This window comes from Dyella sp. 05T440 (assembly GCF_056395965.1).
In genome coordinates, this window is record NZ_JBFTKN010000005.1 from 287599 (window position 1) to 401399 (window position 113801).

Genomic DNA, 113801 nt, shown 5'->3' on the forward strand with positions numbered 1-113801 from the left:
CAGCGCCCGCGTCGCCCACCAGCGACCCGGGTTATTGCGCGGATTCACATAAAAAAAGCGGCCGCTAGGCGGCCGCTTTCTGGGGCTTTCAGTGGCGATCAGCCCAGGAGTGCAAACAGCTCGTCCTGGCTGATGGCGCGGGCCTCGGCTTCGTGGCGCGCCCGGTACTCCAGCGTGCCGGCGGCCAGGCCGCGTTCGCTGACCACCACGCGATGCGGGATGCCGATGAGTTCCATATCCGCAAACATGGCGCCCGGACGCAGGCCGCGATCGTCCAGCACCACGTCGATGCCACGTCCCTGCAGGGCCTGGTAGAGCGCGTCGGCCGCCTGTGCGATCTCCGGAGCGTTCTTGGGATTGATCACGCACACGGCCACGCGCCAGGGCGCCATGGGCTCGGGCCAGATGGCGCCGGCGTCGTCGTGGCGCTGCTCGATGGCGGCCGCCACAATGCGGCTGACGCCGATGCCGTAGCAGCCCATCATCATCACCTGGGCCTTGCCGTTCTCGTCCAGCACCGTGGCCTTGAGCGCCTCGGCGTACTTGGTGCCGAGCTGGAACACATGGCCCACTTCGATGCCGCGGGCCATGTGCAGGGTGCCCTTGCCATCGGGCGAGGCGTCGCCCGCGACGACCTTGCGGATGTCCTCCACCCGGGTCACGCGCGCGTCGCGATCCCAGTTGGCGCCGGTGTAGTGGGTGCCGTCCTGGTTGCCGCCACAGACGAAATCAGCGAGCACGGCGGCGTCGCGGTCGACGATGACCGGGATTTCCGCGGGCAGCTTCACCGGGCCGATAAAGCCCGGGCGGGTGCCGGTGAGCGCGAGGATTTCCTCTTCCGTGGCCAGCACGGATTCGCCCGGCATCTCGGCCAGCTTGCCGGCCTTCACTTCATTGACTTCGTGATCGCCGCGCACGCACAGCGCGACCAGACCATCGGTGCCGCGCACCAGGATGGTCTTCACGCATTGCTGCGGCGAGACCTTGAGGAAGCTGGCGACGTCCTCGATGGTCTTCTGCGTGGGCGTATCCACCCGCGTGAGCTCGGCGGCCGGGGCAGGGCGCGCCGTGGTGGGTGCGAGTGCCTCGGCCTTCTCGATGTTGGCTGCGTAATCGGAGGCATCGGAGAACGCGATGGCGTCTTCGCCCGAATCGGCCAGCACCTGGAACTCGTGGCTGGCGTTGCCGCCGATGGCGCCGGTGTCGGCCTGCACGGCGCGGAATTTCAGGCCCAGGCGCGTGAAGATGCGCGCGTACGCCTGGTACATCGCGTCATAGGTCTGCTGCAGCGATTCCTGCGTGAGATGGAAGGAATAGGAATCCTTCATCAGGAACTCGCGCGCGCGCATCACGCCGAAGCGAGGGCGGATCTCGTCGCGGAATTTGGTCTGGATCTGATAGAAGTTGACCGGCAGCTGCTTGTAGCTCTTGAGCTCGTTGCGCGCGTAATCGGTGATCACTTCCTCGGCGGTCGGCGCATAGCAGAACTCCTGCTCTTTGCGATCCTTGACCTTCAGCAGCTGCGGACCGAACTTGGACCAGCGGCCGCTTTCCTCCCACAGCTCCTTGGGCTGGATGGTCGGCATCAGCAGCTCGACGGCGCCGGCGCGATCCATTTCCTCGCGCACCACGGCCTCCACCTTGCGCAGCACGCGCAGGCCCAGCGGCGACCAGGTGTACAGGCCGGCAGCCAGCTTGCGGATCATGCCGGCGCGCAGCATCAGGCGATGGCTGGCGATTTCGGCGTCGGCAGGGACTTCCTTGACGGTGGCCAGGTGGAATTGGCTGAGGCGCATGCGAGCGGATCCGGCGGAGAAAGAGGCCGATTATAGCGGCCCGCGATGCTCAAACTCGCGGGTCGCGGCAGCTTCTTCGCGCTGAAGCAGGCTCAGTTGCCCGAGCAATACTGCTGGTATTGCGCTTCGGCGGCGGCCTGTTGCTGCTTGCGCTGGTCGGTGTTCATGACCTTCTGCTGATCGCCGTCCTGCATCACCACCGGCCCGCTGCTCTTGAGCGTCTCCATATTGTTCTTGAGATTGGCGCAGAGCTTGGTGCGGTTTTCGGGCGTATCGGCCATCGGCTGTGGCTTGGCCTGCGGCTGGCTGTCGCTCTTGGGCTCGCTATTGTTGCTATTGGAAGGTTCGGGGGCGGTCAGAGGCTCGACCGAGCCCGAGGTGGTGACCTTGTTGTACTTGGTGCCCTGCGGCGGCGGCGCGTCGGAGTAGTGCACGGTGCCGCCGGCATCGGTCCACTTGTAGGCCTGGGCGGCGGCCAGGGGCGCGACGAGCAGCAGCGCGGTGGCGATCAACAGTCGACGCATGGTGGGCTCCGGGACGTTGGGCGGTGTGCGGGTTTGTTAAGGAAAGGGTCGTCGTTCCGGGCGGACTTGCCGGGCTTGACCCGGTGCGCCGGCGAGGCCGGCCGCGTCCCCCTGCGACGCCGTAGCATCCTTGCACCCCGTCCAGCCGGACTCAAGCGGGGGATGGTTTACACTGCGCGCATTCCGTCACGGATTGATTCATGAGCGACAGTGCGCCCGTCCGCCCCCCGCGCCACCGGGGCATTTATCTGCTGCCGAACCTGTTTACCACCGGCGCGATGTTTGCGGGCTTCTACGCGATCGTGACGAGCATCGCCGGCGATTTCAGTTCGGCCGCCATTGCCGTGTTCGTGGCGGCACTGCTGGACGGCATGGATGGTCGGGTGGCACGTCTTACCAACACCCAGACCGAGTTCGGCGTGCAGTACGACTCGCTGTCGGACCTGGTCAGCTTCGGCCTGGCGCCGGCGCTGGTGATGTACACCTGGTCGCTATCGAGCTTGAAGGACTATGGCCCGACCTGGGGCAAGATCGGCTGGGCCGGCGCCTTCATCTATGCCGCCTGTGCGGCGCTGCGCCTGGCGCGCTTCAATACCCAGGTGGGCGTGGTCGACAAGCGCTATTTCCAGGGTTTGGCCAGTCCGGCGGCGGCAGCGGTATGCATGTCGTTCGTCTGGACCATGGACAAGTTCGGCATCCTCGGTGCCGAAGTTCCTTTCCTCACGCTGGTGATGGCGGTGCTGGTGGGTTTGCTGATGGTGAGCAATTTTCGCTACTACAGCTTCAAATCGCTGCCGATGGGCGACCGCGTGCCGTTCCTGTGGGTATTGATCGGCGTGCTCGTGCTGGTGCCGTTTTTCATCGATCCGCCGCGTGTGCTGTTCGTGGTGTTCACCCTTTACTTGCTTTCCGGTCCGGTGATGACCCTGTGGGGACGCGCCACGCGTCGCCGTCGTCGGGGAGTGGCCTGATGGCCGGGCTCGCGCACGCCGTGTCGCATCGTGAGCGCGTGCTCCGCGCGCTGGGTGTCATGCCATGGGTGCGGCGCACTGCGGTGGCTGAGCCTGTCGCGAACGAATTGCCGGTGGTCGATGCCATGGCCGAGGTCGTGTCTGGCGACTGCATCGTTGTGCTGCCCGCGGGCTGCTCGCCGCGTGAGCTCGACCTGGTGGGCCGCGCCCTGATGGCCTGCGGTGCCGCCATCGCGCGCGCGCCGCGTATTGAAGTGAGCGATGGCCGATTGCCTGCCGCGCCGGAAGCCCGCGCCTATCTGGTCTTCGGCGAGGCGCAAGCGCATGCGCTGGGGCGCGAACTGCCGGCGGCGGCGCTGAGTCGCGCCCATATCGTGCTGGCCGACGAACCGGCGAGCGTGCTCGCCTCGGGTGCAGGCAAGCGTCGCCTGTGGAATGCGCTGCGCAGTTTGCGCCGCGCGCTGGTCGCTGCTGCGGAGTAGTCCCTGCATGGTCGCCGTGGCCCGCCCTCACGCCGAAATCCGCGCCATGCGCCGCGACGACGTGCCCATGGTGGCTGCGCTGGAAGCCGCGTCTTACGACTTCCCCTGGACCGCGGGCATCTTCAGCGACTGCCTCAAGGCGGGGCATCCCTGCTGGGTGATGTGGGTGGACGGGGTGATCGCTGGCTACGGCGTGTTGTCGGTGGCCGCGGGCGAGGCGCATGTGCTCAATGTGTGTGTTGGGCCGGATCACCGTGGGCTGGGCCTGGGGCGCTTCCTGTTTCGGCGTCTGCTCGATATTGCGCGGTGGAATGGGGCGGGGCGGGTGTTTCTTGAGGTGCGGCCGTCCAATCCTTCCGCGCAGAATCTTTATCGGTCGCTGGGATTTGAGGAGATTGGGCGGCGGCCGAAGTATTACCCGGCCAAGGATGGGCGGGAGGATGCGATTGTGATGGCGTTGGATTTGGTGGCGGGGTAGGGGTTGCTGGTCGCGGATTGACCGCTCCGCATGTGCCGCATTCCAACTCGTCATCCCGGCTCAGGTCGGAAGCGCTTTTCAACAGTCGAAGGCTGGTCATTCAAAGCCTCGGTGCTTAGTTGTCGCGATACGGCGACCTGGCTCGCCTGCCGCGGGCTTCCGACCTCCTGCCGGCGACGCAAAGCTAGTCCCCTTTTTGGGAAGGCCGGGTCACTTTCTCTTGCTTGCCCAAGAGAAAGTAACCAACGGAGAAGGGCCCCCCGCCCGCCGCGTCATACGGGGACCCCGGGGGAGAGCCACATCAAGAGCCGATAAGTGCTCTGCGTTGCCGAGCCGGCAGCTTTTTGTAGGAGCGCACTTGTGCGCGACCAGCCGACGGAGCCGTACGCCCACGCGCTGCGGTCGCGCACAAGTGCGCTCCTACAAGGGAGACGCAGGTCTGTAGCGGGCCAAATGGCCGGTCGGCTTTTTGTGGGAGCGCACCCTGTGCGCGACAAACCTGCGAAGCGGAACACCCAGGCGTGGCTGTCGCGCACAGGGTGCGCTCCCACAGACAAGCGGGCAGGCCAATGGTTGAAGGGCTCATGCAGATGCGGAGCGAGACTCCGCTTTAGGTCCCCCCGCTACGGCGCGTTGCGGCGTAGCGGGGAGAGGAGGCGCTTGAATCGCCTCAGCCCAGCTTCTGTGCCTGTTCGCGCAGCGCTGTCAGCTGCACGCCCCAATCGGCGATGCGCTGGCGTTCCTGCGCCACCACTTCCGCAGGTGCATTGGCCACAAAATTCGCGTTGCCCAGCTTGCCTTCGCACTTCTTGATCTCGACTTCGATGCGCCCGATTTCCTTGGCGAGGCGAGTCTTCTCCGCGCCAAGATCGATCAGGCCCGCAAGCGGGATCAGCACGCGCATCGAACCCACCACGGCGGCTGCGGCGGCTGGTTCGTCGGCGCCCGATTCAATCCACTGCGGCGCGTCCACGCGAGCGAGGAAGCTGATCTGTGCGGCGAATTTGGCGGCACGTGCGCGATCGCTCGCGTCGCCATCGGCAAGCAAGAGCGGGATGGTCTTGCCGGGGGCGATGTTCATTTCCGCGCGGATGCGGCGGATTCCGCTCAGCACGTTCTTGAACCATTCGACTTCGGCCGTGGCCGCGTCGTCCGCCACGATCTCCTCGGCCTTCGGCCACGGGCGTTCCAGCAGGAACTTGGCATCGAGGCCGAGCTTGGGCGCCACCGAATGCCAGATCTCTTCGCTGATGAAGGGCACGATAGGATGCAGCGCGCGCAGGATGGTTTCCAACACCACCACCAGCGTGTGGCGCGTGGACGCTGCAGCGGCAGCATCGTCGCCATTCAATGCGGGCTTGGACAGTTCCAGGAACCAGTCGCAGAACTCGTTCCAGGTGAACTCGTACAACTCTTGCGCGAGCAGGTCGAAGCGATAGCTGGCGAAGTGTTGTTCGACGTCGGTCAGCGTCTGCTTGAGGCGCGTGAGGATCCAGCGCTCGGCTTCGGTAACCGGCGCGCCGCCCGGTGCGGGCAGCTGGCCTTCGGGCAGGTTCATCAGCACGAAGCGTGCGGCGTTCCACAGCTTGTTGCAGAACGCCTTGTAGCCTTCGGCGCGCTTGATGTCGAAGTTGATGGTGCGGCTATAGCTGGCGAGCGCGGCGAAAGTGAAGCGCAGTGCGTCGGTGCCGATGGCGGGGATGCCCGTCGGGTAATCCTTGCGGATGCGCTTTTCCACCTTGTCGCGCACCTGCGGGATCAGCAGCGACTTGGTGGACTTGGCCACCAGCGGCTCCAGCTCGATGCCGTCGATCAAGTCCAGCGGATCGAGCGTATTGCCCTTGGACTTGGACATCTTCTGGCCTTCCGCATCACGCACGATGGCGTTGATGTAGACATGGCGGAACGGCACGCGACCGGTGAAGTACTTGGTCGCCATCACCATGCGCGCGACCCAGAAGAAAATGATGTCGAAGCCGGTGACCAGCACGGCGCTCGGCAGGAACACGTTGTCGTTGGCCCAATCGGCCACGACATTGCCGTGCTCGTCCTTCACCGGGCCGTCCATCGGCCAGCCCAGGGTGGAGAACGGCCACAGCGCGGAGCTGAACCAGGTGTCGAGTACGTCGTCGTCCTGGCGCAGCGCGCCCACCGGCGTCGTGCTGGCGTGCGCACGCGCGTCGGCTTCGTCTTCGCCCACGAAGATATTGCCCGCTTCGTCGTACCACGCCGGGATGCGATGGCCCCACCATAGCTGGCGGCTGATGCACCAGTCCTGGATGTTCTCCAGCCACTGCGTGTAGGTGGTGCTCCAGTTTTCCGGCACGAACTTGATCTCGCCGCCGCGCACGGCTTCGAGCGCGGGCTCGGTGATTTCCTTGCGGCCTTTCTCGCTGGTGAGGTCGAGGAACCACTGGTCGGTGAGCATCGGCTCGATCACCGCATCCGAACGCTGGCTCACCGGCACCTGCAACTTGTGCGGCTTGGTCTCGACCAGCAGGCCTTCGGCTTCCAGATCCGCGAGCACGGCCTTGCGTGCTTCGTAGCGGTCCATGCCGCGGTATTTTTCCGGCGCGTTTTCGTTGACCTTCGCGTCCAGCGTGAAGATGTTGATCGGCGCCAGCTGATGACGCTGGCCGATGGCGTAGTCGTTGAAGTCGTGCGCGGGGGTGATCTTCACGCAGCCGGTGCCGAATTCGCGATCGACGTAGTCGTCGGCGATCACCGGAATCTCGCGGCCGCTCAGCGGCAGGCGCAGCGTCTTGCCGATCAGATGCGTATAGCGCTCGTCTTCCGGATTCACCGCCACGGCGACGTCGCCGAGCATGGTTTCCGGACGCGTGGTGGCGACCACGACGCTGTCCTTGCCGTCGGCCGTGTTGTAGCGGATCGACCACATGTGGCCGTCGCGCTCGACGTTGTTCACTTCCAGATCGGAGACGGCCGTGCCCAGCAGCGGATCCCAGTTCACCAGGCGATTGCCGCGATAAATCAGGCCGGCGCGGAACCACTCGACGAACACCTTGCGCACGGCGGCCGAGAGGCCTTCGTCCATGGTGAAGCGTTCGCGCGACCAGTCGGCGGCGGCGCCGATGCGGCGCATCTGGTTGGTGATGGTGGAGCCGGATTCTTCCTTCCACTTCCACACGCGTTCGACAAACGCTTCGCGGCCCAGGTCGTGGCGCGTCTGGTCGTTCACGGCGAGCTGGTTCTCGACGATCTTCTGCGTGGCAATGCCCGCGTGATCGGTACCCACCTGCCACAGCGTGTTCATGCCGCGCATGCGCTGGTAGCGGATCAGCATGTCCATCACGGTCTGCTGGAAGGCATGGCCCATGTGCAGCGTGCCGGTGACATTCGGCGGCGGCAGCAGGATGCAATAGGGCTCGCCCTGGCCGGACGGCTTGAAGTCGCCGCTGGCTTCCCAGGCGGCATACCACTTCGATTCGATCTGGCCGGGCTCGAAACTCTTGTCCATCAGGGGCTCGCGATTGCGCGCCGGGGCTGGCGCGTGGGGATTGGCGGTAAAGGGTCGATTGTACGGGCGGGGCGGCTGGGGTGCCAAAAGCCCGCTTCTAGCTCCTTCTCCCCGGCGGGGAGAAGGTTGGGATGAGGGGCGGGGCTTGCCCGAACGCTTGATTGGAATATGGGGGCTTTTCTTGGGGTAGGTAAGGCTTCCGCGAGCACCCGCCCCTCACCCCGGCCCTCTCCCCGCAGGGAGAGGGAGCAAGCGTCAGCTGCGCAGCTGCCTGCCGTATGCGTGCACCTCATCCACCAGCACTTTCACATGCTCCGGGTTCACTTCCGGCGTAATGCCATGCCCCAGGTTGAACACGTGACCCGGATGGTTGCCATAGCTGTCCATCACCCGGCGTACTTCGCGGCGGATCACCTCGGGACTGGCCTGCAGGATGGCCGGGTCCAGGTTGCCCTGCAGGGCAACGCGGCCATTCACGGCCTGGCGGGCGTCGGCCAGGTCGATGGTCCAGTCCACGCCCAGCGCGGTGCAGCCGGTATCGGCCATGGTGGCCAGGTGCTGGCCGGCGCCCTTGGAGAACAGGGTGACGGGCAGGTCGCGGCTGGCGGGGTGGGCCTTCAGCGCCTCGACCACCTGGGTCATATGGCGCAGCGAGAACTCGCGGAACGGCGCGGGGCCCAGCAGGCCACCCCAGGTGTCGAAGATCATCAGCGCCTGGGCGCCGGCGGCGGCCTGGGCGATCAGATAGGCCGCCACGGCCTGGGCCAGCGTGACGAGCAACTGGTGCGCGAGCGCAGGCTCGCTCCAGCACATGGCCTTGAGGCGGGCGAAATCGCGCGAGCCTTGGCCTTCCACCATGTAGCAGGCCAGCGTCCACGGGCTGCCGGAAAAACCGATCAGCGGCACGCGGCCGTCCAGTTCCTTGCGGATCACGCGCACCGCATCCATCACGTAGCGCAGCTCGGTTTCCATATCCGGCACGCCAAGCTTCTCGATGTCGGCGCGCGAGCGCACGGGATGCGCAAACTGCGGGCCCTCGCCTTGCGCAAAGCTCAGCCCCAGCCCCATCGCATCGGGAATGGTGAGGATGTCGGAGAACAGGATGGCCGCGTCCAGTTCGAAGCGCTCCAGCGGCTGCAGCGTTACTTCGCAGGCCAGCTCGGGGCTTTGCGCCAGGGCCATGAAGCTGCCGGCGCGTGCGCGGGTGGCGCGATATTCCGGCAGATAGCGGCCGGCCTGGCGCATGACCCATACGGGCGTGGTGTCGGTGGCCTCCCGGCGCAGGGCGCGCAGGAAGCGGTCGTTCTTCAATGCTGGGGTCATCTTAAGGTCCGTACGGGCCATCCAGGCCTTGGCTGAACATCACGCGGAAGCCGCGCTTGATCTGCGCGTCGCGTGCTTTTTCGAAGGCGGCGAGCGCGTCGTCCCGCTCGAGAAACTGCTCGCGCTTGAGGGTGGCCTTGCCGCCCTGCACACCCGATTCGCGATAAAGCGTCCAGCCGCCCAGCAAGTCCTGCTCCAGTGTGATCTGGGCATAGCGCGGCGCCTCGGCGGTGGCGGTCATGGCTTGCAGGTAAAGGCGCATGGAGTCCGGTTCGAAGATAAGGGCGGTCAACCGCAGACCCGCATTCTAGAAGGCTTCGCCCCTGAGGGGCGAGTGCGGCGGCGTGTCGCGCTAGGGCGAAAGCCGGGTGTTGTGAGTCTGTTGGCGTGCCGCGTCGCGCACAGGGTGCGCTCCCACATGAGTGGCTGACACCTGTGGGAGCGCACCCTGTGCGCGACTCCGACGAAGCCCGATCCATCAGGTTGCAGCGCGCTCCAGCACCGCCAAAACATCCTTCTCATTCACCCCACTGACAATTTCCGCACGCCCAACACCCCGCCACAGAATCAACCGCAACGTGCCCGCCAGATTCTTCTTGTCCAGCCGCATCAGCGCGAGCAGTTGCTCGGGATCCATGCCGGCGGGAATCGTGGTGGGCAGGCCCATCGCAGCCAGCAATCGATGCAATCGTGCGGTATCGGCCGCCTCGCTCATGCCCATGCGCTCGGACAACTGCGCCGCGAGCAGCATGCCCACGGCGACGCCTTCGCCATGCAGCAGCACCTGGTATTTGCCAGCGGTTTCCAGCGCATGGCCAAACGTGTGACCGAGGTTGAGCAGGGCGCGTTCGCCTTGTTCGGTTTCATCGCGCGCGACGACGCCGGCCTTGTATTGCACCTTGCGTGCGATCGCTTCGATCAGCGGTGCGCTGTCGCGTGCGTTCAATGCTGGGGCGTTGTTTTCCAGCCACGCAAAGAAGGCCGGGTCGCCGATGGCCGCGCCTTTTACCACTTCGGCGAGGCCGGCGCGGTATTCGCGTTCGGGCAATGAGGCGAGCGTGTCGGTATCGGCGATCACGGCGCGAGGCTGGTGGAAGGCGCCGACGAGGTTCTTGCCAGCGGGCAGATTTACGCCGGTCTTGCCACCCACCGACGAATCCACCATCGACAGCAGGGTGGTCGGCATCTGGATGAAGTCGATGCCGCGCATCCAGCAGGCCGCGCTGAAGCCAGCCAGATCACCCACCACGCCGCCGCCCAGGGCCACCACGCAGGCATCGCGGGTCGCTCCCAGTTGTGCCAGCGCCTCCAGTGCGCGACCGACGTTGGCGAAGGTCTTGTGCGCTTCGCCATCGTCGAGCAGGAAGCTCGACCAGTGCAGGCCATCCAGCCCCGCCGCCACGCGCTCCAGGTAGAGCGGCGCCACCGTGGTGTTGCTGATCACCAGCGCATGGCGGCCGCGTAGGGCGGTGCGCCAGCGGGCGCCGTCGGCGAGCAGGCCGGGGCCGATCCACACGGGATAGCTGCGATCGCCGAGGGCAACATCGATGGTGCGGGGCTGGGTGTGCGTCGTGGTGGTCATGCGGCTACCGTTGCCAATGCTGGTCGATCAGGAGAATGCTGCGCGCGCTGGCGGCCTGCACGGTTTCGTGGGCGCCGGGGATCGCCAGATCCGCCAGTTCCTCGTAGAGCGACGTGCGACTGTTTGCCATGGCGGTAAGACGCTCGGCGCGGTCCACGCCGGCGAGCAGCGGTCGCTGGCGATCCTGCGCCAGGCGCTCAAGCTGCTGCTCCAGGGTGGCCTGCAGCCACAGCACGTAGCCGCGTTCAGAGAGCAGGCGGCGGTTGGCCGGATCGAGCACGGCGCCGGCGCCGGTGGCCATCAGCACGCCGCTGCGCCGGCTGGTTTCCTCCAGTAGCGCGCTTTCGCGCTGGCGGAAGCCGGCCTCGCCTTCGATCTCGAACACGGTGCTGACCGGCACGCCGCAAATCCGTTCGATTTCCTGGTCGATATCGATGAAGCTCAGCCCATAATGGTCCGCCAGCCGACGCCCGATGGACGTCTTGCCGGCGCCGGTAGGGCCGACGATGAACAGGTTGCACGATGGATTCATGGGTAAATGCTAGCAGGCGCGAAAGCGCGCGGTGGCGGCCAGGGCAGGAGAGCATGCCATGAGCGCGCGCGTGCTGATTGCCGGTGCGGGCGATGTCGGGCTGCGGGTAGCGCGTCTTCTGCGGGCGCGCGGCGACGAGGTCTGGGCGCTGAGGCGTGGCGTTGCCAGCGATGAATACGGCATCCAGTGGATACATGGCGATCTGACAAAGCCTGAAACGCTGCGCGCGCTGCCTGACGGCATCACGCATATCGTCTACCTGCCGACGCCCGATGCACGCGACGAGGCGCTGTATCGCGCGGTATTCGTGGATGGCCTGCAACACCTGCTGGACGCCATCGACACGCAGGCACTGCAGCGCTTGCTGTTCGTGTCCTCCAGTGCGGTCTATGGCGAACATGGCGATGCATGGGTCGACGAGGAAACACCGCCGGCGCCGCCCGGCTTCAACGGACGCGTGCTGCTGGAAGCGGAGCGCTACGCGGCGGAACACGCGCCGGCCGTGGCATTGCGACTCGCAGGGCTTTATGGGCCCGGACGCATGCAGCTGATCGAACGCCTGCGCAATGGGGTGGTGCGCGTGCCGCGTGCGACACCGCACTGGGCCAATCGCATCCATGTCGATGACGCCGCCTCGGCCATCGTCCACTTGCTGTTTATGCGCGACCCATTGCCGCTCTATCTTGGCGTCGACAACACGCCGCTGCCTCTGGACGCGCTTTATGACGCGCTCGCGCGGCGCGTGCAGGCGCCGCTACCCGCCGAAGGCGAGGCGCCCGCGGGTGTCGGCAGCAAACGCCTGAGCAATGCGCGCTTGCGCGCCAGCGGCTTCGTACCGCAATGGCCCGATGCGCGCGAGGGCTACGCTGCGTTGCTGGACGGCGACGCTTGAGTCACGATTCGGGCGCGCCACCGCCCGGTCAAGATCAGCTGTGATATTTCACTCATCCCGGAGAGTTCCATGCCCAGCAATGTGTCGCTCCATATGATCACCACCGGCAACGAGCTGCCGGGTTATCGCATCGTGCGCCCGATGGGCATCGTGCGCGGCATCACCGTGCGTTCGCGCAGCGTGGTAGGCAATCTCGGCGCCGCCTTGCAGACCCTGGTGGGCGGCAATATCACCATCTACACGGAACTGTGCGAGAAGGCGCGCGAAGAAGCCTTCGAGCTGATGATGCGCCATGCGGCGGAGCGCGGTGCCAATGCCGTGATCGGCATGCGCTACGACGCCAACGACGTGGCCGAAGGCGTGACCGAAGTGCTGGCCTACGGTACGGCGGTGGTGGTCGAGCCGGTCGCCTGATCAGCTGTGGTTGAGCGCGATGACGTGGCGGTCATCGTCGTATTCCACCGAGGTGTCGGCCTGTTCCTTCAAGGTGGCGAGCGCGTGGCGGCTCAATCGTTCGTAATGGGCGAGAAAACGCAGCATGGTGTCGGCGTCCATCGCCAGCGGCGCATGGCGCGCCAATAGGTCTTCTTCCTGTTGGCTGCGCCAGCGGCGCACGATTTCCCAGTTGGGCGCCTGCAGCACGATCAAGGCATCGAGTTTGCGCCAGAGAGGCTGGTAGGCGCGCAGCTGCTTGTTGACCCAGTGGCGCCAGATGCCTTCGGGGTCTTCGTCGCGTTCCAGCGAGTTCACGGGCTCTTCCAGCGCGGCCTGCAGTTGCGGACGCAGGCCGAGCGCCCAGCCTTCAAGGATCACCAGCTTGGGCGGTCGGATCACCTTGGGCCACTTCGACGGCGGCACACGAGTGTCGCGACCCTTGTCAAAGCGCGGGTAACTCACCGGCAATTTGTCAGAAGCCTGCGGCAATGCGGCCAGCACCGACAGCAACAGCTCGATTTCATGGGTGCCCGGCACGCCGCGGGTGCGCAGCAGCGGGTGGATCTGGTGAGCAAGGACTTCACGTTCGCTTCGCGAATAATAGAAGTCGTCCAGCGACAGCACCTCGCAAGGCCAGCCGCGGGTCTCGGCCTGTGCCTTCATCTCCCGCGCCAGCGTGCTCTTGCCGCTGCCTTGTAGGCCGGAAAGCCCCAGTACGTAGGGGCGGCGGGCGCGGGCAATGCGTCCGGCGTATTGGTCGAGCAGGTGCCCGGCCAGGGTTGAATTCTGCGTGCTAGCATCTGGAGACATGCCAGCCATGATGGCGCGCGCGAGCCACGATTCAAGACCCCCATGCTGAAACCTGAAATTCTCGACACTTTCGTGCAACTGCTGGACGAGGCCTCGGCGACGGGAGAGTCCGAGCCGACGGCCATGAGTCTGGCCACCGTCGATGCGGCCGGGCGGGTGAGTTCGCGCATCGTCTTGCTCAAGGGCGCGGACGAGCGCGGGTTCCGCTTCTACACCAATTACGAAAGCGACAAGGGCAGCCAGCTCGAGGCGCATGCCCAGGTGGCGCTGTGCTTCCACTGGAAGCAGCTGCGCAACGCCGTGCAGGTGCGGGTGGAAGGCGTGGCGCGCAAAGTGCAGCCGGAAGAATCGGATGCGTACTTCGCCACGCGTGCACGCGAGAGCCAGCTCGGCGCCTGGGCGTCGCTGCAGTCGCAGACGCTGCCTGATCGCGAAACATTCGAGCAGCGCTACGCGCGCTACGAACACGAATTCGAAGGCCGTCCGGTGACGCGTCCGCCGCATTGGGGCGGATACGTGGTGGAGCCGGACATGGTGGAGTTCTGGTACGGCGCCGACTACCGGTTGCACGAGCGCGTGCGCTGGAGTCGTCACGGCCAGACCTGGACGAGCCGTCTGCTGTACCCCTAAACCCGACCAAGGCTATCCGCATGCGTGCAGCGCCCGCCGATCACGTCGCCCAGAATGGTTTTGTCGTGCACACCCGCGGGCGCGGCTTCACCGACATCAGCGACAAGGTGAGTGATGTCGTATCCGCCAGCGGCGTGCACACGGGCATTGCCCATGTTTTCAGCCTGCATACCAGCTGTTCGCTGCTGGTCAGCGAAAACGCCGACCCGGCCGTACGCGAGGATCTGGAACGCTGGTTTTCGCGCGCCGTGCCCGATGGCGACGCCATCTTCCAGCATGACGAGGAAGGTCCGGACGACATGCCGTCACACGTGCGTGCCATTCTCACCGGCGTCAGCCTGATGGTGCCGGTGCACGCCGGGAAACTGCAGCTCGGGACCTGGCAGGGCATTTATCTATGGGAACACCGCCGCGATCCGCATCAGCGCAAGATCACGGTGACCGTGTTGGGGCATTGAAAGCGTGACTGAAATTCGCAGCAACACCGACCACTATCCGCAGCGCATCGTCTGCCTCACCGAAGAACCCACCGAAGTGCTTTACGCGCTCGGCGAGGAACATCGCATCGTCGGCATTTCCGGCTTCACCGTGCGGCCGCCGCGGGCGCGCAAGGAGAAGCCCAAGGTGTCGGCCTTCACCAGCGCGAAGATCGACGAGATCCTCAGGCTCGAGCCCGATTTCGTGGTTGGGTTTTCCGATATCCAGGCCGATATCGCGCGCGAGTTGATCAAAGCCGGCGTGGAGGTGTGGATCAGCAATCATCGCAGCGTCGATGGCATCCTCGCCTATATCCGGCGCCTGGGGGCGATGGTGGGCGCGTTCGACAAGGCAGAGGCCTACGCGCGCAAGGCCGAGCAACAGATCGAGCGCATCCAAGCTGCAGCAGCTCAGTTCGCACGGCGTCCAAAGGTCTACTTCGAGGAGTGGGACGATCCGTTGATCACCGGCATCCAGTGGGTAGCGGAGCTGGTCCGCATCGCTGGCGGTGAGGATGTGTTTCCGCAGATGTCGGGCGAGTCCCTGGCCAAGCATCGCATCCTGGCCGATCCGCAGGAGGTCGTGCGCGCGGCGCCGGACATCATCCTGGGGTCATGGTGCGGGAAGCGCTTTCGCCCGGAGAAGGTGGCGGCGCGCGATGGCTGGGACGCGATTCCGGCCGTGCAGCATGGTGATCTTTATGAGATCAAGTCACCGATCATTTTGCAGCCGGGTCCGGCGGCGCTGTTCGATGGGCTTGAGGCCATGCATGGGATTTTTGCGGAGTGGGACAGAAAGCAAAGCAGCTGACTTGCTTTCAGGGGCGCATCCGGAGGCCGCAAAAACACTGTGGGAGCGCACCCTGTGCGCGACAAGCCGACGGAGCGATACGCCGAAGCGTGACTGTCGCGCACAGGGTGCGCTCCCACAGGCCCAGCGATCCCTCTCCCGGAAGGAAAAGGGATCAAAAAGGCATTACCAGATCTTCACCCGCTGATTTTCCGGCCGCCACATCGGCTGGCCCTGCTTCACGTCGAACGCCTCATAGAAATCCGGCACATTCGACAGCGGACCATTCACGCGCCACTTGGCCGGTGCATGCACGTCGGAGAGCAGACCGGTGCGCAGCTGTTCCTGGCGTTCCTGCGACAACCAACCCAGGGCATAGCCGAGGAAGAAGCGCTGCATCGGCGTGTAGCCGGCGATCTTTTCGCCCTTCTTGTATTGCTCGGTCTTCTTGAACGCATCGATGCCGATCATGATGCCGCCGAAGTCGGCGATGTTTTCGCCGAGGCTGGCTTCGCCGTTGATGTGCAGGCCGGGCAGCGGTTCGTAGGCATTGAACTGCTTGACCATCACGTCGGCGCGCTGCTTGAAGCGAGTGGCGTCTTCCTTGGTCCACCAGTCCACCAGGTTGCCCTTGGCGTCGTACTGGCGGCCTTCGTCGTCGAAGCCGTGGGTGATTTCGTGGCCGATGGTGGAGGCGGCGACGTAGCCGTAGACGACCGCATCATCGATCTGGTTGTCGGCGAAACCCGGGATCATGAACTGCGCGGCGGGCAGCACGATCTCGTTGTTGGAAGGGTTGTAGTAGGCGTTGTACGTCTGCGGGGTCATCTCCCACTCGTTGCGGTCCACCGGCTTGCCGAACTTGCTGATCATGTCTTCGGCTTGCCAGCGCGTGGCATTCATCATGTTCTGCGCGTACGAGGTGCGGCCGATGGTGAGCTTGGAATAATCCTTCCACTTGTCCGGATAGCCCACCTTCTTGGTGATCGCCGCCAGTTTTTCGTGCGCCTTGGCCTTGGTGGCGGGGCTCATCCAGTCAAGCTGGTCGATGCGCTCGCCGTAGGCGGTACGGATGGCTTCCACCATCGTGTTGTAGCGCTGCTTCGAGGCCTCGGAGAAATAGTCCTTCACATAGATGCGGCCAAGGATCATGCCGAGCGCATTGTTCTCGGCGCGCAAGGCGCGCTTCCAGCGCGGCTTCTGCTGCGCCTGGCCCTTGAGCGTGCGGCCGTAGAAGTCGAAGTGTTCGTTGTCGAAATCCGCGCTGAGGTAACTGGCGTATGCGTCCACCAGGCGCGCGCGCATGTAGTCGCGCAAGATGGGCGTGGGCGTCTTGGACAGCAGGGCCTGCATGCCGCTGAAGAATTCTGGCTGACCGACGATCACCGTGCTGGCCGGCAGCTTCCATCCGGCCAGGCGCGTGTTCCATGCAATGGCGGGCGTGTATTTGGCCGTGACTTCGGCCGGCGCCATCTTGTTGTAGTTCTTCTCGGGATCGCGCAGATCGGCGAGCGGGCGCGATACCTTGGCCAGCGCGGTTTCCAGCGCCATCACCTGCTTGGCGCTGTTGGCAGCCTCGGCGTCGCTCTTGCCCAGCATGCGGAAGGTGCGGTGCAGGTGTTCCACATACGCGGTGCGTACCTTGGCGACACCTTTTTCCTGGTTGAAGTAATAGTCGCGCTCCGGCAGGCCAAGACCGCCTTGCCACAGGTGCACGGCCATCACGTCGCTCTGCTTTTCATCCTGCTGCACGGAGAAGTCGAAGAACGGCCCCACGCCCAGCAGCTGCAGGGCGAACGCTTCGTCGAGGGCGGAATTCACATCGTGCACGGCATCGATGCGCGCCAGTTCGTCCTTCAGCGGGGTGATGCCGAGCTGGTCGGCCAGCGCCTGGTCCATCGCGATGGTCCAGAAATCGCCGATTTTCTGCTCGTCGCTGCCGGGGGCGGCGCTCTTGTTGGCGGCGGCGTCCTCGCTGATCTTGCGCAGTTTGGCGTAGAGCTCGTCCTGCACCACCTGGCCGATGCCCCACTGCGATTCCTCGGGCGGGATCGGATGGGCCTTGAGCCATGCGCCGTTGGCGAATTCGAAGAAGTCGTCGCCGGGCTTGACCGAAGTGTCGATGTGATCGGCGACCACGTCGGGCTTGGTCGTCGTCGGTGCTGCGGTGGAGCTGGCGGCATACGCGCTGCCGACCGAGGCGGCGGCAAGGGCCAGCACCAGCAGGCGGCGGCGCAGGTTGGGCAGGGTCGCTTTCATGCGGTGCATTCTCCAGGAGAGAGGTTTGACATGACGATGAGTGTCCCAGGGCGCGCTGGCCGGCGATAAACGCCGGCAATCGTTGCGCCAAGGAGGTGGAAGAGGTTCAGAGGCCCAGCGCCAGGCGCGCGCCGAGATCGGTCAGCGGCGATACCAGCAACAGGCGCGCGAGGATCAGCACGATCATCACCACCCACGGCGCGAAATCCAGGCCGCCCGCGGTGAGCTTGCCGCGCAACGGGCGCAGCAGCGGCGCCACCAGGCTGCCGGCCAGCCGATAGACCGGATGGTAGGACTCCACCTGGAACAAGCTCATCAGCGACCAGATGAAGATCAGCACCACGTAGAACATGGCGATGAAATCCAGCGTGTCGGCAATCGACAGCACCAGCAGCCCCAGCACATGAGGGAACAGGCCCAGCAAGGCGAACAGCACGATGCGCTTGATCAGCATCAGCAGCCACACGATCAGCAAGGCGGCCACATTGAGGCGGCGCCAGTTCGGCAGCAGGCGACGGATCGGCGCCAGCACCGGGTTGGTGGTGCGGTAGACAAACTGGCTCAGCGGATTGTGGAAGTCCACGCGGCTGGCTTCGGCCAGCAGGCGCAGCACGAACAGCGCGGCGGCGGCACCGAAGGCCAGTTCGACCAGGAAGGAGAGGGCGTTGACTAGGTAACTCACGAGGCATTGTCCAGGGCAGCGGCCAGCTCGGCGCCACGGCGCGTGGCGGCAGCCACGGCGTGGGCGACGGCTTGGGCGAAGTGATCGGCGGCGAGGCTTTCGAGGGCGGCCTGGGTGGTGCCGTTGGGCGAGGTCACCCGCTGGCGCAGCACGCCGGGGTCTTCGCCGCTCTCCACCAGCATGCGGCCGGCACCAAGGCAGGTTTGCGCGGCCAGCGCACGTGCGGTTTCACGTGACATGCCCTGGGCAAACGCGGCGTGCTCAAGCGCCTCGACCATGGCGAAGAAATAGGCCGGACCGGAGCCGGACACCGCGGTGACGGTATCCATCAGCGATTCGTCCTCGACCCAGCGGGTGAGGCCTACGGCATCCATGATGTGTTGCGCCTTGGCGCGCTGTTCCGGGCTGGTGCGCCGGTTGGCGAACAGGCCGGTGGCGCCCGCACCGATCAGCGAGGGCGTGTTGGGCATGCAGCGCACGATCGGCAGGGCGTGGCCGAACCAGCGTTCGAGCTGGTCGATGCGCACGCCTGCCGCAATGGAGATCAGCATGGGGCGCTGGCGCACCAGGGTGTCCAGCAGCTCGGCATGGATGGCCGGCATGATCTGCGGTTTCACCGCCAGCACGAGCACATCGGCGTCCGCGGCGGCGAGGCGGTTCTCGGCATAGCTGGCGATGCCGAACTCGCGGCCCAGCTCCTGGCGCGCGTCGGCGCGGGGCTCGGCCACGGTGATCGATGAGGCGGCCACGCCGGTCTTGAGCAGGCCGCCGATCAGGCTGCGCGCCATGTTGCCGCCGCCGATGAAAGCGATACGTGTCATGCAGGGTCCTCACTAATGGGTCCGTACCTTACCGGAGCCCGGGGCCGCGCGTCCTGTGGCGGAAGTGCCCTCTGGACGGGCCTAAGCACAGCAACTTCCAACCTGGTCCGCAGTTTGCGGCTTACGGCCAAAGGAAAGACTGGTGGCGCGGCCCGCGCGGCGAGTAGTATCGGCCAGCAGCTTGGGAACGGGGAACGGACCTGTCGCACGGCTCGGCGCCTATGCGCCGCGTTGCCGCGTCTGGGGAAAACCGCCTCCCGCCCGGGCGTTTGCCATCCAGATGATTGGGTTCAAGGGGAAACCAGATGGATATCGCCGAACTGCTTGCCTTCTCGGTGAAGAACAAGGCCTCGGACTTGCACTTGTCCGCCGGCCTGCCGCCGATGATCCGCGTGGACGGCGACGTTCGCCGCATCAATATCCCCGCGCTCGAGCACAAGCAGGTCCACTCGCTGATCTACGACATCATGTCGGACAAGCAGCGCCGCGACTACGAAGAATTCCTCGAGGTCGACTTCTCCTTCGAGATACCCGGCCTGGCGCGCTTCCGCGTCAATGCGTTCAACCAGAACCGCGGCGCGGGTGCGGTGTTCCGTACCATTCCGTCCGAAGTGCTCACGCTGGAAGACCTGGCCGCGCCCGGCGTGTTCCGCGAGCTGATCGAGCAGCCGCAGGGATTGATCCTGGTGACTGGCCCGACCGGTTCGGGCAAGTCCACCACGCTGGCGGCGATGGTCGACCACATCAACAAGAACGAATACGGCCACATCCTCACCATCGAGGATCCGATCGAATTCGTGCACACCTCGCAGAAGTGCCTGATCAACCAGCGCGAAGTGCATCGCGACACGCACGGCTTCAACGAGGCGCTGCGTTCGGCACTGCGCGAAGATCCCGACTATGTGCTGGTGGGCGAGTTGCGCGACCTGGAAACCATCCGGCTGGCGCTGACCGCGGCGGAAACCGGCCACCTGGTGTTCGGCACGCTGCACACCAGCTCGGCCGCCAAGACCATCGACCGCATCATCGACGTGTTCCCCGCCGGCGAAAAGCCGATGGTGCGCTCGATGCTGTCCGAGTCGCTGCGCGCGGTGATCTCGCAGTCGCTGCTGAAGAAGGTGGGCGGCGGTCGTATCGCGGCGCACGAGATCATGGTGGGCATCCCCGCGATCCGTAACCTGATCCGCGAGGACAAGGTGGCGCAGATGTACTCGTCCATCCAGACCGGCCAGCAGCACGGCATGCAGACGCTCGACCAGAACCTGCAAGACCTGGTGAAGCGCGGCTTGGTGACGCGTCAGCAGGCAATTGGTTATGCGCGCAACAAGGACATCTTCAAGGGGTAACTAGGGCAAAGCACATCGGGAACAGTCAAAGCACATTGGGTTACTCCATCCTGCGCGGTTCCTGCTTTTCCCATTCGCTGTTTGCTATTCACGATTTGCGGGGGTTCCCATGAGCGACTTCGATTTTACCTCCTTCCTCAAGTTGATGGTGCACAAGAAGGCCTCCGACTTGTTCATCACGGCCGGCGTGCCGCCGTCAATGAAGGTGCAGGGACGCGTCGTGCCGATCACCCAGAGCCCGCTGTCCGCGCAGCAGTCGCGCGACATGGTGCTGAACGTGATGACGCCCTCGCAGCGCGAAGAGTTCGAAAAGACCCACGAGTGCCAGTTCGCCATCTCGGCGCAGGGCGTGGGTCGTTTCCGCGTGTCGTGCTTCTACCAGCGCAACTGCGTGGGCATGGTGCTGCGTCGCATCGAGTCGAAGATCCCGACCATCGAGGAACTCAGCCTGCCGCCGGTGATCAAGCAGCTGGCGATGACCAAGCGCGGCATCATCATCTTCGTGGGCGGTACCGGTACCGGTAAATCGACCTCGCTGGCTTCGATGATCGGCTACCGCAACGCCAACTCGACCGGTCACATCATCACCATCGAAGACCCGATCGAATACGTGCACAAGCACGAGGGCTGCATCATCACGCAGCGCGAGCTGGGCATCGACACCGACAGCTGGGACAACGCGCTGAAGAACACGCTGCGCCAGGCTCCCGACGTGATCATGATCGGCGAAGTGCGTACGCGTGAAACGATGGAACACGCGATCAACTTCTCCGAAACCGGTCACCTGTGCCTGTGCACGCTGCATGCGAACAACGCCAACCAGGCGATGGACCGCATCCTGCACTTCTTCCCCGAAGACCGTCGCTCCCAGCTGTTCATGGACTTGTCGCTCAACCTCAAGGGCGTGGTCGCGCAGCAGTTGATCCCCACGCCCGACGGCAAGGCGCGTCGCGTGGCGGTGGAAGTGCTGTTGGGTACGCCCCTGGTGCAGGATTACATCCGCCAGGGCGAGATCCACAAGCTCAAGGAAGTGATGAAGGAGTCCACCAACTTAGGCATGAAGACCTTCGACCAGAGCCTGGTCGAGCTCTATCACGCCGGCGAGATCTCCTACGAGGATGCCCTGCGTCACGCGGACAGTTCCAACGAAGTGCGCCTGCGCATCAAGCTTGCACAAGGCGGCGATGCACACACCTTGTCGCAAGGCCTGGACGGCGTGGAGCTGGAAGAAACCAAGGACTCGCAGAACTTCGGCGGCGGTCTGCTGCACCGCTGAGATCGTCGTAACGATGCAAAAAGAAGGAGCCCAACAGGGCTCCTTCTTCGTTTTGGCGGCCGCTGTGCGGCGCGCAGGGCTTACTTCGCGGTATCGGCGACGGTCAGGCCGCTGGCGTCGACGCTCTTCACGCCCTTCACCTTCTTGGCCACGCCTTCGACCTTGGCCTTTTCGGCCGCGCTGCTGGCAGTGCCGGTGAGCGTCACCACGCCGTCCATCGTGGTCACCGAAATATCAGTGCTCTTGACGTTCTTGGTCGTCGCCAGCTCCGACTTCACCTTGGTGGTGATCCAGGTATCGGCCGTTTTATCGGGCACGGTCTGGTTGTCCGACGACTTCTGCATGGCGTCCTGGGCGGCAACCTGTGCGACAGGCATGGCCGAGAAGGCAGCCACTAGACCAGCGGCGATCAGCGTCTTGCGGAACAGGTTGTTCATGCGCATGGGGAATCTCCTGTGGTGGGGAATCGCTGTCCATAAGACAGACGGTTGCCGCTCGCCGCGGCCTCCGTGACTCCATCCAAACAGTTTGGGTATGAATCAATCATGGCTGGAAGGGGAACCTGTTCAGCACGCGATTACCCATGCCAAGGCGATGTCATGAATGTGTTGGAACGGTGTTGGCGATACTAAGATCGTGGCAGCTGTGATCGAGATCACAATGATCGCGTGAGGAGGCTTGAGCTAGCTTTCTGCGCGCTGACGCAGACGCAAAGGCTCACGAAACGATAAAAAAACCAGTCTGTGAACCACGTCGCCAAATTGAAAATCCGCCTTGTGGAATAGACGGCTATACGGCAGATTTGCGAGCAATAGCACAAACCTGTGCTGGCTTGATTTCGGGGGGAATCATGGCCGAGTTGGAAGTTCGGGTAGTTTCCGAGCGTAGGGAAGGGCTGCTGGTCGAGCTCGGCCGCGTGGTGACGGAGTACGGCCACGTGCTGCTGCGCCAACGCCTGGTCCAGGAAGCACAAGGCGCTTGCCTCACCCTGCTGCTGCGCGGGCCGGATGATCGGCAGCTGGCACTGGAGGAGGCGTTGGGCAGCCATCCGCGCGTACTCAGTTTCGAATCCTTGAGACCGCAACTGGCGCCATTCGACGAGGGCGCCACGGCCAGTGCGACCAAGCCTGCGCCTGTCCCGGCCATGGCTTCCGCCAGTGCAGGCAAACCGGCTCAAATGCAGGAGGCCACATCGATCGCTGCAGGCGCCGACGTCGCGCGCGTCGAGCGCATGCTGCCGAACATGGCGAAGGACTATCCGCGCATCTTTCCCTGGCTGATCAACCTGGAATACGCGGTGGCCGAAGAGGCGCGCGATGCGTCGCTCTATCTCGCCGGCCGGCGTACCGGCAACTGGGTGTTCAAGCGCGATTTCGCGCTGGGCGCCAGATTGAGCCTGCCCGATGCGATACGCCGCATCGCGGTGCCGGCGCTGCGCGTGCTGGTGACCGTCGATCATCAGGAACACCAGTTGCACGTGAAGGCTTGCCCGCTATGCCAGCCGGGCGGAGCGTCGGGCGGGCGGTTCTTCTGCGGATTCATCGAAGGCCTGCTGGCCGAATCGGTGGGCGCACGCGCGGTCTTCGTGCGCGAAACCAGCTGCCACAGCCAAGGCGCGGCCATGTGTGTGTTCGACATATCCCAGTGATCGCCGCCTGCGAAGCATGGCGGTGACCGCAGGGCATCCATAGTCAACCAAGGGGAACTTCATGCAAGACATGCATCAGCATTACAACGGAGTGCTGGTCGGGTTGTCGTATGCCGTATCCGTACTGGGATCGTTCACCGCACTGCAGTTTGCCTTGGGCATACCGCTGGCGCAGAGCCGCCGGCAGCGCTGGGGTGCGATTCTCGCCGCAGGCACGGCCATGGGTGGCGGCGCGATCTGGGCGATGCACTTCATCGCCATGATTGCCTGCAACATGGGCGTGCAGGTGACCTACGATATTCCGCTGACGATCGCCTCGGCACTGCTGGCGATTGTTGCGTGTTCGTTGGGTCTGGCGATCGTCGGTGGCGGCTCGTTTCGCTTCATCAACCTGCTGTTGGCTGGTGTCTTGATGGGGCTGGGCGTGGCGGGCATGCACTATCTGGGCATGGCGGCCATGCTGAGTTCGGCGATCGTGTCCTATGACGGCAGCATCGTGGCGCTGTCGGTGGGCATTGCCATGGTGGCGTCGATGGCGGCGCTGTGGCTGGCCTTCAACCTGCGCGGAAAACTGCAGATGCTGGGCAGCGCGCTGGTGATGGGCGTTGCCGTATGCGGCATGCACTATACGGGCATGTCGGCGATGGAGATGACCCAGGGCGCCACCTTGCCGGCCGGTTTCGAGCAGGGCATGCACGGCGAACACCTGGGCCTGGTGATCTTCGTGGTGGTGGTGATCCTGCTTGCACTGGCCCTGGGCCTGAGCATCGTGCGCCAGCAGCGTCGGGCCGCGCTGTCGATCTGATCGGGCCGACATGGCCAAACAAAACGGGGCGCCTGGGCGCCCCGTTTTGTTTCCATCGCGATGGAGGTATTACTTCAGTTCGGTCTGGCTGGTGATCACGAGTCCAGCGCTTTCCATGTGCAATTCGCCGTTGAGCGACTTGATGCGCGCGGCCTGTGCCTGCATGGATTCGAACTGCGCCTTGGAGCGCTCAGCCGCCGCCTTGGCGCTGGCCTGTGCCTGCGGATCGTCCGACTGCGAAGCTGCGGTGATCTCGGCGATGTGCTCGGCCTTCTGCGCCATGGCTTTCACCCAGGCCTGGTACATGTCGCCGCTCAGGCTGAGTCGGCCCAGGCGACCGGCGTCGCCGCTGGCGGCGTTGAGCAGTTCACCCAGCTTCACGTCTTCGCCCTGGCCCACGGCCAGGGCGAGCGCCTTGGGACCCATCGCGGCCCACACGGGTGCGCCGAGCGGAGCGGTGATTTCGGGCGGCAGCGCCACCGGCTTGCCGTCGGTCGTCAGCTTCACCTGCTGCAGGCCGGAAGCGGCCATCTGCGCCATCGCGAGCAGGCCGGCGGGATTGGAGGTGCCGATCAAAATACGGCCGCTGAACTTCGGCATGGCGTCGTTGCTGCCGGGTTCGAAGCTGTCGAGTGCGACGCGCAGACCGAGCAGATCACCGATCGGCGGCACGGCCGCCTGCTGCGTCATCAGGCCGATCTTGGCGAAGCCCTCGTTGAGCTGGGTCAGCGAGGGGCAGGTGAATGGCTTGGCGGCCACGGCTTCGGCCTGCGCGCCCCAGAAGCTGCGCAGCTGGACGATGGGCACGGCGAGGCTGATGTCGAACGGCGCGGTGCCGGCGGCGCCAAGGCCCGGCAGCTCCACCTTGAGGCCGCTGAAGGCCTTGGTGACGTCGTCCGCCAGGGCCACATCCCAGCGGATGTTCTGGTGCTTTTCGTCGAGCTTGGTGTAGCCAAAGCTCACCGACGGCACGCGCGAGGCAATGCGCACGGCTTCGCTTTCGCACACCGGCGACACCTTCAGCTGGTTGGACACCGGCTCGCCCGTCTTCGCCGATTCGGCCTCGGCGTGCGCCTTGATCAAGGTGTTGAACAACGGGTCCTTGCCGCTGGCTGCGAGCGGCAGCAGGCGGGCCAGATCGACCTGGCCGATGGCCCACGGCTGGTAATCCTTCGCCTTGGCGAGTTTTTCCAGGCGACCGTCGTCCTGCAGATTCTTCTCCGGGCGATCCAGGCCAAAGGCCAGGCGCAGCGTGGCTTCCGGCGCATCGGCGGGCAGGATGGCGGCAACGGCCTGCTTGCCGACCTCGGCCAGCACCACCTGCAACCCGCTATCGGCGGTGACATGCTTGCGATAGCTCAGGCCACCGACGGTAGCCGTGTCGAACGGCTTGCCGTAGGCGGCTTCCAGGCGACCCACGAAGGCATCGAACGCCTTGGGATCAACCAGCTCGAAGCGGGCGACCGGCGAGAGGCCCAGGCCGTACACGACCGAGCGACCCTTGATGTTGAGGCCCGCATTCTGCGCGAACGCCTCGATGCTCTTGCCATCCAGCTCGGCGATCAGTGCCTTCAGCAAGCGGGACAGGTCGGGGTCTTTCTCCGCCATTTCGTCCGCCGCGGAGCGCAGCTGGACCAGTTCCGACGGCAGCTGCGCATCGGCCTGGGCGAGCAGCGCCTTGCGCGTGTCGTCGTCGAGGACGTCGAGGTTGCCCACCACGTACGGCGTATCGGCCGGTACGAAGGCCAGCGGAGCGTCCTTGTCCTTGTGATGGCATGCAGCCAGCAGGACACCGGCGAGGCTTAGCGCGGCTATGCGCGTCGTCGATCGCATGTCTAATCCCTTGAGTGAAGTGGTGTTGCGCCGCGCATTATGCCTGCATTCTTGGCTTATCGCGGTGAGCCACGGCTCTGCCGAGCCGTGGCCGAAGGTCCAGGGTGGGCTTAGCGGCCCAACACCTCGGCAAGCACCGCCATGCGCACGAACACGCCGTTGCCGACCTGTTCGAGGATGCGTGACTGCGGGCCGTCGGCCACTTCGGGGGCGATCTCGATGCCGCGGTTGAGCGGGCCGGGGTGCATCACCAGGGCGGCCTTGGCGGCGCGGGCGAGGCGGCGGTTGTCCAGGCCGTAGCGGAGGAAGTAGGCGGCCTCGTCGGGCAGGTCGGTCACCGCCATGCGCTCTTTCTGCAGGCGCAGCATGATGACTACGTCGGCGCCCTCGATGGCGGCGTCGAAGTCGTCGGTGATCACGCAGCCGGGGAATTCCGACTCATCGGGCATCAGCGCGTTGGGCGAGCACAGGCGGATTTCTTTCACGCCCATCGCCTTGAGCGCATGGACGTCCGAACGCGCCACGCGCGAGTGCTTCACATCGCCGCAGATCACCACGGTGAGCTGCCGGAAATCCGGCCGGTGCTGGCGGATGGTCAGGACATCGAGCAGGCCTTGGGTGGGATGGGCGCGATTGCCGTCGCCCGCATTGATCACCGACACGCCGCTCATGGCATGACGCACCAGTTCCTCCGGCGTGCCGGAGATCTTGTGGCGCACCACGATGGCATCCAGGTGCATCGCCTCCAGCGTATGCAGCGTGTCGAACAGCGCCTCGCCCTTGCTGGTGGAAGAAAAGCCGATATCGAAATTGATGACGTCCGCACTGAGCCGGCGCGCGGCCAGTTCGAACGAGGTGCGCGTGCGCGTGGACGGCTCGAAGAACAGGTTGAGGATGGTGCGGCCCGACAGCAGGTCCAGCTTGCGCGTGCCGTGTGCGCAGCCTTCGCGCATGGACTCGGCGCGATCGAGCAGGCGCTCGATGGTCTCGCGGGGCAGGTGTTCCAGGGTGGTGAGGTGGCGCAGGCGAGAGCTCATGGCGGGCGGAAGTCCGTGCTTAAGGTCCGGTGGTGTCGGGAGTAGCCAGCCAGCGCTCAAGAATGACCGCGGCGGCTTCGGCATCGATCGTGGCAGCATCGCGCTTTTTCTTCAGGCCCGCAGCACGCGCGCTGGCGAAGCGCTGCGCGGCTTCCTGCGAACTGTAGCGCTCATCGGTGAGCTGCACCGGCAGGTTGTAACGCTGGCTGAGCTTGTCGGCAAAGCGGCGGGCGCCCTTGCTGGCGGGCTGCTCCTCGCCATCAAGGCCGAGCGGCAGGCCGACCACCAGGGTGTCGGGCAGCCATTCCTTGCGCAAGCTGTCGAGCGTCGACCAGTCGGGCTCGCCCTCCCGCACCGCAATGGCGGCCAGCCCACGCGCGCTTCCGGTAAATCGATTGCCGACGGCCACGCCGATCAAACGACTGCCGTAGTCGAAACCAAACACACAGCTCATGCGTGTCCCGCGTAACCTGGCAACTGCAACGGGTCGACCCCGACCAGGCCTGCGGCAGCGCTCCAGCGCTCTTCGAGCGGCGTATGGAAGATCACGCGCTCGCTCGCTTCGACGGTCAGCCAGGTGTTGTCCTTCAGTTCCTGCTCCAGCTGACCCGCGCTCCAGCCGGCATAACCCAGCGCCATCATGGCCAGGCGTGGACCTTCACCATGGGCCATGGCGACCAGGATGTCGCGCGAGGTCGTCACCGACCATTCGTCGTTGATGCGATAGCTCGATTCCCAATGACCGGGCTCGCGATGGAGCACGAAACCACGCTCCTGCTGCACCGGGCCACCGATCAGCACGGGCGCGTCGGCAAGTTCGAGGTCGCTGCATTCGAGTTTCATCTGGGTCAGCACATCGCCCAGGCGGTATTCGGAGAGCTGGTTCACCAGCAGTCCGACGGCACCGTCTTCATCGTGCTGGCAGATGAAGGCGACGCCGCGCGAAAACGGCGGCTCAGCCAGACTGGGCATGGCGATCAGGAACTGACCGGCGAGAGACTGCGGGCTGGATAGTGGGGAAGCCATGGCCGCATTGTATGCCCTGAATGCGCCGGGCGTCCGCAGCCATCTGCGGGCCCTTTAGGTGACACGTTCACCCGCTCCTCACTCAGCGGCTGTGCAGCGTGTCGTTGGGCATGAACTGCCAGGTGCGCGTGATGTTGAGCTCGTCGATGCGCTCTTTGTCCGCCGGCAGCGAGGGAAACGGCGCGGCGAGGCGCACGATGCGTTGTGCGGCGGCGTCGAGCAGCGGCTGGCCCGAGCTTTGCACGACCTCGATGCCCTTCACCGAGCCATCGCGATTGAGCGTCACCGTCAGCAGCACGTCGCCGTGCAGGCCGCGTCGACGCGCCTCGTTGGGATAGTTGATATTGCCCACGCGCTCCACCCGGTCCACCCAGCCGCGCATGTAAGCGGCGTAAGCGTATTCCTTGGTGTTGGACGAGATGAATTTCTTCTTGGGCCGCTTGGCGTATTGCTCGCTGCGATCGCGCACTTCGGCGGCCAGCTGGGCCATTTCCTGGCGCCGCTTGATGTCCGACGGCGACTCGGGAAGGTCCTGCGGCGTCTGCTCGAGCTTGGCGCTGTTGGTGCTGACGCTGTAGTGGCTGTTGCCCGTGGTGGTGAGCAATTTGTCGTCGGTCGCTTCCTGCGGGCGCGGTGCGCTCGCTTCGATCGGTTGCGGCGCCACCCCTTGCGAGGGACGGGGCAGGGCGCCGGACACCAGCTGCGACGGGCGCGCGGCCTTGTCGCTCTCGCCGCCGCCGCTGTTGTTGGCCTGGGCCAGGAAGTCGGCCTTGTCCGGCGCTTCGCGATTGGCCACGTCGACCAGGGTCACGTCCAGGGTCGGCAGGCTGGGCTTGGCCTTCACATAGGTGAAGGTGATGCCCAGGATCACCACGCCGTGCAGCAATAGCGAGAAAAGCATCGTGGCGCCGAACATGTCGGCGCCGGTGCGGACAGCAGGTTGGCTCACGCGGCGCGGGTCTCGAGTCGGTTTCGCTCAATCACATCGAAGAGCTGGCCGGCAATATTAAGCCCGAATTGTGCGTCCAGTTCGCGCACACACGTCGGTGATGTGACGTTGATCTCGGTGAGGTAGTCGCCGATCACGTCCAGGCCCACGAACAGCAGGCCGCGGCGGCGCAGTTCCGGCGCCACCTGGGACACGATCCAGCGGTCGCGGTCAGACAGCGGCACGCCCACGCCACGGCCGCCGGCGGCCAGGTTGCCGCGGAAGTCGCTGCCCTGAGGGATGCGCGCCAGCGCGTACGGCACCGGTTCGCCGTCGACGACGAGGATGCGCTTGTCGCCCGAGGTGATTTCCGGGATGAATTTCTGCGCCATGGTGAACTGCTTGTGCTCGCCCTTGGGGCCGGCGGCGATCAGCGTTTCCAGCATGGAGTTCAAGTTGCTGTCGCCGGCCTTCACGCGGAAGATCCCGCGCCCGCCCATGCCGTCAAGCGGCTTGAGCACGATTTCGCCGTGCGCGGCGGAGAAGGCGCGCAGCTCGGCGGCGTCGCGGGTCACCAGGGTGGGAGCCATGCACTGCGGGAAGTGCATCGCAAAAAGTTTCTCGTTGCAGTCGCGCAGCGCCTGCGGGCGGTTGACCACGGTCACCCCGGCGCGCTCGGCCAGCTCGGCCACCATGGTGTCGTAGATGAACTGTGGATCCACCGGCGGATCCTTGCGCATCAACACCACGTCCATCTCGCGCAGGTCCCGCCATTGCGGCTCGCCGAGCATGAACCAGCCGCTCGCATCGTCGCGCACGGATATCGGCGCCAGGCGCGCCCAGGGCTCGCCGCTGCGTGCGGACAGGTCGCCCTGTTCCATGTAAAACAGGCTGTGGCCACGGCGCTGGGCCTCCAGCAGCATGGCAAACGTGGTGTCCTTGGCGATCTTGATCGAGCCGATCGAGTCCATCAGCACGGCGACCTTGAGGGTCATCGTCATTCTCCGGTAGTAGTGCTTGTTCACCATTCGCGACCGGCGTGCCGGCCGAGCGAAAGCATGGCAGTGTATGTCGTCCGAGGCGGAGATTGCGTTGATCGATCCAACGATCAAGTGGTCCGCCAAAGGCGCAGGAAAGTCCGGATTGTCCCCGAAGGGAAACATTGCCGACCGGCCCCTCGGTCGGCTCCCAAGGCAGGCAAACCGTTCGATTCAATGACGTAGCCCGCTTAACTTAAGAAATCAGCTTGACGTTAGGTCAGGCAGGCGGTAAACAGCTACGCACGAGTGCCTGCCGGCTGAATGGTTGCCGTACGTCCTCACGGATGTGCGGGTTTGTATCTCAAACATGGGACCGCTAGCCCACCGGTTGGCGGTCGCAGGATTTACCTGAGCCAGGGGCGGGTCGCAGGGGGGTGTTGTGAACTTGAACATAAGTGGAAATGGCTTGGCCGGCCTCAAGGTCATGGTTATCGACGACTCGAAAACCATCCGTCGAACCGCCGAAACCTTGCTCAAGAAAGAAGGTTGCGACGTGCTTACGGCGGTGGACGGTTTCGAGGCGCTTGCCAAGATCTCCGACCAGAAGCCCGCGATCATCTTCGTCGACATCATGATGCCGCGACTTGACGGCTATCAGACGTGCGCGCTGATCAAAAACAACCCGCAGTTCCGCGGCACGCCCGTGATCATGCTCAGCTCGAAGGACGGCCTGTTCGACAAGGCACGCGGGCGCATCGTGGGCGCGGAACAATATCTGACCAAGCCGTTCACGCGCGATGAACTGCTGGGTGCAATCCATCGACATGTCGTTACGGTTTAAGTCGGACGACTACAGGGTCTGAGGGGGGCCTGTGGCCAATATTCTCATCATCGACGATTCACCGACCGACGTGCGCGTGTTCACCACGCTGCTCGAACGTGCGGGCTATCAGGTTGATTCCATCGGCAACGCCGAAGACGGCATCGAGCGCGTACGCGAGCAGAAACCGGATCTGGTCATTATGGACGTCATCATGCCCGGCATGAATGGCTTCCAGGCCACCCGCACGCTCACGCGAGATCCGATGACCTCCAATATCCCGATCGTGATGATCACCACCAAGTCCATGGAGACCGACCGGGTCTGGGGGCTGCGCCAGGGTGCGCGTGCCTTCATCACCAAGCCGGTCAACGAGAAGGACCTGCTGGCATGCATCAACGATCTGCTACCCAACGCCGCGTGAGGCAAGCATGAGCCAGACCGCCTCGCTCTCGCCGTTCGAAATCCTTGCCCGGTATGAGCGTCTTTCGCTGGCGCATGCCTCCGGCACGCAGGAAAGCCTGGAGGCCCCCGGTCTCTGGCGCGGCATCGGCTATCGCGCAGGCAGTCGTCTATTCGTCAGCGGCATCGACGAGATCAGCGAACTGCTGGCGGTGCCCTCGCTGACCCCGGTGCCGGGCACGCAGCCCTGGCTGATGGGCGTGGCGAACGTGCGCGGCAATCTCGTGCCGGTGATCGATCTGGCGCGTTTCCTGTTTGGCGAACGCACGCTGTCCACCGAACGCACGCGATTGCTCGTCGTGCGCCAGGGTGCAGGCAGCGTGGCGCTGATGGTGGATGAAGTCTTCGGGCAGCGTACCGTCGACTCCGAGCAGCGTCGTCAGGCCGAGCAGGAAGACGACCCGCGTTTGGCACGTTTCGTGGATGATCGTGTAGGCGATTCGCGACTGGCTGTGTTCAGTATGGGCAAGCTGGTTCGTGCGCCGGACTTCCGTCAGGCTGCGGCCTGACGCGCAAGCGTTGAACGACAAGTAGGACCGGCGCTGCTCAAGGCCGGAATCAGGGCGATGATCCGACGCCTTCGCCGGCATGGGCGGCGAGGCGTAGAAGGGCGAGGTGAACGAAATGAGCACTACAGGGGGCATGGGCAAAGAGCGGGGCTATACAGGCCTCATCATTGCGCTGGTCATTGCGTTCGGTTTCACGGGTGTCGACTTCGCCATGCTTACCTTGCGTGGCCGCGAAGATACACAGGCGACGGGTCTCACCACCCAGATCCAGGTGTTGTCGCAGCAGACGGCAAAGCTTGCCCTAGAAGCCGCGGACGGTAACGTCGATTCCTTCAAGGAACTCGAAACAAACCGCAACACCATCGATGCTGCCATCCAGCGCCTCAACAAGGGCGATGAGAAGGGCGGCATGAAGCCTTATGCCGACAACAACGCGACGCCGGCCGGTCGCGCCGTCGGCGCCCTGACCAATGCCTGGGGCCAGCTCGACGCCGACATCGGCAAGATCCTGTCCAACAAGGCGCTGGTGGTGGACTCCTCGCAGCGCGCCGCCACCCTGGGCCGCGAACTGCCGGTGCTGAACTCCAGCATGGAGCAGGTGGTGAACATCCTGCAGCAGCGCGGCGGTAGCGCAGAGCAGACCTACACCTCCGCCCGCCAGATGCTGCTGGCCGACCGTATGATCCGCCGAGTGCAGGAAGTGCTGCAGGGTGGCGACGCCTCGCAGCCCGCCGCCGACGGCCTGGCCCGCGACGGCCAGCTGTACGGCTCGGTGCTCAAGGGTCTGCTGGAAGGCAACACCGAAGTGGGCGTGCGCTCGATGGGCGACGCCAACGCACGCAAGATCCTCACCGACATGCAGGGCCAGTGGGACAACCTGCAGGACCCGGTCGGCAAGCTGGTCGGCGCGGCAGGCAACCTCAGCGACGTGAAGCGCGCCGGCAACCAGGCCTCGCTCGATTCCCAGAACGTGCTGCTGCGTGCCAACGAGCTGGCTGACCAGATCGGCAAGCTGCCGACCCGCCGCCTGTTCCCGAACCTGTGGTGGGGCGTGCTCGGCGCCATCGGCGCGGCGGCCTTCCTGGCCGTGCTTATCGTGCAGCTGGTCTCCGACCAACGCCGCCGCTTCCAGGAGTCGACCGAACTCAACCAGCGTAACCAGGAGGCCATCATGCGCCTGCTGGACGAAATGGGTTCGCTCGCCGAAGGTGACCTGACCGTCAAGACCACCGTGACCGAAGACATCACGGGCGCCATCGCCGACTCGGTGAACTACGCCATCGACGAGCTGCGCACCCTGGTGACGACGATCAACGAAACCTCCGAGCAGGTGTCCTCCTCGGCCCAGGAAACGCAGACCACCGCGCGCCACCTGGCCGAATCGGCGCAGAACCAGGCGCAGCGCATCAGCACGGCGACCACCGCGATCAACCAGATCGCCAGCCTGATGGATACGGTGTCCAAGGATTCGGCCGAGTCGGCCGACGTGGCCGAGCGCTCGGTGAAAATCGCTTCGCGCGGCGCCGAAGTGGTGCGCGAAACGATCTCGGGCATGGACTCGATCCGCGACCAGATCCAGGAAACCTCCAAGCGTATTAAGCGCCTGGGTGAGTCGTCGCAGGAAATCGGCTCGATCGTGGAACTGATCAACGACATTGCCGAGCAGACCAACATCCTCGCCTTGAACGCCGCCATCCAGGCCGCGTCGGCCGGTGAAGCGGGTCGCGGTTTCGCGGTGGTGGCGGACGAAGTGCAGCGCCTCGCCGAACGTTCGGCGAGCGCGACGAAGCGAATCGAAACGCTGGTGCAGACCATTCAGTCCGATACCAACGAAGCGGTGAACTCGATGGAACAGACCACCGCCGAAGTGGTGGCTGGTGCCCGACTCGCGGAGGACGCGGGTAGCGCACTGGGCGATATCGAGCGCGTGTCGCATGACTTGTCGGCGCTGATTCAGAACATCTCCACCCAGGCGCGCCAACAGTCCACCGCGGCATCGGACATCTCGGTTTCCATGAACGCAATTCAGGAAATCACTTCGCAGACCTCGCAGGGCGCAAGCCAGACGGCCGATTCGATCGGTTACCTGGCCCAGCTGGCGAGTGACCTGCGGCGCTCGGTGGCGCACTTTAAGCTGCCGGGTTGACACAAAACGTTTTTCACGGGGGGCAACCTCGCGGTTGCGTGACAAACCGTTACGTGATCGGTGAGAGGGGCGCATGAGACTTCAAGACCATATCGATTTCACCACCCTGCAGTGGGTCAAGCCCGAGCTCGATGAGACGCTCGCCGTGGCCCGCGAGGCGTTGGAGTCCTACGTCGACAACCCGGGCAACCGGGATGCGATGCGCTCCTGTGCGGACAGCCTGCACCAGGTGCACGGCACGCTGCGCATGGTCGAGCTATACGGCGCCGCCATGGTCACCGAGGAGATGGAAACACTCGCCATCTCGCTGCTCGAAGACCATGTGGCGAACCGTGAGGAAGCCTACGCCGCGCTGATGCGTGGCCTGATGCAGCTGCCCGATTACCTGGAGCGCCTGTCCGGCGGTCATCGTGACGTGCCGGTGGTGCTGCTGCCGCTGCTCAACGATCTGCGTTCCAGCCGCGGCCAGCAGGCGCTGCACGAATCGGCGCTGTTCACGCCCAATCTCGAATTCCCGCTGCCGGCGCAGGCGCCGACGCCGCCGGCGGAATTGCTGGTGGAGCGTCAACGCAGCGAAGTCACCGCGCTGCGCCTGCGCTTCCAGCAGCAGCTGCTGTCGTGGTTCCGCGGCCAGGGTAACGACCAGCAGCTGGGCGGCATGATCCAGACGCTGGACGCCATCACCGCGCGCTGCCACACCATCCCGGGCCGTCGCCTGTGGTGGATTGCGGCCGGCGTGCTGGAAGGCGTGCAGCAGGGTGCACTCAAGGCCCAGGCCGGCGAAGTGCGCCAGTTGATCGGCAAGGTCGACCGCAGTATTCGCCAGCTGGTGGAACACGGCGAAGCGAACCTGCGCGGCGGCGACGCCGATGAGCTCGCACGCAAGCTGCTGTACGTGGTTGGGCAAGTCCGTCAGGGCAGCCCGCGCATGGAACTGCTGCGCCAGACTTATTCGCTGGACGCATTGCTGCCCGAAGCAAGCGAGATCGAACACGCCCGCGGTTCGATGGCAGGCCACAACCGCGCGTTGCTGGACTCCGTCGCCAAGGCGCTCAAGGACGACCTGCTGCGGGTCAAGGAAGCGCTCGACCTGTTCCTGCGCCAGACCGACGCCGATCCGGGTCAGCTGTCCAGCCAGACCGAAGTGCTCGAACGCGTGGGCGACACCCTGGGCATGCTTGCCTTGGGCGTGCCGCGTCGCGTGGTCAATGAACAGCGTCGCGTGCTGGAAGAAATCGCCAGCCGCGTGCGCGCACCGGACGAAGAGCTGCTGCTCGACGTCGCCGGCGCGCTGCTCTACGTGGAAGCTTCGCTCGACGATCACATCGAAAGCCTCGGCGCCGACGGCGAAACCGCCGCCGAAATGCCGACCGCCATGCTGCCGCGCAGCGAAGCGCGCCACATCCTCGCCACGCTGATGCACGAGGCCACCGCCAACACCGGCAAGGTGAAGGACGCCATCGTCGCCTATGTCGAATCGGGCTGGCAGGCGACGCAGCTGGCCGACGTCGGCGCGCTGATGGACGAAGTCGCCGGTGCGATGCGCATGCTGTCCGCGCCGCGTCCGGCCGAACTGGCCGAAGGTATTGGCCGCTTCGTCGGCAACGAACTGCTCGCCGACCGCCGTGTGCCCAGCACCGCGCAGATGGATCACCTCGCCGACGCACTCGCCGCCCTCGAGTACTACCTCGAAGCCGCGCGCGAACATCGTGGCGGTCTGGAACACATTCTCGATGTCGCCGAGCACAGCCTCAGCAGCCTCGGTTACTGGCCGCCGCCGGCCGTCCGTGCGCCGTCGGAAGACGAGCTGGACGAGCCGCCGGCAGACGTCGCACGCGCCGCGGACGCCGCACTTGCCGCCACGCTCGCCAACCAGCCGGAACTTTCCGAAAGCGTCAGCCTGGGTCACGGTGAAGACCTGTCGGGTCTGATCGTGGGTCACAGCGAGACGCCCGAGCCGGTGCCGCAGGAGATCACCGGCCTGCGCCTGGCCGATACCGTGCACGTCACGCCGCAGGAACCGGTACAGACCAGCGAAGACGACTGGATCGAAATCGAAGAAGAAATCGTCGAGGAAGTGACGGTTTCCGGCTACGCCGCGGTCGAAGCGGGCTTCCAGTCGAGCACCGCCGGCATCGACGACGACATCCGCGACATCTTCCTGGAAGAAATGCAGGAAGAGATCGACAACCTGCATGCCGCGCGCAAGACCTGGCTGGCCGATCCGCAACAGCTGGACTCGCTCACCTCGATCCGTCGCTCCTTCCACACGCTCAAGGGTTCGGGCCGCCTGGTCGGCGCCACCATGCTCGGCGAGTTCGCGTGGAAAGTGGAAAACATGCTCAACCGCGTGCTGGATCAGTCGATCCCGCCGAGCCAGGGCGTGCAGGAAGTGGTCAGCGCCGCCATCGACGCCTTGCCGCAACTGCGTACCGCGCTGACGGGCGATGGCCTGGTCACGGCCCCGCTCACGGCCATCATGGAAATTTCCGAGCGTCTGTCGGCCGGTCAGGTCGATGCCCGCCTGGCCGACATTGCTCCCGTCAGTGGCACCGAGACGGTGCGACGCGTGGTGCGCCGTCGCGTGCCGCGTGTGGACACCTCCGCCGAAGCCATTCCGGCGTCCAGCCTGGCCGGGATCGAAAGCTCGCCGGCCGAGCCGGTGGCGCCTGTGCATGACTTCATCGCCGCGCCGGTGATGCCGCCGATCGATCCGGTGTTGCTGGAAATCCTGCGCAGCGAAGTGGCGCAGTACCTGGCCACCATCCGCACCGCGATCAACCGCGTCGACGGCGAACTGCGCGTGGAGGACAGCCTGTTGCGCGCCGTCCACACGCTGCATGGCGCCATCGCGATGGTCGACATCCCGGTGCTGACGCAGCTGTTGTCGCCGCTGGAAAGCCTGCTCAAGCGCCTGCGCGCCGCGGGCCTGCCGCTGTCGCCGGAAGGCGTGATGCTGCTGAGCCAGAGCGCCGATGCAGTCGATCACGTCATGGGTCAGTTCGACGTGCCGTCGCCACAGCTGCCGGATCTGGACAATCTGATCCATCGCCTGACGGAGCTGCGCGACAGCCAGCCCGAGCCGCAAGTGGCGCACGTGCTGTTCGAAACCCCTGCCGATGTTTCGGACGATGCACCGCTGCACGCCGCCGAAGCCTCGCACGAAGCAACTTTCGGTGCCTCGCTGGACGAAGCGCTGTCCGACGCCTCGCAGCCGGTCGAGCATATCGAGCTGGCCTCGCCGCCGGCCGTATCCGAGACCGACAAGTACACCGACGAACTGCTCGCCGCCTTGGGCGAGTTCGATCTCGATGCCCACTTGCCGACGGGCGAGCCAAGCTCGCATCACGTAACGACCCACGTGCCGGCGATCGACGAAGACGACTTCAGCAAGGCCTATGCCGACCTGCTCGACGACGCCGAGACGCTGGAAATCGGTCCGGTGGCCGACGAGGCCGAGGCATCGGTCGAACACGTCGCTGTGCCGGAAGCTGAGCTCGAGGAGACGGCGCCGTCCGTCGAGATCGAGTCGACCGAGCCGGAACTCGAGCAGCTTGCCGAGCCGGTGATCGAACACATCGAGCCGGTCGAGGAAATCGTCACGCTCGAGGAAACGCCAATCGAAGAGATCGTGCTGGAAGCGCCGGTGCTCGATGCGCCGGAACTGCCGAGCGAAGAAGAGGCCTTGGTCGAAGCCGCGGCGGCCCCCGAAGCGGAGGTCGAAGCGACGCCGACGCAGGCTGCGCCGGAAGAAGAATTCGACGAGAACGCACTGCTGCCCAGCCAGATCGATCCGGACCTGCTGGAAATCTTCATCGAGGAAGCACGCGAGATTCTCGATCACTCCGACGGCGTGCTGGCCTTGTGGCGCGCCGAGCCGAGTGCGATCGAACATCTGGGCGAGATCCTGCGCGACCTGCACACGCTCAAGGGCGGTGCGCGCATTGCCGGCATGGTGCCGGTGGGCGATCTCACGCACGCCATCGAAACCGCGCTGGAACGGCCGATCCACGCCGAATCGGCGCATATCGGCGAGCTGATTGCCGCGCTGGAAGTGGGCTTCGACAAGCTCCACGGTCTGGTGCAACTGGTCTCGCAAGGCCGCGCGGTGGCCTACCCGAAGGCTCTCATCGACCGTTTCCTGGCGATGTCCGGCGAAGGCGAGGCGGCGGTGCCCGCCGAGGCGCCGGAAGCTCCCAACGTGGTGCCGTTCCCGGCTCGCCCGGTGGTGTTGTCCGAGCCGCTGCCCGAACTCTTGCCGGAGCTGTTGCCGGAAGATCGCGACGACGCACCGAGCACGCCGCAGGAACAGATCCGCGTCCGCGCCGAACTGCTCGATACGCTGGTGAACCATGCCGGCGAGGTGGCGATCTACCGCTCGCGCCTCGAGCAGCAGGTCGCCGGTTACCGCTTCAACCTGGTCGAACTGGACCAGACCGTGCAGCGTCTGCGCAGCCAGCTGCGCATGATGGAAATCGAAACGGAAGCGCAGATCATCGCGCGCTTCCAGCGCGAGCATCGCGAAGCCGGCATCTCGGTATTCGATCCGCTCGAGCTCGATCGTTTCTCCCAGCTGCAGCAGTACTCGCGTGCGCTGGCCGAGTCGGTATCCGACCTTGTGTCCATCCAGGGCATGCTGGACGAACTGACCCGCCAGGCCGAAACGTTGCTGATCCAGCAGTCGCGCGTGAGCTCGGAGCTGCAGGAAGGCCTGTTGCGCACGCGCATGCTGCCGTTCGACACGATGGTGCCGAACCTGCGCCGCACGCTGCGCCAGGCCGCGCAGGAAGAAGGCAAGGGCGCCCAGCTGTACGTGGAAGGCGCCCACGGCGAAATGGATCGCAACCTGCTCGACCGCATCAAGGCGCCGTTCGAACACATGCTGCGTAACGCTGTGGCGCACGGCATCGAATCGCCCAAGGATCGTCGCAAGGCAGGCAAGCCGGAAGAAGGCGCCGTGCGCATCCGCGTGGCGCGCGAAGCCACCGAGGTGGTGGTGCGCGTGACCGACGATGGCCGCGGTCTGGATCGCGACGCCATCCGCAAGCGCGGCATCGAGCGTGGCCTGATCCGCAACGACACGCGCCTGAGCGACGATCAGGTGCTTGCCCTCATCACCCAGCCTGGCTTCTCCACCGCCAGCAGCGTGACCCAGCTGGCCGGTCGCGGCGTGGGCATGGACGTGGTGGCGAACGAAATCAAGCAGCTCGGCGGTGCGCTGTCGATCGAATCGAAGGAAGGCCAGGGCACGACCTTCGTGCTGCGACTGCCCTTCACGCTCGCGGTCACCCAGGCCATCCTGGTTCGCATCGGCGAATCCAACTACGCCATCCCGATGACCTCGGTGCAGGGCGTGGCGCGCATCAGCCCGGCGGAACTGGCCGAGCGCATGGCCGAGCCGGAGCCGACCTTCCTGTACGGTGGCGAGAGCTTCGACATCCATCACCTGTCCGAATTGCTGGGCGCGGTGACCACGCATGTGGGCGACGACGAGCAGATCCCGTTGCTGCTGACCCGAGCAGGCGACCTGCGTGCCGCGATCCGCATCGATGCCGTGATCGGCTCGCGCGAAATCGTGGTGAAGTCGGTTGGCCCGCAGATCAGCTCGGTGCCGGGCATCCTCGGCGCGACCATCATGGGTGACGGCTCGGTGCTGATCATTCTTGATCTCGCCCCGCTGGTCCGCCACGGCATCTCCCGCCGCCTGCAGCGCCTGGACGAAGGCCTCACCGCGGTGGCAACGCCGGTGGTGGAGGAACAGCGCGTGCGCCCGCTGGTGATGGTGGTCGACGATTCCATCACCATGCGCAAGGTCACCGGCCGCGTGCTGGAACGCCACGAGTACGAAGTGGCCACGGCGAAGGACGGCGTGGACGCACTCGAGAAGCTGCATGAGCGCGTGCCCGACCTGATGCTGCTGGATATCGAAATGCCGCGCATGGACGGCTACGAGCTGGCCACGCAGATGAAGTCCGATCCGCGACTGCGCGATGTGCCGATCATCATGATCACCTCGCGTACCGGCGATAAGCATCGCCAGCGCGCGTTCGACATCGGCGTCGACCGCTACCTCGGCAAGCCTTATCAGGAAGCCGAGTTGCTGGCGCAGATTGGCGAAGTGCTCGAACAGCGCATCACGGAGTCGCTCAATGGCTGAAACGGCGACGGCGGTGGCCTTGTTGTTCGATGACGTGGAACTCGGCGGTCAGCTGCGTGAAGCGTTGCGCAAACGCGGGGCGAGGATCGTGCACGAAGGGGCGCTGTCCACCCTCGACAAGCAGATGCTCGCGAGCACCGGCGCCGAAGTGCTGGTGGTGAACCTGGATGAAGACGCCGACGAGGATCTGGACCGTCTCTACGACGTGATCGACGGCGACCGTCCTCGCGTGGTGTTCAACGATGCCGCCGCCAGTCGCTCGCTCAACGGCTGGGACCGTGCCCGTTGGGCGCGCCACCTCGCCGTGAAGGTGATGGCGCAGGGCGATCTCGATCCGCCGCGTCCTCAGGATGCGCAGGCCGTGCCTGAAGTGGCCGAGCCGGCGTTCGCGGAAAGCGTCGAGGTTCCGGCGGTCGTCGTGGCGGAGGAGCCGCTGCCCAGTTTCGCCGCCGCACTGGAACCGGTCGCGCTGGCCGAGATCACCCCAGCCGAGATCACGCCGCAGGCAGTGGAAGCCACCGAAGAGCAGTCCGAATCGCTGGCTGCCGAGTTGGAGGCCTTCATCGCCGCCGATGAGCCGGCCTTGGTGGAAGCGGAGGCGGGTTCGGAGCTGTCGTTCCATGCCGCCGACGAACCGCTGCACCTGGACGATTTCGCTGCGCTCAAGGATGTGCCGTTCGAAGCGGAAGACGAATTCGGTTCGGGCCTGAAGTTCTCAGCCGACGAACCGCTGCCGGAACTGCATGACGGCAACTTCGGCGCGCTCGAAGGCGAAGTGGTCGCCGACCACGATTTTGGCTCGGGGCTGAAATTCAGCGGCGACGCCGAACTGCCACCGCTGCATGACGGCAGCTTTGGCCTGGATACGCTGACGACCCAGGGCCATGCACCGATCGATGCGCCGGCACAGGATGCCGCTGCCCGCCACATGCCCTCGTTCCAGCTTGACCATCTAGCCCTGGCGCCGCTCGACGAATCGTTCATGGCGTCGGTCGCGGCGGCGGAGAGCCAGAACAAATCGCCCGCATCCTTGCTGGGCGCGGCTTCGGCCTGGGCTCTGCTCGACGAAGGCGAGGCGCCCGCGCCTGCGGCGTCTGCACCGGCGCCAGCCAAGGCCGCCCATTTCGGCGTCGAAAAACTCAGCGCCGCGGATTTCCTGGCGCCGGAAGGCGGCGAAGAAACCGCATCCATCATCGAGCCGGGCATGACACTGGAACTGGTGTCGATCGAAGAAGCGCTGGCGCCGAAGGAATACGACGGCGGCAATGAAATGCTGCTGGACGATCTGGATTCCGCGATTGGCCGCCTGCTCGTGCTGGGCGCCGCCGCGGACAGTCTCGAGGCGGTGTGCTCGTTCCTGTCGATGCTGCCCGGCGACCTGCGCGCGGCCGTGCTGCATGTCCAGCATCTGGGCGGCAAATCCGTCGAGGCACTATCCGATACGCTGACCCGCTATAGCGAAATGCCGGTGCGCGTTGCCGCGCAGGGCGTGCGTGCCCGCGTCGGCGAGGTGCTGGTGGTGCCCGATGGGCAGCAGGCACGCATACATCGCGATGGTCGCGTGGAACTGCAGTCGCTGGACAACAGCGACGTGCGCAGCTCGCCGATCGATGCCAGCTTCACGCTCGCAGCCAACGTGTTTGGTCGCAATGCGCAGGCCATCGTGTTCGCGGGCCAGGCCAACGATGCACTCGGCGGCTGCCAGGCGATCCACGATCGTGGTGGCCAGGTGTGGATCGAGTCGTCTGACGGCCAGTTTGCCGATATGGTGCACGGCATCGAAGCCGAGCGCCTGCACAGTTATTCGGGCACGCCTGCGGAACTCGCGGCGCGCCTGGTGGAAGAGATGTCGATGGAGGGCCGGCGATGAGCGATTTGCCACTACCGCGTGAAATTCGTTGCGTCCTGGTGCCGGTCGGCAACCTGCGCTTGCTGTTGCCCAATGCCACCGTGGCCGAAGTGATCACGATGCCCACGCCCGAAGCGGTGGAAGGGGCGCCCGCGTGGTTGCTCGGCCGCATCGCCTGGCGCGGCTGGCGCGTGCCGCTGGTCTCGTTCAACACGCTGGCGGGAGCCGGCGAGGGCGACAGCGAACAGTCCTACCGCGTCGCCGTGCTGAAGGCGCTGGGCGGCCATCCGGATCTGCCCTTCATTGCCGTGGTGACCCAGGGCTTCCCGCGCCTGACCACGCTCAATGCGGAGCTGATCATCCCGACCCACGACGGCGCGCCGCTGCCGCCAGGCGTGCGGGCACAGGTGCTGGTGCGCGACGACATTGCCGTGATCCCGGATCTGGAAGGCATGGAGGCGGAGCTGCTCGAATTGCTCGAGCCGGCCAGCTGAAGCGTCCCCAATGATCTTGTGAGTCCCGAAGACACGCCCTGCATGGGCGTGTCTTCGTTTCTGCGCTTACACGTCGCCGTGCAGGGCCTGCAATGCCGCCAGCGCGGCGAGGCCGGCGGTCTCCGTGCGCAGGATGCGCGGCCCCAGCCGCAGCCCTTCGAAGCCCGCCTCGGTCAATGCAGCCGTATCGCGGTTGCCAAGTCCGCCTTCCGGGCCGACCACCAGCAGGCCGCCGGCCGGCGTGAAACGCAGTTGTCCCGGGCGCCGGCTACCCTCGGGCAACAGGGCCAGGCGTAGCGCTCCATCCTGCGGAAGCTCGCGCAGCCAGTGTTCCAGCGGGATGGCTGGCAGCACCGTAGGCAGGCGGGCACGGCCGCTCTGCTCACAGGCGCTGGCGACGACGGCCTGCCAATGCGCCAGGCGTTTGCCGGCGCGGGCCGGATCGAGCTTCACTTCCGAGCGTTCGGTCAGCAACGGCACGATGTGCGTCACCCCAAGTTCGGTCGCCTTCTGCACGATCAGATCCATCTTTTCGCCCCGGGCCACGCCCTGGGCCAGGGTCAGCGGGAGCGGCGACTCATTGCCGACCGGCTGGGCCGCTTCCACGCGGACGATGACATCGCGCTTGCCGACGGCCTGGATCACTGCGGGGTAGTCCACGCCATCGCCGTTGAAGAGGGTGATGGGCGAGCCGGCCGTCAGGCGCAGCACGCGAGCCACGTGCTCGCCCGCCTGGGCCGGCAGACCCAGTTCCAGGCCCACGGCAAGCGGCAGTTCGACATGTATGCGGATCGTGCGCATGAGACGTTAGGGAAGGGAGGAAACGTAAAGCATAGCGGACACCGTCTTATGCGCCTTGCGCCCGACTACCTGAATGCACGGGAGATGCCGCGCCAGGGACATTTGCCTGCCGGCTGGAGCCGGCGCAGCATGTAGGTCATCCCTCATTCCCCGGAGGTGGATCATGGTCAGCAAATCCCTACTCGTACTAGCCATGGCGCTGGGTACGACCCCGCTCGCGATGGCGCAGACCTCGGCGGTCGCGGGTGCCACGGTGCAGACGAGCCAGCAAGGCATGGCTGACCAGTCTGCGTCCAAGAAGCCCCCGCAACCGGGCGACCGCAACTGCATCCAGAGCACTGGCAGCCTGATTCCTGCCAAGCCGGGTACCTGTCTGCCGGTGGCCGGCCGCAGCTACAGCTACCAGGACATCCGCAACACCGGTCAGCCTACGCTGGGTCCGGCATTGCAGCAGCTGGATCCGAGCATCACGGTGACCGGCGGTCACTAAGCCACGGCACGCTCGATGCCTGCCACGGCGGTATCGACGAGATGATCGATCTCGTCGGTACTGACCACGTAAGGCGGCATGAAATAGATGATGTCGCCCAGCGGGCGCAGCAGCGCTTCGTGCTCGAGTCCATGCAGGTAGACGCGCAGCCCGCGCCGTTCCGAAGAGGGGAACGGCGTGCGTTTGGCTTTGTCCGCCACCAATTCCACGGCGGCGATCATGCCGGTCTGGCGCACGTCGGCCACGTTCGGGTGCTCGCGTAGCGGGGCCAGGCGCTTGCTCAAGTGCGCTGCCAGCACGCGGTTTCGTTCCAGCACCGGTTCGTCGTCGAAGATCCTCAACGTTTCCAGCGCCACGCGGCAGGCCAGCGGATTGCCGGTGTAGCTGTGCGAGTGAAGAAATGCCTTGCCTGCGCTGTACTCGGCGTAGAACGCCTCGTACACCTTGGTGGTCGTCAGCACCGCGGACAACGGCAGGAATCCGCCGGTAAGTCCCTTGGAAAGGCACATGAAGTCCGGCGACACGCTGGCCTGTTCGCACGCGAACAGCGTGCCCGTGCGACCGAAGCCCACGGCAATTTCATCGGCGATGAAATGCACGTCGTATTCGTCGCACAGGCGACGCAATCCCGCGAGATAGTCCGGGTGATACATGCGCATGCCACCGGCGCATTGCACCAGCGGTTCCACGATGACCGCACACACTTCGTGCGCGTGCTGCTCCAGCAGCTGACGCAGTTCGTCGAGACGACGTTTGGCGACGTCGCCGGGACTCTCGCCTGGCAACGCCTCATACGTATCGGCCGACGGGGCGAGAATGGGCGTGAGCAGCAAGGGCGCGTACGTCTTGCGATAGAGCGCCACGTCGCTGACGGACAACGCACCCAGCGTCTCGCCGTGATAGCTGCCGGTCAAGGCGATGAAACGCGTCTTTTCGCCGTGCCCCTGGTTGAGCCAGTAGTGGAAGCTCATCTTCAGCGCCACTTCGATGGCGGCCGAACCATTGTCGGCATAGAACACGCGATCCAGGCCCGGCGGCGTCACGCGCACCAGGGCTTCGGCGAGCGCGACGGCGGGCTCGTGCGTGAATCCAGCAAAAATCACATGCTCCAGGGTCTTGGCCTGATCAGCCAGGGCCGCTGCCAGGCGCGGATTGGCGTGGCCGAACAGGTTGGTCCACCACGAGCTGATGCCATCGAGGTATCGCCGGCCACTCGTATCGATCAGCCAGGCGCCCTCGCCGCGGGCGATGGGCACCATCGGCACCGTCTGGTGATCGTGCATCTGCGTGCAGGGATGCCATAGCAGGCTCAGGTCCCGACGCACCAGCGCGTCGGCAGCGGGGAGAGTGTTCATCCGGCTATGATCGGCGTTTCGAGCGTGCCTGCTCAAGTCTTGCGTCCACCAGGGAGCCGATTTGAAGGTCTGGCGTACTGCACTCACGGGCCTGTTGGCCTTATTGATCGCCGCTTTTGCGCTGCTGTGGTTCCTGCCGGCACGCTGGGCCATGCCCTGGCTGGATGCCCGCCTGAACGGCGTGCGCCTGCAGCAGGTCAGCGGCCTGCTATGGGACGGCAAGGCGGGCAAGGTGCTGTCGGCGCGGGGCGAGAACCTGGGCACGCTGCAATGGCAGTTGTCGCGCGCTGTACTGCTGGGCGACAACCGCCTGCATGTGGAACTGCATGGTCCCCGTGTCGATGTCGTGGGCACGATGACCGGCAGCCGCGCCACCGAGGCCACCTGGACGGACGTCCAAATGCGCATCGATCTCGACGTACTAGGCGGCGGTCCTTTGGTATTGGGAGGGTTGCCGCGAGGCACGCTGCGGGTTGCCGCGGGCAGCATCGAATTGCGTGGCGGCTGGCCCTGGTCAATGGATACGCAGGTGGAGTGGCGGGATGCTGTGTTGAGCATGCCGCGCCAGGGAGATCTACGCCTGGGCAGTGTGCATGCCGAGCTGCGCGCAGCGAATGGCGTTATCGACGGCCCCGTGCAGGACGACGGCCATGGTCCGCTGCGCGTCGATGGCCATTTGCAATTGAGCCCTCTGGCGCGTCGCTTCGACGCCGTCGCGGCGCCGCGCGGCAGCCATCCCACGCTACAGCGCTGGCTGGCCGGTTTTGGCGCGGTCGATGCCGATGGCGTCACGCACATCCATTACAGTGGCGGTCTTGCCGCCGCCATCCATGGGGAACAACGATGAGCGAACTGGATCTGCCCAAGGCGCTCGCCGCCGCACGCGAAGCCGCCGAGGCAGCCGCGCTGGTGCTTCGGCACTACTGGCGCAAGGGCGTGGCAGTGGAACTCAAGAGCGACGACACGCCGGTCACCGTGGCCGATCGCGAAGCGGAACTGGCGATACGCGAGATCCTGCAGAAAGCGCTGCCGCATGCCTCCATCTACGGCGAGGAATTCGGCCGCGACGACCACAGCTCCGAGCTGCTGTGGCTGGTCGATCCGCTGGATGGCACCAAGAGCTTCGTGCGTCGAACGCCATTTTTCTCCACCCAGATCGCACTCATGCATCGCGGCGAGCTGGTGCTGGGCGTATCCAGCGCGCCTGTCTACGGCGAGGTCATGTGGGCCAGCGCAGGCGGCGGCAGCTGGTTCGACGGCGAGCGCGTGCAGGTGGCCCCGACCCAGGCGATGGCGCAGGCATCGCTTTCCACCGGCAACATCAAGACGCTGACCAGAGATGCACGCTGGCAAGCGCTGGGCGCCATGATCGCCGACAGCAATCGCATCCGCGGCTATGGTGATTTCTGCCACTACCACCTGCTGGCGCGAGGGGGACTGGATCTGGTCATCGAGTCCGATGTGAACATTCTCGACGTGGCCGCGCTCGCCGTCATCGTGCGCGAAGCAGGCGGCGTGTTTACCGATATCCACGGCCACGCGCTCTCGCTCGACACGACGAGCGTGCTTGCCGGTACGCCGGCAATTCATGCCCAGGCGCTCTCCCGTCTTGCACTCCCGCACTGAGGAACGCACATGGAAGGTCTCGCTCCCATCTATGCATGGATTCTTGGCAACAGCCCGATGTTCATCGCGGCGGTCATGGGCATCGGTCTGGCCGCCGTGCTGTGGCCGACCGCGCGCAAGTCGGCGCTGCTGATGCTGGTGGCCTGCGCGCTGCAGGTACTGATCACGTTGGCCAATGCGGGCATGTATGGCTGGTATCTGCCCCATGCGACGGCGCAGGGGACGATGGCCAGCGTCCGGGGCGTCCTGATGATCTGGTCGGTGCTTGGCAGCCTGCTGCACGCGATCGCGTTCGGCTTGCTGATCTGGGCCGCTTTTGATGGCCGCAAGCAGGTTGCGGCGGCCAGTCGCTGAGCCGCGCTACAATCGCCCGATGCACAAGCCACCGATCATCCATGCCACCCGGGACGTGCACGACAGCAGTTTTCTACGCGTCGAGCAGCTCGATCTCGAATTCTCCAACGGTGAACGCCGCACCTACGAACGCCTGAAGGGCAGCGGGCTTGGCGCCGTCATCATCGTGCCGATGATCGACGACGAGACCGTGCTGCTGATCCGCGAGTACGGTGCCGGCGTCGGCCGTTACGAACTGGGCCTGCCCAAAGGGCGCCTGGACCGCGACGAAACGGTGGAGCAGGGCGCCGATCGCGAGCTCAAGGAAGAGATCGGCTATGGCGCGCACAAGCTGAAGATCCTGCACAACCTGTCGCTGTCGCCGTCGTATATGACGCATATGGCGCACGTCGTGCTCGCGCAGGATCTCTATCCGGAACGCCTGGAAGGCGACGAGCCCGAAGAACTCGAAGTGGTACCGTGGAAGCTGGCCGACCTGCACACGCTGGTGGCTCGCGACGATGTCACCGAAGGCCGTTCCATTGCCGCACTCTTCATGGCTCGCGAATACCTCGCCGGCCGGTTTCAACCGACATGACCGACGTACCGTTCTCCATGTTGCTGCAGCAGATCGCAGCGATCGCCCGCGATGCGGCTGACGCGATCCTGGTCGTCTACGGCCAGGATTTCGAAGTCGAGCGCAAACAGGATCACTCGCCCGTGACCGCCGCCGATCTCGCTGCCCAGCGCGTGATCACTGCCGGCCTCGCCAGCCTGGATGGCGTGCTGCCGGTCATTTCCGAAGAGGCACGGGCGGCCCCATGGTCGCAACGGCGCGAATGGCCACGTTACTGGCTGGTCGACCCGCTGGATGGCACGCGCGAGTTCATCAAGCGCAATGGCGAGTTCACGGTGAACATCGCGCTGATCGAAAATCACCAGCCCGTACTCGGCGTGGTGCTGGCGCCGGTGACGGGCGAGCTCTACGCCGCTGCCCGCGGCGAAGGGGCGTGGCTGCAGCGCCAAGCCGGCGCCGACTGGCAGCGCATCGGCACGCGCGGCCTGCCCGAACTGGCAACGGTCGCCGGCAGCCGCTCGCACGGCGGCTCGGCCGTGGCCTTGCTGCAACAGCTTATCGGCGATGACTACACCTCGGTGCCGCTGGGTTCGTCGCTCAAGTTCTGCCTGGTGGCGCGTGGCGATGCGGACGTCTATCTGCGCCGTGGCGCCACCAGCGAATGGGATACCGCTGCGGCGCAAAGCGTGCTGGAAGAAGCCGGTGGTGCCGTGCTCGACCTCAACGGCGAGCCGCTGCGCTACAACCGCGGCGACTCGTTGATCAACCCCGAATTCATTGCCGTGGGCGACGTTGCCATCGATTGGAAGTCGCGCCTGCAGTCGGCTGATCTGGAAGCCTCATGAGCGAATCCAAGCAGCACAGCATGGACGACCTGCTCGCCATCATGGCGCGCCTGCGCGACCCGCAGAACGGGTGCCCCTGGGATGTGCAGCAGGATTTCGCCACGATCGCGCCGTACACCATCGAAGAAGCCTACGAAGTCGCCGACGCCATCGATCGCAAGGATTGGCCCGATCTGCGCGACGAACTCGGCGATCTGCTGCTGCAGGTGGTGTTCCATGCGCAGATGGCGCGGGAAGCGGGCCTGTTCGAATTTGCCGACGTGGCCCATGCGATCAGCGACAAGATGCTGCGTCGTCATCCGCACGTGTTCGGCGATGAGAGCTACGACAATCTCGACGCGCAGAAGCAGGGCTGGGAAGATATCAAGGCCGCCGAGCGCGCCGCCAAGGGCGAGCAGCATGACGACAGCGCGCTGGCCGGCGTGTCGCGCGGACTGCCCGAGTGGAAGCGTGCACTGAAATTGCAGGAGCGCGCCGCCAAGGTCGGTTTCGATTGGCCGGACGAGCAGCCCGTGCTGGACAAGCTGCTCGAAGAAGTGGACGAAGTGCGTGCCGAGTTCGCCAACGGCCGCGACCGTCAGCGCCTGCAGGATGAAATCGGCGACGTCCTGTTTGTGATGGTGAACCTGGCGCGCCACGCCGACGTGGATTTTTCGCAGGCACTGCGCCACGCCAATGCCAAGTTCGAACGTCGCTTCCGCGCCATGGAGCAGCTGGCGCACGAGGACGGCAAACGCCTGGCCGAGCACGATCTCCCCGCGCAGGAAGCGCTGTGGCAACGCGCCAAGCGTTTGGACGATACGCCCGCCTGAAGCGCGTCGATGCCGCAAAAAAAGGAGGCACGGGCTCTGGGGTTCCCGTGCCTCAGGGCATGGCGCTGCCTACCGGCAGTGCCGCTTTTCTTCTTATGCTTTAAGGCTTCGGCTGATTGCTGCGCTGTTCCCACTGGCTGCGCAGCTTGTCCATCTGCGCGCGCATCTTCGCTTCGTTGGCGAGGTTCTCATCGAGACTCTTGCGAAGCGTAGCGATCGCCTGATCGGTATTGGCCGGCGCCGCCTGCAGGCGGGCGAGCTGGTGATACACGTAGGTGCGCACGCGCGGGTCCTGCGACTTGGACAGCACGTCGTTGTAGAGCGCGGGCAGTTCCTTGCTGCGGCCGCTTTCGCGGTACAGGTGTTCCAGCGCGACGAGGTCGCCAATCACCGGCGCTTCCGGACCGGCCATGTCGGGCCGGCCGAACCCGGGGTGGCCAAAACCGCCAACTTCAGGACCGCCCATGGGGCCCGGCATGGCGTCATGCGCCATCGGCGCGGCCTTGCCGGCGGGGCCCTTGGCGGGCGGTGCCGAGGGGGCGTCCTGGGCCATGGCCAGCGAGGCCACAACGGCAACCGTCAGGGCGAGTGCGGAGGCGAGCAGTTTCTTGCGTTGCATGGCAGTGGGTCCCCACGTGGTTCGTGAAATCTCAAAAACGCTGATCGCCGGCACGCGTTGACGGCCAGGGCTATAAACCTTTTCCCGCGGGGCGCCATCCAAGCCTTGTCCCGTCAACAAGGAGCACCTCATGCGCCGTCTCATCCTCGCCGTCCTGCTGCTGGCACCGCTGGCTTCCTATGCCGACCAGTGCCAGTACTCGGCCCCGCGAAATCTCACGCTCGACCTTGCCGGCGTGCGCGAAGTTCAGGTGGAACTGCGCAGTCACGACCTGCACCTGAGCGGCAGCGATGGCGCCAAGGGCGGCACGGTCACCGGCCGCGCCTGCGCCTCCGATCCGAAGCTGCTGGACGATCTCACCGTGACGCAGCATCGCGAGGGCGATCGCCTGATCGTGGAAGTGGGCGGCCATGAGCACAGCCACATCTCCTTCGGCTACACATACACCGACCTGAAACTGGATATGCAGGTGCCGTCGCAGATCCCGGTGGTGCTCAACGTGGGTTCGGGCGATGCATGGGTCAGCGGACTGCAGCGCCTGAGCACCCAGGTCGGTTCCGGTGATGTACACGTCAGCAAGATTTCCGGTCCGTTTGCCTTGAGCGTCGGCTCGGGCGACATCGATGTGAACGATGTGGGCAGTCTTGATGTCGGTTCGGTCGGCTCCGGCGATCTGAAGATCAGCGGCGTGCGCGGCGATGCCCGCGTGGGCAGCATCGGCTCGGGCGACATCGGCATTCGCAGCGTGGGCGGCAGCGTGCGCGTCGATACGCTCGGCTCCGGCGACCTGGTGGTGCACGACGTGCAGGGCGACTTCACGCTCGGCGCCAAGGGTAGCGGCGACGTGAGCCACTCCGGCATCAAGGGCAAGGTGAGCGTGCCGCGCGACCGCGACGACTGATTCGTCAGATCTCGAACGACTCAGGCGCTGGCCGGGTCAACCCAGCCAGCGCATCACCAGATAGACGAGCGGTGCGCATACCAGCAGGAACGGTATCGACACCATGTGCAGCCGCCGCATACCGTGCGGCTGCTTCGCCAGGCGCAAGGCAATCAGATTGGCCAGCGACCCGATGGCCACGCCGAAGCCGCCGACGTTGACCGCCACGGCCAGCGCCATGGGATCGGGTGCGTGGCGCAACAGCAGCACGGTGGCCGGCACATTGCTGATGACCTGCGATGCAAGAATGCCGCTTGCATAGAGCGTGAGTGGATTTTCCAGATTGATGCTCGCCAGCGCGCGCTGCACCGACGCCAGTTCGGCGAAATGGCCCAGGCCCAGGAAGATCGCAGCGAAGGTCACCAGCAGCAGCCAATCGATGCGGCGCAGCGTGCCGAACTCCAGCAAGGCAAAAGGCACAATGAGCAGCAGTGCGCCGAGCACGGCATGGTTGTGTTCCATCATCGCGACCATGCTGACCAAGGCGAGCACCGACAGGATGGCCTGGGAGCTCGACACCGGATGGCCGTCGATATCCTCTGCGTGCAGAATCACGCGGCCGCGCGGCATCCACACCAGCGTCAACAACAGCACGAGTACAAACATCACGCCGAACGCCGGCAGCATCGCGCGCATGAACTCAAGCAAGGGCAGGTGGGTGTACTGCCAAAGCAAGAGGTTCTGCGGATTGCCGATGGGGCTGAGCGTGGAGCCTGCATTCACGGCGAGCGCTTCGAGCACCACCGTGCGCATCACCGGCAGGTTCGAGATGCTGCCGATCGCCAGAGTCAGCGGCACCAGCAAAAACAGGCTCACGTCGTTGGTAAGCACCATCGACAGCAAGGCCGTGGTGCTCACCAGCAACACCCCCAGGCCGCGCAGCGAGTGCACCCGCTCGATCAGAGCCGCCGCCGCGTGCTGCACCAGCCCGCTGTCGCGGATGCCCTGGATGCAGATCATCAGGCCCAGCAGGCCGGCCAGCGTGGGCAGTTGCAGCCAGCGCTGATAGTTGGCCAAGGGACGTGGATCGATGATGGCAAGCACGATCGCCAGCAGCGCAAAGGCGATCAGCAGGCGTTCGTGCCCGAGACGTTTGATCCAGCCTGGCACTCAGCTTTCCCTTAGCAAACGCATCGGCGAGGTGCGGCTGACGCGCGCCGTACCGGCCAGTCCCAGCAGCATCACCACGACGGCCGCCACCAGGGCGGCCAGCAGCAGCGAGCCCAGCGGTGGCACGAAGTGCTCGATGTGGAAGATCGCATGGCCAAGCCACAGCCCCGTGCCCGCGGCGCCGAATGCCGCGGTGAGTCCGGCCACCAGGCCGAGCAGGGCAAACTCGCACGCGGCCGCCATGCGCAGCTGCGTGCGGCGCGCGCCCAGGGTGCGCAGCAAGGCCGCTTCATGGCGGCGCTCCTGCGCGCTGGACGCAAGCGCGGCAGCGAGCACCAGCGCACCGGCGAGCAGGCTGAAGCCCAGCACCCAGCGGACTGCGCCGCTCACCTGATTCACTATCTCTCGCACGCGATCGAGCATCGCATCCACGTCGATCAGGCTGAGGTTGCTGTAATCGCGCGACAGCTGTGCCAGCGATTCCGCATGGCCACGCGGCAGGTAGAAGCTGGCGATCCAGGTATGCGGCAATGAAGCTGCATGCGCGGGATCGAACACCAGGAAGAAGTTCACCCGGAACGATGTCCAGTCCACCTTGCGAATGCTGCCCACGCGTGCGTCGATGCTGCCTTCGCCCACGTTGAAACGCATCATGTCGCCGACCTTCAGGCCATACATGTCGCGCCACATGGTGTCGATGGACACCTCGGCCTGGGCGGGATGATCGCCATGCCACTGGCCGGCAATCACTTCATTGCTTGGCGGCAGGTCGGCGGCCCATGACAGGCGAAGCTGGCGGTCGGACCAGTCCTTGGCGCGCTCGTCCTTGAAGTGCAACTGGTCGATCGGCTGGCCATTGACCGCGGTGAGCTTGCCCACCGCGAGCGGCAACATGTTGAGCCGCTCGCCGCCGATGCGCGCCAGCGCCTGTTGGAAGCCCTCGCGCTGATCGTCCTGGAGATTGAGCACGAACCAGTTGGGTGTGTCAGCCGGCAATTCGCGACGCCAGCCTTCGAGCAGTGCCGGCGCCACGATGGCCAGCAACAATAGCGCGACGAGACCCAGGCTCAGCGCCGTCGCCTGCAACAGGCTCATGCCGCGACGTCGGGCCAGTGCGGCCAGGCCCAGCCGCAAGGCAGGATGCGCACCGGGCGCCACGCGACGGGCAACCCACAGCAGCAAGGCCGAAAGCAGGGCAGCAACCACGGCCACGCCCAGCAGGCTGACCGCAAGAATGCCCGCGAGCTTGGCCGAGCCGCTCTGGCTCCAGATCAGCAGCAATGCCACCAAGGCCGGCACCAGATACAGCGCATCGAAACGCCGCACGCGGCGCGCCGCGCTTTCGCGGAACACGGCGACCGGCGGTACCTCGGCGAGTCGTGCCAGCGGGGGCAAGGCAAATCCGGCGAGTACGGCCAGGCCCATCACCGCCGCGGCCACCGCAGGTCCCAGGGGCAGCGTGGTCGGAATGGCGGAAAACAGCTGGCTGGCAAAACTCCAGGTGATCTGCGCCAGGCCGAGCGCGAGCAGGCCGCCCACGATCACCGAGGGCACGGCGAGCAGGCCCAGCGTTCCGACCAGCAGGCCGAGCACTTGCCGCCGCGGCGTGCCGAGTGCGCGCAGCAAGGCCACTTCGTTGGTCTTGCGGCGCGCATAGCGCTGTGCGGCGAGGGCGATCGCCACACCGGCCAGCAATGCGGACAGCAATGCCGTGAGGCGCAGGAAGGCGCTGGCGCGGTCGAACGCGCTGCGCATGCGCTCCTGCGTCTGCTCCGGTGTGATCAGCTCCGCGCCCTGCGGCAGGGATTGTGCCTGCACCCACGAGCGCCAGTCCTGCACCGGCGAGGGCTGCCCGGCAACCAGCAGGCGGTGACGCGCGCGGCTGCCCACGGCGAGCAGGCCGGCTTGTTCCGCATCACCGATGTTCATCAGGGCGCGCGGCGCCATGGCGACCAGTTCGCCGCCATCTGGCAGGCGCACTAATTCCGCGGCAATGCGCAGGTCGCGCCCGCCCAGCTGCACGCTGTCGCCCACCTTCAGGCCGAGCGCGACCAGGGCGCGATGATCGAGATAAACCGTGCCCGCCGCCGGCCCGTGACCGACCACGGTGCCGCCGGACCCTTGCGACAGTTCCATCGTGCCGCGCAGCGGATAAGCGCTGTCGGTGGCGAGTACGTCGAGCAGCTGGCTTTGCTCATGCGCGAAGGCGACGCTGGGGAAGCTGGCGCCACGGGTGGCCTGCAGGCCGCGCTCGCGCGCCTGCTCCGCATAGTTGGCCGGAAGCGCCTGCGGCGCGCTGATGCCGACGTCACCGCCGATCAGTTCCGCTGCGCTGGCCAGTACACCACGTTCCATGCGCGCGGCCAGCGTGGCGACCACGCCCAACGCAACCACGGCCAGCACCAGCGATGCGCCCAGCGTGCGCAGCTCGGGCAAATGCCATTCGCGCCGCAGGCTGCGCAGGGAGAGCGTGAGCAGCCTCATGCGTACTGACCCGTCATGGCGCCACCGCCGCTGGCGTGCGCGGCGCTACCAGCACGCGGCCACTGTCCAGGGTGACCTGGCGTGAGCAACGGGCGGCGAGTTTGGGATCGTGCGTGACCAGCACCAGGGTGGTCTGGTGATCGTGGTTGAGCGAGAACAACAGATCGCAGACGTGTTGCCCGGTGCGTTGATCGAGATTGCCAGTGGGTTCATCGGCAAACAACAGGCGCGGGCTGTTCACGAAGGCGCGTGCGATCGCCACGCGTTGCTGTTCGCCGCCCGAGAGCTGGGCCGGATAGTGACGGCGGCGGGCGCTCAACTCGACGGCCTCCAGCGCTTCGCGGGCGCGGGCTCGGGCGTCGTCGCGTCCTTCCAGCTCCAGCGGCAGCATCACGTTTTCTTCGGCGGTCAGCGCGGGCAACAGGTGGAACGACTGGAACACGAAGCCGACCAGCCGGCGGCGGATATCCGCGCGGGCTTCTTCATCCATGCGCTCGAGCGCATGACCGTCGAGCGCGATCTGGCCGCTCGATGCCGTATCCAGGCCGGCCAACAGGCCGAGCAGGGTGGTCTTGCCCGAGCCCGAGGCGCCGACGATGGCAAAGCTCTCGCCTTCGCGTACCTGCAGCGACACACCGGTGAGGATATCGAGGCGGCCCTCAGGGCCTTGCACCGACTTGCTAACATCGATCGCGTCCAGCAGGACACCCTTGGAGTCCGTTGATGGACTCTTGGATAAAGCGGAGGCATTACCACTCATGCGTCGTTTCCTATGTTGCCTGGTCGTGCTGTGGGGTGCCGTCGTCGGCACCGCCCAGGCGGCCCCGCCGAAAACCGTACTCGTGCTGGGCGACTCGCTGTCCGCTGCACACAACATTCCGGTCGAGGCCGGCTGGGTCCATTTGCTCGGCGACCGTCTCACCAAGATGGAGCCGGGTTGGACCGTGGTCAATGCCAGCATCAGTGGCGAAACGTCATTGAGTGGTCGAAATCGTCTTGCCGCTTTGCTGGAGAAGACCAAGCCCGCGGTGCTGGTGCTCGAACTGGGCGCCAATGACGGCCTGCGCGGCCTGCCGCTCGCCCAGCTCAAGGACAATCTCGCCGCCATGATCGAGGCCGGCCAGCAGGCGCATGCGCGCGTGCTCCTGCTGGGCATCGAGCTGCCGGTGAACTACGGCCCGCAATACCGCGACGGCCTGCGTGCCATCTACGCGGACCTGGCCAAGACCAAAAACACCGCCCTGGTGCCGTTCCTGCTCGATGGCGTGGCGCTCAAGCCCGAGTTGATGCAAGACGACGGCCTGCATCCGGTGGCGGCCGGCGAGCCGATGGTGCTCGACAACGTGTGGAAGGGACTGGCGCCACTGTTGCGTTAGCGTGAGGATAATCACAACCGCGTGTGAACCGGGGCCCTGTTCTTTCACGTGACCCTCACGACGCCGGTCGTTAGCTGTTCACCTTTGTGAAATCAGCTTCAGGAGGTACGGATGAGCTCGCGCGACGAACAAGCAGGACTAATCCTTCTGGTCGAAGACAACCGCCAGATCGCTGAAATGGTCGGCGAATTTCTCGAGCGGCGCGGCTATTCGGTGGACTATGCCGCCGATGGCGTCAGCGGTCTTCATCTGGCCGTCTCCAACAGCTATGACGTGGTCGTCCTCGACCTGATGTTGCCGGGCATGGACGGCCTGGACGTATGCCGCAAGCTGCGCCGCGATGCCAAGAAGTCCACGCCGGTGCTGATGCTGACCGCGCGCGACACGCTGGAAGACAAGCTCGTCGGTCTTGAGGCCGGCGCCGATGATTACCTGGTGAAGCCCTTCGAGGTACGCGAACTGGAAGCACGCCTGCGTGCACTCATTCGACGTGACCGTCGCCAGGTCTCCACCGAAATCCTCACCGTGGGCGACATGACGCTCGATACCGCCACGTTGCGACTCGTGCGCGGCGGGCAGGAGCTCACCGTGTCGCCGATTGGCCTGAAGCTATTGGCCATCCTGATGCGCGAATCGCCGCGCGTGGTCAGCCGGCGCGACATCGAGCGCGAGATCTGGGGCGATACGCTGCCCGATTCGGACACCCTGCGTTCCCATCTCTACAACCTGCGCCGCGTCATCGACAAACCCTTTGACCGCCCCCTGCTGCACACCATCCACTCCGCTGGATATCGCCTTGCCGATCTCGAGTCGGAGGTGGCATCTGCCTCGCAGCCGGCATGATCGCGCAAGCATGAGTTGATTATGGCCAGCAGGGGTAGTGCACAGCCCGCGCGGGCGTTCCGCCGCGGGCTGTATCATCGACGCATGGCGATCATATTTGGCTTGCAACTGCTGGCCATCGTGATCGTTTGCCTGATGGGCTTCTACAACGTCGCTCCGGTGAGCGCGGTGCTGGTGCTCATCGTGATCATCAGTGCGCTCTCCTGGTTTGCGGCACGACGCCAGTGGGCGCCGGTGAGTCGACTTGCCCAGGCCGTCAGTGACTGGGACGAACAATCCACCGGCCTCGATGGCTGGCGTCCGGACCAATTGCCACGACGCACCGACGCCGACGTGGCCACGCTGGCCAGCAGCCTCTATGGATTTGCCAATCGCATTGCCGGCTACAACCAGCGCGAGCGAAATTTCACGCGCGATGCGAGCCACGAACTGCGCAGCCCTCTCACGGTGATCAAGATGTCCGCCGACATGCTCGCCGACGATGCGTCGCTGGGCGAATTCGGCCAGCGCTCGGTACAGCGCATCAAGCGCTCCACGCGCGAAATGGAAGCCCTGGTGGAGGCGCTGCTGATTCTTGCCCGCGAGTCGGACAACGGATTGACCGAGGAAGATTTCGTCGTCAACGACGTGATCCGCCACGAGCTGCCCGACGTGATGGAGATGCTGGAGGGGCGTCCCATCAGCATCGAACTCGAGGAGCCGGCGCGTTTCGTGTTGCACGGTTCGCCGCGTGTGTTTGCGGTGTTGTGCTGGCAGCTCATCCGCAATGCCTGCCAGCAGGCAGAAGGCGGCACGGTCGTGATTGCCGTGTTGCCGGGTGTAGTGACGGTGTCGCATCGCGGCGAGCCCTTGCCCTCGCAGGGCGCGAACCGGCATGGTTTCGAACTGGCCATCGCGCAGCGCATCAGCGAGCGCTTCCATTGGCCGCTGGAATTGCAGACCCGCGAAGGGCGTCGTCACATCGCGCGCATCCGTTTTCCGGAATCGACGCCGGTGACGGCGTAACCCACGCGAGGTATCGCGGCCCGCCGGGGCTTGCCGGCAGGCCGCTTGGATGGCGCTTACTGCTTCAGCGACGCGCTCACCGTGAAGTCGCAACCCGTCTTCGCCTTCACGTCTTCCAGCGTGACGCCATCATGCAGCTCGATCAGCGTGATGCCCTTGCCCTTTTCCACCGAGAACACGCACAAGTCGGTGATGATCAGGTCCACGCATTCCTTGCCGGTGATGGGCAGGTCGCACTGGTTCTTGATCTTGGGCGTGCCGTCTTTGGCGGTGTGTTCCATCAGCACCACCACGCGCTTCACACCGCTGACGAGATCCATCGCGCCGCCCGGTCCCTTCACCATCTTGCCCGGCACCATCCAGTTGGCGATATCGCCGGTGCACGACACCTCCAGGCCGCCGAGGATGGACAGATCCACATGGCCGCCGCGGATCATCGCGAACGACTCGGCGCTGGAGAAGAAGCTCGAGCCGGGCAGGGCGGTGATGGTCTGCTTGCCGGCGTTGATCAGATCGGGATCGACATGGGCATCGTCCGGGAACGGGCCGATGCCGAGCAGGCCGTTTTCCGACTGCAACGTGACGTCCATGCCCGGCGGAATGTAATTGGCCACCAGGGTCGGGATGCCGATGCCCAGGTTCACGTAGAAGCCGTCCTGCAATTCCTTCGCGGCGCGCTGCGCCATCGCGGTGCGGATCGGGCTTTCCTTGCCGGTGTTGGCGCCGGCGATGGTGCGGAACTCGATGCGCTTCTCGTACGACGGACCCTGGATGACGCGGTCGACGTAGATGCCCGGCACGTGCACGTTGTTCGGATCGAGCGTGCCCACTTCGACCAGTTCTTCGACCTCGGCCACGCAGACCTTGCCGCAGGTGGCGATCATCGGATTGAAGTTGCGCGCGGTCTCGCGGAACACCAGGTTGCCCAGGCGATCGCCCTTCCACGCTTTGACGATCGACACGTCGGCGTGGATGGCTTCCTCCAGCACGTATTCCTTGCCGTCGAACACCTTGGTCTCTTTGCCTTCGGCCAGCTTGGTGCCGAACGCGGTGCGCGTGTAGAAGCCCGGGATGCCCGCGCCGCCTGCGCGCAGCTTCTCGGCCAGGGTGCCTTGCGGCACCAGGTGCAATTCCAGTTCGCCAGCCAGCACCTGGCGCTCGAATTCCTTGTTCTCGCCTACGTAAGAGGCATACACGCGCTTGACCTGGCGGGTCTTGAGCAGCGGACCCATGCCGAAATCATCCACGCCGGCATTGTTGCCGACGATGGTGAGTCCCTTGGTGCCGGCGGCCAGCAGTGCGCCGATCAGGTTCTCGGGAATGCCGCACAAGCCGAAGCCGCCGGCGGCGATCGTCATGTCGTCGAACAGCAGGCCGTCGAGGGCTTGCGCTGCGCTTGCATAAACCTTGTCCATTGCGATGCCTTCTTGCAGGGGAGAGCCAGTTGCCAAGGATACGACGGATTGGTGACCGACCATGCCGGACGAAGGTCGCTGGTCGCCACGAATGGCTCAACGGCGCCATCGACGGTGCTTTCTTCGGCGCCGGCGACATTCGCGTTCCCCCGTTGTCAAAGCCGCAACCATCCGGATGAGCATGGTGAGGTAGCTGGCTATACTCCATGCCAACGAGGTGGGGAGTGTCGTCCGTGAAGTTCAGCCGACTTATCGTCGCCGTCGCGGCGCTGGGCATCGTGTCCACGAGCCAGGCGGCCTCGCCGGTGTTGGTGATCCATGGCGGCGCCGGCGTCATCAAACGCGAGATGAGCCCGGCCAGGGAAAAGGCCATACGCGCGGCGCTGACACAGGCGCTGCAAAGCGGTTACACCCAACTGAAAGCGGGCAAGACGGCGGTCGATGCCGTATCGGCGGCCATCACCGTGCTGGAAGACGACCCCAATTTCAACGCAGGCAAGGGTTCGGTCTTCACCCACGACGGCAAGAATGAGATGGACGCCGCCATCATGAACGGCTTCACGCTTGAGGCCGGCTCCGTCGCAGGCGTGCATCGGGTGAAGAACCCCATCTTATTGGCACGCGCGGTGATGGAAAAATCCCAGCACGTGATGATGGTGGGCGATGGTGCCGAGGAATTCGCCAAGCAGGTCGGCATCACCTTGGTTGATCCGGCCTACTTCCGCACGGAAGAACGCTGGCAGCAGCTGCAGAAGGCGCTCAAGGAAGACGCCAACGACGAGAAGCATTCGGACGTGGAGACGGCCAAACACTTCGGCACGGTCGGTGCGGTGGCACTGGATGCGCAAGGCCATCTGGCCGCCGGTACCTCCACGGGCGGTATGACGGACAAGCGCTGGGGCCGCGTCGGCGACTCGCCGATCATCGGCGCCGGCACCTATGCCAACTCCGGCTGCGCAGTGTCCGGCACCGGCTGGGGCGAGTACTACATCCGCACCGTGGCCGCACACGAGATCTGCATGCGGGTGACGCAGATGCGCGTGCCGCTGCGTCGCGCGGCGGCCGAGGTGATCAATCAGGAAATTCCGTCGATGGGCGGCAATGGCGGCGCCATTGCGCTGGATGCGAAAGGCACGGTCACCATGCCGTTCAATACCGACGGCATGTACCGCGGCTGGATTGGCGCCGACGGCGTGCCGCACGTGGCGATCTATGGCGATGAGGATGATGGTGCGGCCGATCCGTTGCCTGCGCCTGTCGGTTCATCGTCGCAGCCGTAACGTTCGTCTTTTGCAATACAGGCGGCATGACGTCGCCGCCTGCATCTCTCACGTACTTACTCTTCGTTGTCAGGCCGCTCGCGCACCGGATGCTTGCTCAGCTTGCGCTGCAGCGTGCGGCGATGCATGCCCAGGCGGCGAGCCGTTTCGGAGATATTGCCGTCGCACTCGGTGAGCACGCGCTGGATGTGTTCCCACTCCAGGCGACGCAGGGCCAGTGGCGCTTCCGGTGCGTCGATCACGTCGTCTTCGCTGGCGGTGGTGTCACCGTCGAGCAGGGCGCGCACCACGGCGTCGGCGTCGACCGGCTTGGCCAGGTAGTCGTGTGCGCCGCGCTTGATCGCTTCCACGGCGGTGGCTATGGACGCGTAGCCGGTCAACAGCAGTACGCGGATTTCCGGCACCAGGGCCTGCAGTTCGGGAATCAGGCGCAGGCCGTTTTCTTCACCCAGTTTCAGGTCGAGCACGCAGTAGCGGGGCTGGTGGCGGCGGGTGAGCGCGCGGGCTTCGTCGGCGTTGCTGGCGGTGATCACTTCGAAGCCGCGTGAACTGAGCGCGCGCGCCAGGACGCGGGCAAATGTGGCGTCGTCATCGACAATCAGTAGTTGCTGGTCACTCATCTTGCTCTCCTCGGCGCAGTGCCGATGCGTGCATTTTCGCCGCTGCGACAAGGCATTCACATGTGGCCATCTGCCACTGTGGCTATCCGCCGCAGCCGATTATGGCGCGGCAATCACCGCCAGCGGCAGGCGCAGGCGCATCTGGGCGCCGTGCCCGGTATTGAGCGCGATCAGCTCGCCGGCCAGGCGTTCGGCAGTGGCTTCGGCCAAGGCGAGGCCGATGCCCAGTCCGCTCTGTTTGTGCGAGCGGCCCAGTTCGGACAATTCGCCGGTGGGATCGGCAAAGCCCGGGCCATGATCGGCCACGATCAGCTCCAGCCAGCCGTCATCGCGGCGCACGGTGAGGGCGACGGCCTGGGATTGGTTGATCGCTGATGCGTCCGCTGCGTTGTTCAGCAGGTTGAGCAGGGCGTGGCGCAGGCCAGGCGGCGTACGCAGCACGGTGCGCGCGGCCTCCTGATCCAGGGCCAGGGCCAGGTCGGCTTCCGGACGCAGCAGCTGGAAGCGTTCCAGGCAGCCATGGATGAACTTGTCGACGGTGAGTTGCTCGGGCTCCTGCGACAGCTGCGCCTTGCCGAAGGCCACCATCTCGCGAAGGATGGTGCGGCAGCGATCCACCTGGCCTTCCAGCAGTTCGAGATCCTCGGCGAGTGCTGTGTCGCCGGCATGCTCGCGTCGAAGTTCGGGCAGCAGGGTGCGCATGGTCGACAGCGGTGTGTTGAGTTCGTGCGCGGCGCCGGCTGCCTGGGTGGCGATGGCGAGGATGCCTTCATCGCGCAGCGCGCGTTCGCGGACCTTCTGCATTTCCATCTGCTGCAGGCGGGCGGCGCGGGCCAGCCGGTTGATGAAGAAGCCCAGCAGCACGGCCATGATCACGAAGTTCACGCCCATGCCGAGCACGTGCAGCGAGAACCCGCTGGTGGAGTGCATGGGTACCTGCAACGGCACATACCAGGACAGCAGCACCGCATAAGCCGCGCCTACCAGCGCCGCCACCACCAGCACCGCGTTGACGGTCAGCGCCGCCGCGCTCAGCGCGATCGGGATCAGCAGCAAGGTGATGAACGGATTGCTTGCACCGCCGGTGAAATGCAGCAGATAACCGAGCACCAGGGTATCCACGCCCACGTGCACGATGGTTTCCCACTGCCGGATGGGCCAGGGCTGGGTGAGGCGCCAGGCGGCGAACATGGCGAACACGGCCAGCAGCCCGATGCCCACCATCAGCGGCAGCAGCGGGATATCCATGTGCATCCACAGTGCACACACCAGCACGGCGGTGCTCTGGCCGGCGATGGCGCAGATGCGCAGCCAGGCGAGGCTGCGGAACAGGGTGCGGGGGCCGATGCGTTGCTGGGTGGAGGCGCGTTTCATGCCGGCGATGTTAGCCGGTTTGGGCCACCTGCCCGGCGCTAGGGCTGGACGCTGCGTCACTTTGCGCCGCGCCGGTCGCCCATGAAAACTCGCCCCGACGAGCGGGGCGAGAGGGTTCGATCAGACTTCTTCGCTGTGCACGGCCGGCAGCGGCGTATGCACTTCAGCGTGGCTGCGCGAAAGCTTGTTCATCAGCGGCAGCATGACCACGGCGATCACCGTGCAGGCGATGCCGACGAAGCCGAGCTTGTTGAACAGGCTGACGTAGATGTTCAGCGACTCGACCGGACTGCTGATGTTCTCCGGCATCGCGGCGATATTGGCCACCACGCTGCCCAGGTACTGCGAAATACCCACGGCCACGTAGTAGGCACCCATCATGAAGCCGCCCATGCGCGCCGGCACGTAGCGGGCAATCATGGCCAGGCCCAGGCCGCTCACCAGCAGCTCGCCCAGCGAGTAGAAGCCGTAGCCCCACACCATCGTCCACGACGACACCTGGCCGGCGACGGCGCTCATGGCACCGATGCCGTACATGAAGAAGCCGATCGCCACCGCGGCAAAGCCAAGCGCGAACTTGAACGCCACCGACGGATCCTTGCCCACGCGGCCCAGGCCGTTGTAGATCGCCACCAGCACCGGACTCAGCAGCACGATCCAGATCGCGTTGAGGTTCTGATACTGCTCGGGAATCCAGTTGAAGACATGGAAGCCGAACACGTCGAACGAGAGATTCACGTTCTTCTGCGCGAACAGATTCAGCGAGGTCGCCATCTGCGCGTAGAAGATGAAGAAGAAAATCGTCTGCACGGTGAGCACCAGGGCGGCAATCAAGCCCGCGCGCTCACCCTTGCCGGCGTTGCGGATCAGGTGCACGAAGATGCCCAGGATCACGATGCCCGCGAGGTACACGCAGATCTTGGCGGCGAGCAGGCTCTGCAGGATGAAAGCCGCCACCACCACCAGCACCAGCGACGCAGCGACCAGCGCAAACACGCGCTTGAGCTGCACCGGCTGTTCATCCGGGGGCGAGCCGATGTGGGCCAGCGTGCGATGCATCAGCGAGTAATTGATCAGGCCCAGCACCAGGCCCACGGCGCAGGCGCCGAACGCGGTATGCCAGCCCATGGCGTCGCCGTAGTGCGCGCCCACGTAGTCGCGGATCCAGGGCGTGGCCGTCATCGAAACCATCGAGCCGACGTTCACTGCCATGTAGTAGATGGTGAACGCGCTATCGATGCGGACGTCGTCGCCCTCGTAGATCTTGCGCACGAGGTTGCCGGCGTTGGGCTTGAAGAAGCCGTTGCCGACGATGATCACGCCCAGCGACACATAGGTGAGCGTTGGATCGTTGGAAGGAATCCACAGCATCGCGTAGCCCAGTGCCAGCACGACCGCGCCGGTGACCATGGTGCGACGGGTGCCAATGAGCTTGTCGCCGACCCAGCCGCCGATGGCGGGCGTGGCGTAGATCAAGGCAGCGGCCGCGCCCCATACGAGATTGGCCTTGGTATCGATGAAGCCGAGCTTCTTCATCATGTAGGTGACCATCAACACCTGCATGCCGTAGAAGCCGAAGCGCTCCCACATCTCGATCAGGAACACGGTGCTGAACGAGCGGGTCTGCGAGACCGGTGGATTCTGGATTGCCATTCAATTGTCCGTACTGCGTTTCTAACAACGGCCGCGCGGGGCGACCGGCTCGCGTAACCCCTGACGGGGTCACAAAGTGGGCAAGCGTAACCCAACATTCATTCAGTTGACGTTGCACTGCCGCATGCAGAAACCTGCGGTCTGCCCGCCCGTCAGGCGATATGGCAAAATCGAGGCCTTGTGCCCGTCGGGCACGGGCGCGGCCACGCCGCAATCTCACAGAGGACGACACCATGGCCGCTACCGGCTTCCGCGGGCCCCGGCAAATCTGGAACGCCTTCAAGTGGTCCATGAAAGGACTGCAGGCGGGCTGGCGCCACGAGGCCTCGTTCCGCATGGAGGTAGGCATCGCCGTGATCCTGGTGCCCTTGGGCCTTTGGCTGGGCAACGGCCCGCTGGAAAAGATCGCCCTGATCCTGCCGCCGGTGCTGGTGCTGTCGGCCGAGCTGCTCAATTCGGCCGTAGAGGCGGTGGTGGACAAGGTCAGCCCCGAATTCCACGAGCTGGCCGGCCGCGCCAAGGACATGGGTTCGGCGGCGGTGTTCCTGCTGCTGACCATGACGGCGTTGAGCTGGGGTCTCATCCTGTGGCCGCGCTGGGTCGGCTGATTTTTGCTGCCTGGGCCGGAATGACGGCGAGTGCGGTGGCCACCCCGGCGCGCTTCGGGACGGAATCTAAGACTCCGTAAGATTGCGCCGTCACATGCGGGATGCTGCAATGGGCCCTCCACCGGATTGGAGCACCCCCATGAAACTTCTTCGTGTCCTCGCCTTGCTGTTGGTCGCCGCCGGCCTCTCGGGCTGCGGATATAACGCCATCCAGCGCCAGGACGAGTCGGTGAAGGCGGCCTGGTCCGAAGTGCTCAACCAGTACCAGCGTCGCGCCGACCTGGTGCCCAACCTGGTCAATACGGTGAAGGGCTATGCCCAGCACGAAGAACGCGTGCTCACCGAGGTCACCAATGCGCGCGCCAAGGTGGGCAGCACGCAGCTGACCACCGACGATCTGAACAACCCCGAGAAGCTCAAGCAGTTCCAGGCGGCGCAGGGCGAGCTGTCCAGCGCGCTGTCGCGCCTGATGGTGGTCAGCGAGAACTATCCGAACCTCAAGGCGGACGGTTTGTTCCAAAACCTGCAGGCGCAGCTGGAAGGCACCGAGAACCGCATCACCGTGGCCCGCAACCGCTACGTGAAAGAAGTGCAGGATTACAACTCGATGATCCGCACCTTCCCCAACAATCTCACGGCGAAGATGTTCGGCTACCAGGTCAAGGCGAACTTCTCGGTCGAGAACGAGAAGGCTATTTCCACGGCGCCGACGGTCGATTTCGGCAGCCCGGCGCCCGCTGGCTCGGCGCATTGACGTGACCGGGCGCATCGCGCGCCTGCTGCTCGCGCTGGCGATGGCCTTGCTGCCGCCAGCGCTGCTGCATGCCGACGAAACCGTTCCCACGCTCACCCGGCATGTCACGGACCTCACCGGCACGCTCACGCCGCAACAGGTCGACCAGCTCGATGCACAGCTGGTGTCACTGGAAAAGACCAAGGGCGCGCAGCTGGTCGTGCTGATGGTGCCGACCACCCAGCCGCAGGACATCGCGGAGTATTCGCTGGCGGTGGCGGAGGCGAATAAGATCGGCCGCAAGGGCACGGACGACGGCTTGCTGTTGCTGGTGGCCAAGAACGATCGACGCGTTCGCATCGAAGTGGGTTATGGGTTGGAAGGCGCCGTGCCCGATGCGGCCACGGCGCGCATCATTCGCGAATACATCGCGCCAAAATTCCGCACCAATGATTATTTTGGCGGCATCCACGACGCCATGGGCGCGCTCACTCAGCTGGTCAATGGCGAGGCGCTGCCGCCGCCGGTGGAGAGTGGCAATCGCGAGCGCCGTCGTGGCATCGATTTTGGCCACGTCTTGTTGATCGGCGCGTTCGCGGCGTTCTTCCTGCGCAGCGTCTTGGGTCGCACCACCGTCTGGTTGCGCACGCCCATAGGTGCTGCGATCACCGGCGGGCTGGTGTGGTTGCTGGCTGCATCGCTGGGCGCCGGTATTTTTGGCGCGCTTATCGGTGGCGTGCTGATGCTGCTGCCAGGGGGAGGAGGGCGCTCCATCGGTGGCGGCGGATGGGGCGGCTTTGGCGGCTTCGGCGGCGGCGGTTTTGGTGGTGGCGGAGGTTTTGGCGGCGGCAGCGGAGGCGGCGGCTTCAGCGGAGGCGGCGGCAGTTTCGGCGGTGGTGGTTCATCGGGGAGCTGGTGACATGTCGCGCACACAACGTCTGCTGATGAATCTGTTCGACGGCTGGTTCCAGCTGCGCCAGCGCTTTCCCAAGAGCCTGCTCGACGAGATGGCTGGTGCGATCGCGCAGGGTGAGCGCGATCATCACGGCGAGGTGTGCTTTGCCATCGAATCGCGGCTGGCGCCCGGCGCGGTATTTGCCGGCATGACCGCAGAACACCGCGCACGGCAGGTGTTTGCGCAACTGCACGTATGGGATACCCAGCACAACAGCGGCGTGCTGATTTACATCCTCATGGCGGAGCACCGCGTGGTGATTCTTGCCGACCGCGGCGTGGCTGCCGTGGTCGCACCATCCGAATGGGATGCGATTCGCGATCACATGCTGGCGCGCTTCGCCCGCGGCGAGTGGCGGCCGGGTTGCCTGGACGGCATTGCCGAGGCGCATGCGTTGCTCGTGCGGCATTTTCCGGGCAATGACAAAGATGCGCCGGACGAATTGCCGGATAGGCCGGTATTGCTCTGATTGTTTGGAAGGCGGGTCGCGCACAAGTGCGCTCCTACACGGGCGTAGCGACCTTGTAGGAGCGCACTTGTGCGCGACCGCAGCGCTCCGTCGCTACCTCTGTCCGTTACTCAGGCCAAAAAAAAGCGGGCCCGAAGGCCCGCCTTTTCGAAGTGCCGCACTCTTTCGAGCTTAGAACTTCTGGTTGTACGACACGTACCAGTAACGGTCGATGTCGAACGCCGGGTTGTACGGCGCGCTGCCGGTACCGGAGGTGGTCACCGAGTAGTAGAACGGACCCTTCTTGTTGAAGATGTTGTTCACACCCACAGAGAACGTACCCTTCCACGGCGCGGTGTAGCGGAACTGTGCGTCGTTGAACGCAACCGAACCCTTCTGGCTCATGCCATAGGTGCCCCACCACGGATTGGTGTAATCCGGCGAGGAGCACTCGACAGTTGCGGTGTAGCAGCTGTCCTTGAGGCCTGCGTAGTAACGAACGGTCCAGCTGGCGCCGAACTGCTTGTAGTCCCAATCGACCTGCAGGTTCGAACGCAGACGGTACATGCCGTCTTCGCCCGTGCCGCCGGCGGTGCCGCCCGACATGAAGCCGACCAGATCCTGCGGCGTCGCGCCCGGACCGCTGACCACTTCGTACTTGGTCAGGTAGGTGCTGTCCGAAGCGATGCGGAAGCGGCCGAACGAGGTTTCCGGCAGACGGTAGTGGATACCGACGTCGTAGCCTTCGGTCTTCAGCGTGCCCAGGTTGGCCAGGCCTTCGTTAAGCGAGGAGATCGAGCCTGCTGCGAGGTTCGAGGTCGCCGTCGGCGTGCGCTGGAAGTTGTTGCAGAAGTTCTGGTCGCCGTTGATGTAGCAATAGTCGACGATGTTCTGTGCAAGCACCGACGAGATGATGTTCTTCACGTAGATGTTGTAGTAGTCGACCGTGAAGTCCAGGCCTTCCACGTAGTGCGGGCTGTAGACCATGCCCAGCGTACGGGTGATCGAGGTTTCCGGCTTCAGGTTCGGGTTCGAACCGGAGAGGAACGCCACCGGCGTCTGGCCACCGGCAGTGCTGGCGACCTGCGCACCGGTCTGGTCGACCTGGCGATAGTTCGCCGGCACGCCAGCGGCGGCGCAGCGAGCCTTGACCTGCGAGTTGGTCGCGGCAGCGCCGTAGGCCGAGTCACACGGATCCAGGAAGGTTTCGAAGCTCTGGCCGATGCCGCCATCCAGATCGCTGATGGTCGGTGCACGGAAGCCCTGGGCCCAGGTACCGCGAACCAGCAGGTCCGCGAACGGACGGTAGCGGAAGCTGTACTTGTTGTTGGTGGTGCTGCCGAAGTTGCTGTAGTGCGAGTAGCGGCTGGCGATATTGATGCCCAGCTCCTGCGCACCCGGCAGGTCACGCAGCAGCGGCACGTCAAGCTCGGCGTACGCTTCGTTGGTGTTGTACGCGCCGTTGGTCGGTGCGCTGGCCAGGTTGGTGGTCAGGCCGGCGGCATCGCCTGCGTCGGGACGGAAGACGCCCTTTTCGCCGCGATGCTCCACGCCCACGGCCAGGTTGACCGTGCCGGCCGGCAGGTCGAACAGACCGCCGGACACGTTGGCGGACCAGTCGGAGGTGTAGCTGGCCTGGCGATCGGTGCTGTTGTAGTTCAGGTAGTTCCACACCGACTGCGGGGTACCGCCCGGACCGGCGAGGATGTTCCAGGGCACGCAACCGGCGGCGCGATCAGCGGCGCTGGCGCAGGCGACCTGGCCGTTGATGGTGGTCGTCGGGCCCAGCGCGGCGCGGGCATTGGGCAGATAGATGTTGCCGCTGCCCTGGATGCGGATCTTGTTGGCGTCGTAGGTGAAACCAGCGTCCCACGACCAATCGTGGTTCAGGAACTGGAAGTAACCTTCGGCGCCCAGGTCGATGTGCGCAAGATTGGACTGGACGTTGGTGACGCGGGGCATTTCCACCGTGCGGCGGAAGAACTCGACGTCCTGGCCCGGGAACGGGTTGTAGGCGTTCTGGCCGCTGATCAGGATCGGCTCATCAGCCGCGCCCGACTGGAACGGGTAACCGGCGAGCTGGCTCGAGGTATCGCGCGAGCTGTAGCTGGCGGCCGCGCGCAGCGTGATGTTGTCGGTGAGCTTGTAGCGGTCCTGCAGGTACAGGTTCTTCAGCTTGGTGCCCGCGCGGAACGTCATGTCCTGCTGCGTGTTGTACTTGTCGGCCGTGCTGTTGGGGTCGTACAGGTGGTAGCCGGTCGGCGCGCCTGCCGTCGTCGTCTGCGAACCGTGGTTGTAGACGTACTGGTCGCCCGTGGTCGGATCGACCACGCGGCCGTACGGGCCCAGGCCCAGGCCAGCCGTCGGGTGACGCGGACCCTGTGCGTACGAGGTCTCGGGACGCTCGCTGTTCCACATCGGATCGGTGTTCTGGTACGAGGCACCGACGATGATCGAGTTCTTCTCGGTCGAGTGACCCCAGGTGAAGTCGTAGTTCTGCGTCTCGCCGTCGCCCTTGCCGTTCTGGCCGTAGTAGACCGTGGCTTCGGCGCCGTCGAACTTCTCCTTGGTGATGATGTTGACCACGCCGCCGATGGCGTCGGAGCCGTAGATGGAGGAGGCGCCATCCTTGAGGATGTCGATGCGCTCGATCATCGAGACGGGGATGGTCGACAGGTCGGTCAGGCCCGAGAGGCTGGTGCTCCAGCGACGGCCATTGACCAGCACCAGGGTGCGCTGCGAACCCAGGTTGCGAATGTTGACGTAGCGACCGCCGACGTCAGCGCCCGAGGACAGCGTGTCCTGCGGGGTGATGTCCGGAGTACCGGCCGACGGCATGCGGGCCAGGATGTCGTTGACGTTGGTCAGGCCGGTGGCCTGGATCGCCGCGCGGTCCATGGTGAACACAGGCTGCGAGGTTTCCACGTCAACGCTGCGAATGCGCGAGCCGGTGACGGTGACGGTCTCGAGGCTCTTGGCCGAGGACTGTTCAGCCGGGGCAGGAGCGGCATCCTGTGCGGCCACCGACCACGTCTGCAGCACGAGCGCTGCGGCGATGGCAGTAGCCAGCAGGGTCTTTTGCTTCATTGTTGGAACTCCGAACAAAAAATAGCCATCAGCCAGCTCGCGAGGGCTGGACATCTGGGTATGGGGATGGCGCGAACAACCCTGGGGAAGGGGTGCGCACCGTGGCATCGCCAGGCTTGGGGGACAGGCGATGTAATCCCGAAGTTAAAACAAAGTGACGGGTAGGTGCAACCCTGATGCAACAGTCAGCTGCTAGTTGGTTCCCGGGTGGGTGCCTAAGAAATTTCTGTGCAAGCGCTGATCTAGTCGCCTGTCGGGAGTATCAGCATCGCGTCGGCGCACCAAAGGCATGGACCCGATGCCCTCCAGCAGCGCTGCCCGCTACACTCGCGCTTTGCCGCCAGCCCGTGTGCCCATGACGCAGCCCTTCACCGTCGCCTTCGATCCCGTCGCTTTCAAGCTGGGGCCGCTTCAGATCCACTGGTATGGCTTGATGTATCTGGGCGGGTTCCTGGGCGCATGGTTGCTCGCCGAATACCGCCGTCGGCGCGGCCGCCTGCCGGTATCGCGCGATGCGCTCGGCGACCTGGCGTTCTACGCGATGATGGGCGTGATCGTCGGCGGCCGTATCTGGTACATGCTGTTTTACGCCGATATCCACTGGATCTGGACCGATCCGCTTGCGCTGTTTCGCGTGTGGGACGGCGGCATGAGCTTCCACGGCGGCCTGCTGGGCGTGCTGACGGCGGGTTGGTGGTGGTCGCGCCGCAACGACATCCATTTCTTCGATACGATCGATTTCGTGGCGCCGATCGTACCGGTGGGCCTGGGGCTGGGCCGCCTCGGCAATTTCATCAACGGCGAGCTGTGGGGCAAGCCCGATACCGTTTCCTGGGCGATGATCTTCCCCAACGCCCGCTCCGCCGACGTGGACTGGGCCGCGACACATCCGCAGTGGCAGGCTGCCCTGGCCCAGTTCAACGGCTTGCCGCGCCATCCCTCGCAGCTCTATGAAATGCTGCTGGAGGGCGTGGTGATGTTCACCGTGCTGTTCCTGGTGTCGATCAAGCCGCGGCCGCGTTATCTCATCTCCGGACTGTTCGCGCTGCTGTATGGCTGTTTCCGCTTTGGCGTGGAATTCGTGCGCGTGCCCGATCCGCAGCTTGGTTACCTCGCGTGGGGCTGGCTGACGATGGGACAGATTCAGTCCTTGCCGCTGATCTTGATCGGTCTGGTGCTGATGGTCATGTCGCGCAACGCGCCGACCATGCGTCCGTACAACGTTTCGCTGCCCACCAAGGAGTAAGCCGTGCGCGCCTATCTCGACCTGCTGCAGCACGTGCTCGATCACGGTACCGAAAAGGCCGATCGCACGGGCACCGGTACGCGCAGCGTGTTCGGCTGGCAGATGCGCTTCGATCTGGCCGAAGGCTTCCCGCTGGTCACCACCAAGAAGCTGCACCTCAAATCGATCATCCACGAGCTGATCTGGTTCCTGCAGGGCGACACCAATATCGCCTACCTCAAGCAGAACGGCGTCAGCATCTGGGACGAATGGGCCGACGCCGATGGCAACCTGGGCCCGGTCTACGGGCAGCAGTGGCGTGCGTGGCCCACCGCCGACGGCGGTGTGGTCGACCAGATCCGCTGGGTGGTGGAGGAGATCAAGCGCAACCCGGATTCCCGCCGCCTGCTGGTGAGCGCGTGGAACGTCGGCGAACTGCCGAAAATGGCGCTGATGCCGTGCCATGCGCTGTTCCAGTTCTACGTGGCGGACGGCAAGCTCAGCTGCCAGCTGTACCAGCGTTCGGGTGACATCTTCCTCGGCGTGCCGTTCAACATCGCCAGCTACGCGCTGCTGACCCATATGATCGCCCAGGTATGCAACCTGGGGGTGGGTGATTTCGTACATACGTTGGGTGACGCCCATCTCTACAACAATCACGTAGAGCAGGCGCGACTGCAGTTGAGCCGCGAGCCGCGGGCGCTGCCCCGGCTGGAGCTCAACCCGGAGGTTCGCTCGATTTTCGATTTCCGCTATGAGGACATCGCGATCGTGGGCTACGAACCGCATGGCGCCATCAAGGCGCCGGTGGCCGTGTAAGCCCGGCACGCTGTCACTTGCCGGGTTCGGCCCCCGGTCCTGCTAAGATCGGCGCCGCGCCACGCCCCTGGACGGCGGCGCGGTGGTCAACACTGTCGATGAATGCAAGGATTTCCATGGCTATTTCGCTGATTGCCGCGCTGGATGAGAACTTCGCTATTGGCCGCAAAGGCCAGTTGCCCTGGCACCTGCCGGACGACTTGCGCTGGTTCAAGGAGCTCACGCTCGGCAAGTACGTGCTGATGGGCTACAACACCGCGGTGGCGATTGGTCGGCCCCTGCCGGACCGCACCAACCTGGTGATGAGCCGCAAGCACGAAGCGCCGTTTCCGGGTCAGGTCACCGTTCGTTCCCTAGCCGAGGGTACGGCTCGCGCCGGAGGCACCGGCCTGATGGTGATCGGCGGCGGCGAGATCTACCGTGAGGCCCTGCCGGCCGCCAAGCGCCTGTACCTCACCTGGGTCAATGGTGCGGTGGATGGCGCGGACACGTTCTTCCCGGGCGTGCATTTCAGCGACTGGACCGAAGTGTCCCGCGTGCACCACAAGAAGGACGGTACCCACGCGTACGACTTCGACATGGTCGAGTACATCCGCAACGACTGAGCCAAGGCGATGCCTGCTCCGACGACGGCCGCCATGCATGTCATGGCTGGCGTCATGCTCGATCCGCAAGGGCGCGTGCTGCTGGCGCAGCGCCCCCCCGGCAAGCACCTGGCCGGTCTATGGGAATTCCCCGGTGGAAAACTGGAGGCTGGCGAAACGCCGGTCGACGGTCTGGTGCGCGAGTTGCGCGAAGAGCTGGGCGTCGAGGCTAGCGTCGAGGCACCACTGATCCGCGTGCCCTGGCGTTACGGCGAACGCTCGCTGTTGCTGGATGCCCGCATCGTGCGTCGATGGCAGGGCGAGCCAGCATCGCTGGATGGCCAGGCGTTGCGCTGGATTGCCCCGGCATCCGTCGATGTGGATCTGCTCACGCCAGCGGACCGGCATATCCTGCGCGCACTCCAACTGCCCACGCGCTACGCGATCACCGCCGATGTCCCATCGTCGGCGTTCAACCAATGGCAGCAACGGATTCGAGGCGCCATGGCGGCAGGCGAGCGCATGGTGCTGCTGCGCTTCCCGCAGTGGTCAACGGCACTGGTACGGGAGCTGGCGGCCAGTCTGTTGATCGAAGCGCGTGCCGTGGACGCCCATCTGCTGTTGAGTGGTGACGTCGAAGGCGCGCTGGCGCTGGGCGCGGGCGCCGGAGTTCAGCTCAAGGCAGCGCAACTCGCGAACTGGCAGGAGCGTCCCTTGCCCACGGGGCAATGGGTGGGCGCGAGTTGTCATCATGCAGCGGATCTGCAGCGGGCGATGAACATCGTCGACTTCGCCACGCTCTCTACGGTAGCCGCGACGGCCACCCATCCCGAGGCGACGCCCATGGGTTGGGCGGCCTTCGAACATTTGATCGACAGCTCGCCCTTGCCTGTCTATGCGCTCGGCGGCATGACGCTGCAGGAGCTCGAAAGGGCAAGACACGCGGGCGGGCAGGGCGTGGCCGGCATCCGCGGATTCTGGTGACCGCGGCTCAAGGTTTCGCTTGAGCGAAAGCCAGGTAGCGTGCATGCAACTCAACCACCGCACGGTCCAGCGCGGATTCGTCACCGCTGTTTTCGATCACGTCATGGGCCAGTGACAGGCGCTGTTCGCGGCGCGCCTGCCGCTCGATCATGCGCCGGGCCAGGGCCTCGTCGATACCATCGCGCCGTGTCAGTCGTTCCAGCTGCACTGACTCGGGCACATCCACCACCAAAACGCGATCCACCCAGCGGTAGTGGTCATGATTCTCGGCGAGCAACGGGATCGCCAGCATGCAATAGGGGCCGCGATCTGCCGCGACGTGTTCATGCAGCCACTGGCGAATGCGCGGATGAGTGATGGCTTCGAGCGCGCGCCGTTCCGCATCGTTGCCGAACACGCGTTGCCGCATGGCGCTGCGATCCAGCTGACCGCTGGCATCGAGTACATCGCCACCGAAGTGCGCGACGACGGCCGCCAGGCCCTCCGATCCCGCAGCAATCACTTCACGCGCCGCGACATCCGCATCGTAGACATGGATGCCCAGCGCTTCGAACCGTCGCGACACCGCACTCTTGCCGGCGGCGATGCCGCCAGTAAGGGCGACCACATAGCTGGCGCGAGGCGCGGTCAATGCATGCCCGTCAGCTGCATGTACTGCTGCAGCAGCCATTCGCCGGCGACGAACCAGGTCCATCCTGCCGCCGCAATAAACGGGCCGAACGGCATGGGAATATCACGCCCATGCTTGTGCAGCGCGATCATGCTGCCGCCCACGATGGCGCCGATGAAGGACGAAAGCAGGATTACTGGCAACAGCGCCGTGGGGCCCATCCAGGCACCAAGCGCGGCGAGCAGCTTGAAGTCACCATAGCCCATGCCTTCCTTGCCGGTCAGCAGCTTGAACAGCCAGTACACGCTCCACAGGCTGAGGTAGCCAATCGCCGCGCCGAGTATCGCGGTGTTCGGCGACACGAACATCGCCACAAGGCTTAGCAGCAGGCCCAGCCAGAGCAGCGGGTAGTTCAACTGATCGGGCAGATACTGCGTGCGGAAATCGATGCCGGCCAGCGCAATGAGCATCCAGGTGAACACCAGTCCTGCCACGGCCGGCCAGCTGGGTCCGAACTTCCAGACAATGACCGCGCTGGCCAGGCCGCTGAGCAGTTCAACCAGCGGGTACTGAATGGAAATGGACGTCTTGCAGTAGCGGCAGCGGCCGCCCAACAGCAGCCATCCAAACAAGGGAATGTTGTCGCGGGCTGAGAGCGGATGCTTGCAGTGAGGGCAATGCGAGGGCTCGCGCACGATGCCGGGAGGCAACGAAGTGCTGTCGGGCTCCATGGCCAGCGTGTCGAAGGCATCGAGTCGCCACTGGGCCATCAGGCGCTCGGGCAGGCGCAGGATCACGACATTGAGGAAGCTGCCGACCAAGAGGCCAAGCACACCGGCTGCAAGAATCCATTCCCAAAGGGGTAGCTCAAACATGCATAAATCCGAAGGATTGGATATGAAAAAGGCCCCTCTCCCGGCGGGAGAGGGGCCTGGATGGCCAGAGCTTACACGGTGGACGCGAGCTTGAAGATGGGCAGGTAGAGCGAGATGACCATGCCACCAACGAGCACGCCGAGGATCACCATGATCAGGGGCTCGAGCAGTGTGGAAAGGGTATCTACCGCGTTGCTCACTTCTTCTTCATAGAACTCGGCCACCTTGAACAGCATGTGATCGAGTGCGCCGGATTCTTCGCCGATGGCCGTCATCTGCACGACCATGTTAGGAAATACTCCGGTTTGGCGCATGGACAGCTGCAGCTGGTGACCAACTGCTACGTCTTCGCGCATCTGCTTGACTGCGTCGCCATAGACCACGCTGCCGGTTGCTCCGGCCACAGCGTCAAGCGCTTCGACCAGCGGTACGCCAGCTCGAAAAGTCACGCCCAGCGTGCGGGAAAAACGGGCGATGGCCGAATTGCGAAGAATATTGCCGATGACGGGAAGTTTGAGCATGAGGCGATCGAGGAAGTGCGCAAACTTGATGGAGCGCTTGTTAGCCATGACCAGTGCGGTGATGCCACCCACAATGACGCCAATCACGACCCACCAATATGCCTTCATGAATTCCGAAGCGTTGATGACAATCTGGGTCGGGGCCGGCAGTTCCGCGCCGGCATCTTTGAAGGTCTGCGCAAACACCGGCACCACGAACAGCAGCATGATCATGCTGACCAGGAGGGCGACTGCCAGCACCATGAGAGGGTAGAACAGCGCTTTCTTGATCTTGGCCTTGATCGCCTCGGTGCGCTCCTTATAGGTCGCGACGGTGTCCAGCACCGTATCCAATACGCCGGAAGCCTCACCCGCGTGAACCAGGTTTCGATAGAGCTCATCGAACTGCACCGGATACTTAGCCAGTGCTTCGTGCAGGGCCGAACCGCCTTCGATGGTCTGCTTCACATCCACCAGCATGTTCTTGAAGCGGATGTTCTTCTGGCCATCGGCGATGATCTCGAAGGACTGCACCATCGGTACGCCCGAGGCCATCATGGTGGCGATCTGGCGGCTGAAGATGGCGACGTCGCGAGGCTTGACCGTGCTGCCGGTGGCCCCGAACAGCGGCTTACCGCGCTCCTTCACGGTCTGCGGGTTCATGCCCTGCCGGCGCAGCTCCGCCTTGACCAGCGAAGCATTCTTGGCCGCCATGTCGCCCTTCATGCGCTTGCCGCGCTTGTCCAGGGCGATCCAGTCGTACGTGGTCAGCTGGCTGATCTCGGCGCGCTGGGCGCCGAGCGACTTGACGTTCTTAGCGGTGGCCGCGGCCATGGCATTTCCCCCTGCTGGTACGGTCGGACCGCCTCAGGATGGCGGCCGTCTTATCGGTGCAGCTTAAGTCATTCCCCTGGACTAATTCGTGGCACCGGACGCAAGTTCGGTGCGACGGACTGCCCAACCCGGCGGCCATATCGGCCAATACCGGGATCAATCCTTGGTGACGCGGTCGATCTCGGCCAGGCTGGTCATGCCCTTCTTGACCTTCAACAACGCCGAGGCACGCAGATCGTTCACTCCGGCATTCTTGGCCGCTTCGGCAATCTGCAGCGTGTTACCGCCGTGGAGGATGATCTTCTGGATCTCTTCCAGCATCGGCATCACCTGGTAAATACCAACACGGCCCTTGTAGCCCTCATTGCAGCTATCGCAGCCGACCGCTTCATAGACGACCAGGCCGGCGTCGATGTCGGCCTGTGTGAAGCCGGCGTCCAGCAACGTCTTGGGCGGCAACTCGATGGGGCGCTTGCATTCGTGCAGACGACGCGCCAGGCGCTGCGCAATGACCAGCGTTACCGACGAGGTGATGTTGTAAGGCGCAATGCCCATGTTCATCATGCGCGAAATGGTCTGCGGCGCGTCGTTGGTATGCAGCGTCGAGAGCACCATATGGCCGGTCTGCGCCGCCTTGATGGCAATTTCCGCCGTTTCCAGGTCGCGGATTTCGCCGACCATGATTACGTCCGGATCTTGTCGCAGGAAGGAACGCAGCGCCGCGGCGAAGGTCATGCCGCGCTTGACGTTCTGCTGGACCTGGTTGATGCCCTCGACGCGAATTTCAACCGGGTCTTCCACGGTCGAGATGTTGCGCTCGGCGGTGTTGAGAATGTTGAGCGCCGTATAGAGCGATACTGTCTTACCTGAGCCGGTGGGGCCGGTTACCAGCACCATGCCATAGGGTTTATGGATGGCATCGACATAGAGTTGCTTTTGCGCTTCCTCGTAGCCCAGAACATCGATGCCCAGCTTGGCGGCAGAACCGTCCAGAATACGCAGCACAATCTTTTCGCCGAACAGCGTGGGCAGCGTGCTGACGCGGAAGTCGACCGAGCGGCTCTTGGACAAATTGAGCTTGATACGTCCGTCCTGCGGCACGCGGCGCTCGGCGATGTCCAGGCCCGACATCACCTTGATGCGGGAGGAAATGCGCGCGGCGAGCTTCATCGGCGGGCTGGCGACAGCGCGCAACATGCCATCCATGCGCAAGCGCACCCGATACTGTGTTTCGAACGGTTCGAAATGGATGTCCGAGGCGCCGCGCTTGATCGCGTCGACCAGGATCTTGTTGACGAACTTGACCACCGGAGCGTCGTCGTTCGAATTGGCGTCGATGCCAGTGGATTCAGCTTCGTCGTCGCCGCCTTCCAGCGTCAATTCATCGAAATCGCCGCCGCCCATCTCGGGCATGGCGTTGCTCATCGCGTTGAGCGCGGTTTCGATGACCCGCAGGAGCTGACTGCGATCCACCAGGATCGGTTCCACCATGCAATTGGAGTGGAACTTGATCTCGTCCAGCGCATGCGATTGCATCGGATCGGCAATACCGACGAACAATCGCTTGCCGCGCTTGAACAGCGGCAGCGCCTTGTGCTTGTTGATCAGCGCTTCGCTGATCAGGTTCAATGGCAAATTGGCGGGAACCAAGGCGCTCACATCCATCATCGGCATGCCGAACTCGTCGGAGGCGATGCGGGTGAGTCGCGCGCTGTCTACGAGGTTGTTGTCCAGCAGCCAGGCGGTGAGCGAGGCCTTTCCCTGGGTCGACTCGGCCACGGCCCGGCGAACATCGGTCTCCGGGAGCACATCTTCCGATACCAGTCTGCGCGCCAGGCCGGTGAGGCCTGCGAGCGACGGTTGCATTAGCGTTGACATAGCGATACGGCCCAGCCCCCTGATAAGAAGGGAATTTACCCCAGTTGGCGGGGTTGGTCATCCCATCGGCTCAGGATTTGAAAGCCTTGGGGTGACCGGGCGCACAGAACCAGCCTGAATCGGGCGCGCCATCCGGACATGCAACAGACGTGCCTCGCCGGTTTTGTCCGTAGACCGGGCCGTGGCATTGGGATAGAAATGCCGCCAGTCCCCATAAAGCGCGACCTGTGACACATCCTGACCCCCTGCGGCCCTTTCTCGTCTTTGGCGCCCCCCAGATCGAAGAGGCTGAGATCGCCGAAGTCGAGGCCTGCCTGCGCTCAGGCTGGTTGGGGACGGGTCCACGGGTTGCACAGTTCGAGCGGGATTTTGCCGCATGGCGCCAGGCCCGGCCCTCCCAGGTGGCGGCAGTGAACTCCTGCACGGCGGCTCTCCACGTCAGCATGGTGGCGGCGGGCCTGGAGCCGGGCAGCGAAGTGATCACCACCCCTTTGACCTTCTGCGCCACGGTCAACGCCATTCTCCATGCGGGGCTCACGCCGGTGCTCGCCGACGTCGATCCTGTCACGCAGAACATCGATCCGGACGCCATCGAGGCGGTCATTACCCCGCGAACCAGAGCCATCCTGCCGGTCCACTTCGCGGGCCGGCCCTGCGCCATGGACCGGATCATGGCCATCGCCGACAAGCACGGTCTGGTGGTGATCGAAGACTGCGCCCATGCCATCGAGAGCGAGTTCCAGGGCAAGCCCGTGGGTAGCTTCGGGGATTTCGGCTGCTTCAGTTTCTACGTCACCAAGAACGTGGTGACGGGGGAGGGCGGCATGATCCTGGGGCGTGACGAGGAACGCATCGCCCGCGCCCGCGTGCTGGCCCTGCACGGCATGAGCAAGGACGCGTGGCATCGCTTCGGCGACCAGGGCTACCGGCACTATCAGGTGGTCGAGTGCGGCTTCAAGTACAACATGATGGACTTGCAGGCGGCCATCGGCATCCACCAGCTGGCCCGGGTCGAAGACAACTGGCGGCGTCGTCGGCAGTTGTGGCAGTACTACGACGAGGCGCTGGCAGACCTGCCGATCGGGCTCCCGGCCGCACCGGCGGATGGAACGCGCCATGGCTACCACCTGTATACAGTGATGATCGATGCCCTGCGCTGCGGCATCGACCGCGACAGTTTTCTTGAGGCCATGAACGCGCTGCGGATCGGCACAGGCGTCCACTATCTGTCGGTGCCCGAGCATCCTTACTACCAGCAACGCTTCGGCTGGCGCCCCGAGCAATGGCCGGAAGCCATGCGCCTGGGGCGCCAGACCGTGAGCCTGCCGCTTTCTCCGGCCATGTCCGATGAGGATGCTGAACGCGTGATCGATGCGGTGCGGTCAGTCATCCGCGCCTGAGACACAGGCAACGCATTGGGAGTGATGTGATGCAGCGCCCGCAAATTCGCGCTGGTCGCCATCTGCTGCTGAACGCAGCGGAGCTCAGGTTATGATGCCGCTTCACTTCCGGGGACACGCTCTTGAGCCGCCTAAGCATCATCCTGCCTGCCAAAAACGAGGGGGCGGCCCTGAAAGGCCTGTTACCTCGCCTGCGACTAGCCCAGCCGGAGGCGGAAATCATCGTGGTGGACGACGGTTCGACTGACGATACGCGCGACATCTGTATCGCGGCAGGGGTGACCTGCCTGTCCTCGCCTTACTCCATGGGCAATGGCGCAGCCATCAAGCGCGGTACGCGCGCGGCCTCCGGTGACATGCTGGTCTTCATGGACGGTGACGGACAGCATGACCCCGCCGATATTGCGCGCTTGCTGGAAAAGCTGGGAGAGGGATACGACATGGTCGTAGGCGCCCGCGACTGGAGCAGCCAGGCCGGCGTGGGACGAGGCGTAGCCAATACCATCTACAACTGGCTGGCCACGCGCATGACCGGCCATACGGTGGCCGACCTGACCTCCGGCTACCGCGCCGTGCGCGCGGACAAGTTCCGCGAATTTATGCACTTGCTGCCGAACGGCTTTTCATACCCCACCACCAGCACCATGGCCTTTTTCCGCAGTGCTTACCCCGTGGCTTATGTCCCGATCAAGGCCGCGCAACGCATTGGCAAGAGTCACATAAAGCCGATCAAGGATGGCATCCGCTTCCTCTTGATCATCTTCAAGATCGCCACTCTGTATTCGCCCTTGAAGTTGTTTGTGCCGGCGAGCGCAGTATTCTTTGTGCTCGGTTGCGCCAACTATTTGCGTACGTTCCTGGCCTATGGTCGCCTAACCAATGGCAGCGCCTTGTTGTGGAGCGCGTCGGTGATCATCTTTCTGATTGGGCTCGTCTCGGAACAGATCACGGCGCTGACCTACCGCCGAGACGCCTGAATATGGCGAAAAAATTGATCTTCGCGATAGGTACGAGGGCGCAGTTGATCAAGGTTGCGCCCGTGATTGTCGCTTGCGAGAAGCAGGAGCTAGAAGTCGTACTTCTGATGACAGGGCAGCACCATGAAACCATGCAGGATCTCCTCGACGAGTTCGGCATCCGGTCGCCGCAGGTGCAGGCCATAAAGGCTGCCGAGCATTCGACTATCTTGGCTCTCATGCGTTGGCTTCCCGCTGCTTATCGGGGCATCAAGCGCAAACTTGGTGAGCTCACGAGTGGCGACACAAACCAGGCGCATGTGCTGGTCCACGGTGATACTCTTTCCACGCTTATTGCGGCTTACGCAGCAAGGCGATGTGGTGCCAGTGTCGTTCACCTCGAAAGTGGACTTAGTTCCGGAACGTTGCTTGACCCATTTCCCGAGGAATTGGTGCGACGTCTTGTGTTTCGTTTGACGGATATCGCCATGTGCCCTAATGCCCAGGCGGCTGAGTTCATGCGCCGCCGCGGGCATCGCGAAGTATTGGATACCAGAGGGAACTCCATCGTCGATGCGGTCCGCCTGACAGGAGCATTGGCTGCAGCTCCGGACGATAAAGATGCTTACCTCCTGGTATCGCTTCATCGCTTTCAGAATCTCTACGAAGCCAGGCGACTGCGCCAGTTGGTCGAACTGGTGGAGAATCTCACGCGGACGCAACCGGTGAAATTTGTTCTGCATCCCGCGACGCGAGGCCGGCTGGCTTCTGAGGGGTATATGGACAGGTTGTCGGCCTTGGGTGGCATCGAGATGCTTCCGCGCATGGGGTATCGCGACTTTATCCGGCTGGCCGCGGGTGCAGCCTGCGTGTTGACCGACGGCGGGTCCAATCAGGAGGAACTCGCTGCGCTCGGCATTCCCACGATCATCATGCGTGCACGCACGGAGCGGCCGGACGGTCTCGGCGCAAATGCGTTGATGGAGCGGGACGTTCCTGGAGGAGTCCTTCGTTACATTTTGGATGGTGGCGCGAAGACTTTACGCCGACCGGCGATGGTCTTTGGCGAGAACGGCCCGTCGTATCGGGTGGCGCAGTATTTTTCCGGATATGCGCAGGGTGACGAGCAGGCTTCAGCGTGAGGGATTTTGGCTTCGGCCCTTTTGCCATCGATCTCGAGTTATCGCTTTTTAACTCACCGACGGAGCGCTTGAGCGTTCCCGGCATCATTTTTCCCACACTTGTAAGCTGTTCGACACCATGCTCACCGTAGCTTCCGATCACGTCACGCAAGTCGGCGACGCCGACAAGCTACCTGCGCTGCCGTTGGTGAGCGTCTTGATGATTACCTACAACCACGCCGAATACCTGGCGCAGGCCATTGAAGGTGTGGTCAGTCAGCAATGCGATTTTCCTTTCGAACTGATTATCGGCGAGGACGCATCGAAGGACGGAACGCGCGAGATCGCACTGGAGTATCAGCGCCGATATCCGCATCTGGTCCGCGTGATCTACTCGGCCTCCAACGTCGGGATGAACGCCAACGGCCAACGCACCCTTGACGCGGCGAGAGGTGAATTCGTCGCGTTTTGCGAAGGCGACGATTATTGGTGCGCCACGGACAAGCTCGCGCGCCAGGTGGCCCAGATTGCCAGTGACCCTGAAATTGGTGTCGTGCATACCGATTGGGTGCGTGCCAGAAAGCGGGCCGATGGTTGGCAAGTGGGATGGCGTCGTCCCGTCCACCGCTGGCTTCCCATTTCGCTGCTCGAAGGCGAGTTGTTTAGCAGGTTCTATTGTCCGAAGATCCTGCGGACATGCACCATCCTGCTTCGCCGGAGCGCCGTCCTGGCCTGCTCCAACTCTGGATTGAAGCGTCGCGAGTATCGCTTCGGCGACACGGTTCTGGCGGCCTATGTCACCTCGCGCTGGAAAGTGGCGTACGTCCCCGAAGTAACTGCCGTATACCGCGAGAGCCCGTTCTCCGTCTTGCGTTCCGGCAAGAAAGCAAGGCTAGCCTTTCTGCGTTCGTGCCTCGAGTTCGATTCTGACGCGCGTGCATTTTTCAGTGCGCGCCAAGACTATCCCATGGCCTATCGTTGGGAAGTGTCCGTTGGTCTTCTGCTATGGGCTATCAGCGCGCGTGATGGCGCCACCGCTCGCTTCGCCTTGCGTGACCTGAGTGCGCACTATGGCGCGTGGACATTCCTGAAAGGAGGCTGGCAGGCTGTTTCGTTGCGCCGGGTGGCATGGGGTCATCGTCACCATGTCGCCCATCGTCCCTCGGCAAAAAAGATGCGCGGCTAATTGAGCATGAGCATGCTGCGAACCTTTGAAGGGCTGGCGGGCCGCTTGGGGATCGGCCGATTGGGGCGCAATGCCATCCTGTCTACGGCCGGGCTGGGCGTACGCGCAGTAATCCAAGCCGGTTACCTGCTGGTTCTTTCACACTGGATGGGAGCCAAGGGCTACGGGCTTTTCGCCGGCTCGGTATCCGCAGCGGTGCTCGCCGCGCCTTTGTCCGGTTGGGGGAGTATCGTCGTGCTGACCAGGCGAGTGGCGCATGACCGGCATCAATCGCGGGCGGCCTGGGCGACGGCGGTGTTGCAGGTTCTTGGCTCCGGCACCGTGCTTGTGTTTTTGCTGATGTTGGGCTCCGGCTATTTGCTGACCGATCGCGTTGACCTCATGTCGATGCTGTTGCTCGGCGTCGCGGAACTGGTGGCGTTGCCCTTGGCTCAGGCAGCGACCAGCCTCTTTCTAGTGTTGGACAGAGGCGTGGCTGCGGCTTCGTCTATGTGTCTGGTGCCTGTGTTTCGCCTACTGTTCGTGCTTGCAGGCTTGCTGCTTGGCATGGAGGCTGCACCATCACATGTCGTCTGGTTGCATTTCGTAGGTTCGCTCGTGGGAGCGTCTATCGCCTATGGAATGGCTTTGTATATTGATGGGCGACCGTCTTGGCGAAGTCGCTCGCCGCTTCGCGACACTGCGCGCGACGGAAGTCGCTATGCGGTTGGCGCACTGCTGAGCACCAGCTACATGGAGGTGGATAAGATCCTGCTGTTGCAGGTGTTCGGTGCCACCGTCGCGGGTACTTACACCGCCGCTTTCCGGGTGATGAGCGTGTTCGCGCTGCCAGTGTCTGCACTCATTGGCGCAGCGCTACCGCGTTTGTTTGCGCAACACCGCACCGCAGCCGGTGCGAGGACGCTACGAGTAGTGACGTTGACCGGGCTTGGATACGCCTTGCTAGCTACAGTCGCCGCCATGGCCGTGTCCCCGTGGATGCCACTTGTCTTCGGTGCGGGCTTCCAGGCCTCGTCGCATTATCTGCTGCTATTGGCACCGTGGACGGTGCTGTATGCGCTGCATCAGGCCGGCGCCACCGGGTTGACCGCTTTCAATCACCAGAATTCACGCGTCGTCGTCGAGGGCGCGGGATTGGTCCTAGTGGTTGTGCTGAATCTTGCGTTGTATCCCCGCGTTGGTGCCGCCGGTGCGGCGTGGTCGCTGCTTGCCGCAGAAGTGTTCATGGCGGGATGCTGTTGGTGGATACTGTCTAGGGAAAGCCTGCGGGTTGTCTGAGGGTGGCCAATAGAGACAGCCTTAGCCAACGAATTCGAGTAGCAGTACGCCCCACGATAGCCCCACTCCAAAACCGATCGCCATGATCTTGTCGCCTGGCGACAGATTTCCCATCTGTTCCTCCAGCAGGAGAGGGATGGAGGCCGATACCGTGTTGCCCAGATTCAGGCAATTCTGTGGGACCTGGTTTGTGTGCAGGCGCAGCTTCTGTACCAGCCTGCCAATCACGAAACTGTTTGCCTGGTGAAACGCAAACATGCGTATCTCTTCTCGCTCCAGGCCGGTGTCGGACAAAGCCTGCTCGATGGCCTGAGGTACGGCTTGGAGCGCGAATCCAAGAATGCCCGGACCATCCATGTGGATGCCTCGTTCGTAGGCGGCATCGAAGCGCACAGCCGAGTTGCGGGCGATAAACTGATCGTGCCCTTGGCCGTCGGAATAGCAGCGGGAGTAAACCACGCGTAGCCCACGAGGCTCCGTGGAAAAAACGCTTGATGCCGCAGCGTCGCCAAAGAGCACCCGCGTGGTCAGATCATCTGGTCGGATCAGCCGCGAATAGCAGTCCGCATTGATCAACACTGCGCGCTGCGACATGCCCGCTGCGACCAGGGCATACAACATTTGCGTACCGTAAATGAAGCCGGCGCAGCCCTGGTTGATATCCATCGTATAGCACTGTTTACGGAGCGCAAGTTGCCCATGTACCGCTGAAGATACGCCTGGCATGAGCACGTCCGGCGTCTGCGTGCAGACCACGAGCGTATCGATACCCGCAGTCGCGATTTGACCGTCGCGAAGCACAGCGCGCGCGGCCCGAACGGCCAGATCGGTGGTGTACTCGTCTTCGGAAACGATCGGGCGCTGCCGGATGCCGATCTTGTTCGTTAGTCTTTCGCAGTCTGCTTGCGATTGACCTAGCGTTTCGGCCGTATTTTGCTCGATCCTCGATCCCAGCGCAGAACGGATCAGATTGAGGTAGACGTCAGTCATGGGGCTCGCCGTAAGCGATTACCTTGGCAGGAGAGCCGAATACCGTCGTATAAGGCGCGACGTCCTTGATGACGACCGAGCCGGCACCAACAATGGCGCCCTTTCCGATTCGCACTCGAGGGAGCACCACTGCATGGGGATGGATCGTACAGAAGTCTTCGAGGATGGCGTTGCCGCCAACGAAGGCAAGTGAGCTGACTGTCACCCCTTCGCCGACAACGACGTCGTGACCCAGCACTGCCATGGTCTGAATCAGGACATCCGCACCGAATGACATGTCGTTGGAAATGCTTGGCGTACCCACGACGAGGCAGTTGGTCAAGCCATCGAGCGGCGTGGCCGCATGGACCATTGGACTGACGACATTGGTGAATCGTGCTCCCCGTCCAGCAAGCATCTTACGCACCCGGCTACGTGCCGTGCCGTCGCCGAAGCAAGTGATATAACATACCTCGGCATCAGGAGTATGGTCCTTGATCGGTCCCAGAATGTGCGGGCCTGTCTTTTCGTCATCGATATGGCCGAGTATCTCAAAGGCAAGTTTCCAGTTTCGAATCGCCGCAGCGATCTCCCTGCCGAAACCGCCTGCGCCCACTATGATGATCTTTTCCTTACTGTGCACTGCAACCACCATCGATGATCAGATTGGTTCCAGTGATGAAGGACGCATTCTCAGAAAGCAGGTAGCGGATAGCCGATGTAACTTCAGCCGGGGTTGCGTATCGATTGCCGAGTGGATATCTCGCCTTGTCGGCTTTCTGCGATTCTTCGGAAGCGTAGCCAAGTTCTTGAGTCATGGCTGTTTCTACCATCCCCGGCGAAACGCAGTTGACACGAATCGAATAGCGGGCGAGTTCTAGTGCCAGCGTCTTTGCGCAAGCTACCAGAGCGGCCTTGCTCGATGCATAGGAGACAGCACCTATCAGCCCTGTGACCGGGCCAAGAATGGACGAGAGAAATACGACGGAGGCGCCGCGGTTGAATTTTCGCTGTCTGGCCAACTCGTTGACCAGAGCCAGCGGTGAGGTGAGGTTCGTGCGCATGAGCTGGTCATGCTTATCGACCGAGAAATAGCGCATCAGGTTGGTTTCGTAGATGCCGGCAGAGCAGACCACGCCGTCGACAGATGGAATGCCGGCAAACGCCGCCGGATACGCGGCAAGCTCCGTCAGATCGAGCGCTATTGCCGTGACGCGAGGGGACATCGCGTGCAATTGCGCCAGTTTTTCTTGATTGCGTCCGATGGCAATGACATGCGCGCCCGATTCAATAAGTTCACGGCACAGTGTTCCACCAATGCCGGAAGTGGCGCCGGTGACAAGGATAGTCTTTCCGTCAAACATCGCTCATACGCCGTGCATAAGTGGACTGAAAGTCGATCAGCCTTGCTTCTAGGCCGTGGTCCGCAAGCAAGCTGTATCCTGCCTGTGATGACTTCAGGCCCATCTGGCAACTTTCCAAAATCACCTTGTCTTCGGATAGCGTTTGGGTGGTGAAGTCGATGGCGGCATCACGTATGGCTTTTCTTACGCCCTCGCTTTGTGCAAGCAGCAAGGGCTGCTCAAATAGGCACCATTCAAGTCGAGTCTGCTCATGGCTGGTCGGAATGAAATGGGCGACGTAGCCGATGTGATCGTTGCTGTTGGCCACAAAAGCGTTTGGAAACACGTAAGCGTGCCCATATTGCATACGCGTGCCGGGGATGAGCTTCTGAAGGCGAGTAGTGTTGGCGTTGCTGCTCGCGGGATACAGGGTGGCGTAGCTTATGTGCTCACCAGAGGACCATTGATACCTGGAACTGGATGTCATGCCCGCCGGCACGAACGTCTGAGGATGCACGGTGCTGAGGTGATAGCTCTCAAGCACGTTTTCCACCACCAGTTTCCAGTTGCAGGCGTGGTCGAGTTGCGCGCGATGAAACGGCGACGCATACCCTATGTTCAATTCCCGAAACGCTGTTGCGGCATCTTCAGTCTGCAGGCCCTTGCGTCCGATAAATACCAGACCGTTCTCGATGCTCACGTCCCATTGCTGCAGCCTGGTCCGATCGAGGGAGCCGAGATTGGCCTTCGGCGCATGCGTCAGCGTGCCATCGGGGCCGTAAGCCCAGGCATGATAAGGGCAACGAAATGCACGCACGCCACTGCCCGGCGGGTCGATCAGCGCATTGCGGTGAATGCAAACATTACTGAATGCGCGGATGCCACCGGTGGTGCGTCGGATGGTGATCGGCTCCTGTCCTAATTGAACCGTCTTATAGGCGTCTATTTCGGCGAATTCGGATTCGGTGCCGACGTACAGGCGCTGCCCGAAAAGTCGGGTGATTTCTTCCGAGAAGATGTCTGGCGCATGATAGGCACGCGGATCAATAGACATCGTCAGTCTCGATCAAGGGCATGACCGCATTCGCCGGTATTGATGCGACGCAAGTACCCCATGAAAGTCCTACCCCAAAACCGCAGAGGACCACATTCCGCGGTTGCAAGAAGTGCTCAGAGTTTGCGCAAAGCGTCACAGGTATGGATGCTGAACTCGTGTTGCCGTGCGAGGCAAGGCTGGAAAGCGATTGGCTGGATCCGAAGCCGGCTTTCTTGGTGATCGTGTCATTGATCATCTTGTTGGCTTGGTGCAGCACAAGAAAATCCATTTCCGCGGGCTGCTTCTGGTGCGCCTTTAGAGTGCGCTGGATGCTTGGCGGGACCTTGGCGATAGCGAAGCTGAAAATGTCGGCACCGCGCAAGACAAGGTTATCGGGCCTGCGCAAGATGCCATCGCTGCCCGCCTCCTGCTTGACAGGCGCATCGCCTATAGGCAGACGAGATGCCAGCGTCCCGCCAGGAATGATGATGGCATCCTTTCCCTCGCCATCAGACATGAGGTCATAGAACGCGGCTGGTGCCGACTCATCAAGTTCCAGGGCGGTGGCGGAGCCAGCATCGCCGAATAGCGGCCATGCTGATTTGTCGTGAACGGCGCATACGCGGCTGGAAATGTCGCCGATCAAAAGCAGGGATCGAGGAATGGACAGGCTTCGCATCAATGACGAGATGATTGCCAGCCCATATGGATACGCCGAGCAGCCGAGATTGACGTCGAACGCAAGACAATGCTGCGGTAGCCCGAGTTTGCTCTGCAATACGATGGATGTGGCGGGAACAGGCTGATCGGGACACTGCGTTATCAAAACCAAGGCGCCAATGCTGCCTTTGTCCCAGCCCAGTTCGCTCATGACCCTCTCGGCCGCGGCTGCGCACAGGTCGGAGGCGAACTGTCCGTCGCGGACGATGCGTCGTTCGCTGATGCCGGTGGCCTTCTGGAACCGTAGGCGTTCTTCAGGTGATAGGAACTCGTAGTCCTGCGTCCGCGCGATCCGGGTAGGCACGGCTGCGGCGATGGCTCGGATTGCTACACCCGAAATAGGTTTCATGCTTTCGCCGTTTTCGCTTCTATGATGCGCCAAAGATCACCGACCGTGCGGCTGTTCTCGATGTCCTTGCCGCTTAGCGCGACGTTGAAGTCGGTATCGGCCATGGAAATGACGGCCAAGGTGTTCAGCGAATCCCAAACTTCCAGCTGTTTGAATTCGGTTGAGTCGCTGAGGGAATCCTCAGGTACCTCAATGGCGTAGGCGAACTTTTCAATGAAATTGCTGATGCTCACGAAGCTGACCCCATGGATGAAATGCACACCCGGATTATATCGGCAATAGTGCTGATGGCGTCGTCTGGCAACGTGGTGCCACTTGGAAGAATGATTATGGATTCGGCGACCTGTTCAGTCTTCGACAACATGAGGTTCGCGTGGGGGAACAGGTCCCGGTAGGGGAGCATTTTGTGTACGCCTGGCCAGAAATACTTGCGGGCCAATATATTCTCGGCGTGCAAGGCGGCCACGATATCGTCGCGGCGGGCGGGGCAGTTGGCCGCTATCTCGACGACCACATAGTGATAGCTATTCTGTTCGGCGGGATCGTAAGGCAAAAGCGATACGCCGGAGATGTCCGCGAGCGCCTGTCGGTAGGCTTCATAGTTTCTGCGATTGGTTGCTACCACTGACTCATGGGAGTCCAGATTGACCAAGCCCATGGCGGCGCACACTTCCACCATCTTGCCGTTTGTTCCGGGATGAATGACGTTGTCGTAACCGGAGAAGCCGAAATTGCGCATCAGCCTCATGGCGCCGGCCAATTCGTCGTCATTGGTGACTACGGCGCCACCTTCAAAGGTATTGAAGGCCTTGGTGGCATGGAAGCTGAGCACCTCGCATGCGCCAAAGCGGCCAATCGTTTCGCCTTGATAAGTACAGCCGAAAGCATGCGCGGCATCGAACATCAGCGTCAAAGCATGCTCATCGGCGATCTCTTGCAACTCCCTCACGGGGGCGGCGCGGCCCCATAGGTGCACACCGATGATGCCGGTAGTGCGTGACGTGATCATTCGACGCACAGCGCTGGGGTCGAGGTTATGCGTTGTGGGGTCGATGTCCGCGAATACGGGAGTGATGCCCTGCCAATAGAGTGCGTGAGCCGTGGCGACGAAAGTCCAGGAGGGTACGATCACTTCGCCGCCGAGCTTCAATGCGCGGATGGCGATTTCGAGTGCAATGGTACCGTTGCACATGGCGACGCAGTGTTTGACGCCCAGGCGCTGCGCCACCTGATGCTCAAAGTCCTGCACCATGGGGCCGTTGTTGGTTAGCCACTGATTGTCCAGTACCCGGTTCAGTAGCTGTATGAAGGCGGCGCGGTCGCCGATGTTCGGGCGGCCGACATGTAAAGCCTCCGCAAAGGCGGGCGCGGCGCCGTGGAGTGCGAGATCTGCCTTGCTACGAATGGTCTTCATGATGGTATGAGAAAGATTGACGTTGACTCGTCCTAAGTGGCAGGGATGAAGCTCGGGAGCAGCACATAAAGTCTGGGCGCCCAGGAGGCAGGTTTGTTACCTGGAAGCGCTGGGCGCAGGTTGCTGCACGTTCGACCTTTCTTTCGCCTCTAGACGCGTGGTTAGGGTCGCGATGCCCTCGTCCATGTGCCCAGCCAGATTGAAGGACTGAAGGTCGCGCAGGGCTTGGCGCGCTTCATTGGTGTGTCCCATATCGGTCAGCATGCGCACCAGGGTGACGTGATAGGCGGGCTCTCGCGGATTCGTTGCCACGGCCTCCTGCAGCATTCTCACGGCCAAGGCATGGTCGCCAAGTTCTTCCCAGGCGTACATCCCGTACATGTTGAGCAGCCTTGCGCTTGGGTTCGGGTGAGCAAGTGCGGCAAGAAAGGCATCCAACATGCGCTGCTTGGGCAGATCGCATTCTCCCGTGGTCTGACATGAACTCAACTGCTCGAGCGAGCTTTCATCCTGCACTGTGGATTTTCGTGCCTTCAGCTTGCCAATCATGCTGTCCCACCAGCGATCTTCCAGCGGTACATGCATGCGTGAATTCATGAAAATCAACGCCTGCTGAGGAAGGATGGATGATTCAGGCAACGCCGCTGCCTTTTCCAAGGCGTCGTAAGCAAGATTTCTGTACGGGGAAGCGGGATCGTAGTTCGAATAGATGATGTAAGTACGGCCAAGCTCATACATGGCGCGAGGAGAGTCGGGTGCACGCGATGCGAAATCACTTGCAAGTCGGAGGCTATCTCCCCAGGCGTACGCCGTCGAGCAGGTAAGCACTATCCAACAAAGCACCAAGCCGCCGAAGAGAATATGGCGAGGCATGGCAAGCGGGAGGCCTCTTGCCCTAGGGCCAGCATTGTCAGAGGCAAGCGCGCCTTGAGCTGAAGGGGCGATCAACAATGGAACGATCGCCAACATGACTCCGAGGCTGGCGAAATAGTTTCGATGTTCGTAAACCAGCTCCAGCGGAAGAATTGTGCCGGTCAGCAAATGGCAGCCAAGGAACCACAGAATGCCCAGAGCAACGAGCGGAAAGCCCTTGCGTATGCGTACCGCCAGCGCGGTGAGTACCAGTATCGCAAGTACGCTGGCAAGCGTGGTCCAGGGAGTTAGCAAGCTAGTCGAGATGGGGTATTGGTCGTGATAGAACGATAAGCTTTGCGGTGTGGAAAATATGGTCCATGTCATATATGACATGACGACGCGGGGCTCGGTCAAAAGGCGTGTACTGAGGGTGAAGTCACGCGTCGCCCAGTTGGCCGGGTCTAGAACGCCGGGAAGCATCCATGCGATGCCGACCACTGCAGGCAGCAGTAACGTCAGGGTGAATAGGGCCGTTATACGCCAGTCGAAACGACGATTTGTTCCCAGGCTTCCACGCTCCCGGATCGATCCGCTTGCAGGCGCAAAGAACACCCACTCTGTGCAGAGTGCGTAGAGTGGTAGCATCACCGCCGTTTCTTTCGCCAGTACGCCAACCAGCGTTGGCACGATGATGCTCAGGCTGCAGAACAAGAAGGCGCCTCGCGACGCGCCATTGGGCGCGCTCGGGTTCACCATTGATTTTCGAGCCGAGACATAGCCAATCAGGCCCGCCAAAACAAATAGGTTTGCCAGACTCTCTTCGCGCTGGACGACGTAAAGGACAGCTGTAAGATTTATCGGCAAGATCATCCATGCGCCGGCAACGCATGCCGCCGTGATGTTTGCTCTTCGACGGAATCCGGGGTCGACAAGTGTTCCGGTCAACAGCACAAGTAGACGGGCAAGAGTGAAGACCAAAACGCCATTCATCAGGTGAATGGCCAGGTTTGTGACCTTCCAGCCCCAGGGATTCAAGCCGCTGACGACAAAGTTGGCCACAAAGCTGAGCGACGCCAGTGGCCGCTTGAGGTCGCTGGCCGGTGCCGACAACGTGGCATGTACGAGTGTTTGGAGGTTGATGCTGGCCGGTTGTACGCCGCGGTTGTTGACGATGTTGGGATAGTCGTCGAACAACCAGCCGCCCGAAAGACCTGGCCAATAGATGACGATGGTTAGCAGTAAGGCCGGGGTCAGAAAGGCATACCCACGCTGGCTGAAGCGGTTGAAAAGTGACATTGCCTGGCTAACCACCTGAGCGTCGGTTCGAGAATACGGGACGTTACTTCTCAATCGAGTATGAATGACGGGCGGCGCCCATGCATCCGCAAGGCTGTGGACGTAAACACCGAAGCACGGTCTGGCGAATGCGGTTCATCATTTCATCTGTTCGATCTTGGCAATTTCTTCTTCATTGATAGCTTTGTCGTTGACCAGCAGACGTCTCAGCAGCGGCAGTCGCCCAGTATCAGTGTTGCGCAGCACCTGGATGGCCTGCGCGCGGAGGCCGGCGCTGACCAGATACTGCGCCTGCAGTCGAGGAATATTGGCATCCGGATCGGTCTGATATACGGCATCGAGTTCACTCATGGCCAAGTTCAGATCGCCGTGCTGCACTGCCCAGAGGTGCTTCTGGTAGTGAAGGAAACCGTCGGAAACGCTGTTGTCGCGATACGCGGCATTGCTTAGCAGAATATCGACGCTGTTCTTCCAGCTGGCATCGTCCAATGCGGGGCACCTCTGGCTGGTGGCGAGGTTTCGCAAGGTTTCCATATTCTCAAAAGCGGTGCGATCGAAAGGAGCACTGCGCAGTACGCTGTCGAGGTTATGGACATCGCTAGGGTCCAGCGTGCCCATTTCGCATCGCAGATATACATGGTTGGCGGCGAGGCCGGCATTTTGCGGATGGCGCAACTGGGCGGCGGAAATGGTACCTAGAGCCTGTTCCATGCGGCCGCTTTCGCTCAAACGACCTGCAAGATAAATTTGTGCGCGAACTGAGCCTGGTTGTGCGTTTGCCCAGGCGGTAGCCAATAGGTTTTCCGACGCATAGACGCGTGCGCTCAGGGTCGTCGTGAGACAGCAGGCGAGCAGCCATACGATGTAGACGAGCTGGGCGAATTTGTAGCGTTTGGGTTCGTGCACTCGCGTTATGCCGATGGCCAGAGCCATCATCACACCGATGAGGGGCACATAATTGCGGTGCTCGAAGTACAACTCCAACATGACCGTGGAGCTTTCGATTAGATGCCCGCCGAGATACCACAGTATGGCCAAGCTTAGCAGTGGACGGCGTTTGGCCGAGATGGTGGCCGTCACGAGGGCGGCAGCCAATAGGGTTATGCACAGAAACGTGCTCGGCGGCGACCAAAGGCCACGCGAAACGACGAAGTCGTCGTGGTAGAGCCCGTAAACCCCAAATTGGGGAAGAAACGCATTGCCGATGTAGCTCAGTAGGACGCGAGGCTCGGTCAACAAGCGCTCGCCCAGCGTAAATTCGCGATTGTGTTGCGCGCCCCAGGCAATGAACCCGATGTATATCAGGTAAGCCAGCACAAAAAGCGTGACCGGCCATATCAAAAGGCGGCGCAGCCATTGGAGCGATTGCGGCAGCTTGTTGACCTGCGCCCGTAATAGCGTCGCGTCGAGCACCAGTGCATAGACGGGCAATAGGATGCCGTTTTCCTTGCACAAGAAGCTCAATGCAGTGCACAGCCCCAGTCCGATCAACATCCACGCCGCGCGGAGCCTCACCGGCAACTCGTTGCGCATGACGGCGCGCAGGTACGCGAGTAGACCCAGCAGTAGAAACAGCGCCATCAGCAGCGTCATACGCTGCACGACCTGCACTACGCCAGAGATCGCCATGGGGCTCAACAGCCATGCCGCCGTGGCGATGAGAGCGGCCGTTTCATCTCGGCCGGGACGCGCGGTCCAGTTGGACGCGTGGCCAGATGATTGCGACAACCGTTTGGTCAGCAGAAATACCAGGCAGCCGCACGTTAGATGTAATCCGAGGTTTACAACCTTGAACGGGAAGGGAGAGTCTGGCCAAGCTCCTCGCTGAAGTAGGAAGCTCAGCATGGCGAGTGGGCGCCCGGGAAACTCTCGCGGCTGTGAAAAATAGATGCCGACGTCGCGCCAACTGCTGAGGTGGTCGATGCTGGTCAATGCCGCAAGATTGGGAAAGTCGTCAAACAGAAACGGACTATGGAGGGCCGGCCAGTACAAGGCGATGCAGACAAGCAGAATTACGGCAAGCCAGAGCCAAGCCCGAAAGGTCGCGATTGAGGCAGTGAAGTTTGATTGCATGGATGCCGCGGCGCTTTGAGGTTGGTGGCAAGACAAGCTGCTCTGTAAGGCTTGCCGGCGCAAGGGCGGGGATTAGTCGCTCCCATATACGAAAGACCCCTCCAAAAGGAGGGGTCTTAGATCGACAAGGCAATAACTTGCTGTTGTCGTATTAGATGCCGGTGCAAACCTGCGGCATGTACTTGCTCTGAATGTTCGAGCTCGCGCAGGCCCAGGTCACAGCGCCGCCGTTGCCCACTGCACCCGTGATAACCACGCTGTTGCTCTTCAGCGGAGCCGAAACGGAACCAGTGGTGCCCTTGAAGGCGACCGTCACGGTGCAGCTGGCCGTCGCGCCGCTGCCGGTGCCGCCCAGGGTGGCACTTGCAACATACTTGCCCTGGTAGCTGGCAGCGTTCGAGAAGCCAGTCGTGCCATTGGTCGGGCAGCCGCCGGACTGGTTGTAATACTCCACGATCGGCGTCTTCAGACCATCAGCAATCGTCTGCGATTCCGAGAACTGCGACTTGGTGATGTAGTTCTGGTACTGCGGGATGGCGATGGCAGCCAGGATCGCGATGATCGCCACGACGATCATCAATTCGATCAGGGTAAAGCCCTTCTGCACGTTCTTCATGGTGGTTCCTCTGTTTTTGGTTAGCTAACCGGTAATGCCCCCTGAGCCCCGGTCCCGATTCCCCCTAGGCGGGAACGGACCCCCTTACTGCGGCCTGGAACGACCAGGAAGCTCGCGGCAATTGCAGCACGTTATGTGCCACTTATGCCACTTGGCAGGTCCCCGCTGGGTAGCGGGTGTGTGGATTGTGCATAGGGTCACGAGACCCGGCAACCTGATTGGATCAGGCTTTTTGCAGGATTGTCGAGCCCGTCTCGCTGCGGTGGATCGGCATGCTAAAGCGGGGCAGAAAGTGACGTTGCGCGTCAGTCGATTTGTGAGACCCCCGTCTCAAAGTGCTCGGGATGGTCACTTCCCTTGGGTTTTGACGGGCGTTTTCCGAGGTGTTTTCGCCAACTTTCAGGCTGCCAAGGGGGCGATGAGAGCGCTACGTTCGAGGCTGGCGGTCCGACCAGCTACCTGTTCGCCTCGCTGCTGTGGCTCCCCATGCCGCACCGTGCCTTGCCTCGGACCCCCGTCGACTCGTACCGTCACCGCTTTCGCAACACCCAGGAACCCCACCCAATGAAACCCTTGTTTGTCGCGCTGGCGCTTGCGCTGGCCGGACCTTCTGCCGTGGCGGCTGAGGTCGAAAACCACGGTACTCACCCTTTCACTATCCGCGATCTGGTGATGATGGATCGCGTTGGCGATCCGCAGCTGTCGCCGGATGGTCGCCAGGCGCTCTATACCGTGCGTGCCACGGATTACGCAGCGAACAAGGGCGTCACTTCGATTTATGTGCTTGACGTGGCCAAGGGGGGCGCGCCGGTCAAGCTGGTGGAAAAAGCTTCCTCTCCGCGCTGGGCGCCCGACGGTTCGGCCATCTATTACGTTGCCGACAAAGATGGCGTCTCGCAGTTGTGGCGTCGCCCCTTGGGCGCATCGGCCACGGCAGCGCAGGTGACGCACGCGCCCATCGATGTCGACGGCTACAAGCTTTCGCCCGATGGCAAGAAAGCCTTGCTGACCTTCGGTGTGTTCACCGACTGCACCGATCTGGCCTGCACCAAGGAGCGTCTGGACGGCCGCGCCAAGGACAAGGCCTCGGGCACGGTTTACGACAAGCTCTTCGTGCGTCACTGGGATACCTGGGCTGACGGTCGTCGCGCGCAGCTCTACATCGCCGATCTTGATCAGCCCACGGCGCAACCCATGCTGCTGACGCGTGGCATCGATGGCGATGTGCCGAGCAAGCCGTTCGGTGATGATGGCGAGTTCAGCTTCTCGCCCGATGGCAAGACCGTGTATTTCGACGTGCGCATCGCCGGCAACAGCGAGCCGTGGTCGACCAATTTCGATGTCTATAGCGTGCCGGCCGATGGCTCCGCCGCACCGCGCAACCTCACGGCCGAGAACCTGGCGTGGGACGCGTTCCCGGTGCCGTCGCCGGATGGCAAGACGCTGTACTACCTCGCCATGAAGGTGCCGGTGTCCGAAGCCGATCGCTTCCGCATCATGGCGCTGGACCTTGCCAGCGGGCAGAAGCGCGAAGTGGCGCCGAGCTGGGATCGTTCCGCGGGTGGCATGCAGGTGTCGGCCGATGGCAAGACGCTCTATGTCACCGCCGACGACAACGGTCAGCGCCCACTGTTTGCCGTCGACGTGGCGAGCGGCAAGACCACCACGCTGGTCAGCAACGGCGAAGCAGGCGGCTATTCGCTGGGCAAGTCGTCGCTACTCGTGCAGCGCGATGACCTGAAGCACTCGGCGGACCTCTATGTTGCCGACCTGCAGGGCAAGGGCCTCAAGCAGGTCACGCATTACAACGCCGAGCAGCTCAAGAAGACCCAGATGGGCGAGCCGGAGTTCTTCACCTTCAAGGGTTGGAACAACGAAACGGTGCAGGGCTATGTCGTGAAGCCGGTGGGTTACAAAGCCGGCAAGAAGTATCCGGTGGCCTTCATCATCCATGGCGGCCCGCAGGGCGCGATGAACAACAGCTGGAGCTATCGCTGGAATCCGCAGACGTATGCCGGTCAGGGCTTTGCTGTGGTCACCATCAACTTCCACGGTTCGACGGGCTACGGCCAGGCGTTCACCGATTCGATCTCGGGCGACTGGGGCGGCAAGCCGCTGGAAGACCTCAAGGCCGGCTGGAGCGCCGCGCTGTCCAAATACAGCTTCCTCGACGGTGATCGCGCCTGCGCGCTGGGCGCCAGCTACGGCGGCTACATGATTTACTGGATCGCCGGCGTGTGGAACCAGCCCTGGAAATGCCTGGTCGACCACGACGGCGTGTTCGATGCGCGTGCCATGTATTACGACACCGAAGAGCTGTGGTTCGAAGAGCGCGAGAACGGTGGCACGCAGTACGAGCACCCGGAAAACTACGAGAAGTTCAACCCGGTCAACCACGTCAAGGATTGGCGCGTGCCGATGCTGGTCGTGCATTCGGCCAAGGACTTCCGCATTCCCGATACGCAGGGCCTGGGCGCCTTCACGGCGCTGCAGCGTCGCGGCATCCCGAGCAAGCTGCTGCACTTCCCGGACGAGAACCATTGGGTGCTCAAGCCGCAGAACAGCGTGCAGTGGCATGAGACGGTCAATGCATGGTTGAAGCAGTGGACGGCGAAGGACGCCCCCGCATCCACCAGCAAGTAACGATTGAGTTCCATATAAAAAACGGCGGCCTTTGGGCCGCCGTTTCTTTTTTTGCATGAAGCGCAGGATGAGCCTTGCGGTCAAGCCAACTTCAGAGCCAGCGATTGCGCTTTAAGATGAAGTAGATCGTGGTCACGATGGCGAGTACCAGCCCGATGATCATGGGGTACGCCCACGGCTTGCTGAGCTCCGGCATATGCACGAAGTTCATGCCGTACCAGCTCGTGATCAAGGTGGGGGCGGCGAGCATGGCCGCGTAGCCGGCGAGGCGTTTCATCACTTCGTTCTGGCCAAAGGTGACCAGTGAGAGGTTCACGTTAATGGCGGCGGCGAGCATCTCGCGCATGGCGCTGATGGACTCGTTGACGCGGAAGACGTGGTCGTACACGTCGCGGAAGTAAGCCCGCAGTTCGTCCGGAATGAGTTGCGGATGCTGTCGCACCAGCTGGCTGATGATGTCCTGCATCGGCGCCACCGCGAGACGCAGGGTCATCAGGTCGCGCTGCATGTCATACAGGCGGCGGATCGTGCTGCGCCTGAACGTGTCCGAGAAGATGTCCTTCTCCAGCTCCTGCAGCTCCTCGCGGAAGTCGCGCACGATGGGCAGCAGGTTGTCGACGATATAGTCGAGCACGCCATACAGGCCATAGGCGGGCCCCAGCGCGAGCAGATCCGGCGTGTGTTCGCAGTTGCGCCGGGCAGGGGCGTAGGAGAGCGAGGCGCCGTGGCGCACCGTCACCAGGTAGCGCTGGCCCAGGAACACATGCGTCTCGCCAAAGGCTAGATGCCCGCCCACCAGCTGCGCGGTTTGCACCACCACGAACAGCGAGTCGCCATAGGTTTCGATCTTGGTGCGCTGGTGTGCCGCCTGGGCGTCTTCGATCGCAAGATCATGCAGGTCGAATTCCTCCTGCAGCTTGTGCAGCAGCGACTCGTCGGGTTCGTGCAGGCCGACCCAGACAAAGGTGTCCGGTTGCTTCAGTACTTCGCTGATGTCATCGACACTGATGTCGCCGATGCGTTGCCCGTCGAAGCGATAGGCAACGCAGTTGACGACCATTGAGGAAGCAGGGGTGAGGCCAGCGGGTTTGGCGGTGGTCATATCCATGCGCAAATGATGCGCCGGGATGGAAGACAGGGCAACGACAACGGTTCACACCGTGGCGACGTTGGCCACCTGCTGTCGACGCATGCACCAGGCCGTTACCAACCAGATAGGCAACGCAAAGAGTAGCCACGGTTGGTTCTGTTGCACTACACCGGGCAGCACGTGCAGCAGGCAGGCGATCAGCACAGCGAGCAGCTGCAGCATGATCGCGCCCGTGGCGAAGCGCGAAGCGGCGAGGTGTTTGCGCGAACGCCACCAGGCCGGCAGCAGCAGGAGGGCCAGCGGATTGAACAGCAGCAGATTGGCGTTGGCCCATGCGGAGTGGTGCGTGGTGAGCGTCCACAGGATCAGCAGCGCGATGCCTACGAAGCCGGCCAGCAGCAGATAGAGCGAGCCGAGCAGGGCGCCGACGATCGGTGCAAAACGGTAGGCGGCGATCAATACGACCGCAAAAATCAGCCCAGCCAAGGCTAGCGGCAGACGAAGATCGGGTGCTGAGGCCGGCGGCGCGTCAAGACGATTGGGCGACAGCACCTGTTCGTCGATCACCAGGGGCTGCGCGTGGCCGTCGGCGTTTTTCACCGTGACGTGGTTGACTGCCTGCTGCAGTTCCATCGGCAGGAACGCTTCCTGCCAGTCATTGAGCGGCTGGTCGGCGTAGGGGCCCAGGCCCAGGTCGAGGATCAGCATCAGCCACGCCTGCTGGCTCATCAGGCGCGCGGTCTGCTGGCGATATGTCATGCCGCCCTGACGCACTTCGAGCTGCGGCTTCAGGATGCCACCGAGAGCCTTGTCGAGCGCATCGCGCACGCGGGTGGCGCAGTTGCGCACGTAGTAGTCGTAGTCGTAGCGCGCGTTCTCGGGCTGCAGATTCCACAGCAGGTAGTCGCGCATGTCGGCCGCCTGGGCCGGCGTGAAAGCCAGTCGCTGGCGTGTGACCGAGCGACCGACTTCGGTGTAGTAGTGCTGGTCGACGTCGGACGGAGCGGCGTCCATCAGATAGTGCATCTGGCCTTGCGCGAAATGCAGCAGGAAGCCGCTTTCGTCGAAGTCGAACACGCCGTAGTTGAAGGTCACCGCTTCGCCGCTCACGCTGTCGCGCAGCTCGATCGCGTCGTGCCCGAAGCGTTCCCAGTACGTGTCGCCGGGACCATAAGTGATCAGCGACACTTCCAGGTTGCTGCCCGGTGCATTGGCGACGCCGGCACGCGCGTGGGACGGCCACAGCAGCAGGCAGCACAGCATCAGGCTGGCCGCGCTGGCGATAAAGCGACTCAGGCGCGGCGACGCCGACGTTCCACCCCGACGATGCACGATCAGCTTTCCTGGCGAATCACGCGGAACGCCTGGACACGGCGATCGTCCGCTTCGGTGACGTGGAACAGGTAGTCGCCGATGGCGATTTCCTCGCCCACTTCCGGCAGATGGCCGAATTCGGAGGTGCACATGCCGCCCACCGTATCGAATTCCTCGTCGGAGAAGTTGGCGCCGGTCTGTTCGTTGAAATCGGCGATCGGGGTGAGCGCGCTGACTACCCAGCCGCCACCCGATTGCTCGTGCATCAGCGTGGGCTCTTCCTCATCGTCGTGCTCGTCGTCGATCTCGCCGACGATCTGCTCGAGCACGTCTTCGATGGTGATCAGGCCGGCGACGCCGCCGTATTCGTCCACCACCAGCGCCATGTGGTTGCGCGTGTGGCGAAACTCGGCCAGCAACACGTTGAGGCGCATGGACTCGGGAATGAGCACGGCCGGGCGCAGCACGCTGGCGATGTCGAAATGATCGCCATTGCCAACGAAACGCAGCAGGTCCTTGGCGAGCAGGATGCCGAGAATGTCGTCCTTGTCTTCGCCGTGCACGGGGAAGCGCGAGTGGCCGGATTCGACGACGGTCTCGAGGATCTCGCGCAGCGGCGCTTCGGCCGAGAGCATCACGATCTGCGTGCGCGGAATCATGACGTCATCCACGCTGAGCTCGGTGACCTTGATCGCACCCTCGACCATGGTCAGGGTGTCGATCGACATCAGGCCGTTGGTCTGGGCGGTGCGCAGCTCGTCGATGAGCTCCTTGCGGTTGCGCGGCTCGCCAGAAAACAGGTGGCCCAGTCGATCCCACCAACTGCGGTGGGCCGGGCCGCTGGTACTGCCAGGGTCCTCGTTCATTACTCGTGCGGATGCAGCCCGAACTCGGGCGGAATGGTCAGTCTAGCGGAAAATTCGTGACGATTCAGGAACAAGGGCGGGGGAGGGGCGGGGGCCGATATGGCAAGGGCAGCGCCGCCTGAGCCTTGAGGAACTCCCCAATTCACCGGGCGCTGGCCGTGGCCGCCGGTGGCGAGGGCGCCCTGGCAACAACGACCGCCTGCCCGCGACCACCATTCCAGCCACCGCCAAGCGCCTTGTAAAGGTTGACCTGGTTGACCGCCTGGTCGAGCTGCAGGCCGACCAGCTTTTGCTGGGCGGCATAGAGCGAACGCTGGGCATCCTGGGTGGCGATGTAGTCGTCCATGCCTTCCTTGAAGCGGACCTGCGAGATGCCATAGACCCGTTGCGACTGGTCGACCAGCTCCTGCTGGGCCTTGAGCTCGGGCACGATGTGGTCGCGCACGGCCAGCGCGTCGGCGACCTCACGGAAGGCCTGCTGGACGGTGCCCTCGTAGGCGGCCGTAGCACCGGTATAACGAGCCTTGCTGGCGGAGAGCTCGTTCTTGTTCTTGCCCCAGTCCAGCAGTGGCATGGTGGCCGAAGCACCGGCGTTCCACGCCAGCGAACCGGCCGAGAACAGGTTGGAGAGGCCGCCACTCAAGGCACCGAGCGCAGCGGTGAGCGCGATGTTCGGGAAGAAGGCAGCCCGGGCGCGGCCGATGTCGGCATTGGCCGCGCGCAGGCGATCCTCCGCCGCAACGATGTCGGGGCGGCGATCCAGCAATGTCGAGGGAAGTCCCGCCGGCACGTCGGTCAACAGAGGCGCCTGCCACTGGCTCGGTGTGCCGTAACCAGCCGGCAACGGCTGGCCGATCAGCACCGTTATGCCATTGATGTCCTTGGCGATGCGGGTCTGCACGTCCTCCACATCCACCTGGGCGGCGCTTACCTGGGTCTGGGATCGACGCATGTCGAACTCCGACACGCCACCGTCCCTGAAAGCGTTCTGCATCACCTGCGCGTGCTGCTGCTGCGCGGCGAGCGTTTGCTGGGCCAGTTGCAGCAGGGCGCGATCGGCATTGAGCGCCAGATAGGCGTTCGCCACCTCGCCGATCACCGCGATGCGGGCGGCCTGGTAGTCGGCGGCGCTGGCCTCGGCCAGCTTGCCCGACTCATGCGCAATGGCGCGTTGGTGGCCGAAGAAATCGAGTTCGTAATTGGTCATGCCGGCCTGCGCCTGGAAGGTATTGAACGAGGCAGCGGTGGTGCGGTTGTTCTGGATCGGGCCCAGCAGCCCGTTGCTCGGTTGCTGGGTCATGCCGGGCAAGCGCTGGCGCCCGGCGTAGCCTTGCAGATCGATTTCGGGAAACAGGTTCGCGCGCGCCACGCCATAGCCCGCGCGTGCCTCGGCCATGTTGGCGGCGGCGATGCGCAGGTCGCGGTTGTTGGCCAGCGCAATCTCGATCAAGCGCTGCAGCGCCTGGTCCTTGAAGAAGTCACGCCACTCCAGTTCGGGCATGGCCGGCGCCGGTGCCGGTGCGGGCGTTGACGCGGCCTGGGTGGACCTTGCCTGTTCGGGATAACGGTTGGGTACTGGCATGGAAGGGCGCTGATAGGTGGGCTCCATCGTGCAGGCGGCCAGCAGGCACGTCGTAAGCGATACAGCGGCAAGCAAGGGCTTCATGGCGATCTCCGGATTCAGCGCGGCGGAATGGGCAGGCCGGCCAGGCGTGCCAGGCGCAGGAAGGCACGCAGCGGCCGTGCCTTGATGGCAATGTTGTGCGGTGTCTGGCTGAAGATCAGTTCGATCAGTCGATGCCGCAACGCTTCGTCGGTTTCAAAGTGCACGCACAGGCGGCGCTTGCCGTGGCGAGCCACGCGCGCCGGCACCCAGCCCACCTCGGGAACCAGCACGCGCAGCCGCTCGCCGGGTGATGGCATGGCAGGGCCGCTGCGCAGGGCGGCGCCGCTGAGCGAGATATCGATGAATTGGCTGGTCTCCTCCCGCGCACCGACACGCCAGCGTGTGGCGCGGCGAAACGGAAACCGTTCTTCCTGGCGCAGTCGTGGAAGATCCACGCAGGCCATGATGGCGGCCAGGTTGAGCACGAGGGCGATCAGCGTCCAGCCAAGGTTGAACACGGTTCCCGCGCTCATATCGGCCTTCATGATGGTGTTCACTGCACCCACCTGCAGGAACAACATCAACGCGATGAAGAACCCGGCAAGCCTCCAGTGCACCACGACCTTGCTGCGATCCAGTCCTTTGGCGGTGACTTTGAACGGACGTCCAAACGGACGAAAGCAGGCCGAGATGATGGTTCGGGTCACGGCGTACGCCGCCACCAGCTGCGTTACCTCGGTGAAGATGGGCAGCGTCCTGCGTTCGGTGATCCACGGGCCGTAGAACCAGAAGCCGATCAGAGCTGGCAGTCCGTAGTACAGGAATCGCTCCGGCGTGGTGTAGAACGCGGCGATGCCGAAGTACCAGTACAACACCGGCGCCACCAGCATCATCAGCAGGAACGGCTTGCCGATCCAGTGCAGCATGCCGTGGATGTAGTGCAGGCGGTCGATCAGTTTGTAGCCCGACCCGCGCAGGGGGCCGTCCTTGAGCAAGGCCACCTGCATGGTGCCCAGGCACCAGCGGCCGCGCTGGTTGATGTACTCCACCAGGCCTTCGGCCGAAAGTCCCACGGAAAGGCGCTCGTTGAGCCAGCGCGTGATATAGCCGCTTCTTCGCAGCAGATAGGTGGTGTGGATGTCTTCGCAGACACTATCGGTCGGAAAGCCGCCGGCGTCGGTGATCGCCTTGCGCGAAATCACGAACGAGGTGCCGACACAGAAGGCCGAATCCCAGGCGTCGCGCGAGGGCTGGAACACGTCGAAGAACACGCGCTGCTCATCCACCCAACTATCGGTCGCACCCAGGTTGTGCTGGATCGGATCGGCGTTGTAGTAGAACTGCGGCGTCTGCACCAGCGCCACCTTGGGATCGGCGAACAGGCCGAGCACGCGATAGAGGATGTTCTTCTGCGCCGCAAAGTCGGCATCCAGCACCAGGATGTAGGGTGCATTGGTGTGGCCGGCGGAGAGTCGCAGGCCGTTGTTGAGGTTGCCTGCTTTGGCATGGCTGTTGTCGGGGCGCCGGGTGTAGTTCACGCCCAACAGAGCGCAGCGGTCGCGCAGCCAGTCGCGGCGCGTATCGTCCAGTACCCATACGGCGACACGCGGATAGTCGATCGCCTTGGCAGCGACGATGGTCTTTTCGAGGATCTGCCAGTCCTCGTTATAGGTGGCGATGAAGACGTCGACCGCGGGCACGTTGGCACCCGCTGCGCGCAGGCGCTTTTCGCCGGCATCGGCATGCGGGCGGTTGTCGCGCCGACGCACCATCACGGCGATGGCCGCCAGCGTGTAGACGATGGAGATCATCTCGAAGGCGTAGAACACGTACGACCACACGCTGGCGAAGCCGTGGCTGGGATCCGGCAGCGTGTCAGCGCTGCGCCAGAGCGCGTAACGCAGCAGCAGCCCACCCGACAACAAGCCGAACAGCAGGCGATCAAACGGGCGATGCGAGTTGGCAAAACGAGCCATCCCCGCGCCCAGCAGCAGGGTGAGGCCGATCACCTCGAGCATGGACATGTCGTCGAAGGGAAAGCTCATAGCGCCTGCTCCGCGTGGCCAATCGGGCGACCTACCAAGGGATTCCAGCGCTTGGCCGCCAGGGCCGTCCAGGCCGTCGCGCCGAGATGGGGCTGGTGGTAGTAGAAGAAGTCGGCGTAGGTGGACGTCGGGCCGATCGCAAAGTCGGTGGCGATGCGCGGTTGCGGCGTGGCGTAGAGCATGCCGCTGGCGCTGCGCTGTGCGGCGAGCACCTGCCATAGCGTATCGGGCACCGGCTTGCCACTTGCCTGCAGCCCCGCGGCGACCTGGGCCGTTCCCTCGGTCCACACGCCATCAGGCTGGCGACGATACCCGTAGCCGTCGCCGCTGCGATGTTGTGAGTCGATCCAGGACCACACCTGGTTCCAGTCAGCAGGGTGCGAATCGAAAGCGAGCAACGGCCACACCTGTGCATCGAGGCCGGATTTGTCGCGGGAAAGCGTCTTGCCGTCGTCGAGCGTGCCGACGAAGAAGCGGTGTTGGGTCGGGTCCCACATCGACTTCACAAAATCGCCGGCGACGTTGGCTTGTTGTGTCAACGCGGCATCGCCTGTCTCGCGTCCGGCCCATGTCGCAGCCGCATAGACGTCCAGATTGTGTTCCGTGGCTTTCCAGTGTTGCGGGCGCTGGGCGTTGTCGTAGCCGAACAGTCCACCCTCGTAAGCGGCAGGCGCCGTGCCCAGGGTGTGGGCCTGTATCCAGTGCAGTTGGGCCACGGCGGCATCCAGGTATCGTCGGTCATGACTGCTGTCATAGACGGTCAGCAGCAATAGCGATGCCCACGCCGCATTACCGGTGGCCGTGCCCACCTGGTAAGGATCCTGACTCCAATAGTTGCCCTTGCTCTCCCAGTAGCCGGGCAACTCAACTTTGTCCCCGGTGATCGCACCGCCGCGATAAGCGTTGCGAAGTCGGCCATCTTTGAAAGTGGGGTCATGCGACGCGGCGATCAGCAGCGCGTCGGCGATGCGTTTGGCCTGAGCCGCGTCGCCACAGGCGGTGAGGGCGATGCCGGCCAGCGCGTTGTCGTAGACGAAGGCTACATTCTCCAGTGCCCTCACCGATCCGGGTTGAAGATTCGGGTAGCTAGGCAACAGTATCGGACCCTGGCCGGGATTGGCTGCGGCAGCCGAACGCAGCACGGAGCAGGTGCTGTCGGCGAGTTGCTGCTGGGTCACGCTAGTCGACAGCACGGGACTGGATGCCATCGCTGCCAGGAGCAGTCCGATGCCGGAGAAGTAACGTCGTCGTATCAACATGCCGGCCTCCAAGGATGCGATCAGCGCAGGCTCGCCGTGACGCTGCGGCCCGGGGTGCACGCGGGTATGCCCGCATTGGCGCCGTCTTGCGTGTCCCACTGCGCGAGCGCGTAGACCGAGCCATCTTCGGCATAGGGGAAGGGGGCGCTATAGCCGTTCTGCAGCGCTTCGTTCGCGGTAGGCAGGATTTGCGAGATGTGCGCATCGTGCGATCGACCTGATGGTTCGATTTGCACGCGCAACTTCGTGCCCACGTTCAGCCGTCCAGCCATTCGGGCCGGGAAGACGGCAACCACGTCGGTCTTGCTGCAATCGGAGGCGCGTACCAGGGTTGCCCCGGCCGTCACCTGGGTGCCGACAGGTGCCACGATGTCTTGCGCCGCACCGTTTCCGAAGGCCTTCACCGCGTAATCGGAGAGCGCTTGCACGCGATCCTGTTCGTGGTTGACCAGGTTGTTGAGGTCGCTCATCTGCTTGTTCAGCGCATCGAGCTGCGCCTGCTCACCCGTGATGCTGCTTTGCAGGTCGGCGCGCCGCTGCGAAAGCTGGGTCAGTTGGTCGTTGCTGCTCTGACCCGAAGCAACATAGATGCCCCGTTGTGCGGCGGCGATGCTGGCACCCATGCCGCTGGCGCTTTTGTCCAGTGCATCGGCTTCATTGCGGGCGGCGTCCGCCTCGGTGCGCGCCGCCGACACTGTGGCCGCGCTCACGGCGCCATCGCGCTGCAAGGTCATCGCACGCTGGTACTTGCTGTCCAACTCTTCCAGCTTGGCCGAGGCCGCATCCTGCTGCGCCTGCAACGACGCATAGTTGTTCTTCAGCTGCGACACGTTGGCGTTCTGATACTGGTCGTACTGGTGGTTGACGTACTCGAGCATGCGTTGATCCGCCTGGATGCGATGGTCGAGATCATCGAGCCGGCTCTGCAGATCGAGTCGCTGCGTCAGCAACGTAGTCAGCGAATCGCGTGCCACGGTGTTGTTCTTGATGACGGCAATCGTCTGGCCCGGTTCGATCGGCTGCCCGATCTGTGCATGCAGTTCACTGACGGTGCCGCTGATGGGCGTGGTGATCAGCATGGCGGGGGCGTTGAGCACGGCACGCGTGGCGCGGTTCGAAAGCCAGGGCTCGAGCAGCGTGGAGATCAACAGCCATGCGATGAATCCCAGCAGCCCATAGCCAGCCAGGCGTGGCACGATCGCGAGCGACGACTTGCGTGTGGGTGCCAGTTCCCTTGATGGCGCAGCAGCGGTGTGGGGAAAGCGTTCGGTGGGCAGGAGGTCGGTCTTCAAAACATTCGCCTTTGGCAAGTGACGTCACGCAGACGCCTGCACCCGTGCGCCGAAGCGGGGCGGTAATAGGCACATCTCGCGGAGATGGCGGCCAGTGAATTGAAGTCCGGAGGATGGGTGGCTTACGTGCCGCGACGTCGGATGACGTTTCCTCGTTGATGCGATGCGTCACTTACCGGACCCGGAAAGGAATAGTGCCTTGGCGATGAACCTCGCCTGTCTTCGACCGGGAAAACGCTCAGGAACAGTTAGATATCAGTTCAAAAAATGAATAGGCGTCACTCGCGCAGGACGCGCGATTGACATCAAGCTGTCGCATTGCAGCAGCGTATGAGATGGATGGATGACAGCGATCAACAAGTTGCGCGCTGCTTTTCGCGCGCTGGTTTTGATGAGCGCGAGTTTGTAGCGCAAAAGCCTGCGAAGCGGATGGCGCCGTCAGTCGTCGACGGCGTAGGGATCGTCGATGCCGAGTCCTGCCAGGATGCGCGTCTCGAGCGCTTCCATCTGTTCGGCTTCCTGGTCGTCGATATGGTCGTAACCGATGAGATGAAGCACGCCATGCACCGTCATATGCGCCCAATGGTGGCGCGATGGTTTGCCTTGCTCCGCCGCCTCGCGCGCCACGACCGGTGCGCAGATCACCAGGTCGCCGATAAGCGGCAAGTTGACGCCGGGTGGAAGCTCCACCGGGAAGGACAGGACGTTGGTCGCGTAATCCTTGCCACGATAGTCGCGGTTGAGTGTGCGTCCTTCCTTGCTGTCCACGATGCGGATCGAAAGCTCGGTGGCCTTGCGCCGCTTCGCGCCGCGCAGCGCAGCTTCGACCCATTGGCGAAAACTTGCCGCGGCCGGCACGCCTTTGCGCGACGCGGCGTAGCCCACAGAAACGGTTACGGCAGCACTCATCGCGGCGGCTCTTCGGACGTCTGCTCGAACGCCTCGTACGCACGCACGATCTTCGCCACCAGCGGGTGGCGCACCACGTCGCGCGAGGTGAAGAAGGTGAAGCTGATGCCGTCCACGCCGCGCAGCACTTCCACTGCGTGGCGCAGGCCCGAGCGCACATGGCGGGGCAGGTCGACCTGGCTCACATCGCCAGTGATCACCGCCACCGAGCCGAAGCCGATGCGCGTCAGGAACATCTTCATCTGCTCGACTGTGGTGTTTTGAGCCTCATCGAGGATCACATAGGAATCGTTGAGCGTGCGGCCGCGCATATAAGCGAGCGGTGCGATCTCGATCACATTGCGCTCGATCAGCTTGGCGACTTTCTCGAAGCCCAGCATTTCGTACAGCGCGTCGTAGAGCGGCCGCAAATACGGGTCGACCTTCTGCGAAAGATCGCCGGGCAGGAAGCCGAGCTTTTCACCCGCTTCCACCGCCGGGCGCACCAGCAACAGGCGCTGCACGCGATTGGCCTCGAGTGCTTCGACCGCGCTGGCGACGGCGAGATAGGTCTTGCCGGTACCGGCCGGGCCCACGCCGAAGCTGATGTCGTGGGTGGTGATCGCATGCAGGTAGCGCGCCTGGTTGGGGCCGCGGCCCTTGATCACACCGCGCTTCACCCGGATGGTGACTTCCTGCGCGCCGTCGGTATCGTTGACGATGGCTTCGATGCCCGAGTCGGCCAGCTGCAGATTGATCTTCGCGCCGTTCAGCGATTCGTTTTCGGTCGTGAGGTAAAGCGCTTGCAGCACTTTTTCCGCCGCGCGCGACGCGGCTTCCTCGCCGATCACCTGGAACAGCGCGCCGCGATGATTGATCTCCACGCCCAGGCGAAGCTCGATCTGGCGCAGATGCTCATCGAAGGGACCGCAGAGATTGGAGAGCCGTGCGTTGTCTTCCGGCTCGAGGGAAAAGTCGCGTTGATGGAGGCCGTTGGTCATCGGTATGCGTCAGAGAGGGCGGTGCATCACGTAGACATCGGTCGGGCCATGTGCGGCGTGGCGGAATGCGCCCGGCACCTGCCCAACGATGCGGAAGCCGTGGCGCTGCCATAGGCGCACCGCGGAGGTATTGGTTGAGACCACAAAGTTGAACTGCATCGCGGTGAAGCCCGCGTCGCGGGCCAGCGCCATCGAATGTTCGCACATGACCGAGGCGATGCCCTGGCCGCGCACGGCGGGCGAAACCATGTAGCCGGCGTTGGCCACGTGGTCGCCCAGGCCCGGCTGGTTGGCGCGGAGCATGTAGCAACCCAGCACCAGTTTTTCGCGTTCGGCGATAAAGCAGCGCGTCGGCGGCGAAGTCCACCAGTCGCGCGCCTGTTCGAAGCTCAGGTCGGGCGGGTAACTGTAGGTGTCGCCCGCGGCCACCACGCTGCGGAACAGCGGCCAGACCAGGGTGAACTCGTCGGCGCCGATTTCCCGGATCGAGATGGGTGCCGTCACGAGGCCAGCGCGATGTCTTCTTCGGCCAGTTTCACGCGGCCGCGCAGCGAGTTGCTCATCGCCTCGGTGATCACCACGTCCACGAACTGGCCGATCATGCGGGTGCTGCCGGGGAAGTTCACGAAGCGCATGTTCTCGGTGCGGCCGGTGACTTCGTTGGCGCTCTTGCGGCTGACTTTTTCCACCAGCACGCGCTGGACGGTGCCGACCATCGCCTCGTTGATCTGACGCGCGTTGTCGTTGAGCTTGGCCTGCAGGCGCGTGAGGCGTGCATGCTTCTCATCTGCCGGGGTGTCGTCGGCAAGATTCGCGGCCGGTGTGCCGGGGCGGGAGGAGAAAATGAAGGAGAAGCTCTGGTCGAAGCCGACGTCCTCGATCAACTTCATGGTCTTCTCAAAATCCTCGGCCGTCTCGCCAGGGAAGCCGACAATGAAGTCCGACGAGACGCAGATATCCGGACGCACCGCGCGCAGCTTGCGGATCTTCTGCTTGAATTCCAGCGCCGTGTAGCCGCGCTTCATCGCTGTGAGGATGCGATCCGAACCGGCCTGCACGGGCAGGTGCAGGAAGTTGCAGAGCTGCGGCACGTTGGCATACGCCTCGATCAGCGAGTCGGAGAACTCCAGTGGATGCGAGGTGGTGAAGCGGATGCGACCGATGCCTTCGATCTGCGCGATGGCGTGGATCAGCACGGCGAGGTCCGCGATACCGCCGTCATGGGTGGGGCCGCGGTACGCGTTGACGTTCTGGCCGAGCAGGTTCACTTCGCGCACGCCTTGCCCGGCGAGCTGGGCCACTTCCACCAGCACATCGTCGAACGGACGGCTGATTTCTTCGCCGCGGGTGTAGGGCACCACGCAGTACGAGCAGTACTTGGAACAGCCTTCCATGATCGACACGAAGGCGGTCGGGCCTTCGGCGCGCGGCTCGGGCAGGCGGTCGAACTTCTCGATTTCCGGGAAGCTGATGTCCACCTGCGGCTTGCCGGTGGCGCGCTGCGCCTCGATCAACTCCGGCAGGCGATGCAGGGTCTGCGGGCCGAACACCAGATCCACGTAAGGCGCGCGCTTGATGATGTCCTGGCCTTCCTGCGAGGCCACGCAGCCACCCACGCCGATCAGCACGGGTTTGCCGCCTTGCTTGTGTTCTTTCCAGCGCCCCAGCTGGCTGAAGACCTTTTCCTGGGCTTTTTCGCGGATCGAGCAGGTATTGATCAGGATGACGTCCGCCTCGGCTTCATCCTGGGTCAGCTCCAGCCCGTGCGAGGCCTTGAGCACGTCGGCCATCTTGGCCGAGTCGTACTCGTTCATCTGGCAGCCGTGGGTCTTGATAAAAAGCTTGCCGGTCATGGGCTTGGGTACCGTGATTCAGGAGGCGGCGCGAGGGTTGCCGAACCCCGTAGTTTACGCGTCAAAAGGCCCTGCCGCCACTGGAACGGGCGAGGCGGATCAAGCACTTGCGCGCCCGTGGGGCGACTGGAAACGGGTACTGACGCACGAATCGGCCGCGCAGCGCTTGGCGTGGAGGGCGGCGCGGTAGCACACTGCCGCCAAACCCCGTGCTGGCTAGCCGCACGCGGAGAAGATGAGGAAGGGGGAGTGATGTCGCTGCTTGACCGTGATGAGGCCGCCGCCAAGGCTGGACGGCCCGAGGGGAGTCCGTGAGCGGGCTGCCCCTGTCGCGGCTGGGCGCGGAGGCCCCCCGGCGGATCCTCGCTGGCTGCGCCTTGCTTGCAGGGCTGTTGGTGCTTTCGCTGCCGGGACATGCGGGCTCGCTCTACCGCTGCACCGGTTCGGCAGGCGAAACCGTCTTCAGCAGCAGCACGGCGGGCTATCAGGGCTGCAGCCGCATTGCTGGCGCACCTGATCCGGTGCGCAAGAAGCCGTCGGCGCCTGCGCCTTCGTTGGCGACGGTCAAGAGTTCGGTGGAAAGCTCCGCGGGCAAAGTGCCGGCGGTGCCTGCGCCGCAGCCGCCTTCAGTGGCCTGGGTCGAGGATTCGGTGGAAACCACGGCTCGCGTCGTAACGGCCAAAGCGGCGCCGACAGGAAAGCCGGGTCAGTGGAGTTATAGCGAAGCCAGCCCGGCGCGCAGCGCCTCCACGCCCGACAAGCCCGTGGCCGCTGCAGATGCCGATGGCAGTCGCGTGCTGCGTGGTGCGGTCTATCGCGTCGTGCGCAAGGACGGCAGCGTGGAATACACGAACTTGCGGCCGGCGGGCGAGCAAGGTCACGCGGTGACGATGCTCTTCAGTTACATCGCCACCTGCGTGGCGTGCAATCTGCATTCGAATATCCGCTGGGATTCGGTGGCGCTAAATCTTGCGGCCTATAGCGACGTGATCGAACTGGCCAGTCAGGAGTCCGGCGTCAACGAGGCCTTCCTGCGCGCCATCATCCATGCCGAAAGCGCGTTCAATCCGCGTGCGCTCTCGATCAAGGGTGCGCAAGGCCTGATGCAGTTGATGCCGGGCACGGCCAACGACATGGGTGTGCGCGATGCCTTCGATACCGCACAGAACATCCGCGGCGGCGCACGGTATCTCGGCCTGTTGCTGCGCACCTTCAACGGCAATGAGCGTCTGGCGGCGGCGGCATACAACGCCGGTCCCGGCGCCGTGCAGCGCTACAACGGCGTGCCGCCGTTTGCGGAAACGCAGGTCTATGTCGAACGCGTGGGCACGCTGCGCAAGCGCTACGGCTTGGCCATCCATCCGGGCGGTGGTCGATCACCGGTGGCGGCGGCGGGGTTCTCAGCTATCCAGTGACGCCGTCGGTGTGGTGGGCGGTCGCTGCGCAAGTATCACTTCGGTATGGAAGGGCGCGCCATTGCGCAGCCCGGACACTTCCACCTTGCTGCCTGGCTTGAGCGCGGCCTCATGCCGGCGCAGGTCGGCGGGATCGACGATGTCTTCCGAGCCGATTCGCAAAAGAATGTCGTGTGGCTGGATGCCGGCCGTCGCCGCCGGTCCGCCCGGATAGATATCGGTGACCTGCGCGCCGCGTGCCGCTGCCGGCAGGCCGCTGTCGGCAGCGACGGGCACGAAGGTGTAGTCGGCGCCCATCCAGCCACGCACGACGTGGCCGCTGTCGATGATCTGATCGAGCACGCGCTTGGCGCTCGCCACCGGTATCGCAAAGCTGATGCCTTCGGCGTTGGCCGCCTTGCCGATCAGCAGGGTATTGATGCCGACCAGCTCGCCCTCGGTGTTGACCAGGGCGCCGCCGGAGTTGCCCAGATTGATGGCTGCATCGGTCTGGATGAAATCTTCGGGACTCGAGCTGCTCAACTGGCGGCCGATCGCGCTGACGATGCCCATGGTCACCGTCTGGTTGAGGCCCAGCGGATTGCCGATGGCAAGTACGACGTCGCCGGTGCGGGTGGGGCGGTGGTCGGCAATATGGATCACCGGCAGGTTGCCGGCGTCGATCCGCAGCACCGCAAGATCGGTCTCCACATCGGCGCCCACCACCGTGGCCTTGGCGACGCGTCCGTCGTACAGCAGCACCTGGATGTCGTCGGCGTTGGCGATCACATGGTTGTTGGTGAGCACGTAGCCCTGCAGCACGATCACGCCCGAGCCCAGGCTCTGCTCGCGTCGCTTGTAGGCAGGGCCAGTCGGACGGCCGCCGAACAGTCGCTGCAGCACCGGGTCGGTATACATCTGCACCGCTTGCTCGGTGACCATCTTGTTGGCGTAGATGTTTACGACCGAGGGTGCCGCCTTGGCGACGGCGTCCGCGTAGGAGATCGGGCCGCCGGTGTGCGCAGGCGTCGATGAGGTACTGATCGACTCGGTGGTCGGCGTCGGCGCGACCCCGAAGCGTTCCCGCAGGCGATGGCCGACATCAGGCCAGGCGAGGCTGATGACGAACGCAGCCGCCAGCCCTAGCACCACGAAGCGGGCGATGAATGCGAGCGTGCCAGCGGCATGTTTCATGTCGTAATGCGTTTCACGGCAAGGCGTTAGAGAGGGGTGCGCGCATGTGTCGCAGGCGAGGCTATTTTATTGTACGAGTCATGCCCTGACGCTACACTAACGCGATTTTGCGGGAGCCTGAATCTACTGGCGCTTGCGAAGCGGGTCGTCCCGGGGTTTCCCGGTGCGCTTAGGTCCCGACAACGGAAGGCCTGTAGCTCTCGCTGCATGCTCATCGTGCTGGTGCCGCGCGTGCCTGCTGTTCTCTAAGGGGGAGTCTTAGGGGTTTTTCTCTGCACAGCAAGGTAGTCTCCTGCTGTCGGATTGATCGACGCGCTTGGCAAGCACCTGTGGAACATCTAAGTTCCGCGTCTCAATGGCATGTAAGTACCGGAGAGCCTGATGGCGAACGAAGTCGTCGATCACGGCCGCCGCCGCTTCCTCACAGCGACCACGGCAGTGGTTGGTGGTGTGGGAGTAGTTACGGCAGTCGTGCCCTTCATCAAGTCGTGGGAACCCAGTGCGCGGGCTAAATCCGCAGGTGCGCCGGTCACGATCGACATCAGCAAGATCGAAGAGGGCCAACGGGTAACCTACCCCTGGCGCGGTCTGCCGGTGTTTGTAGTCAACCGCACCAAGGCGCAGCTCGATGCGCTGCCCAGCCAGGATTCCCGCCTCGTCGACGCCAAGTCCGACAGCGGTTCGGCCGAGCAGCAGCCCAAGTACGCACAGAACGAAGCACGCTCCATCAAGCCCGAGTGGCTGGTGCTGGTGGGTCTGTGCACGCACC

General features: G+C 63.8%; 102 protein-coding genes (1 of these 102 running past the window's edge). 47 read left to right on the forward strand and 55 right to left on the reverse strand.

The features are described from left to right. Positions 1-98: 98 nt before the first annotated feature. Together AC1DE1_RS08170 and AC1DE1_RS08175 are read right to left on the reverse strand one after the other, a co-directional pair. A complete protein-coding gene (locus tag AC1DE1_RS08170) occupies positions 99-1796 on the reverse strand; it encodes a proline--tRNA ligase (RefSeq protein ID WP_441602487.1) in 1698 nt (565 codons plus the stop codon). A 92-nt stretch (positions 1797-1888) separates the two neighbouring features. Next, positions 1889-2320: a DUF4124 domain-containing protein gene (locus AC1DE1_RS08175; protein WP_477175331.1), complete on the reverse strand. Its 432-nt coding sequence runs from the start codon at positions 2318-2320 to the stop codon at positions 1889-1891. A 200-nt stretch (positions 2321-2520) separates the two neighbouring features. On the opposite strand from AC1DE1_RS08175, the gene pssA reads away from it, so the two are divergent. The 3 genes from pssA to rimI are packed head-to-tail and all read left to right on the forward strand — an operon-like array spanning position 2521 to position 4251. Beyond that, complete coding sequence (pssA, locus tag AC1DE1_RS08180; protein WP_477175332.1) at positions 2521-3291, forward strand: CDP-diacylglycerol--serine O-phosphatidyltransferase; 771 nt, start codon at positions 2521-2523, stop codon at positions 3289-3291. After that, positions 3291-3773, forward strand: coding sequence for a hypothetical protein (locus AC1DE1_RS08185; RefSeq protein ID WP_477175333.1), 483 nt, complete (start codon positions 3291-3293; stop codon positions 3771-3773). Before pssA ends, AC1DE1_RS08185 begins: the two co-directional genes overlap by 1 nt. A gap of 7 nt (positions 3774-3780) precedes the next feature. After that, positions 3781-4251, forward strand: coding sequence for a ribosomal protein S18-alanine N-acetyltransferase (gene rimI / locus AC1DE1_RS08190; protein WP_441602491.1), 471 nt, complete (start codon positions 3781-3783; stop codon positions 4249-4251). A 670-nt stretch (positions 4252-4921) separates the two neighbouring features. Here the strand turns inward: rimI and AC1DE1_RS08195 are convergent. The 5 genes from AC1DE1_RS08195 to AC1DE1_RS08215 form a co-directional block, all read right to left on the reverse strand. Continuing rightward, positions 4922-7729: a valine--tRNA ligase gene (locus tag AC1DE1_RS08195; RefSeq protein ID WP_477175334.1), complete on the reverse strand. Its 2808-nt coding sequence runs from the start codon at positions 7727-7729 to the stop codon at positions 4922-4924. A gap of 255 nt (positions 7730-7984) precedes the next feature. After that, positions 7985-9052, reverse strand: a complete 1068-nt coding sequence (hemE, locus tag AC1DE1_RS08200) for a uroporphyrinogen decarboxylase (RefSeq protein ID WP_477175335.1) — start codon at positions 9050-9052, stop codon at positions 7985-7987. Position 9053: 1 nt separating this feature from the next. Beyond that, positions 9054-9314 (reverse strand): WGR domain-containing protein, encoded by a 261-nt coding sequence (locus AC1DE1_RS08205; protein ID WP_046970406.1) that lies wholly within the window; start codon positions 9312-9314, stop codon positions 9054-9056. Between the two features lie 216 nt (positions 9315-9530). Further along, on the reverse strand, positions 9531-10634 hold the full coding sequence (gene aroB / locus AC1DE1_RS08210; protein ID WP_477175336.1) for a 3-dehydroquinate synthase: 1104 nt from the start codon (positions 10632-10634) through the stop codon (positions 9531-9533). Positions 10635-10638: 4 nt separating this feature from the next. After that, positions 10639-11166 carry a shikimate kinase gene (locus AC1DE1_RS08215; RefSeq protein ID WP_477175337.1) on the reverse strand — a complete coding sequence of 176 codons (528 nt, stop codon included), beginning with the start codon at positions 11164-11166 and terminating at the stop codon, positions 10639-10641. Between the two features lie 58 nt (positions 11167-11224). Here AC1DE1_RS08215 and AC1DE1_RS08220 point away from each other — a divergent pair, with 58 nt between their 5' ends. Together AC1DE1_RS08220 and AC1DE1_RS08225 are read left to right on the forward strand one after the other, a co-directional pair. Further along, positions 11225-12058 (forward strand): NAD-dependent epimerase/dehydratase family protein, encoded by an 834-nt coding sequence (locus AC1DE1_RS08220; protein ID WP_477179055.1) that lies wholly within the window; start codon positions 11225-11227, stop codon positions 12056-12058. A 69-nt stretch (positions 12059-12127) separates the two neighbouring features. Next, on the forward strand, positions 12128-12472 hold the full coding sequence (locus AC1DE1_RS08225; protein WP_046970402.1) for a YbjQ family protein: 345 nt from the start codon (positions 12128-12130) through the stop codon (positions 12470-12472). Here AC1DE1_RS08225 and AC1DE1_RS08230 read toward each other — a convergent pair whose 3' ends face one another. After that, complete coding sequence (locus AC1DE1_RS08230) at positions 12473-13303, reverse strand: kinase (RefSeq protein WP_441602497.1); 831 nt, start codon at positions 13301-13303, stop codon at positions 12473-12475. A 42-nt stretch (positions 13304-13345) separates the two neighbouring features. Here AC1DE1_RS08230 and pdxH point away from each other — a divergent pair, with 42 nt between their 5' ends. Genes pdxH through AC1DE1_RS08245 form a run of 3 tightly spaced genes read left to right on the forward strand, consistent with a single transcriptional unit; the run spans position 13346 to position 15220 of the window. Beyond that, positions 13346-13933, forward strand: coding sequence for a pyridoxamine 5'-phosphate oxidase (gene pdxH / locus AC1DE1_RS08235; protein ID WP_477175339.1), 588 nt, complete (start codon positions 13346-13348; stop codon positions 13931-13933). 20 nt (positions 13934-13953) lie between these two features. Then, positions 13954-14391, forward strand: coding sequence for a secondary thiamine-phosphate synthase enzyme YjbQ (locus AC1DE1_RS08240; RefSeq protein WP_441602499.1), 438 nt, complete (start codon positions 13954-13956; stop codon positions 14389-14391). Positions 14392-14395: 4 nt separating this feature from the next. Next, positions 14396-15220, forward strand: a complete 825-nt coding sequence (locus AC1DE1_RS08245) for a cobalamin-binding protein (RefSeq protein WP_477175340.1) — start codon at positions 14396-14398, stop codon at positions 15218-15220. Between the two features lie 165 nt (positions 15221-15385). Here the strand turns inward: AC1DE1_RS08245 and AC1DE1_RS08250 are convergent, their stop codons facing one another. The 3 genes from AC1DE1_RS08250 to proC form a co-directional block, all read right to left on the reverse strand. Then, positions 15386-17458, reverse strand: a complete 2073-nt coding sequence (locus AC1DE1_RS08250; RefSeq protein ID WP_477175341.1) for a M13 family metallopeptidase — start codon at positions 17456-17458, stop codon at positions 15386-15388. Between the two features lie 106 nt (positions 17459-17564). Next, the gene (locus tag AC1DE1_RS08255) at positions 17565-18140 is read right to left on the reverse strand and encodes a YggT family protein (RefSeq protein ID WP_477175342.1); all 576 of its coding nucleotides are present in this window, start codon (positions 18138-18140) and stop codon (positions 17565-17567) included. Continuing rightward, on the reverse strand, positions 18137-18961 hold the full coding sequence (gene proC / locus AC1DE1_RS08260; protein ID WP_477175343.1) for a pyrroline-5-carboxylate reductase: 825 nt from the start codon (positions 18959-18961) through the stop codon (positions 18137-18139). Before proC ends, AC1DE1_RS08255 begins: the two co-directional genes overlap by 4 nt. Before the next feature lie 305 nt (positions 18962-19266). Between proC and AC1DE1_RS08265 the strand changes: the two genes are divergently transcribed. Continuing rightward, a complete protein-coding gene (locus AC1DE1_RS08265; RefSeq protein ID WP_441602504.1) occupies positions 19267-20307 on the forward strand; it encodes a type IV pilus twitching motility protein PilT in 1041 nt (346 codons plus the stop codon). 109 nt (positions 20308-20416) lie between these two features. Further along, entirely contained in the window at positions 20417-21583 is a 1167-nt protein-coding gene (locus AC1DE1_RS08270; RefSeq protein WP_046970393.1) for a PilT/PilU family type 4a pilus ATPase, read from the forward strand. 80 nt (positions 21584-21663) lie between these two features. Here the strand turns inward: AC1DE1_RS08270 and AC1DE1_RS08275 are convergent, their stop codons facing one another. Further along, positions 21664-22026: a BON domain-containing protein gene (locus AC1DE1_RS08275; protein ID WP_441602505.1), complete on the reverse strand. Its 363-nt coding sequence runs from the start codon at positions 22024-22026 to the stop codon at positions 21664-21666. A 407-nt stretch (positions 22027-22433) separates the two neighbouring features. Here AC1DE1_RS08275 and AC1DE1_RS08280 point away from each other — a divergent pair, with 407 nt between their 5' ends. Together AC1DE1_RS08280 and AC1DE1_RS08285 are read left to right on the forward strand one after the other, a co-directional pair. Further along, entirely contained in the window at positions 22434-23231 is a 798-nt protein-coding gene (locus AC1DE1_RS08280; protein WP_477175344.1) for a hypothetical protein, read from the forward strand. Positions 23232-23292: 61 nt separating this feature from the next. Continuing rightward, positions 23293-24036 (forward strand): MHYT domain-containing protein, encoded by a 744-nt coding sequence (locus AC1DE1_RS08285; RefSeq protein ID WP_477175345.1) that lies wholly within the window; start codon positions 23293-23295, stop codon positions 24034-24036. 69 nt (positions 24037-24105) lie between these two features. Here AC1DE1_RS08285 and AC1DE1_RS08290 read toward each other — a convergent pair whose 3' ends face one another. The 6 genes from AC1DE1_RS08290 to gshB all read right to left on the reverse strand — a co-directional run bounded on the left by AC1DE1_RS08290 (position 24106) and on the right by gshB (position 29855). Next, positions 24106-25869, reverse strand: coding sequence for a hypothetical protein (locus AC1DE1_RS08290; protein ID WP_477175346.1), 1764 nt, complete (start codon positions 25867-25869; stop codon positions 24106-24108). Positions 25870-25979: 110 nt separating this feature from the next. Further along, a complete protein-coding gene (locus tag AC1DE1_RS08295; protein WP_477175347.1) occupies positions 25980-26906 on the reverse strand; it encodes an aspartate carbamoyltransferase catalytic subunit in 927 nt (308 codons plus the stop codon). 19 nt (positions 26907-26925) lie between these two features. Next, entirely contained in the window at positions 26926-27360 is a 435-nt protein-coding gene (ruvX, locus tag AC1DE1_RS08300; protein WP_477175348.1) for a Holliday junction resolvase RuvX, read from the reverse strand. Continuing rightward, a complete protein-coding gene (locus tag AC1DE1_RS08305) occupies positions 27357-27932 on the reverse strand; it encodes a YqgE/AlgH family protein (protein WP_046970387.1) in 576 nt (191 codons plus the stop codon). Before AC1DE1_RS08305 ends, ruvX begins: the two co-directional genes overlap by 4 nt. 82 nt (positions 27933-28014) lie before the next feature. Further along, positions 28015-28881 carry an energy transducer TonB gene (locus AC1DE1_RS08310; RefSeq protein WP_441602512.1) on the reverse strand — a complete coding sequence of 289 codons (867 nt, stop codon included), beginning with the start codon at positions 28879-28881 and terminating at the stop codon, positions 28015-28017. Further along, positions 28878-29855, reverse strand: a complete 978-nt coding sequence (gshB, locus tag AC1DE1_RS08315) for a glutathione synthase (RefSeq protein ID WP_477175349.1) — start codon at positions 29853-29855, stop codon at positions 28878-28880. The genes AC1DE1_RS08310 and gshB overlap by 4 nt, the downstream gene beginning before the upstream one ends. Before the next feature lie 469 nt (positions 29856-30324). Here gshB and AC1DE1_RS08320 point away from each other — a divergent pair, with 469 nt between their 5' ends. The 7 genes from AC1DE1_RS08320 (at position 30325) to AC1DE1_RS08350 (ending at position 42277) form a co-directional block, all read left to right on the forward strand. After that, positions 30325-30681, forward strand: a complete 357-nt coding sequence (locus AC1DE1_RS08320) for a response regulator (protein ID WP_019464684.1) — start codon at positions 30325-30327, stop codon at positions 30679-30681. A 31-nt stretch (positions 30682-30712) separates the two neighbouring features. Next, complete coding sequence (locus AC1DE1_RS08325; protein ID WP_046970385.1) at positions 30713-31084, forward strand: response regulator; 372 nt, start codon at positions 30713-30715, stop codon at positions 31082-31084. 7 nt (positions 31085-31091) lie between these two features. Further along, positions 31092-31631, forward strand: coding sequence for a chemotaxis protein CheW (locus tag AC1DE1_RS08330; RefSeq protein ID WP_477175350.1), 540 nt, complete (start codon positions 31092-31094; stop codon positions 31629-31631). Between the two features lie 115 nt (positions 31632-31746). After that, entirely contained in the window at positions 31747-33777 is a 2031-nt protein-coding gene (locus tag AC1DE1_RS08335) for a methyl-accepting chemotaxis protein (RefSeq protein WP_441602515.1), read from the forward strand. A 73-nt stretch (positions 33778-33850) separates the two neighbouring features. Then, the gene (locus AC1DE1_RS08340) at positions 33851-39934 is read left to right on the forward strand and encodes an Hpt domain-containing protein (protein WP_477175351.1); all 6084 of its coding nucleotides are present in this window, start codon (positions 33851-33853) and stop codon (positions 39932-39934) included. Continuing rightward, a complete protein-coding gene (locus tag AC1DE1_RS08345) occupies positions 39927-41804 on the forward strand; it encodes a chemotaxis protein CheB (protein WP_477175352.1) in 1878 nt (625 codons plus the stop codon). The genes AC1DE1_RS08340 and AC1DE1_RS08345 overlap by 8 nt, the downstream gene beginning before the upstream one ends. After that, a complete protein-coding gene (locus AC1DE1_RS08350; RefSeq protein WP_441602518.1) occupies positions 41801-42277 on the forward strand; it encodes a chemotaxis protein CheW in 477 nt (158 codons plus the stop codon). Before AC1DE1_RS08345 ends, AC1DE1_RS08350 begins: the two co-directional genes overlap by 4 nt. Before the next feature lie 66 nt (positions 42278-42343). Here AC1DE1_RS08350 and AC1DE1_RS08355 read toward each other — a convergent pair whose 3' ends face one another. Beyond that, on the reverse strand, positions 42344-43078 hold the full coding sequence (locus AC1DE1_RS08355) for a 16S rRNA (uracil(1498)-N(3))-methyltransferase (RefSeq protein ID WP_477175353.1): 735 nt from the start codon (positions 43076-43078) through the stop codon (positions 42344-42346). Positions 43079-43241: 163 nt separating this feature from the next. On the opposite strand from AC1DE1_RS08355, the gene AC1DE1_RS08360 reads away from it, so the two are divergent. Further along, positions 43242-43568: a hypothetical protein gene (locus AC1DE1_RS08360; RefSeq protein WP_441602520.1), complete on the forward strand. Its 327-nt coding sequence runs from the start codon at positions 43242-43244 to the stop codon at positions 43566-43568. Here the strand turns inward: AC1DE1_RS08360 and AC1DE1_RS08365 are convergent. Further along, positions 43565-44923 (reverse strand): adenosylmethionine--8-amino-7-oxononanoate transaminase, encoded by a 1359-nt coding sequence (locus AC1DE1_RS08365; protein WP_477175354.1) that lies wholly within the window; start codon positions 44921-44923, stop codon positions 43565-43567. The two genes, AC1DE1_RS08360 and AC1DE1_RS08365, sit on opposite strands and share 4 nt — an antisense overlap. A 61-nt stretch (positions 44924-44984) precedes the next feature. Between AC1DE1_RS08365 and gspN the strand changes: the two genes are divergently transcribed. The 6 genes from gspN to mazG are packed head-to-tail and all read left to right on the forward strand — an operon-like array spanning position 44985 to position 49116. After that, on the forward strand, positions 44985-45770 hold the full coding sequence (gspN, locus tag AC1DE1_RS08370) for a type II secretion system protein N (protein ID WP_441602522.1): 786 nt from the start codon (positions 44985-44987) through the stop codon (positions 45768-45770). Beyond that, positions 45767-46549 carry an inositol monophosphatase family protein gene (locus tag AC1DE1_RS08375; RefSeq protein ID WP_477175355.1) on the forward strand — a complete coding sequence of 261 codons (783 nt, stop codon included), beginning with the start codon at positions 45767-45769 and terminating at the stop codon, positions 46547-46549. The genes gspN and AC1DE1_RS08375 overlap by 4 nt, the downstream gene beginning before the upstream one ends. 9 nt (positions 46550-46558) lie before the next feature. After that, a complete protein-coding gene (locus tag AC1DE1_RS08380) occupies positions 46559-46903 on the forward strand; it encodes a hypothetical protein (RefSeq protein ID WP_477175356.1) in 345 nt (114 codons plus the stop codon). A 19-nt stretch (positions 46904-46922) separates the two neighbouring features. Then, positions 46923-47480: an ADP compounds hydrolase NudE gene (nudE, locus tag AC1DE1_RS08385; protein WP_121878143.1), complete on the forward strand. Its 558-nt coding sequence runs from the start codon at positions 46923-46925 to the stop codon at positions 47478-47480. Continuing rightward, on the forward strand, positions 47477-48304 hold the full coding sequence (cysQ, locus tag AC1DE1_RS08390) for a 3'(2'),5'-bisphosphate nucleotidase CysQ (RefSeq protein WP_477175357.1): 828 nt from the start codon (positions 47477-47479) through the stop codon (positions 48302-48304). The genes nudE and cysQ overlap by 4 nt, the downstream gene beginning before the upstream one ends. Continuing rightward, entirely contained in the window at positions 48301-49116 is an 816-nt protein-coding gene (mazG, locus tag AC1DE1_RS08395; RefSeq protein ID WP_441602526.1) for a nucleoside triphosphate pyrophosphohydrolase, read from the forward strand. The genes cysQ and mazG overlap by 4 nt, the downstream gene beginning before the upstream one ends. A gap of 100 nt (positions 49117-49216) precedes the next feature. On the opposite strand, the gene AC1DE1_RS08400 is transcribed toward mazG, so the two are convergent. Further along, positions 49217-49735 carry a hypothetical protein gene (locus AC1DE1_RS08400; protein WP_477175358.1) on the reverse strand — a complete coding sequence of 173 codons (519 nt, stop codon included), beginning with the start codon at positions 49733-49735 and terminating at the stop codon, positions 49217-49219. A gap of 130 nt (positions 49736-49865) precedes the next feature. Between AC1DE1_RS08400 and AC1DE1_RS08405 the strand changes: the two genes are divergently transcribed. After that, complete coding sequence (locus tag AC1DE1_RS08405) at positions 49866-50636, forward strand: DUF4097 family beta strand repeat-containing protein (protein WP_477175359.1); 771 nt, start codon at positions 49866-49868, stop codon at positions 50634-50636. Between the two features lie 36 nt (positions 50637-50672). Here AC1DE1_RS08405 and AC1DE1_RS08410 read toward each other — a convergent pair whose 3' ends face one another. From AC1DE1_RS08410 to AC1DE1_RS08420, 3 genes are read right to left on the reverse strand one after another with little or no spacing between them, the layout of a single operon-like run. After that, positions 50673-51785 (reverse strand): SLC13 family permease, encoded by a 1113-nt coding sequence (locus AC1DE1_RS08410; protein ID WP_441602529.1) that lies wholly within the window; start codon positions 51783-51785, stop codon positions 50673-50675. Next, positions 51786-54269 carry an ABC transporter permease gene (locus tag AC1DE1_RS08415; RefSeq protein WP_477175360.1) on the reverse strand — a complete coding sequence of 828 codons (2484 nt, stop codon included), beginning with the start codon at positions 54267-54269 and terminating at the stop codon, positions 51786-51788. It abuts the gene before it with no gap. Positions 54270-54282: 13 nt separating this feature from the next. Next, positions 54283-55029, reverse strand: coding sequence for an ABC transporter ATP-binding protein (locus AC1DE1_RS08420; RefSeq protein ID WP_477175361.1), 747 nt, complete (start codon positions 55027-55029; stop codon positions 54283-54285). On the opposite strand from AC1DE1_RS08420, the gene AC1DE1_RS08425 reads away from it, so the two are divergent. From AC1DE1_RS08425 to AC1DE1_RS08435, 3 genes are all read left to right on the forward strand, one after another. Then, the gene (locus AC1DE1_RS08425; RefSeq protein ID WP_477175362.1) at positions 55028-55645 is read left to right on the forward strand and encodes an arylesterase; all 618 of its coding nucleotides are present in this window, start codon (positions 55028-55030) and stop codon (positions 55643-55645) included. The genes AC1DE1_RS08420 and AC1DE1_RS08425 overlap by 2 nt on opposite strands. A 111-nt stretch (positions 55646-55756) precedes the next feature. Beyond that, complete coding sequence (locus AC1DE1_RS08430; RefSeq protein WP_046970365.1) at positions 55757-56488, forward strand: response regulator transcription factor; 732 nt, start codon at positions 55757-55759, stop codon at positions 56486-56488. Between the two features lie 84 nt (positions 56489-56572). Then, positions 56573-57493: a sensor histidine kinase gene (locus tag AC1DE1_RS08435; RefSeq protein ID WP_477175363.1), complete on the forward strand. Its 921-nt coding sequence runs from the start codon at positions 56573-56575 to the stop codon at positions 57491-57493. 56 nt (positions 57494-57549) lie between these two features. Here AC1DE1_RS08435 and AC1DE1_RS08440 read toward each other — a convergent pair whose 3' ends face one another. Beyond that, a complete protein-coding gene (locus tag AC1DE1_RS08440; RefSeq protein ID WP_441602534.1) occupies positions 57550-58908 on the reverse strand; it encodes a 3-oxoacid CoA-transferase in 1359 nt (452 codons plus the stop codon). Between the two features lie 233 nt (positions 58909-59141). Here AC1DE1_RS08440 and AC1DE1_RS08445 point away from each other — a divergent pair, with 233 nt between their 5' ends. Then, positions 59142-60188, forward strand: coding sequence for an isoaspartyl peptidase/L-asparaginase family protein (locus AC1DE1_RS08445; protein ID WP_441602535.1), 1047 nt, complete (start codon positions 59142-59144; stop codon positions 60186-60188). A 56-nt stretch (positions 60189-60244) separates the two neighbouring features. Here the strand turns inward: AC1DE1_RS08445 and AC1DE1_RS08450 are convergent, their stop codons facing one another. The 3 genes from AC1DE1_RS08450 to AC1DE1_RS08460 form a co-directional block, all read right to left on the reverse strand. Further along, positions 60245-60808: a response regulator transcription factor gene (locus AC1DE1_RS08450; protein WP_046970362.1), complete on the reverse strand. Its 564-nt coding sequence runs from the start codon at positions 60806-60808 to the stop codon at positions 60245-60247. 99 nt (positions 60809-60907) lie between these two features. Then, positions 60908-62182, reverse strand: coding sequence for an ATP-binding protein (locus AC1DE1_RS08455; protein ID WP_477175364.1), 1275 nt, complete (start codon positions 62180-62182; stop codon positions 60908-60910). Between the two features lie 120 nt (positions 62183-62302). Continuing rightward, positions 62303-63835, reverse strand: coding sequence for a peptide MFS transporter (locus AC1DE1_RS08460; protein WP_477175365.1), 1533 nt, complete (start codon positions 63833-63835; stop codon positions 62303-62305). A 233-nt stretch (positions 63836-64068) separates the two neighbouring features. Here AC1DE1_RS08460 and AC1DE1_RS08465 point away from each other — a divergent pair, with 233 nt between their 5' ends. From AC1DE1_RS08465 to AC1DE1_RS08480, 4 genes are all read left to right on the forward strand, one after another. Continuing rightward, positions 64069-64443, forward strand: a complete 375-nt coding sequence (locus AC1DE1_RS08465; protein WP_046970359.1) for a diacylglycerol kinase — start codon at positions 64069-64071, stop codon at positions 64441-64443. A gap of 139 nt (positions 64444-64582) precedes the next feature. After that, complete coding sequence (locus AC1DE1_RS08470) at positions 64583-65197, forward strand: LemA family protein (protein ID WP_441602538.1); 615 nt, start codon at positions 64583-64585, stop codon at positions 65195-65197. 40 nt (positions 65198-65237) lie between these two features. Next, on the forward strand, positions 65238-66095 hold the full coding sequence (locus AC1DE1_RS08475) for a TPM domain-containing protein (RefSeq protein ID WP_477175480.1): 858 nt from the start codon (positions 65238-65240) through the stop codon (positions 66093-66095). 1 nt (position 66096) lies between these two features. After that, on the forward strand, positions 66097-66600 hold the full coding sequence (locus AC1DE1_RS08480; protein ID WP_477175366.1) for a TPM domain-containing protein: 504 nt from the start codon (positions 66097-66099) through the stop codon (positions 66598-66600). A gap of 171 nt (positions 66601-66771) precedes the next feature. Here the strand turns inward: AC1DE1_RS08480 and AC1DE1_RS08485 are convergent, their stop codons facing one another. Continuing rightward, positions 66772-69666 carry a TonB-dependent receptor plug domain-containing protein gene (locus tag AC1DE1_RS08485; protein ID WP_477175367.1) on the reverse strand — a complete coding sequence of 965 codons (2895 nt, stop codon included), beginning with the start codon at positions 69664-69666 and terminating at the stop codon, positions 66772-66774. Between the two features lie 355 nt (positions 69667-70021). On the opposite strand from AC1DE1_RS08485, the gene lgt reads away from it, so the two are divergent. From lgt to AC1DE1_RS08505, 4 genes are all read left to right on the forward strand, one after another. Beyond that, the gene (gene lgt / locus AC1DE1_RS08490; RefSeq protein WP_441602542.1) at positions 70022-70912 is read left to right on the forward strand and encodes a prolipoprotein diacylglyceryl transferase; all 891 of its coding nucleotides are present in this window, start codon (positions 70022-70024) and stop codon (positions 70910-70912) included. Between the two features lie 3 nt (positions 70913-70915). After that, on the forward strand, positions 70916-71710 hold the full coding sequence (locus tag AC1DE1_RS08495) for a thymidylate synthase (protein ID WP_441602543.1): 795 nt from the start codon (positions 70916-70918) through the stop codon (positions 71708-71710). A 116-nt stretch (positions 71711-71826) separates the two neighbouring features. Then, positions 71827-72315, forward strand: coding sequence for a dihydrofolate reductase (locus AC1DE1_RS08500; RefSeq protein WP_441602544.1), 489 nt, complete (start codon positions 71827-71829; stop codon positions 72313-72315). 9 nt (positions 72316-72324) lie between these two features. Further along, positions 72325-73278, forward strand: coding sequence for a Nudix family hydrolase (locus AC1DE1_RS08505; RefSeq protein ID WP_477175368.1), 954 nt, complete (start codon positions 72325-72327; stop codon positions 73276-73278). Positions 73279-73285: 7 nt separating this feature from the next. Here the strand turns inward: AC1DE1_RS08505 and coaE are convergent, their stop codons facing one another. The 4 genes from coaE to pilB form a co-directional block, all read right to left on the reverse strand. After that, entirely contained in the window at positions 73286-73909 is a 624-nt protein-coding gene (gene coaE, locus AC1DE1_RS08510; protein ID WP_477175369.1) for a dephospho-CoA kinase, read from the reverse strand. Next, positions 73906-74763, reverse strand: a complete 858-nt coding sequence (locus tag AC1DE1_RS08515) for a prepilin peptidase (RefSeq protein ID WP_477175370.1) — start codon at positions 74761-74763, stop codon at positions 73906-73908. The genes coaE and AC1DE1_RS08515 overlap by 4 nt, the downstream gene beginning before the upstream one ends. A 71-nt stretch (positions 74764-74834) precedes the next feature. Then, entirely contained in the window at positions 74835-76097 is a 1263-nt protein-coding gene (locus AC1DE1_RS08520; protein WP_477175371.1) for a type II secretion system F family protein, read from the reverse strand. Between the two features lie 156 nt (positions 76098-76253). Continuing rightward, complete coding sequence (pilB, locus tag AC1DE1_RS08525) at positions 76254-77975, reverse strand: type IV-A pilus assembly ATPase PilB (protein ID WP_477175372.1); 1722 nt, start codon at positions 77973-77975, stop codon at positions 76254-76256. A gap of 227 nt (positions 77976-78202) precedes the next feature. Here pilB and AC1DE1_RS08530 point away from each other — a divergent pair, with 227 nt between their 5' ends. From AC1DE1_RS08530 to AC1DE1_RS08550, 5 genes are all read left to right on the forward strand, one after another. After that, positions 78203-79375: a DegT/DnrJ/EryC1/StrS family aminotransferase gene (locus AC1DE1_RS08530; protein WP_477175373.1), complete on the forward strand. Its 1173-nt coding sequence runs from the start codon at positions 78203-78205 to the stop codon at positions 79373-79375. Positions 79376-79497: 122 nt separating this feature from the next. Beyond that, positions 79498-80352, forward strand: coding sequence for a glycosyltransferase family 2 protein (locus AC1DE1_RS08535; RefSeq protein ID WP_477179056.1), 855 nt, complete (start codon positions 79498-79500; stop codon positions 80350-80352). A 2-nt stretch (positions 80353-80354) separates the two neighbouring features. Then, entirely contained in the window at positions 80355-81473 is a 1119-nt protein-coding gene (locus AC1DE1_RS08540) for a UDP-N-acetylglucosamine 2-epimerase (protein ID WP_477175375.1), read from the forward strand. A gap of 118 nt (positions 81474-81591) precedes the next feature. Beyond that, entirely contained in the window at positions 81592-82638 is a 1047-nt protein-coding gene (locus AC1DE1_RS08545; RefSeq protein WP_477175376.1) for a glycosyltransferase family 2 protein, read from the forward strand. 6 nt (positions 82639-82644) lie between these two features. Further along, the gene (locus AC1DE1_RS08550) at positions 82645-83916 is read left to right on the forward strand and encodes a lipopolysaccharide biosynthesis protein (RefSeq protein ID WP_477175377.1); all 1272 of its coding nucleotides are present in this window, start codon (positions 82645-82647) and stop codon (positions 83914-83916) included. Between the two features lie 21 nt (positions 83917-83937). On the opposite strand, the gene AC1DE1_RS08555 is transcribed toward AC1DE1_RS08550, so the two are convergent. From AC1DE1_RS08555 to AC1DE1_RS08600, 10 genes are all read right to left on the reverse strand, one after another. Further along, a complete protein-coding gene (locus AC1DE1_RS08555) occupies positions 83938-84906 on the reverse strand; it encodes a 3-oxoacyl-ACP synthase III family protein (RefSeq protein WP_477175378.1) in 969 nt (322 codons plus the stop codon). Next, positions 84899-85540 (reverse strand): PglD-related sugar-binding protein, encoded by a 642-nt coding sequence (locus tag AC1DE1_RS08560; protein ID WP_477175379.1) that lies wholly within the window; start codon positions 85538-85540, stop codon positions 84899-84901. Before AC1DE1_RS08560 ends, AC1DE1_RS08555 begins: the two co-directional genes overlap by 8 nt. Next, positions 85518-86249, reverse strand: coding sequence for an SDR family NAD(P)-dependent oxidoreductase (locus tag AC1DE1_RS08565; RefSeq protein ID WP_477175380.1), 732 nt, complete (start codon positions 86247-86249; stop codon positions 85518-85520). Before AC1DE1_RS08565 ends, AC1DE1_RS08560 begins: the two co-directional genes overlap by 23 nt. Then, positions 86242-87282: an aromatic ring-hydroxylating oxygenase subunit alpha gene (locus tag AC1DE1_RS08570; protein WP_477175381.1), complete on the reverse strand. Its 1041-nt coding sequence runs from the start codon at positions 87280-87282 to the stop codon at positions 86242-86244. The genes AC1DE1_RS08565 and AC1DE1_RS08570 overlap by 8 nt, the downstream gene beginning before the upstream one ends. Beyond that, the gene (locus AC1DE1_RS08575; protein WP_477175382.1) at positions 87272-88333 is read right to left on the reverse strand and encodes a ketoacyl-ACP synthase III; all 1062 of its coding nucleotides are present in this window, start codon (positions 88331-88333) and stop codon (positions 87272-87274) included. The genes AC1DE1_RS08570 and AC1DE1_RS08575 overlap by 11 nt, the downstream gene beginning before the upstream one ends. Continuing rightward, on the reverse strand, positions 88330-88566 hold the full coding sequence (locus tag AC1DE1_RS08580) for a phosphopantetheine-binding protein (RefSeq protein WP_477175383.1): 237 nt from the start codon (positions 88564-88566) through the stop codon (positions 88330-88332). Before AC1DE1_RS08580 ends, AC1DE1_RS08575 begins: the two co-directional genes overlap by 4 nt. Continuing rightward, positions 88563-89747, reverse strand: coding sequence for an aminotransferase class I/II-fold pyridoxal phosphate-dependent enzyme (locus AC1DE1_RS08585; protein ID WP_477175384.1), 1185 nt, complete (start codon positions 89745-89747; stop codon positions 88563-88565). Before AC1DE1_RS08585 ends, AC1DE1_RS08580 begins: the two co-directional genes overlap by 4 nt. 96 nt (positions 89748-89843) lie before the next feature. Then, positions 89844-91898, reverse strand: coding sequence for a tetratricopeptide repeat protein (locus AC1DE1_RS08590; protein WP_477175385.1), 2055 nt, complete (start codon positions 91896-91898; stop codon positions 89844-89846). Between the two features lie 138 nt (positions 91899-92036). Then, a complete protein-coding gene (locus tag AC1DE1_RS08595) occupies positions 92037-93971 on the reverse strand; it encodes a hypothetical protein (protein WP_477175386.1) in 1935 nt (644 codons plus the stop codon). A 151-nt stretch (positions 93972-94122) separates the two neighbouring features. After that, positions 94123-94587 (reverse strand): pilin, encoded by a 465-nt coding sequence (locus AC1DE1_RS08600; protein WP_477175387.1) that lies wholly within the window; start codon positions 94585-94587, stop codon positions 94123-94125. A 564-nt stretch (positions 94588-95151) separates the two neighbouring features. Between AC1DE1_RS08600 and AC1DE1_RS08605 the strand changes: the two genes are divergently transcribed. Beyond that, positions 95152-97230: a dipeptidyl-peptidase 5 gene (locus tag AC1DE1_RS08605; RefSeq protein ID WP_477175388.1), complete on the forward strand. Its 2079-nt coding sequence runs from the start codon at positions 95152-95154 to the stop codon at positions 97228-97230. Positions 97231-97321: 91 nt separating this feature from the next. Here AC1DE1_RS08605 and corA read toward each other — a convergent pair whose 3' ends face one another. The 11 genes from corA to miaB form a co-directional block, all read right to left on the reverse strand. Continuing rightward, the gene (gene corA, locus AC1DE1_RS08610) at positions 97322-98338 is read right to left on the reverse strand and encodes a magnesium/cobalt transporter CorA (protein ID WP_477175389.1); all 1017 of its coding nucleotides are present in this window, start codon (positions 98336-98338) and stop codon (positions 97322-97324) included. Between the two features lie 45 nt (positions 98339-98383). After that, positions 98384-99583 (reverse strand): lipoprotein N-acyltransferase Lnb domain-containing protein, encoded by a 1200-nt coding sequence (locus AC1DE1_RS08615; protein WP_477175481.1) that lies wholly within the window; start codon positions 99581-99583, stop codon positions 98384-98386. 71 nt (positions 99584-99654) lie between these two features. Continuing rightward, positions 99655-100500: an HlyC/CorC family transporter gene (locus AC1DE1_RS08620; protein WP_441602565.1), complete on the reverse strand. Its 846-nt coding sequence runs from the start codon at positions 100498-100500 to the stop codon at positions 99655-99657. Positions 100501-100642: 142 nt separating this feature from the next. Beyond that, positions 100643-102166 carry an efflux transporter outer membrane subunit gene (locus AC1DE1_RS08625; protein WP_477175390.1) on the reverse strand — a complete coding sequence of 508 codons (1524 nt, stop codon included), beginning with the start codon at positions 102164-102166 and terminating at the stop codon, positions 100643-100645. Positions 102167-102180: 14 nt separating this feature from the next. Then, positions 102181-104151 (reverse strand): glycosyltransferase family 2 protein, encoded by a 1971-nt coding sequence (locus AC1DE1_RS08630; RefSeq protein WP_477175391.1) that lies wholly within the window; start codon positions 104149-104151, stop codon positions 102181-102183. After that, a complete protein-coding gene (locus AC1DE1_RS08635) occupies positions 104148-105410 on the reverse strand; it encodes a hypothetical protein (protein WP_477175392.1) in 1263 nt (420 codons plus the stop codon). The genes AC1DE1_RS08630 and AC1DE1_RS08635 overlap by 4 nt, the downstream gene beginning before the upstream one ends. Before the next feature lie 20 nt (positions 105411-105430). Beyond that, positions 105431-106702, reverse strand: a complete 1272-nt coding sequence (locus AC1DE1_RS08640; RefSeq protein WP_477179057.1) for an HlyD family secretion protein — start codon at positions 106700-106702, stop codon at positions 105431-105433. Between the two features lie 438 nt (positions 106703-107140). Then, complete coding sequence (gene ybeY, locus AC1DE1_RS08645; protein ID WP_477175394.1) at positions 107141-107611, reverse strand: rRNA maturation RNase YbeY; 471 nt, start codon at positions 107609-107611, stop codon at positions 107141-107143. Then, entirely contained in the window at positions 107608-108591 is a 984-nt protein-coding gene (locus tag AC1DE1_RS08650; RefSeq protein WP_441602571.1) for a PhoH family protein, read from the reverse strand. The genes ybeY and AC1DE1_RS08650 overlap by 4 nt, the downstream gene beginning before the upstream one ends. 9 nt (positions 108592-108600) lie before the next feature. Next, positions 108601-109095: a GNAT family N-acetyltransferase gene (locus AC1DE1_RS08655; RefSeq protein WP_121878238.1), complete on the reverse strand. Its 495-nt coding sequence runs from the start codon at positions 109093-109095 to the stop codon at positions 108601-108603. Continuing rightward, on the reverse strand, positions 109092-110444 hold the full coding sequence (gene miaB / locus AC1DE1_RS08660; protein WP_477175395.1) for a tRNA (N6-isopentenyl adenosine(37)-C2)-methylthiotransferase MiaB: 1353 nt from the start codon (positions 110442-110444) through the stop codon (positions 109092-109094). The genes AC1DE1_RS08655 and miaB overlap by 4 nt, the downstream gene beginning before the upstream one ends. A 311-nt stretch (positions 110445-110755) precedes the next feature. On the opposite strand from miaB, the gene AC1DE1_RS08665 reads away from it, so the two are divergent. Next, positions 110756-111859, forward strand: a complete 1104-nt coding sequence (locus AC1DE1_RS08665) for a lytic transglycosylase domain-containing protein (RefSeq protein WP_477175396.1) — start codon at positions 110756-110758, stop codon at positions 111857-111859. Here the strand turns inward: AC1DE1_RS08665 and AC1DE1_RS08670 are convergent. Continuing rightward, positions 111845-113032: a S1C family serine protease gene (locus tag AC1DE1_RS08670; RefSeq protein ID WP_441602574.1), complete on the reverse strand. Its 1188-nt coding sequence runs from the start codon at positions 113030-113032 to the stop codon at positions 111845-111847. The two genes, AC1DE1_RS08665 and AC1DE1_RS08670, sit on opposite strands and share 15 nt — an antisense overlap. 381 nt (positions 113033-113413) lie before the next feature. Here AC1DE1_RS08670 and petA point away from each other — a divergent pair, with 381 nt between their 5' ends. Then, positions 113414-113801, forward strand: the 5' portion of a protein-coding gene (gene petA, locus AC1DE1_RS08675) for a ubiquinol-cytochrome c reductase iron-sulfur subunit (RefSeq protein ID WP_121878244.1). The gene runs 218 nt beyond the window's last position; only the first 388 of its 606 coding nucleotides appear in the window; the start codon lies at positions 113414-113416; the stop codon falls past the right edge of the window.

Coding starts and splice junctions, on each gene's coding strand:
- AC1DE1_RS08185 (WP_477175333.1), top strand. CDS start 3,291: ATGGCCGGGCTCGCGCACGCCGTGTCGCATCGTGAGCGCGTGCTCCGC.
- ybeY (WP_477175394.1), bottom strand. CDS start 107,611: ATGAGTGCTGCCGTAACCGTTTCTGTGGGCTACGCCGCGTCGCGCAAA.
- AC1DE1_RS08470 (WP_441602538.1), top strand. CDS start 64,583: ATGAAACTTCTTCGTGTCCTCGCCTTGCTGTTGGTCGCCGCCGGCCTC.
- AC1DE1_RS08555 (WP_477175378.1), bottom strand. CDS start 84,906: ATGACTGACGTCTACCTCAATCTGATCCGTTCTGCGCTGGGATCGAGG.
- miaB (WP_477175395.1), bottom strand. CDS start 110,444: ATGACCGGCAAGCTTTTTATCAAGACCCACGGCTGCCAGATGAACGAG.
- AC1DE1_RS08305 (WP_046970387.1), bottom strand. CDS start 27,932: ATGGCTTCCCCACTATCCAGCCCGCAGTCTCTCGCCGGTCAGTTCCTG.
- AC1DE1_RS08360 (WP_441602520.1), top strand. CDS start 43,242: ATGGTCAGCAAATCCCTACTCGTACTAGCCATGGCGCTGGGTACGACC.
- AC1DE1_RS08295 (WP_477175347.1), bottom strand. CDS start 26,906: ATGAGCTCTCGCCTGCGCCACCTCACCACCCTGGAACACCTGCCCCGC.
- AC1DE1_RS08590 (WP_477175385.1), bottom strand. CDS start 91,898: ATGTCACTTTTCAACCGCTTCAGCCAGCGTGGGTATGCCTTTCTGACC.
- AC1DE1_RS08485 (WP_477175367.1), bottom strand. CDS start 69,666: ATGAAGCAAAAGACCCTGCTGGCTACTGCCATCGCCGCAGCGCTCGTG.
- AC1DE1_RS08465 (WP_046970359.1), top strand. CDS start 64,069: ATGGCCGCTACCGGCTTCCGCGGGCCCCGGCAAATCTGGAACGCCTTC.
- AC1DE1_RS08430 (WP_046970365.1), top strand. CDS start 55,757: ATGAGCTCGCGCGACGAACAAGCAGGACTAATCCTTCTGGTCGAAGAC.
- AC1DE1_RS08505 (WP_477175368.1), top strand. CDS start 72,325: ATGCCTGCTCCGACGACGGCCGCCATGCATGTCATGGCTGGCGTCATG.
- AC1DE1_RS08345 (WP_477175352.1), top strand. CDS start 39,927: ATGGCTGAAACGGCGACGGCGGTGGCCTTGTTGTTCGATGACGTGGAA.
- AC1DE1_RS08195 (WP_477175334.1), bottom strand. CDS start 7,729: ATGGACAAGAGTTTCGAGCCCGGCCAGATCGAATCGAAGTGGTATGCC.
- AC1DE1_RS08215 (WP_477175337.1), bottom strand. CDS start 11,166: ATGAATCCATCGTGCAACCTGTTCATCGTCGGCCCTACCGGCGCCGGC.
- AC1DE1_RS08635 (WP_477175392.1), bottom strand. CDS start 105,410: ATGTTGATACGACGACGTTACTTCTCCGGCATCGGACTGCTCCTGGCA.
- AC1DE1_RS08170 (WP_441602487.1), bottom strand. CDS start 1,796: ATGCGCCTCAGCCAATTCCACCTGGCCACCGTCAAGGAAGTCCCTGCC.
- AC1DE1_RS08480 (WP_477175366.1), top strand. CDS start 66,097: ATGTCGCGCACACAACGTCTGCTGATGAATCTGTTCGACGGCTGGTTC.
- AC1DE1_RS08545 (WP_477175376.1), top strand. CDS start 81,592: ATGCTCACCGTAGCTTCCGATCACGTCACGCAAGTCGGCGACGCCGAC.
- AC1DE1_RS08595 (WP_477175386.1), bottom strand. CDS start 93,971: ATGCAATCAAACTTCACTGCCTCAATCGCGACCTTTCGGGCTTGGCTC.
- hemE (WP_477175335.1), bottom strand. CDS start 9,052: ATGACCCCAGCATTGAAGAACGACCGCTTCCTGCGCGCCCTGCGCCGG.
- AC1DE1_RS08330 (WP_477175350.1), top strand. CDS start 31,092: ATGAGCCAGACCGCCTCGCTCTCGCCGTTCGAAATCCTTGCCCGGTAT.
- AC1DE1_RS08350 (WP_441602518.1), top strand. CDS start 41,801: ATGAGCGATTTGCCACTACCGCGTGAAATTCGTTGCGTCCTGGTGCCG.
- AC1DE1_RS08455 (WP_477175364.1), bottom strand. CDS start 62,182: ATGAAACGCGCCTCCACCCAGCAACGCATCGGCCCCCGCACCCTGTTC.
- AC1DE1_RS08265 (WP_441602504.1), top strand. CDS start 19,267: ATGGATATCGCCGAACTGCTTGCCTTCTCGGTGAAGAACAAGGCCTCG.
- AC1DE1_RS08460 (WP_477175365.1), bottom strand. CDS start 63,835: ATGGCAATCCAGAATCCACCGGTCTCGCAGACCCGCTCGTTCAGCACC.
- AC1DE1_RS08270 (WP_046970393.1), top strand. CDS start 20,417: ATGAGCGACTTCGATTTTACCTCCTTCCTCAAGTTGATGGTGCACAAG.
- AC1DE1_RS08475 (WP_477175480.1), top strand. CDS start 65,238: ATGGCCTTGCTGCCGCCAGCGCTGCTGCATGCCGACGAAACCGTTCCC.
- AC1DE1_RS08605 (WP_477175388.1), top strand. CDS start 95,152: ATGAAACCCTTGTTTGTCGCGCTGGCGCTTGCGCTGGCCGGACCTTCT.
- mazG (WP_441602526.1), top strand. CDS start 48,301: ATGAGCGAATCCAAGCAGCACAGCATGGACGACCTGCTCGCCATCATG.
- AC1DE1_RS08405 (WP_477175359.1), top strand. CDS start 49,866: ATGCGCCGTCTCATCCTCGCCGTCCTGCTGCTGGCACCGCTGGCTTCC.
- nudE (WP_121878143.1), top strand. CDS start 46,923: ATGCACAAGCCACCGATCATCCATGCCACCCGGGACGTGCACGACAGC.
- lgt (WP_441602542.1), top strand. CDS start 70,022: ATGACGCAGCCCTTCACCGTCGCCTTCGATCCCGTCGCTTTCAAGCTG.
- AC1DE1_RS08375 (WP_477175355.1), top strand. CDS start 45,767: ATGAGCGAACTGGATCTGCCCAAGGCGCTCGCCGCCGCACGCGAAGCC.
- AC1DE1_RS08290 (WP_477175346.1), bottom strand. CDS start 25,869: ATGCGATCGACGACGCGCATAGCCGCGCTAAGCCTCGCCGGTGTCCTG.
- corA (WP_477175389.1), bottom strand. CDS start 98,338: ATGGATATGACCACCGCCAAACCCGCTGGCCTCACCCCTGCTTCCTCA.
- AC1DE1_RS08625 (WP_477175390.1), bottom strand. CDS start 102,166: ATGAAGCCCTTGCTTGCCGCTGTATCGCTTACGACGTGCCTGCTGGCC.
- AC1DE1_RS08575 (WP_477175382.1), bottom strand. CDS start 88,333: ATGAAACCTATTTCGGGTGTAGCAATCCGAGCCATCGCCGCAGCCGTG.
- proC (WP_477175343.1), bottom strand. CDS start 18,961: ATGACACGTATCGCTTTCATCGGCGGCGGCAACATGGCGCGCAGCCTG.
- cysQ (WP_477175357.1), top strand. CDS start 47,477: ATGACCGACGTACCGTTCTCCATGTTGCTGCAGCAGATCGCAGCGATC.
- AC1DE1_RS08365 (WP_477175354.1), bottom strand. CDS start 44,923: ATGAACACTCTCCCCGCTGCCGACGCGCTGGTGCGTCGGGACCTGAGC.
- AC1DE1_RS08250 (WP_477175341.1), bottom strand. CDS start 17,458: ATGAAAGCGACCCTGCCCAACCTGCGCCGCCGCCTGCTGGTGCTGGCC.
- AC1DE1_RS08205 (WP_046970406.1), bottom strand. CDS start 9,314: ATGCGCCTTTACCTGCAAGCCATGACCGCCACCGCCGAGGCGCCGCGC.
- AC1DE1_RS08280 (WP_477175344.1), top strand. CDS start 22,434: ATGGCCGAGTTGGAAGTTCGGGTAGTTTCCGAGCGTAGGGAAGGGCTG.
- AC1DE1_RS08600 (WP_477175387.1), bottom strand. CDS start 94,587: ATGAAGAACGTGCAGAAGGGCTTTACCCTGATCGAATTGATGATCGTC.
- AC1DE1_RS08520 (WP_477175371.1), bottom strand. CDS start 76,097: ATGGCCGCGGCCACCGCTAAGAACGTCAAGTCGCTCGGCGCCCAGCGC.
- rimI (WP_441602491.1), top strand. CDS start 3,781: ATGGTCGCCGTGGCCCGCCCTCACGCCGAAATCCGCGCCATGCGCCGC.
- AC1DE1_RS08175 (WP_477175331.1), bottom strand. CDS start 2,320: ATGCGTCGACTGTTGATCGCCACCGCGCTGCTGCTCGTCGCGCCCCTG.
- AC1DE1_RS08335 (WP_441602515.1), top strand. CDS start 31,747: ATGAGCACTACAGGGGGCATGGGCAAAGAGCGGGGCTATACAGGCCTC.
- AC1DE1_RS08570 (WP_477175381.1), bottom strand. CDS start 87,282: ATGTCTATTGATCCGCGTGCCTATCATGCGCCAGACATCTTCTCGGAA.
- AC1DE1_RS08630 (WP_477175391.1), bottom strand. CDS start 104,151: ATGAGCTTTCCCTTCGACGACATGTCCATGCTCGAGGTGATCGGCCTC.
- pdxH (WP_477175339.1), top strand. CDS start 13,346: ATGCTGAAACCTGAAATTCTCGACACTTTCGTGCAACTGCTGGACGAG.
- AC1DE1_RS08540 (WP_477175375.1), top strand. CDS start 80,355: ATGGCGAAAAAATTGATCTTCGCGATAGGTACGAGGGCGCAGTTGATC.
- AC1DE1_RS08515 (WP_477175370.1), bottom strand. CDS start 74,763: ATGTTTGAGCTACCCCTTTGGGAATGGATTCTTGCAGCCGGTGTGCTT.
- pssA (WP_477175332.1), top strand. CDS start 2,521: ATGAGCGACAGTGCGCCCGTCCGCCCCCCGCGCCACCGGGGCATTTAT.
- ruvX (WP_477175348.1), bottom strand. CDS start 27,360: ATGAGCTGTGTGTTTGGTTTCGACTACGGCAGTCGTTTGATCGGCGTG.
- AC1DE1_RS08435 (WP_477175363.1), top strand. CDS start 56,573: ATGGCGATCATATTTGGCTTGCAACTGCTGGCCATCGTGATCGTTTGC.
- AC1DE1_RS08230 (WP_441602497.1), bottom strand. CDS start 13,303: ATGTCTCCAGATGCTAGCACGCAGAATTCAACCCTGGCCGGGCACCTG.
- AC1DE1_RS08355 (WP_477175353.1), bottom strand. CDS start 43,078: ATGCGCACGATCCGCATACATGTCGAACTGCCGCTTGCCGTGGGCCTG.
- AC1DE1_RS08275 (WP_441602505.1), bottom strand. CDS start 22,026: ATGCGCATGAACAACCTGTTCCGCAAGACGCTGATCGCCGCTGGTCTA.
- AC1DE1_RS08225 (WP_046970402.1), top strand. CDS start 12,128: ATGCCCAGCAATGTGTCGCTCCATATGATCACCACCGGCAACGAGCTG.
- AC1DE1_RS08380 (WP_477175356.1), top strand. CDS start 46,559: ATGGAAGGTCTCGCTCCCATCTATGCATGGATTCTTGGCAACAGCCCG.
- AC1DE1_RS08340 (WP_477175351.1), top strand. CDS start 33,851: ATGAGACTTCAAGACCATATCGATTTCACCACCCTGCAGTGGGTCAAG.
- pilB (WP_477175372.1), bottom strand. CDS start 77,975: ATGTCAACGCTAATGCAACCGTCGCTCGCAGGCCTCACCGGCCTGGCG.
- AC1DE1_RS08670 (WP_441602574.1), bottom strand. CDS start 113,032: ATGAAACATGCCGCTGGCACGCTCGCATTCATCGCCCGCTTCGTGGTG.
- AC1DE1_RS08240 (WP_441602499.1), top strand. CDS start 13,954: ATGCGTGCAGCGCCCGCCGATCACGTCGCCCAGAATGGTTTTGTCGTG.
- AC1DE1_RS08560 (WP_477175379.1), bottom strand. CDS start 85,540: ATGGTGGTTGCAGTGCACAGTAAGGAAAAGATCATCATAGTGGGCGCA.
- AC1DE1_RS08440 (WP_441602534.1), bottom strand. CDS start 58,908: ATGGACAAGGTTTATGCAAGCGCAGCGCAAGCCCTCGACGGCCTGCTG.
- AC1DE1_RS08585 (WP_477175384.1), bottom strand. CDS start 89,747: ATGAAGACCATTCGTAGCAAGGCAGATCTCGCACTCCACGGCGCCGCG.
- AC1DE1_RS08450 (WP_046970362.1), bottom strand. CDS start 60,808: ATGAGTGACCAGCAACTACTGATTGTCGATGACGACGCCACATTTGCC.
- AC1DE1_RS08220 (WP_477179055.1), top strand. CDS start 11,225: ATGAGCGCGCGCGTGCTGATTGCCGGTGCGGGCGATGTCGGGCTGCGG.
- AC1DE1_RS08550 (WP_477175377.1), top strand. CDS start 82,645: ATGAGCATGCTGCGAACCTTTGAAGGGCTGGCGGGCCGCTTGGGGATC.
- gshB (WP_477175349.1), bottom strand. CDS start 29,855: ATGACCCTCAAGGTCGCCGTGCTGATGGACTCGATCGGCTCGATCAAG.
- AC1DE1_RS08420 (WP_477175361.1), bottom strand. CDS start 55,029: ATGAGTGGTAATGCCTCCGCTTTATCCAAGAGTCCATCAACGGACTCC.
- AC1DE1_RS08650 (WP_441602571.1), bottom strand. CDS start 108,591: ATGACCAACGGCCTCCATCAACGCGACTTTTCCCTCGAGCCGGAAGAC.
- AC1DE1_RS08620 (WP_441602565.1), bottom strand. CDS start 100,500: ATGAACGAGGACCCTGGCAGTACCAGCGGCCCGGCCCACCGCAGTTGG.
- AC1DE1_RS08500 (WP_441602544.1), top strand. CDS start 71,827: ATGGCTATTTCGCTGATTGCCGCGCTGGATGAGAACTTCGCTATTGGC.
- AC1DE1_RS08400 (WP_477175358.1), bottom strand. CDS start 49,735: ATGCAACGCAAGAAACTGCTCGCCTCCGCACTCGCCCTGACGGTTGCC.
- AC1DE1_RS08565 (WP_477175380.1), bottom strand. CDS start 86,249: ATGTTTGACGGAAAGACTATCCTTGTCACCGGCGCCACTTCCGGCATT.
- AC1DE1_RS08285 (WP_477175345.1), top strand. CDS start 23,293: ATGCAAGACATGCATCAGCATTACAACGGAGTGCTGGTCGGGTTGTCG.
- aroB (WP_477175336.1), bottom strand. CDS start 10,634: ATGACCACCACGACGCACACCCAGCCCCGCACCATCGATGTTGCCCTC.
- AC1DE1_RS08615 (WP_477175481.1), bottom strand. CDS start 99,583: ATGCTGTGCTGCCTGCTGCTGTGGCCGTCCCACGCGCGTGCCGGCGTC.
- AC1DE1_RS08415 (WP_477175360.1), bottom strand. CDS start 54,269: ATGAGGCTGCTCACGCTCTCCCTGCGCAGCCTGCGGCGCGAATGGCAT.
- AC1DE1_RS08425 (WP_477175362.1), top strand. CDS start 55,028: ATGCGTCGTTTCCTATGTTGCCTGGTCGTGCTGTGGGGTGCCGTCGTC.
- AC1DE1_RS08320 (WP_019464684.1), top strand. CDS start 30,325: ATGGTTATCGACGACTCGAAAACCATCCGTCGAACCGCCGAAACCTTG.